This is a genomic window from Micromonospora sp. DT81.3, from assembly GCF_049847225.1.
In the GTDB taxonomy this organism is placed as follows: domain Bacteria; phylum Actinomycetota; class Actinomycetes; order Actinomycetales; family Microbacteriaceae; genus Microbacterium.
In genome coordinates, this window is the sequence record NZ_JBNCNY010000002.1 from 454,171 (window position 1) to 569,513 (window position 115,343).

Annotated in this window: 100 protein-coding genes (2 of these 100 only partly in view); 48 read left to right on the forward strand and 52 right to left on the reverse strand. The window is 69.1% G+C overall.

Going from position 1 to position 115,343, the window contains the following annotated elements; translation table 11 throughout:
* From ACPW96_RS06400 to secA, 12 genes are all read right to left on the reverse strand, one after another.
* Positions 1-73: the beginning of a hypothetical protein gene (locus ACPW96_RS06400; RefSeq protein WP_425882392.1), read on the reverse strand. The gene continues 800 nt to the left of window position 1, outside the view; 73 of the gene's 873 nt are visible here — the first part of the coding sequence; it begins with the start codon at positions 71-73; its stop codon lies beyond the left edge, outside the window.
* The gene (eccD, locus tag ACPW96_RS06405; protein WP_425882393.1) at positions 39-1,355 is read right to left on the reverse strand and encodes a type VII secretion integral membrane protein EccD; all 1,317 of its coding nucleotides are present in this window, start codon (positions 1,353-1,355) and stop codon (positions 39-41) included. Before eccD ends, ACPW96_RS06400 begins: the two co-directional genes overlap by 35 nt.
* Positions 1,352-1,642 carry a hypothetical protein gene (locus ACPW96_RS06410; protein WP_425817224.1) on the reverse strand — a complete coding sequence of 97 codons (291 nt, stop codon included), beginning with the start codon at positions 1,640-1,642 and terminating at the stop codon, positions 1,352-1,354. The genes eccD and ACPW96_RS06410 overlap by 4 nt, the downstream gene beginning before the upstream one ends.
* The gene (locus ACPW96_RS06415) at positions 1,639-2,709 is read right to left on the reverse strand and encodes a DUF6177 family protein (RefSeq protein ID WP_425817222.1); all 1,071 of its coding nucleotides are present in this window, start codon (positions 2,707-2,709) and stop codon (positions 1,639-1,641) included. The genes ACPW96_RS06410 and ACPW96_RS06415 overlap by 4 nt, the downstream gene beginning before the upstream one ends.
* The gene (locus ACPW96_RS06420; RefSeq protein ID WP_425882394.1) at positions 2,706-3,641 is read right to left on the reverse strand and encodes an FHA domain-containing protein; all 936 of its coding nucleotides are present in this window, start codon (positions 3,639-3,641) and stop codon (positions 2,706-2,708) included. Before ACPW96_RS06420 ends, ACPW96_RS06415 begins: the two co-directional genes overlap by 4 nt.
* A 368-nt stretch (positions 3,642-4,009) precedes the next feature.
* The gene (locus ACPW96_RS06425; RefSeq protein WP_425882395.1) at positions 4,010-4,534 is read right to left on the reverse strand and encodes a DUF6301 family protein; all 525 of its coding nucleotides are present in this window, start codon (positions 4,532-4,534) and stop codon (positions 4,010-4,012) included.
* 73 nt (positions 4,535-4,607) lie between these two features.
* Positions 4,608-5,129 carry a DUF6301 family protein gene (locus tag ACPW96_RS06430; protein WP_425817214.1) on the reverse strand — a complete coding sequence of 174 codons (522 nt, stop codon included), beginning with the start codon at positions 5,127-5,129 and terminating at the stop codon, positions 4,608-4,610.
* Between the two features lie 62 nt (positions 5,130-5,191).
* On the reverse strand, positions 5,192-7,306 hold the full coding sequence (locus tag ACPW96_RS06435; RefSeq protein ID WP_425882396.1) for a hypothetical protein: 2,115 nt from the start codon (positions 7,304-7,306) through the stop codon (positions 5,192-5,194).
* A gap of 12 nt (positions 7,307-7,318) precedes the next feature.
* A complete protein-coding gene (locus ACPW96_RS06440; protein ID WP_425817211.1) occupies positions 7,319-7,663 on the reverse strand; it encodes a DUF6507 family protein in 345 nt (114 codons plus the stop codon).
* A 75-nt stretch (positions 7,664-7,738) separates the two neighbouring features.
* Positions 7,739-8,047 (reverse strand): pore-forming ESAT-6 family protein, encoded by a 309-nt coding sequence (locus ACPW96_RS06445; RefSeq protein WP_425882397.1) that lies wholly within the window; start codon positions 8,045-8,047, stop codon positions 7,739-7,741.
* A gap of 39 nt (positions 8,048-8,086) precedes the next feature.
* Positions 8,087-8,425 carry a hypothetical protein gene (locus ACPW96_RS06450; RefSeq protein WP_425817207.1) on the reverse strand — a complete coding sequence of 113 codons (339 nt, stop codon included), beginning with the start codon at positions 8,423-8,425 and terminating at the stop codon, positions 8,087-8,089.
* A gap of 221 nt (positions 8,426-8,646) precedes the next feature.
* Positions 8,647-11,478, reverse strand: a complete 2,832-nt coding sequence (gene secA / locus ACPW96_RS06455; protein WP_425882398.1) for a preprotein translocase subunit SecA — start codon at positions 11,476-11,478, stop codon at positions 8,647-8,649.
* Between the two features lie 109 nt (positions 11,479-11,587).
* On the opposite strand from secA, the gene ACPW96_RS06460 reads away from it, so the two are divergent.
* The 3 genes from ACPW96_RS06460 to ACPW96_RS06470 all read left to right on the forward strand — a co-directional run bounded on the left by ACPW96_RS06460 (position 11,588) and on the right by ACPW96_RS06470 (position 15,621).
* On the forward strand, positions 11,588-12,280 hold the full coding sequence (locus tag ACPW96_RS06460; RefSeq protein WP_425882399.1) for a PadR family transcriptional regulator: 693 nt from the start codon (positions 11,588-11,590) through the stop codon (positions 12,278-12,280).
* Positions 12,281-12,288: 8 nt separating this feature from the next.
* A complete protein-coding gene (locus tag ACPW96_RS06465; protein ID WP_425882400.1) occupies positions 12,289-14,088 on the forward strand; it encodes a DEAD/DEAH box helicase in 1,800 nt (599 codons plus the stop codon).
* A 219-nt stretch (positions 14,089-14,307) separates the two neighbouring features.
* Positions 14,308-15,621: a hypothetical protein gene (locus tag ACPW96_RS06470; protein ID WP_425817203.1), complete on the forward strand. Its 1,314-nt coding sequence runs from the start codon at positions 14,308-14,310 to the stop codon at positions 15,619-15,621.
* 134 nt (positions 15,622-15,755) lie between these two features.
* Here the strand turns inward: ACPW96_RS06470 and hpf are convergent, their stop codons facing one another.
* The 5 genes from hpf to mtrA form a co-directional block, all read right to left on the reverse strand.
* Positions 15,756-16,421 (reverse strand): ribosome hibernation-promoting factor, HPF/YfiA family, encoded by a 666-nt coding sequence (gene hpf, locus ACPW96_RS06475; RefSeq protein ID WP_425817201.1) that lies wholly within the window; start codon positions 16,419-16,421, stop codon positions 15,756-15,758.
* An 88-nt stretch (positions 16,422-16,509) separates the two neighbouring features.
* Positions 16,510-17,178: a ComF family protein gene (locus tag ACPW96_RS06480; protein WP_425817199.1), complete on the reverse strand. Its 669-nt coding sequence runs from the start codon at positions 17,176-17,178 to the stop codon at positions 16,510-16,512.
* Positions 17,179-17,269: 91 nt separating this feature from the next.
* Positions 17,270-18,961: a GerMN domain-containing protein gene (locus ACPW96_RS06485; protein ID WP_425817197.1), complete on the reverse strand. Its 1,692-nt coding sequence runs from the start codon at positions 18,959-18,961 to the stop codon at positions 17,270-17,272.
* Positions 18,958-20,715: an MtrAB system histidine kinase MtrB gene (gene mtrB, locus ACPW96_RS06490; protein WP_425817195.1), complete on the reverse strand. Its 1,758-nt coding sequence runs from the start codon at positions 20,713-20,715 to the stop codon at positions 18,958-18,960. The genes ACPW96_RS06485 and mtrB overlap by 4 nt, the downstream gene beginning before the upstream one ends.
* Before the next feature lie 7 nt (positions 20,716-20,722).
* Entirely contained in the window at positions 20,723-21,403 is a 681-nt protein-coding gene (gene mtrA, locus ACPW96_RS06495; protein WP_425882401.1) for an MtrAB system response regulator MtrA, read from the reverse strand.
* A gap of 237 nt (positions 21,404-21,640) precedes the next feature.
* Between mtrA and ACPW96_RS06500 the strand changes: the two genes are divergently transcribed.
* From ACPW96_RS06500 to ACPW96_RS06525, 6 genes are all read left to right on the forward strand, one after another.
* Positions 21,641-22,873: a hypothetical protein gene (locus tag ACPW96_RS06500; RefSeq protein ID WP_425882402.1), complete on the forward strand. Its 1,233-nt coding sequence runs from the start codon at positions 21,641-21,643 to the stop codon at positions 22,871-22,873.
* Complete coding sequence (locus ACPW96_RS06505) at positions 22,870-23,514, forward strand: DUF4129 domain-containing protein (protein WP_425882403.1); 645 nt, start codon at positions 22,870-22,872, stop codon at positions 23,512-23,514. Before ACPW96_RS06500 ends, ACPW96_RS06505 begins: the two co-directional genes overlap by 4 nt.
* Positions 23,511-24,680: a DUF4350 domain-containing protein gene (locus ACPW96_RS06510; RefSeq protein ID WP_425882404.1), complete on the forward strand. Its 1,170-nt coding sequence runs from the start codon at positions 23,511-23,513 to the stop codon at positions 24,678-24,680. The genes ACPW96_RS06505 and ACPW96_RS06510 overlap by 4 nt, the downstream gene beginning before the upstream one ends.
* Positions 24,677-25,672, forward strand: a complete 996-nt coding sequence (locus ACPW96_RS06515; protein ID WP_425817185.1) for an AAA family ATPase — start codon at positions 24,677-24,679, stop codon at positions 25,670-25,672. The genes ACPW96_RS06510 and ACPW96_RS06515 overlap by 4 nt, the downstream gene beginning before the upstream one ends.
* Positions 25,673-25,680: 8 nt before the next feature.
* Entirely contained in the window at positions 25,681-26,988 is a 1,308-nt protein-coding gene (locus tag ACPW96_RS06520; protein WP_425882405.1) for a DUF58 domain-containing protein, read from the forward strand.
* A 136-nt stretch (positions 26,989-27,124) separates the two neighbouring features.
* The gene (locus tag ACPW96_RS06525; RefSeq protein ID WP_425882406.1) at positions 27,125-27,955 is read left to right on the forward strand and encodes an aquaporin; all 831 of its coding nucleotides are present in this window, start codon (positions 27,125-27,127) and stop codon (positions 27,953-27,955) included.
* 103 nt (positions 27,956-28,058) lie between these two features.
* On the opposite strand, the gene ACPW96_RS06530 is transcribed toward ACPW96_RS06525, so the two are convergent.
* Positions 28,059-29,054, reverse strand: coding sequence for a stage II sporulation protein M (locus tag ACPW96_RS06530; RefSeq protein ID WP_425882407.1), 996 nt, complete (start codon positions 29,052-29,054; stop codon positions 28,059-28,061).
* A gap of 16 nt (positions 29,055-29,070) precedes the next feature.
* Here ACPW96_RS06530 and ACPW96_RS06535 point away from each other — a divergent pair, with 16 nt between their 5' ends.
* The gene (locus ACPW96_RS06535) at positions 29,071-29,919 is read left to right on the forward strand and encodes an RDD family protein (RefSeq protein WP_425817177.1); all 849 of its coding nucleotides are present in this window, start codon (positions 29,071-29,073) and stop codon (positions 29,917-29,919) included.
* A 27-nt stretch (positions 29,920-29,946) separates the two neighbouring features.
* Here the strand turns inward: ACPW96_RS06535 and ahcY are convergent, their stop codons facing one another.
* Together ahcY and ACPW96_RS06545 are read right to left on the reverse strand one after the other, a co-directional pair.
* On the reverse strand, positions 29,947-31,437 hold the full coding sequence (ahcY, locus tag ACPW96_RS06540; protein ID WP_425817175.1) for an adenosylhomocysteinase: 1,491 nt from the start codon (positions 31,435-31,437) through the stop codon (positions 29,947-29,949).
* Positions 31,438-31,487: 50 nt separating this feature from the next.
* Positions 31,488-31,697, reverse strand: coding sequence for a DUF3499 family protein (locus tag ACPW96_RS06545; RefSeq protein WP_425817173.1), 210 nt, complete (start codon positions 31,695-31,697; stop codon positions 31,488-31,490).
* Positions 31,698-31,793: 96 nt separating this feature from the next.
* Here ACPW96_RS06545 and ACPW96_RS06550 point away from each other — a divergent pair, with 96 nt between their 5' ends.
* The gene (locus tag ACPW96_RS06550; protein ID WP_425817171.1) at positions 31,794-32,228 is read left to right on the forward strand and encodes a metallopeptidase family protein; all 435 of its coding nucleotides are present in this window, start codon (positions 31,794-31,796) and stop codon (positions 32,226-32,228) included.
* Positions 32,229-32,261: 33 nt separating this feature from the next.
* On the opposite strand, the gene ACPW96_RS06555 is transcribed toward ACPW96_RS06550, so the two are convergent.
* The 4 genes from ACPW96_RS06555 to manA form a co-directional block, all read right to left on the reverse strand.
* Positions 32,262-33,668, reverse strand: a complete 1,407-nt coding sequence (locus ACPW96_RS06555; RefSeq protein WP_425882408.1) for a DUF5719 family protein — start codon at positions 33,666-33,668, stop codon at positions 32,262-32,264.
* Entirely contained in the window at positions 33,665-36,526 is a 2,862-nt protein-coding gene (locus ACPW96_RS06560) for a glycosyltransferase (protein WP_425882409.1), read from the reverse strand. Before ACPW96_RS06560 ends, ACPW96_RS06555 begins: the two co-directional genes overlap by 4 nt.
* Positions 36,527-36,583: 57 nt before the next feature.
* Positions 36,584-36,841 (reverse strand): WhiB family transcriptional regulator, encoded by a 258-nt coding sequence (locus tag ACPW96_RS06565; protein WP_425882597.1) that lies wholly within the window; start codon positions 36,839-36,841, stop codon positions 36,584-36,586.
* Positions 36,842-37,108: 267 nt separating this feature from the next.
* Positions 37,109-38,281, reverse strand: coding sequence for a mannose-6-phosphate isomerase, class I (gene manA / locus ACPW96_RS06570; protein ID WP_425882410.1), 1,173 nt, complete (start codon positions 38,279-38,281; stop codon positions 37,109-37,111).
* 42 nt (positions 38,282-38,323) lie between these two features.
* On the opposite strand from manA, the gene ACPW96_RS06575 reads away from it, so the two are divergent.
* From ACPW96_RS06575 to ACPW96_RS06590, 4 genes are all read left to right on the forward strand, one after another.
* On the forward strand, positions 38,324-39,748 hold the full coding sequence (locus ACPW96_RS06575; protein WP_425882411.1) for an O-antigen ligase family protein: 1,425 nt from the start codon (positions 38,324-38,326) through the stop codon (positions 39,746-39,748).
* Positions 39,745-41,097, forward strand: coding sequence for an O-antigen ligase family protein (locus ACPW96_RS06580; RefSeq protein ID WP_425882412.1), 1,353 nt, complete (start codon positions 39,745-39,747; stop codon positions 41,095-41,097). The genes ACPW96_RS06575 and ACPW96_RS06580 overlap by 4 nt, the downstream gene beginning before the upstream one ends.
* Before the next feature lie 60 nt (positions 41,098-41,157).
* The gene (locus ACPW96_RS06585; protein WP_425817157.1) at positions 41,158-42,126 is read left to right on the forward strand and encodes a glycosyltransferase; all 969 of its coding nucleotides are present in this window, start codon (positions 41,158-41,160) and stop codon (positions 42,124-42,126) included.
* Between the two features lie 66 nt (positions 42,127-42,192).
* The gene (locus ACPW96_RS06590; RefSeq protein WP_425882413.1) at positions 42,193-44,829 is read left to right on the forward strand and encodes a hypothetical protein; all 2,637 of its coding nucleotides are present in this window, start codon (positions 42,193-42,195) and stop codon (positions 44,827-44,829) included.
* A gap of 10 nt (positions 44,830-44,839) precedes the next feature.
* Here ACPW96_RS06590 and ACPW96_RS06595 read toward each other — a convergent pair whose 3' ends face one another.
* Both ACPW96_RS06595 and ACPW96_RS06600 read right to left on the reverse strand, forming a co-directional pair.
* A complete protein-coding gene (locus ACPW96_RS06595; RefSeq protein ID WP_425882414.1) occupies positions 44,840-45,580 on the reverse strand; it encodes an ABC transporter ATP-binding protein in 741 nt (246 codons plus the stop codon).
* A complete protein-coding gene (locus ACPW96_RS06600) occupies positions 45,580-46,371 on the reverse strand; it encodes an ABC transporter permease (RefSeq protein WP_425817151.1) in 792 nt (263 codons plus the stop codon). Before ACPW96_RS06600 ends, ACPW96_RS06595 begins: the two co-directional genes overlap by 1 nt.
* Before the next feature lie 120 nt (positions 46,372-46,491).
* Between ACPW96_RS06600 and ACPW96_RS06605 the strand changes: the two genes are divergently transcribed.
* The 4 genes from ACPW96_RS06605 to ACPW96_RS06620 all read left to right on the forward strand — a co-directional run bounded on the left by ACPW96_RS06605 (position 46,492) and on the right by ACPW96_RS06620 (position 50,065).
* On the forward strand, positions 46,492-47,691 hold the full coding sequence (locus ACPW96_RS06605) for a nucleotide sugar dehydrogenase (protein WP_425817149.1): 1,200 nt from the start codon (positions 46,492-46,494) through the stop codon (positions 47,689-47,691).
* Positions 47,688-48,449, forward strand: a complete 762-nt coding sequence (locus tag ACPW96_RS06610) for a glycosyltransferase family 2 protein (RefSeq protein WP_425817147.1) — start codon at positions 47,688-47,690, stop codon at positions 48,447-48,449. Before ACPW96_RS06605 ends, ACPW96_RS06610 begins: the two co-directional genes overlap by 4 nt.
* The gene (locus ACPW96_RS06615) at positions 48,449-49,477 is read left to right on the forward strand and encodes an NAD-dependent epimerase/dehydratase family protein (RefSeq protein WP_425817145.1); all 1,029 of its coding nucleotides are present in this window, start codon (positions 48,449-48,451) and stop codon (positions 49,475-49,477) included. The genes ACPW96_RS06610 and ACPW96_RS06615 overlap by 1 nt, the downstream gene beginning before the upstream one ends.
* 78 nt (positions 49,478-49,555) lie before the next feature.
* Entirely contained in the window at positions 49,556-50,065 is a 510-nt protein-coding gene (locus tag ACPW96_RS06620) for a GtrA family protein (RefSeq protein ID WP_425882415.1), read from the forward strand.
* On the opposite strand, the gene ACPW96_RS06625 is transcribed toward ACPW96_RS06620, so the two are convergent.
* Positions 50,062-51,468, reverse strand: a complete 1,407-nt coding sequence (locus ACPW96_RS06625) for a hypothetical protein (RefSeq protein ID WP_425882416.1) — start codon at positions 51,466-51,468, stop codon at positions 50,062-50,064. The two genes, ACPW96_RS06620 and ACPW96_RS06625, sit on opposite strands and share 4 nt — an antisense overlap.
* Positions 51,469-51,606: 138 nt before the next feature.
* Here ACPW96_RS06625 and ACPW96_RS06630 point away from each other — a divergent pair, with 138 nt between their 5' ends.
* Positions 51,607-52,737 (forward strand): glycosyltransferase family 4 protein, encoded by a 1,131-nt coding sequence (locus ACPW96_RS06630; RefSeq protein WP_425882417.1) that lies wholly within the window; start codon positions 51,607-51,609, stop codon positions 52,735-52,737.
* Between the two features lie 52 nt (positions 52,738-52,789).
* On the opposite strand, the gene glf is transcribed toward ACPW96_RS06630, so the two are convergent.
* Complete coding sequence (gene glf, locus ACPW96_RS06635; RefSeq protein WP_425882418.1) at positions 52,790-53,926, reverse strand: UDP-galactopyranose mutase; 1,137 nt, start codon at positions 53,924-53,926, stop codon at positions 52,790-52,792.
* Between the two features lie 164 nt (positions 53,927-54,090).
* Between glf and ACPW96_RS06640 the strand changes: the two genes are divergently transcribed.
* Positions 54,091-54,969: a glycosyltransferase family 2 protein gene (locus tag ACPW96_RS06640; RefSeq protein ID WP_425882419.1), complete on the forward strand. Its 879-nt coding sequence runs from the start codon at positions 54,091-54,093 to the stop codon at positions 54,967-54,969.
* Positions 54,970-54,988: 19 nt separating this feature from the next.
* On the opposite strand, the gene ACPW96_RS06645 is transcribed toward ACPW96_RS06640, so the two are convergent.
* The 7 genes from ACPW96_RS06645 to ACPW96_RS06675 form a co-directional block, all read right to left on the reverse strand.
* A complete protein-coding gene (locus ACPW96_RS06645) occupies positions 54,989-56,242 on the reverse strand; it encodes a hypothetical protein (RefSeq protein WP_425882420.1) in 1,254 nt (417 codons plus the stop codon).
* Complete coding sequence (locus ACPW96_RS06650) at positions 56,229-56,669, reverse strand: DUF2304 domain-containing protein (RefSeq protein ID WP_425817132.1); 441 nt, start codon at positions 56,667-56,669, stop codon at positions 56,229-56,231. Before ACPW96_RS06650 ends, ACPW96_RS06645 begins: the two co-directional genes overlap by 14 nt.
* The gene (locus tag ACPW96_RS06655) at positions 56,666-57,397 is read right to left on the reverse strand and encodes a glycosyltransferase family 2 protein (RefSeq protein ID WP_425817130.1); all 732 of its coding nucleotides are present in this window, start codon (positions 57,395-57,397) and stop codon (positions 56,666-56,668) included. The genes ACPW96_RS06650 and ACPW96_RS06655 overlap by 4 nt, the downstream gene beginning before the upstream one ends.
* Before the next feature lie 26 nt (positions 57,398-57,423).
* On the reverse strand, positions 57,424-58,290 hold the full coding sequence (locus ACPW96_RS06660) for a glycosyltransferase family 2 protein (RefSeq protein WP_425882421.1): 867 nt from the start codon (positions 58,288-58,290) through the stop codon (positions 57,424-57,426).
* A 19-nt stretch (positions 58,291-58,309) separates the two neighbouring features.
* Positions 58,310-59,614: a hypothetical protein gene (locus ACPW96_RS06665; protein ID WP_425882422.1), complete on the reverse strand. Its 1,305-nt coding sequence runs from the start codon at positions 59,612-59,614 to the stop codon at positions 58,310-58,312.
* A 258-nt stretch (positions 59,615-59,872) separates the two neighbouring features.
* A complete protein-coding gene (locus tag ACPW96_RS06670) occupies positions 59,873-61,096 on the reverse strand; it encodes an ABC transporter ATP-binding protein (protein WP_425817124.1) in 1,224 nt (407 codons plus the stop codon).
* A 3-nt stretch (positions 61,097-61,099) separates the two neighbouring features.
* On the reverse strand, positions 61,100-62,014 hold the full coding sequence (locus ACPW96_RS06675; RefSeq protein WP_425817122.1) for an ABC transporter permease: 915 nt from the start codon (positions 62,012-62,014) through the stop codon (positions 61,100-61,102).
* 165 nt (positions 62,015-62,179) lie between these two features.
* Here ACPW96_RS06675 and rfbA point away from each other — a divergent pair, with 165 nt between their 5' ends.
* From rfbA to ACPW96_RS06700, 5 genes are all read left to right on the forward strand, one after another.
* Positions 62,180-63,052, forward strand: coding sequence for a glucose-1-phosphate thymidylyltransferase RfbA (gene rfbA, locus ACPW96_RS06680; protein WP_425817120.1), 873 nt, complete (start codon positions 62,180-62,182; stop codon positions 63,050-63,052).
* A 19-nt stretch (positions 63,053-63,071) separates the two neighbouring features.
* Positions 63,072-65,000, forward strand: coding sequence for a rhamnan synthesis F family protein (locus ACPW96_RS06685; RefSeq protein ID WP_425882423.1), 1,929 nt, complete (start codon positions 63,072-63,074; stop codon positions 64,998-65,000).
* Positions 64,997-66,922 (forward strand): rhamnan synthesis F family protein, encoded by a 1,926-nt coding sequence (locus tag ACPW96_RS06690; RefSeq protein WP_425882424.1) that lies wholly within the window; start codon positions 64,997-64,999, stop codon positions 66,920-66,922. Before ACPW96_RS06685 ends, ACPW96_RS06690 begins: the two co-directional genes overlap by 4 nt.
* On the forward strand, positions 66,919-69,255 hold the full coding sequence (locus tag ACPW96_RS06695) for a glycosyltransferase (protein WP_425882425.1): 2,337 nt from the start codon (positions 66,919-66,921) through the stop codon (positions 69,253-69,255). The genes ACPW96_RS06690 and ACPW96_RS06695 overlap by 4 nt, the downstream gene beginning before the upstream one ends.
* Before the next feature lie 95 nt (positions 69,256-69,350).
* Complete coding sequence (locus ACPW96_RS06700; RefSeq protein ID WP_425882426.1) at positions 69,351-70,931, forward strand: hypothetical protein; 1,581 nt, start codon at positions 69,351-69,353, stop codon at positions 70,929-70,931.
* A gap of 76 nt (positions 70,932-71,007) precedes the next feature.
* Here the strand turns inward: ACPW96_RS06700 and ACPW96_RS06705 are convergent, their stop codons facing one another.
* The 3 genes from ACPW96_RS06705 to ACPW96_RS06715 are packed head-to-tail and all read right to left on the reverse strand — an operon-like array spanning position 71,008 to position 74,967.
* A complete protein-coding gene (locus tag ACPW96_RS06705) occupies positions 71,008-72,510 on the reverse strand; it encodes a glycosyltransferase family 4 protein (protein ID WP_425817110.1) in 1,503 nt (500 codons plus the stop codon).
* Positions 72,497-74,014, reverse strand: a complete 1,518-nt coding sequence (locus ACPW96_RS06710) for a glycosyltransferase (RefSeq protein ID WP_425882427.1) — start codon at positions 74,012-74,014, stop codon at positions 72,497-72,499. The genes ACPW96_RS06705 and ACPW96_RS06710 overlap by 14 nt, the downstream gene beginning before the upstream one ends.
* Complete coding sequence (locus ACPW96_RS06715) at positions 74,011-74,967, reverse strand: FkbM family methyltransferase (RefSeq protein ID WP_425882428.1); 957 nt, start codon at positions 74,965-74,967, stop codon at positions 74,011-74,013. The genes ACPW96_RS06710 and ACPW96_RS06715 overlap by 4 nt, the downstream gene beginning before the upstream one ends.
* A gap of 101 nt (positions 74,968-75,068) precedes the next feature.
* Here ACPW96_RS06715 and ACPW96_RS06720 point away from each other — a divergent pair, with 101 nt between their 5' ends.
* Genes ACPW96_RS06720 through ACPW96_RS06735 form a run of 4 tightly spaced genes read left to right on the forward strand, consistent with a single transcriptional unit; the run spans position 75,069 to position 79,484 of the window.
* Positions 75,069-76,052: a GDP-mannose 4,6-dehydratase gene (locus ACPW96_RS06720; protein ID WP_425817104.1), complete on the forward strand. Its 984-nt coding sequence runs from the start codon at positions 75,069-75,071 to the stop codon at positions 76,050-76,052.
* Positions 76,053-77,021: a GDP-mannose 4,6-dehydratase gene (locus ACPW96_RS06725; protein WP_425817102.1), complete on the forward strand. Its 969-nt coding sequence runs from the start codon at positions 76,053-76,055 to the stop codon at positions 77,019-77,021.
* A 49-nt stretch (positions 77,022-77,070) separates the two neighbouring features.
* Positions 77,071-78,069 carry a dTDP-glucose 4,6-dehydratase gene (rfbB, locus tag ACPW96_RS06730; RefSeq protein WP_425882430.1) on the forward strand — a complete coding sequence of 333 codons (999 nt, stop codon included), beginning with the start codon at positions 77,071-77,073 and terminating at the stop codon, positions 78,067-78,069.
* Positions 78,069-79,484: a sugar nucleotide-binding protein gene (locus tag ACPW96_RS06735; protein ID WP_425882431.1), complete on the forward strand. Its 1,416-nt coding sequence runs from the start codon at positions 78,069-78,071 to the stop codon at positions 79,482-79,484. Before rfbB ends, ACPW96_RS06735 begins: the two co-directional genes overlap by 1 nt.
* Before the next feature lie 103 nt (positions 79,485-79,587).
* Here the strand turns inward: ACPW96_RS06735 and ACPW96_RS06740 are convergent, their stop codons facing one another.
* Entirely contained in the window at positions 79,588-80,112 is a 525-nt protein-coding gene (locus ACPW96_RS06740) for a GtrA family protein (RefSeq protein ID WP_425817096.1), read from the reverse strand.
* A 23-nt stretch (positions 80,113-80,135) separates the two neighbouring features.
* On the opposite strand from ACPW96_RS06740, the gene ACPW96_RS06745 reads away from it, so the two are divergent.
* The gene (locus ACPW96_RS06745; protein WP_425882432.1) at positions 80,136-80,876 is read left to right on the forward strand and encodes a polyprenol monophosphomannose synthase; all 741 of its coding nucleotides are present in this window, start codon (positions 80,136-80,138) and stop codon (positions 80,874-80,876) included.
* A complete protein-coding gene (locus tag ACPW96_RS06750; protein ID WP_425817092.1) occupies positions 80,869-82,584 on the forward strand; it encodes a hypothetical protein in 1,716 nt (571 codons plus the stop codon). Before ACPW96_RS06745 ends, ACPW96_RS06750 begins: the two co-directional genes overlap by 8 nt.
* Positions 82,585-82,654: 70 nt before the next feature.
* Here ACPW96_RS06750 and ACPW96_RS06755 read toward each other — a convergent pair whose 3' ends face one another.
* The 7 genes from ACPW96_RS06755 to ACPW96_RS06785 all read right to left on the reverse strand — a co-directional run bounded on the left by ACPW96_RS06755 (position 82,655) and on the right by ACPW96_RS06785 (position 90,182).
* A complete protein-coding gene (locus ACPW96_RS06755; RefSeq protein WP_425882433.1) occupies positions 82,655-84,415 on the reverse strand; it encodes a DUF4214 domain-containing protein in 1,761 nt (586 codons plus the stop codon).
* An 80-nt stretch (positions 84,416-84,495) separates the two neighbouring features.
* Complete coding sequence (locus ACPW96_RS06760) at positions 84,496-85,584, reverse strand: glycosyltransferase (protein ID WP_425882434.1); 1,089 nt, start codon at positions 85,582-85,584, stop codon at positions 84,496-84,498.
* A 19-nt stretch (positions 85,585-85,603) separates the two neighbouring features.
* Positions 85,604-87,073: an LCP family protein gene (locus tag ACPW96_RS06765; protein WP_425882435.1), complete on the reverse strand. Its 1,470-nt coding sequence runs from the start codon at positions 87,071-87,073 to the stop codon at positions 85,604-85,606.
* Positions 87,070-87,558 carry a 5-(carboxyamino)imidazole ribonucleotide mutase gene (gene purE, locus ACPW96_RS06770; RefSeq protein WP_425882598.1) on the reverse strand — a complete coding sequence of 163 codons (489 nt, stop codon included), beginning with the start codon at positions 87,556-87,558 and terminating at the stop codon, positions 87,070-87,072. The genes ACPW96_RS06765 and purE overlap by 4 nt, the downstream gene beginning before the upstream one ends.
* Before the next feature lie 46 nt (positions 87,559-87,604).
* On the reverse strand, positions 87,605-88,753 hold the full coding sequence (locus ACPW96_RS06775; RefSeq protein ID WP_425882436.1) for a 5-(carboxyamino)imidazole ribonucleotide synthase: 1,149 nt from the start codon (positions 88,751-88,753) through the stop codon (positions 87,605-87,607).
* A 31-nt stretch (positions 88,754-88,784) separates the two neighbouring features.
* Positions 88,785-89,345: a PH domain-containing protein gene (locus tag ACPW96_RS06780; RefSeq protein WP_425817082.1), complete on the reverse strand. Its 561-nt coding sequence runs from the start codon at positions 89,343-89,345 to the stop codon at positions 88,785-88,787.
* Between the two features lie 54 nt (positions 89,346-89,399).
* Positions 89,400-90,182 carry a biotin--[acetyl-CoA-carboxylase] ligase gene (locus tag ACPW96_RS06785; RefSeq protein WP_425882437.1) on the reverse strand — a complete coding sequence of 261 codons (783 nt, stop codon included), beginning with the start codon at positions 90,180-90,182 and terminating at the stop codon, positions 89,400-89,402.
* Positions 90,183-90,339: 157 nt separating this feature from the next.
* Here ACPW96_RS06785 and ACPW96_RS06790 point away from each other — a divergent pair, with 157 nt between their 5' ends.
* Together ACPW96_RS06790 and ACPW96_RS06795 are read left to right on the forward strand one after the other, a co-directional pair.
* Positions 90,340-91,929, forward strand: a complete 1,590-nt coding sequence (locus ACPW96_RS06790) for an acyl-CoA carboxylase subunit beta (RefSeq protein ID WP_425817079.1) — start codon at positions 90,340-90,342, stop codon at positions 91,927-91,929.
* Complete coding sequence (locus ACPW96_RS06795; protein WP_425882438.1) at positions 91,926-92,165, forward strand: acyl-CoA carboxylase subunit epsilon; 240 nt, start codon at positions 91,926-91,928, stop codon at positions 92,163-92,165. Before ACPW96_RS06790 ends, ACPW96_RS06795 begins: the two co-directional genes overlap by 4 nt.
* Before the next feature lie 371 nt (positions 92,166-92,536).
* On the opposite strand, the gene ACPW96_RS06800 is transcribed toward ACPW96_RS06795, so the two are convergent.
* Genes ACPW96_RS06800 through ACPW96_RS06815 form a run of 4 tightly spaced genes read right to left on the reverse strand, consistent with a single transcriptional unit; the run spans position 92,537 to position 96,786 of the window.
* Positions 92,537-93,583, reverse strand: coding sequence for a hypothetical protein (locus ACPW96_RS06800; RefSeq protein WP_425817075.1), 1,047 nt, complete (start codon positions 93,581-93,583; stop codon positions 92,537-92,539).
* A complete protein-coding gene (locus ACPW96_RS06805) occupies positions 93,583-94,830 on the reverse strand; it encodes a hypothetical protein (protein WP_425882439.1) in 1,248 nt (415 codons plus the stop codon). Before ACPW96_RS06805 ends, ACPW96_RS06800 begins: the two co-directional genes overlap by 1 nt.
* On the reverse strand, positions 94,820-95,485 hold the full coding sequence (locus ACPW96_RS06810) for a response regulator (protein ID WP_425882440.1): 666 nt from the start codon (positions 95,483-95,485) through the stop codon (positions 94,820-94,822). The genes ACPW96_RS06805 and ACPW96_RS06810 overlap by 11 nt, the downstream gene beginning before the upstream one ends.
* A 29-nt stretch (positions 95,486-95,514) precedes the next feature.
* Complete coding sequence (locus ACPW96_RS06815) at positions 95,515-96,786, reverse strand: class I SAM-dependent RNA methyltransferase (protein ID WP_425882441.1); 1,272 nt, start codon at positions 96,784-96,786, stop codon at positions 95,515-95,517.
* A 34-nt stretch (positions 96,787-96,820) separates the two neighbouring features.
* Here ACPW96_RS06815 and ACPW96_RS06820 point away from each other — a divergent pair, with 34 nt between their 5' ends.
* Together ACPW96_RS06820 and ACPW96_RS06825 are read left to right on the forward strand one after the other, a co-directional pair.
* Positions 96,821-97,471, forward strand: a complete 651-nt coding sequence (locus tag ACPW96_RS06820) for a Maf family protein (RefSeq protein WP_425882442.1) — start codon at positions 96,821-96,823, stop codon at positions 97,469-97,471.
* A 148-nt stretch (positions 97,472-97,619) separates the two neighbouring features.
* Positions 97,620-99,377, forward strand: a complete 1,758-nt coding sequence (locus ACPW96_RS06825; RefSeq protein WP_425882599.1) for an acetyl/propionyl/methylcrotonyl-CoA carboxylase subunit alpha — start codon at positions 97,620-97,622, stop codon at positions 99,375-99,377.
* Between the two features lie 335 nt (positions 99,378-99,712).
* On the opposite strand, the gene ACPW96_RS06830 is transcribed toward ACPW96_RS06825, so the two are convergent.
* Positions 99,713-101,167 (reverse strand): NAD(P)H-quinone dehydrogenase, encoded by a 1,455-nt coding sequence (locus tag ACPW96_RS06830; protein ID WP_425882443.1) that lies wholly within the window; start codon positions 101,165-101,167, stop codon positions 99,713-99,715.
* Positions 101,168-101,283: 116 nt separating this feature from the next.
* On the opposite strand from ACPW96_RS06830, the gene ACPW96_RS06835 reads away from it, so the two are divergent.
* The 5 genes from ACPW96_RS06835 to ACPW96_RS06855 all read left to right on the forward strand — a co-directional run bounded on the left by ACPW96_RS06835 (position 101,284) and on the right by ACPW96_RS06855 (position 107,152).
* Positions 101,284-102,114 (forward strand): purine-nucleoside phosphorylase, encoded by an 831-nt coding sequence (locus ACPW96_RS06835; RefSeq protein WP_425882444.1) that lies wholly within the window; start codon positions 101,284-101,286, stop codon positions 102,112-102,114.
* Positions 102,111-103,805: a phospho-sugar mutase gene (locus ACPW96_RS06840; protein ID WP_425882445.1), complete on the forward strand. Its 1,695-nt coding sequence runs from the start codon at positions 102,111-102,113 to the stop codon at positions 103,803-103,805. Before ACPW96_RS06835 ends, ACPW96_RS06840 begins: the two co-directional genes overlap by 4 nt.
* Positions 103,806-103,903: 98 nt before the next feature.
* On the forward strand, positions 103,904-105,313 hold the full coding sequence (locus ACPW96_RS06845) for an MFS transporter (RefSeq protein WP_425882446.1): 1,410 nt from the start codon (positions 103,904-103,906) through the stop codon (positions 105,311-105,313).
* A 9-nt stretch (positions 105,314-105,322) separates the two neighbouring features.
* A complete protein-coding gene (locus ACPW96_RS06850; protein WP_425882447.1) occupies positions 105,323-105,919 on the forward strand; it encodes a GNAT family N-acetyltransferase in 597 nt (198 codons plus the stop codon).
* 279 nt (positions 105,920-106,198) lie between these two features.
* Positions 106,199-107,152 (forward strand): hypothetical protein, encoded by a 954-nt coding sequence (locus ACPW96_RS06855; RefSeq protein WP_425882448.1) that lies wholly within the window; start codon positions 106,199-106,201, stop codon positions 107,150-107,152.
* A gap of 178 nt (positions 107,153-107,330) precedes the next feature.
* Here the strand turns inward: ACPW96_RS06855 and ACPW96_RS06860 are convergent, their stop codons facing one another.
* Positions 107,331-109,259: a BglG family transcription antiterminator gene (locus tag ACPW96_RS06860; RefSeq protein WP_425882449.1), complete on the reverse strand. Its 1,929-nt coding sequence runs from the start codon at positions 109,257-109,259 to the stop codon at positions 107,331-107,333.
* Between the two features lie 174 nt (positions 109,260-109,433).
* Here ACPW96_RS06860 and ACPW96_RS06865 point away from each other — a divergent pair, with 174 nt between their 5' ends.
* From ACPW96_RS06865 to ACPW96_RS06895, 7 genes are all read left to right on the forward strand, one after another.
* Positions 109,434-109,826 carry a PTS sugar transporter subunit IIB gene (locus ACPW96_RS06865; protein ID WP_425882450.1) on the forward strand — a complete coding sequence of 131 codons (393 nt, stop codon included), beginning with the start codon at positions 109,434-109,436 and terminating at the stop codon, positions 109,824-109,826.
* 15 nt (positions 109,827-109,841) lie between these two features.
* The gene (locus ACPW96_RS06870) at positions 109,842-110,117 is read left to right on the forward strand and encodes an HPr family phosphocarrier protein (RefSeq protein ID WP_425817048.1); all 276 of its coding nucleotides are present in this window, start codon (positions 109,842-109,844) and stop codon (positions 110,115-110,117) included.
* A 12-nt stretch (positions 110,118-110,129) separates the two neighbouring features.
* Positions 110,130-111,800, forward strand: coding sequence for a phosphoenolpyruvate--protein phosphotransferase (gene ptsP / locus ACPW96_RS06875; protein ID WP_425882451.1), 1,671 nt, complete (start codon positions 110,130-110,132; stop codon positions 111,798-111,800).
* Positions 111,801-111,847: 47 nt separating this feature from the next.
* Positions 111,848-113,404 (forward strand): PTS mannitol transporter subunit IICB, encoded by a 1,557-nt coding sequence (locus tag ACPW96_RS06880; RefSeq protein ID WP_425817044.1) that lies wholly within the window; start codon positions 111,848-111,850, stop codon positions 113,402-113,404.
* A 124-nt stretch (positions 113,405-113,528) separates the two neighbouring features.
* A complete protein-coding gene (locus tag ACPW96_RS06885; protein WP_425817042.1) occupies positions 113,529-113,969 on the forward strand; it encodes a PTS sugar transporter subunit IIA in 441 nt (146 codons plus the stop codon).
* Positions 113,966-115,117 (forward strand): mannitol-1-phosphate 5-dehydrogenase, encoded by a 1,152-nt coding sequence (locus ACPW96_RS06890; protein ID WP_425882453.1) that lies wholly within the window; start codon positions 113,966-113,968, stop codon positions 115,115-115,117. Before ACPW96_RS06885 ends, ACPW96_RS06890 begins: the two co-directional genes overlap by 4 nt.
* A gap of 9 nt (positions 115,118-115,126) precedes the next feature.
* A protein-coding gene (locus ACPW96_RS06895; protein ID WP_425882454.1) for an alpha/beta hydrolase crosses the window boundary here: on the forward strand, positions 115,127-115,343 show its 5' end (the start). Its footprint extends 608 nt past the window's final position; 217 of the gene's 825 nt are visible here — the first part of the coding sequence; the start codon lies at positions 115,127-115,129; the stop codon falls past the right edge of the window.

A 115,343-nucleotide genomic window follows, 5' to 3' on the forward strand; every position in this document is an offset into this window, starting at 1 on the left:
CGGCGATGAGGGGAACGCGCTGCCCGGCATCCGTCATGTCAGCCGAACGTCCGCAGCAGATCGGGGTAGACATCGAGCACGCCGAGCAGAAGAGGCACGGTGGAGATGACGGCGAGCAGCTCGAGCGCGTTTCCCCAGCGTCGCAGCCGCACCCGTCCGTGCGCGGATGGTCGAACACCGACCAGGACGATCGCGGCGATCGCCAGCCCGACGAGTACGAGAGCGTCGGCGCCCGCCGGGAGCAGCGGCGAGTAGGCCACGGCCAGGATCGTGGCCACGGCGCCGGCCCACAGCGGAACGACGTGCGATACGAGGGGGAACTGCCGCGTTCGCAGGGCGAGGACGAGCGCGATCGCGACGCCGAGGAGCACGGCGAAGATGTCGCCAGAGAGCACGAGCACGACGGCGGCCGCGCCTGCCGTGACCGACAGCGCGACGCAGAGCCACGCCAGGCTGGCGTACGCGTCGTCGAGCGAGCGCTGCACATTCCGCCGAGAGGGCAGCGATCCCGCCAGGGCGGCATCATCGAGCCGCGACAGCCCGGAGGCTGCGAGCGCGATGGGGGGAAGGATTCCGATCACGACGAGCGCGGCGAGACCCACGATCGCGGCGGTGACGACGAGAGGCACGGAGCTGAGGGCGAGTCCCACCGCGGCCGCCGTTGCGCCTGACCCCGCGAGCGCCCCCCACGCGGCGGGAGCCGAGCGCGCCGCCAGACCGAATCCGACGCCGATGGCGATCCACGCCAGCCCGACGGCGAGAATCGCGTCGAACACGTCGTCGGCCCCCGCCGAAGCGCCGACCGCGACCGCGAGCGGCGGGGCGATTCCGAGCGCGACGGCAGTCGTCCATCGCCGGGACCACGACCATCCGAGGCGTCCGAAGACGATCGCCGCGGCGAGCGATGCGACGTACCCGACGACGAGCGCTGCCACCGATGCCGCTCGATCCAGCCCGGCTGTCACCTGGAAAGCGACGGCGAGCGTGCCGGCACCGACCGCCAGCGCCCCCACCCACTGGCGTGCGGATTCTCCCCAGCGATCCGATCGCCGGACGAGCGACTCCGCGACGACGTCGGTCACGTCGGCGACTTCCGGCGGTGGGGGCGCCTCCTCGGCGTGCACGACCCGCAGGACGTCGCCATCCGGAATGGCCAGCTCCCCCGCCGTCGCCGACAGGTCGAGCTGCTGCCCCGTGCGGCGCACCAGCTGCACGGGCGCGCCGGCGAAGCGCTCGCCCTCGCCGATGAGATCGAGCAGCTCCGGCAGAAGGCCGACGAACGGCTCGTCGTTCGGAACGACGACGTCGCCACGCAGGCGCTCGCCGACGAGGGTGATCCTCGTGTACCCGGTCATCCCGCCTCCCATCCCGCCGACGCCGGCGCCACCACGGAGCTGAGGGGAGCCGAGCTCAGCGATCTCTCCCGCGCGTCCCGCTCCTGTTGCGCGAGCACACTGCCGATGAAGGAGATCGCGACGCAGACGGCGCAGACGACCGCCGCGAGGACGACGCTCCCTACGAAGCGCCGTACGTTCGTCCCGACGGATCTGCGGGCACGCGGCGGTCCGAACACGAGAGCCGACGACAGTCGATCCCGGTGCACGGTGACGGCTTCCAGCAGGAGCGCATCGCGGTCGCTCACTCCGCACTCCCCCCGAACAGCATGCCCGCCATCGCGGGGGACGCCTCGGCGATGCGCTCCGCTCCCAGATCGTCGACGAAGGCACGCAGGCGGATCCAGCTCGCCGGGGCGGTGAGCCCGCTGAGGTCGAGCATCAGCGCAGGCGTGCGGCGCCCGCCGAGGACGGCGCCACCGTGGCGGCCGGCGACGGCGTGGGGGTCGATGCCGAGGGTGCGCACGGCCGGCGCGCCGACGAGAAGGGCGAGGGGCCAGAACGGGCGGGGGAAGCGCGCGGCACGGAAGAGGTCGGCGCGGCCGGGATCCGCGAAGGCGGCGGCGAACAGCGGCACCCCCGGGGCGATGGACTCGAGGGCGGCTGCGACCCCGGCGATCCGGCCGGCCGTCTCGGCGTCGTTCTCCCCTCCGAGGTTCACCAGCAGCTCGGAGACCTCTTCGATGCCGGCGGTCGTGCGGTGAGCGGAGACGTAGCCGGTCAGCGCACGGCCCCCGTTGGACCCCGCGACGACGACCCGCGTCGGGCGATCGGCCTCTCGCGCATAGGTCGTCAGTGCCTCGCGATCCCATGGCATGCCGCTGGGCTCACTGGTGCCCCACCCCGCGGGAAGCGCCCCGGACAGCAGCGGCGCGAGCTGCTCCACGTCTCCCCCGAGGATCGTCTCGAAGGCGTTGCGGTGTCGACGCGCCACCGAGACGCGCACGCGGATGGACGTCGATTCGGGCGTGAGGAATCCGGGGTGGAGGTCTTCCGGTCCCTTCGCCGGCCGATGATCCGCCGCCTCGGCTCGGGCCAGACGCCGTCCCGTCAGCCCGTCCCAGGCCTCGCCGGCGGCATCCGTCACACCCCAGGCGGCTCCCACGGCGTTGATGAGCGCGACGAGGTGATCGCTGAGCACCGCGTCCGCGCTCGTCGTGAGGACGGCACGCCGCTCCTTGCGCTGCGCCTCGAGCAGGAAGTCGGAGCGCCCAGCGCTGAGGGTGAGACGGCTTGCGACCGAGCGGGTGATGACGACCCCGGACGCGCGCGCGTCGAGCAGCGGGTGCGGGTAGACGGGCCGTGGTGCGCTCATGCCGCCGACCCCTCTTCCCAGCCCTCGATGCGAAGCCGATGCCCGGCCAGCAGCAGATGGGCCCCCGGGGGCAGCTCTACGCGCGAGCCGGCCGAGAGCTCGGACAACCGGTCGTGGGCGACCAGCTCGGTCCCGTTGGTCGACCCCAGGTCCTGCACGAACACGCGTTCGGCCTCCCGGTCGATGCGCACGTGCGCCTTGGAGATCGACCGGGACATGTCGGGAAGGGCGAGGACGATGGTGTCCGGCTCGGACTCCGGCCGCTCGGGGTTGCGACCGAGCACGATGCTGCGCTCGAGGGGCACGCGGAGCCGGTCGTCGAAGACGAGCATGAGGGGACGTAGGCGCCCGTGTCGTCGAGCTCCACCGGTCGGCCGAGACGGCAGCTCGACCCGTTCGACCGCGCCCAGCCGGAGCGGATCGCGGTCGCCCCGTACCGAGACGGTGGCGGCCCCGATGCGGCGAAGCAGCGGTCCCTGCTGCACGCCGGGAGCCGCGAGCACCGCCTCCCCACCACGGAACAGCCGGCGGATCCCTCCCGATGACAGTGCCGTGCCGTCGTCCGCACGGACCGTGCGCGTGGACGTGAGGACGTTGCCGAGCGCTCGGCCCCACCACAACCACGTCGCGAACTGCAGCGCGGCCAGCGCGAGGAACACGGCGACGCCGAGGGTGACACGCCAAGGTGTCGTCAGCGAGGCGGCGAGCGCGGCGGCGGTTCCGGCCAGAACGGGGACCGCCACGGAGACGGCACAGGATGCCGCGCGGCGAGTCGGGGATGCGTTGGTCGCCCCGGTCGAGAGCGGGCTTACTCGCACGATCGGGAGCAGTTCGCCGGGGATGCCACCGCGGCACGCGGGGCAGCTCACGGCGGAGGCGGATGCCGGTCCCCCGCACCGGCCGCAGACGACGACGGCGTCGACGAGCGTCATGCGGCCCGTCCGCACCAGGCATCCACGTCTGTCACCAGCCCAGCCTAATCGACCGGCCGGAATCGGCTCAGGGCGCGGCAGTCGGTGAGGCCGCGTCAGATCAGGTCGGCCTCAGGATCGCGCTCCTCGGGAACGCCTCGCTTCTCCTCGGACCGCTCGGCATCGGCGTACTTCTTCTGCAGCACGTAGAGTGACACGACCGCGCTCAGCCTTTCGAGAGCGATACGGCCGCCGTTCTCAAGGTCCCACGAGACGCGGGGGTTCGCGCCGCGTCGCTCGTGCGCCCACCGACCGAGAACGCGTCGACGATCTCACGCAGATCATCGATCGTCGCGTGCTTCACTCCCACGATGCGAGCCCAGGAGCCTTCAACCGAGGTCCGCTCCGGCGTCGCGATCCGCGCTTACCCCGCGCGACTCCTCGAAGCGCTCGACGTCAGCGTACCTCTTCTGCAGCACGACCAGCTGAACGACGAAGCCGAGCCACTGAACGGCGACACGTCCTCCGTTCGGCAGGTCCCACGACACGCGGGGATACTCCCCGCGGCGGCGATGCGCGGGCGCGCCCAGAATCGCCTGCACGTCAGCGACGACGGCCGTGAACGCATCCGCGAGCGCCTCCTGCTGCGCGGAATCCGTCTCGTCGATCTGTGAGCTGACACCCGCCTTGACCTCGGCGACAAGGCCCTCGTCGAGCAAGACGTTCACCAACGCTCGAGAGGCGCCCACCTCGGACAGATAGTCGATGCTCCCGGGAAGATCCAGCCGCACGACCCACGCGAGCCGATCGGCTATCGGCCCCAGGACGGCCCTGTCCGCCGGCCATGCGAGTGCCGTGAACTCATCGATGATCGACCTGAGCCTGGGCGCGCTTGCATATTCCACGTCAGTCACCTCGACAGCATATTCAGCGTTCGACAGGGTCCTGCGTCGCCGGCGTGCAGCGAAGGGCCGGCGACGCCGGGGGTCAGACCAGGTCGGCCTCGGGATCGCGGTCGTCGGGGATGCCGCGCGATTCTTCGAAGCGCTCGATGTCCGCGTACTTCTGCTGCAGCACGGTGAGAGCCACCACGGCGCCCAGCCTGTCGAGGGCGATGCGACCGCCGCTGGCCAGGTCCCACGAGATCCTGGGGTACTCGCCGCGGCGCACGTGAGCGGGAGTCCCGAGAATCTGCTCGAGGGCGCCTCGAACGGCGGAGAAGGCCTGCGCGAGCTGCGCACGCTGCTCCTGATCGTCTTCATCGATCCGGGCGCTGACATGCACCGTCACCTCGGCGATGTCATCGTCGCTGATGAGCACGCTGGCGCGACCGCGCCCGAAGCCATAGGCGGTCTGATAGTTGATGCCCTTCGGCCTGTCCAGCTGCAGCGTCCAGCCGAGCTTTTCAGCGACGGGGTGCATCGAGTCCCTCGGCGCGGGCCAGGTGAACTCCGCGAAGGCGTCCACAATGGGGCGCAGATCATCGATGGTCGCGGAACTCACGGTCATGTTCTCAGTCTATGCGAGCCCCCGCGGCGGGTGCCGGGCCGCGCAGTGCTCCCTCGGTTCGCTCAGCCGACCGGAACCGGGAGAGTGAGATCGAGCGCCTCCGGGTCGAGCGCCAGGTCCTCGATCTGGACCGACCCTGACCCGTCCGCCTTCACCAGCTGGTACCTCACGTCGATCGTGCCATCGGCAAGGCCGTGAGCGACATCCGGATTCTCCGCGAGGTACCTCTGCAGGGTCGGGTCGACGCGGAAGACGTCATTGAAGTACAACGTGGATCCCTGAGCGGCTCGGGTGCCGTCCGGCAGCACGCGTCCCCTCGCGCTGAGCTCTGCCGAACCGCCTTTCGCCTCCGCCACGATCAGCGTCCTGCCGTCGTGAGTGAGACCCACCTGGTCGAACTGTCCGGCGCTGGCGCCCGCTCCGTCGACGACCACGTCGGCGCCCTGCGAGCGGATCGCATCACGAGCGGCCGCGTCGCCCAGGCGCTCCGACGCGTTCGCCTGCGCCGTGTAAGAGGCGCGCTCGTCCCATGCCGCGGTCCGCATATCGTCGATCGCGTTCAACCGCTCCGCGGCTTCGTCGGGCGTGAGGTCGGGGTCATCGAGCACGGATGCTTCCAACCGGTTCATCGAGGCGGTGATGTTGCCCTTGAGGAGATCCTTATCCGAGACGGGCATCCCCAGTTCGTCGAGGCGCGCGATGGCGTCTCTGCGCTCCGCCACCGCATCCCGGCGCACCTCCACCGCGTCTGTGCGCGCGTCGACGGCGTCGACGTAGTCCTGGGACGGCTGGAACACGACGTCCTCGTTCGGCGTGCGGCCCGCCGTCCGCGGGTCCACGGCATCGCGGTCGACATCGGCGGCGGGAGTGTCGTCCGACCCGGCGCCGTCCGCGTGGTCGCCCGGTGTGTCGGCGCCATCCTGAGGAACGTCGACGCGGTCGCCGGTGACATCCGGACGGTCGACCGGCACGTCCGGCCGGTCGGCCGGCACATCCGGACGGTCGGCCGGCACGTCCGGCCGGTCGGCCGGCACATCCGGCCGGTCGGCCGGCACGTCGATGTCGAGATCGAGATCTCCGAAGTCGATGTCGAGGTCGAGGTCGGAGTCCACGTCGATGCGCGGGACCGCGAAGTCGCCCGCGTCGATGTCGACGTCCACATCCACGTCGACGTCTCCGCGACGGCCGAGCTTGCCCACCTTGGCGATCTTCGTGGCGGCGCCGGCACCGGCGATGAAGGAGGTGCCCACGTTGAGCACGACGTCCGTGAACGCTCCCTGCGGGTTCTCCGACCAGCGGTCCCAGGCGAGGAAGTCCTTGCCGGCACCGAGCCACGCATCCCCGGCGGCGCCCCAGTCGAACCACTCGCCCGTCTCGGGATTGCGGGTGATGAGCACCGCCATGCCGGTCCACGTCTCGGTGAAATTGTCGAGGGTCCAGGAGAAGTCGCCGTCGCTGTCCCACTGCATGCCGACCAGCCCCGCGAGGTCCTTGCCCGCGTTGACGACCCAGCTTCCCGCGGCTTCAGCGCAGTCCTCGTCATCGGGCTCGGCCGTGCCCCACGGGGTCTCGGCCTCGTGCGGGATCTCGTCGACGCCGTAGTGTCCGTCGGCGTAGCTGCCTTCTCCCGCGGTCAGCGGCGACAGGTTGTGCAGCGCGCGGATCTCGTTGATGCACACCCTCTCGGCCTCGTGCATCCGCTCGACGCAGTCGTTCAGGCCTTTGATGATGCGCTGGTTCTCGGCCTCGAGAGCGGGGTCGTCCCACCAGTCGGTCCGCACAGCACCGTGCGGCACACGCCCACCCGTGGGCTGCGTCGGCTCGAACGCCGCGACATCCGCGCGCAGGTCGACCAGGTCGGCCTTCAGCGTCGTCATCGTCGCCTTGATCTCATCGGCCGTCTGCTTGAGCGTCCGCAGACTCCTGGCCACCGAGGCGGTGCGGGTCGACACCTCGGTCGAGAGCGTGCTCACCGGCGCCATGGCCGCGATGAGCTCGGCGTCTCCGGGACCTTGATACGCGGAGGAGATCGGAGCCCATGCCGTCACGGCCTGGGCTCCGTTCTGGCCGACGACCCTGCCGAGCGCCGCGATCGACGCCGCCGCCGTCTCGATGGACTCGGTGTCCATGGTGTTCAGCGGGTGGGCGCCGATGTCGGGAAGCCTCGGGTCGGTCATACGGCGATCACCTCACTCGACCCCGAAGTACGAGAAGTCGCCGGATTCGGCGGACGCGATCGCCTTGGACTGCACGGTCTGCAGCATCTCGTCACTGGCGGTCGTGTAGGAGTTGGTCACGGTCGTCACGCCGAGCAGGCACGCGGTGATGCGATTGCCGATGCTCTGGATGACGGGCGACTCGTGTCCCAGAAACTCGGCGACCGCCTGGGCGGCGCCGGGCGCGGGGGCTGAAGCCATGGCCGCCACGTCACCCTCCAGGCTCTCGACGTCGATGCCGTCCGAAAGCTCGGTCGCCTCGCCCTTGACGGCGTGAACGATCCCCTGCACCGCCGCTGGCGCTATCTCGAATCCCATGGTCTGCACCTCCTCGCCATACCGGACGACTGCGCTTCCTCGAGGCGATTTGCCCCGAGGCGGCGCCGTCGTCGGCTACGCGATCGCGTCGACGGCCGCCTTCGCCTTCGCGAGCGCGGTCTGGGCGGTCGCGTCGTTCTCGGTCATCGCCTGCTTGAGCGCCTGGATGATGCTCTTCGTGTTCTCTGAGATGGTCGTCCAGCGCTGCTCCTTGGCGAGGTAGGTCGCGTCGGCGCCGTCGATGCGGGCATCCGCCATAGCCGTCTTCACTTCCTTGTCGCGCTCGGCGATGAGCCGCTCGAGGTGGCTGGCGATGGCGAGGAAGTTCGCCTGAGAGGACTGCGAGTCGTTGATGTCGAAGGCAAGGCGGTCTGATGCAGGCATGTCACGTGCTCCTTGTGGTTTCGTTCCGGATGTCGATGGCTAGACGGCTCGGCCGGAGAAGCCCGTGTAGTCCTGTGCGCCGTCGACGCCGCGCGTCTGCTCCGCCTGCTCCTGGACTCCCTGCTGCACGGACGTGTCCATGCCGACGGAGCCCTGCAGGATCGCACCCAGCGCGCGGTTGACCTCGGACGCGATCGCCTGCGCGTTGCGCTGGAACACGTCGAACACCTGCCGAGCCGGTCCCTGGAACGACTTCTCGACCGGCTCCGAAGCCTGGGCGAGCTGCATGATGAGCGCCCCGAGGTTGTCGGACTGCGCCGAGGTCTGCTTGTTGAGGATGCTGAGCGTGTCAGCGCCTGTGTCGAACTTGGTGGCCACGATGCTTACCCCTCATTGTCCGCAACGGAGCCGCGAGCCGCGGCTTCGGCGACGCCATCCACGTCGTCGCCCAACGAGGCTACCTAGCGATCCCGATCTCTTCAAATCATTTGATGGATCTTTCAGGTATGGCCGCGGTGGCATATGACATGGGCGGGTGGGGGATGTCGTCATCCCCACCGGCAATGCCCGTCCCGGGCCGGTCGGCGGCCCGGGGCGGGCTACTTGCGCTTGTCGGTGGCGCGGCGCTGCGCGCGGTTCTGCGGCGCGGGCTGCGCGGCGGCACCCGCCGGCGCCTCGGTGCGCTGCCCGAACGCGCCGCGAGTGACCGGGGCCTCCGCCTCGACGACCGCCGTCGGCGCGCCGGCACCCTTGGCTGCCGCCTGGCGGAGACGCGCCGTGGCGGCCTGCTGCACCTGGCCCCTGTCGTTGCGCACCTCGACCTCGCCCGCATCGTTGGGCGCCGAGTACTGAAGCCCGTGGCCATCGACCGGTGCGGCCGCCAATCCCTTCGCCTCGACCTGCGCCGGCCGCTCGCCCTCCGCCGGACGGCGCACCTCGACCTCGAGGTTGTAGAGGTAGCCGACGGACTCCTCCTTGATCTGTCCCATCATCGACTGGAACATCTGGTAGCCCTCGCGCTGGTACTCGATCAGCGGATCGCGCTGAGCCATGGCTCGCAGGCCGATGCCGTCCTTCAGGTAATCCATCTCGTAGAGGTGGTCGCGCCACCGGCGGTCGAGCACCTGCATGACCACGCGGCGCTCGAGCTCGCGTGTCGCCGCGGCCCCGAGGGTCTCCTCGCGGCGCTCGTAGGCGATGCGGGCGTCGGAGAGGATCTCGCGAACGAGCCCATCGGCCGAGATGCCGCCCTTTCGGCCGGCCCCCTCGGCGACGACCTCGTCGATCGTCACGCCCACCGGATAGAGGGTCTTGAGCTCCGTCCAGAGGGCGTCGAAGTCCCAGCTCTCGTTGTGACCCGTCCCGGTGTGGTCCTTGATCACGCCGGTGATGGCGTCCTCGATGAAGTGCTGCACACGGTCGGCGATGTCATCGCCCTCGAGGATGTGGCGGCGGTCGGAGTAGATCGCCTCGCGCTGGCGGTTCAGCACGTCGTCGTACTTGAGCACGTTCTTGCGGATCTCGGCGTTGCGGGCCTCGACCTGGGACTGGGCGCTCTTGATCGCCCGCGAGACCATGGTCGACTCGATCGCCACGTCGTCGGGGAAGCTCGTGCGCGCAAGGATCGCCTCGGCGGCGCCCGACTGGAAGAGGCGCATCAGGTCGTCGGTGAGGGACAGGTAGAAGCGGCTCTCGCCGGGGTCCCCCTGACGACCGGAGCGCCCGCGCAGCTGGTTGTCGATGCGGCGGGACTCGTGGCGCTCGGTGCCGAGCACGTACAGGCCCCCGGCCTCGACGACCTTGGTGGCCTCCGTGGCGACGCGATCCCGCATCTGCTCGTAGACGCCCTCCCACTCGGCGTCGTACTCGTCCGGCGTCTCGGCCGGGTCGAGCCCCTTCGCCTTCATCTCCTGCACGGCGAGGAACTCCGCGTTGCCGCCGAGCATGATGTCGGTGCCGCGACCCGCCATGTTCGTGGCGACGGTCACGGCGCCCAGGCGCCCGGCGCGGGCGACGATCTCGGCCTCACGCGCGTGGTTCTTCGCGTTCAGCACTTCGTGCTTGATGCCCTTCTTCGACAGCAGGCGCGAGAGGTGCTCGCTCTTCTCGACGCTCACGGTGCCGACGAGCACGGGCTGCCCGCTCTCGTGACGAACGGCGATGTCCTCGACCACCTGAGCGAACTTCGCCGCTTCGTTCTTGTAGACGAGGTCGGCCTGGTCCTTGCGGATCATCGGCTTGTTCGTGGGGATCGCGACCACCCCGAGCTCGTAGGTCGACATGAACTCGGCCGCCTCGGTCTCGGCCGTGCCGGTCATGCCGGCGAGCTTGTCGTAGAGGCGGAAGTAGTTCTGCAGCGTCACGGTGGCCAGCGTCTGGTTTTCGGCCTTGACGGGGACGGACTCCTTCGCCTCGATCGCCTGGTGGATGCCCTCGTTGTAGCGGCGACCGACCAGGATGCGACCCGTGTGCTCGTCGACGATCATGACCTCGTCGTTCATCACGACATAGTCGGTGTCGCGCTTGAACAGCGCGAGGGCCTTGATCGAGTTGTTCAGGAAGGAGATCAGCGGCGTGTTCGCGGACTCGTAGAGGTTGTCGATGCCGAGGTAGTCCTCGACCTTCTCGATGCCGGGCTCGAGCACGCCGATGGTGCGCTTCTTCTCGTCGACCTCGTAGTCGATGCCGGGTTCGAGCGTCTTTGCGATGCGCGCGAACTCGACGAACCAGCGGTTCGCCTCGCCCGACGACGGGCCCGAGATGATGAGCGGCGTACGGGCCTCGTCGATCAGGATGGAGTCGACCTCATCGACGATGGCGTAGAAGTGCCCTCGCTGCACGAGGTCTTCCTTGCGCCAGGCCATGTTGTCGCGCAGGTAGTCGAAGCCGAACTCGTTGTTCGTGCCGTAGGTGATGTCGCAGAGGTACTGCTGGCGGCGGACCTCCGGCGTCTGCCCCGCCACGATGACACCGGTCGTCATGCCGAGGGTGCGGAACACGCGGCCCATCAGCTCGGACTGGTAGGTGGCGAGGAAGTCGTTCACCGTGACGATGTGCACGCCCTTGCCGGCGATGGCGTTCAGGTAGGCGGGCAGGGTCGCGACGAGCGTCTTGCCCTCACCGGTCTTCATCTCGGCGATGTTGCCGAGGTGAAGGGCCGCGCCACCCATGATCTGCACGTCGTAGGGGCGCTGGCCCAGCGTGCGCTTGGCGGCCTCCCGCACGGCCGCGAAGGCCTCGGGCATGAGCTTGTCGAGCGATTCGCCCGCCTCGTGGCGAGCGCGCAGCTCCGCCGTCTCGCCGCGGAGCTCCTCGTCGGTCAGTTGCGCGTAGTCCTCTTCGAGGGCGTTGACGGCCTTCACGACCTGCTGCAGCCGCTTGAGGATGCGTCCCTCTCCGGCGCGGAGCAGTCTCTCCAGGGGGTTGGCCACGTGTCGATCTCCATCTATCGGGTGCGGCGCGGTAGGCGCCGTCGCCGCCGGCGCTGACGCCAGGCATACCTGCCTATGTTATCCGTCCGTGACCTGCAAATGACCTGTGATGCTCGGTCATCCACAGGTATCTACCGGGTATCTATATACTCGGCAGGCGATCGGCGGCATCCTCCTCGGATGCCGGGACGGGGAGGCGACGGTGTCGGTGCGACAGAGCCTGCTGGCGATCCTCGACCAGGGACCCTGCTACGGGTATCAGCTGCGCGCCGAGTTCGACCGCCGGACGGGCTCCATCTGGCCGCTCAACGTCGGGCAGATCTACAACACGCTCGACCGCCTCGAGCGCGACGGGCTGGTGGCGAAGGGCGACAGCGACGCGCAGGGGCACGTCTACTACCACATCACGGATGCCGGGTCCGCCGAGGTCGCCGATTGGCTCGGGGCTCCCGTGCAGCGAGCGCGGGGCGCGCGCGACGAGCTCCCGCTCAAACTCGCCGTTGCGGCGACCCTGCCGGGTGTCGACGTCACCGCCGTGATCGCGGCGCAGCGGGCCGCGTCGCTCGGACAGCTCGAGCGGCTGGAGGACACCCGCTACGCCGGCGCATCCGGGGCGGAGGAGCTCGCGTGGTCGCTCGTGATGGACTCGATGATCTTCGCCGTCCAGGCCGAGCTGAGTTGGCTCGACCACACCGAGCGACGCCTGGCGCGGCATCCCGAGCACGCGATGGCTCTCGAGCTGGCGACGGCACGGCCGAGACGCGGGCGACCGGCACTTCGACATCCGAGCGCCGCGGACTAACCTGAAGCGTGTCCACAGTCGATGTCCCCGCCGAGGCAGAGGCTCCCGAGGAGCCCACCCCGATGACGTTCTCCGATCTCGGATTGGGCGAGGCGGTGCTGAAGGCGCTGCGGGATGTCGGCTATGAGACGCCCTCGGCGATCCAGGCGGCCACGATCCCGAGCCTGCTCGCCGGCCGCGACGTGGTGGGGCTCGCACAGACCGGAACCGGCAAGACGGCGGCGTTCGCGCTCCCGATCCTCGATCGCCTGGACGTGTCGCAGAAGACCCCGCAGGCGCTCGTGCTGGCGCCCACGCGGGAGCTGGCGCTGCAGGTGTGCGAGGCCTTCGAGAAGTACGCGTCGCACGTCCGCGGCGTGCACATCCTCCCCGTCTACGGCGGTCAGGGGTACGGCGTGCAGCTGTCCGCCCTCCGCCGAGGCGTGCACATCGTCGTCGGCACCCCTGGTCGCATCATGGACCACCTCGACAAGGGCACGCTCGATCTCTCGGAGCTCAAGTACCTCGTGCTCGACGAGGCCGACGAGATGCTCAAGATGGGCTTCGCCGAGGATGTCGAGACGATCCTCGCCGACACCCCTGACACCAAGCAGGTGGCGCTGTTCTCGGCCACCATGCCGGCCACGATCAGACGGATGTCGAAGCAGTACCTGCACGACCCGGAAGAGATCACGGTCAAGACCAAGACGACGACCTCGGCCACCATCTCGCAGCGGTATCTGATCGTGTCGTACCAGCAGAAGATCGACGCGCTCACGCGCATCCTCGAGGTCGAGAACTTCGAGGGCATGATCGTCTTCGTCCGCACCAAGAGCGTCACCGAAGAGATCGCCGAGAAGCTCAGAGCCCGTGGCTACTCGGCGGCGGCGATCAACGGCGACGTCGCACAGGTGCAGCGCGAGCGCACCGTCAACCAGCTGAAGTCGGGCAAGCTCGACATCCTCGTGGCGACCGATGTCGCCGCCCGCGGTCTGGATGTCGAGCGCATCTCGCACGTCGTCAACTTCGACATCCCGACCGACACCGAGTCCTATGTGCACCGCATCGGGCGCACCGGGCGAGCCGGTCGCTCCGGCGCGGCGATCAGCTTCGTCACGCCGAGGGAGCGGGGCCTCGTCTCCGCGATCGAGCGGGCCACCCGCCAGCCTCTCACCCAGATGCAGCTGCCGAGTGTCGACGACGTGAACGTCACGCGCCTCGCCCGCTTCGACGACCGCATCACCGAGGCGCTCGGGCAGAGCGAGCGCATCGACGGGTTCCGCGACGTGATCGCCCACTACGTCCGCAACCACGACGTGCCGGAAGTGGATGTCGCGGCCGCCCTCGCGGTCGTCGCCCAGGGCCAGTCGCCGCTCCTCCTTGAACCCGACCCCGAGCGGCCCAAGCGGGAACGGAGCGACCGAGACGACCGCACCGACCGCGGGGACCGCCCGGGGCGATTCGATCGCGACGATCGGGAACCGCGTGGCGAGCGGCGGCCACGGCCGAACAGCGGCCCGATGACCACCTACCGGATCGCCGTGGGCAAGCGGCACCGCGTCGAGCCCCGTCAGATCGTCGGGGCGCTCGCCAACGAGGGCGGCCTCAGCCGCGGCGACTTCGGAGCGATCCAGATCCGCCCGGACTTCTCCCTCGTCGAGCTGCCGGCATCGCTTCCGCCGGACACGCTCGATCGCCTCGCCGACACGCGCATCTCTGGGCGCCTGATCGAGATCCGCCCCGACACCGGCGGCCCGGGGCGCCGGAGCGGCGACGACGACCGCCCACCTCGCAAGCCCCGGCACAAGTCAGCCTCGCACGACGGCTGACCGCGACACCGGCACTCTTCGGGCACGTGTGCCAGGGGCCTCTATTGGCGCGCGCGGTCCGTGGTGCGGGTCGTGCGGCGAACCTTCATCGGGTTTGGGGCGTGGCAGCTCCCTTGGGGCGCACGGCGCGCGCCCCAAGGGAGCCCACGCGCCCCAAACCCCGATACGCCGAGAGGGAACCCGCGCGAGTGGATCGCCGCGCGAACCTAGGATCGATACATGGCTGGATTGTGGGGAAAACGCAGGCGCGAAGAGCAAGAGGCGCAGGATGCGGCGGATGCCGACCTGGCGCGGCGCGCGAAGAGCGCGCTGGTGGCCGTGGATGAGCGCATCCGCACGACGACGGACGAGCTCGCGTTCGCCGAGGCCGAGCTCGGGGAGGGTGCCACGCGAGAGCTGCGAGAGGCGCTCACCGCGGTCACGCACCACCTCGGCGAGGCGTTCCACCTCAATCAGCTGAACCACGACCACATCCCGGACACCCCCGACGAGCTCCGCACGCGAAACGCGCGCATCGTCCAGCTGTGCGAGTGGGCCGACGACCTGCTGGATGACCGCACGCAGGCCCTGTCCGACGACATCGAGCGCGTACGCCGCGCGCCCGAGATCCTCGCGCAGGTGAAGGCCGACACGGAGCAGCTCGGGCAGCGCCTGCCCCATGCCCGCGCCACGATAGACCGTCTGGCGACCCGCTACTCGGAGGAGGCGCTGCGCCAGGTCTCCGCCGGCGCAGACGAGGCCGAGCAGCTGCTGACGTTCGCGGCGCACAGCGCCGACGTCTCGGCTCGGCGCCGCGATGCCGGCCGCAGGGAAGAGGCGAACCTCGCGCTCGAGACGGCCACCGAGGCCGTGCGCCGGGCCGCGGCGATCATCGACGGCATCGAGGACTTCGAGATCGAGGCGCTCCGTGCGGAGTCGACCCTGGCCGACGTCATCGCGGATTCGCGGGGTGACCTGGTGGCCGCTCGACAGGCGCCGCAGGTGCCGGCCGTGACGGCCGCGATCACCGCTCTCCAGTCGGCGCTGAAGGCTCTCCCGGCTCCTGGAGCGAAGGGCGACCCCTTCGCCGAGCTGACGCAGCTGCGCGAGGCGAACACCGGCCTGGATGCCGCGATCGCCAAGGCGCGCGAGCGCCTGGCACGGCCGGTCCCGTCGGTGACGCACGTGCGTCACGCGCTGGATGACGCCGACCGCCAGATCGCGGTGGCGCGCAACGTCATCGCCGGGCATCGCGGCTGGATCGGCGCCGACGCGCGTACGCGCCTGGCGGAGGCGGAGCGCACGCGCATCGATGCCGAGCCGCTCACCTCCGACGAGGACACCCGCGAGGAGGCCATGGCCCTGGCGCGCCGATCCGGCCTTCTCGCCAGCGAGGCGCTCCAGCTGGCGCAGCGCGACATCGACTCGTCCCGCCCCCAGGGCGGCAACTGGGGCGGCCCCGTGCAGGGCGGCCGCGGAGGGATGAGCGACGCCATGGGCGGCATCCTCGGCGGCGTCGTGATCGGCAGCCTGCTCGGCGACTTCTTCGGCTAGCGCCCTCCGGGCCGAGCGCCGGACGAAGCCCGTCGCCGAGGTCCTCACGCCGGACGAAGTCCGGTCCGGATCCTTCGCGCTGGCCGGTGAGTCACCGCAGCCGAGACGAGGAACCCGGGCCGGAGTCGGTGGCGCTAGGAGGCGATCGCCTCCTCCTCGGGCGGCGCGGCGGCCGTGAGCGAGATCACGCCGTAATCCCAGCCCTTGCGGCGATAGACCACGCTCGGGTGGTCGGAGCGAGCGTCGATGAAGAGGAAGAAGTCGTGGCCGACCAGCTCCATGCGGTCGACGGCGTCTTCCACCGTCATCCATTCGGCGTCGAAACTCTTGGTGCGGATGACGACGGGAGTGTAATCCTGCTCGTCCTCGTTGCCCGTGATGATCGGGATCTCGCCGGTCGCGACGGCGCGCATCACATCGAGGGATGCCGGCTGCACGTCGAGACCCTGCAGAACACCGCTCTCCTTTTCGAACTTGGCACCGCGGGGGTGGTTGCGGCCGTCGACGCGCTTGTCCTTCGCGCGGCGAAGCTGTTCGGCCATCTTGTCGACCGCGAGGTCCAGCGCGGCGAACTTGTCGCCGTCGACTGCTTCTGCGCGAACCACCGGTCCCTTGCCCACCAGCGTGAGCTCGACCGTCTCGTCTTCGACGCGGCCATTGTGATAGGCGCGGTGGGTGACTTTGATGTCGAGCCGCTGGGCGCGTGGCGCCAGGTGCTCGATGCGAACCGCCTTCTCTTCGACAACCGAGCGGAAGCGATCAGTCACTCCCACGCCCACGCCGACGATGCTGGTTTCCATCCTTGACCTCCTTGTTCCGGTCCACCCGGCCAAGGGCGGACCACGTGTCGCCTTGTCTTCCCCACCGTAGCCTCCGCCTCTGACGGTGTCACCTGTGAGTTTGCGCACGGTCCGTGCGTCTCGACGTGGCGGCCACAGTGGCCGCCGCGATCACCCGCGCGCCCCCCGCGGTGAGGGCGCGGGCCGCCTCTTCGAGGGTGGCACCGGTGGTGACGACGTCGTCGACGAGCACGACATCCGCCCCGGCGGCCGCCCGCGCGCGCAGGCTGCCGGCCACGTTGCCGCGGCGCTCGTGGACGCCGAGCGCACGCTGATCCGCGGTGCGCCGGGTCGCCACGAGCAGCTTCGCGGGACGCACACCGGCCCGGACCGCAAGGAGCTCGACCACGTGGTAGCCGCGCCGGCGGAGCGCGGCGCGGGAACTCGGTACGGGCACGACGAGCAGCTCGCGGCGCCCGTCGGCGGCCGCCGCCAGCGCGGCGGCGAGCGCCGGCGCCAGCGCGCGGGCCAGCCCGGTGCGGCCCTCCTCCTTGAGTGCCCGCAGGGCGCCTGCCGCCGCACCCTCGAAGGCGAGGCCGCTCCAGGCGAGGAGGCCGGAGGGCAGTTCCCTGCGCGTCGGGATCGGCACCAGGTGCGCCCGGCACGGGTCGCACAGCGCCGCGCCCGGCTCGCGGCATCCGGCGCACTGCACCGGGAAGGCGAGTGCGAGGGCTTCGGCGAGAGCCCGCCGTACCGAGTCTGCCGGCGAACGTGTCATCGGATGAGCCTGGCGGCCGCGCCGGGGCCCGGAGGCACTGGCGGCGGAAAGGTGGAGGCGAGGACCCGGGTCGCCGCTTGGGGAGGAGCCGCTATCGCGGGGCGCCCTGCTGCGATGCCAGCACCGCGATCCCCGCCGCCGCCTGCGACCAATTGGACCCGCGTTTCACGAAGAGCACGCCGTCCGCTGCGCGCAGGCGCACCGCGGTGACCTGGTTGGCGCCCACCAGCGTCGTGATGCTGTCCGGACCCTCCGTCCGCGACCCCTCGCCGCCGACGAGCTGATCGAGCACGATCATCGTGCCGGCCTCATCGGCCACGACGCCGATCGTCTCGTCGTCCAGCCAGCCGGCCGCGATCCCCGGCCCCGGCAGCCGCGCCAGCCGATTCACCTCGCCGAGCGAGATGGGCTTGCCCTCTTCGTCCCGCACCACCCCGGCGACAACCGCCCAGTGCTGGCCGCCGACGGTGGTCAGGGCGGCGACGCGGGTGCCGTCGCGGGACACCTGCATCGAGCGGATCTGCGACGCCTCGACCCAGGCCCCTCCGACGGCGGTCGCCGGAGCGCCGTCGGTGCCGGCCACCAGGACGGCGGTCGGGGTGTCCTGCGGCACGCTCCAGATGTAGCCCAGGGGATCGATGGTCGGGTCGACGAGGCCCGGCCGGGTGTCGATCTCGAGCACGGTGCCGTCGGCGCGGGCGCGTGCGACGGCACCCCCCGCGATACGCACGGCGGCCGCATCGCGCTCCGGCGACACCTGGACCGCCACGGGGGCGGCGCCGAGATTCTCCATGATCGTCGTAGACAGGCCGGGGATCGGCGCGATCTCGTCGCCGGAGAGGAACCCGAAGTCGGCCTCGGTGACCACCAGCGGCCGGCTGTCCACGGCTGTGGACCGGGTGGGCACTGCCGTCGCCTCCAGCGGCGTGCCGTCCACGGCCATCTGCACCGACTGCACACCGGCACTGGCAAGGCTCTCCTCCAGCTGTGCCTGCATGCGGTCGAGGATCGTGGAATCCAGTCCGCGCGCCGACTCGCCGAGCTCCACCGTCGCCACCAGGTCGGAATCCACCGTCACCGACTGCGTCGCCAGGGCGACGTCCTCCGGGACGGCGGAGACGACGGATGCCGTGAGCCACGGGCTCGGTGCGCCATCGATCAGCGCCCGAGCGACCCGGGTCGCGGAGTTCGTGCGCGCGGGGAACCATCGCACGTCGGGAACGAGGAACTGCCATGTGGGGTCGAAGAACATCACCTGGTAGGAATCGAACACGGCGACGAAGAAGTCACGGTCGAGCACGATCCCGTCGCGCGCCTCGGTGATGCGCCACTCCCCGTCCTCCTGCTGCGCGAGCCGGAACGGCAGCGTGGTCGCCGCGCCGCCATCCGTCGCGGAGTAGGCGCCGGCCTCATCGACGTCGGCCGACGGCGTGACCGTGAGCACGACCTCGTCCTCCGAGAGCGCCGTGTAGTTGCGATCCTCGGCGACGGTGACCCGCGCCTCCGGATTCCACGTCGAGCTGAGCTCCGGTGCGAGGAACTCCCGGGCGATGGCCCAGCCCCCCAAGGGGCTGGTCCCCGCATCGATGAACCCCTGCACGATCTGCTGCGGGGTCATGCCCGGCTGCGGGCTGCTCGGGCGGAACAGGAAGTCGGGGGCGGCGGGCACCTCCTCCGCCGGAAGCCCCGGGTACACCGATCCCGAGGTGGGGAGACCGGAGCACGCCGTGAGCGCGAGTGCCGCCAGGAGCGCTGCCGCGAGCACGGAGAAGCGCCGCCTCATCGCGACTCCCCGCCGCGGCCCGACCCGATGGGGCCCGAAGCGACGGTTCCCGAGCCGACGGGTCCGGGGGCAGACCGCCCCGAAACCACCTGCCCGGTCGGGATGTCGATCGGCTGAGTCATCCCGAGATCCTCGAGGGAGGCATCCGGCGGCTCGAGCGGAATGGGCGATGCGCCCTCGAGCACCTGCGACTGACGAGGGAGGGTCAGCACGAAGTTCGTGCCGCGCCCGAGCTCCGACCACACCGCCAGGGTTCCGCCGTGCAGGCGGGCATCGCCCAAGGAGATGGAGAGACCGAGCCCCGTGCCGCCGATGGAGCGCCGGCGGGAGGGATCGGCGCGCCAGAACCGGTCGAAGACCCGCTCGGCGTCCTCCGCCGTCATCCCGAGACCGAAGTCGCGCACACCGATCGCGACGGCGTGCTGGTTGCTGTCGACCGTCACCACGATCGGCCGGCCCTCGCCGTGCTCGATGGCGTTGCCGAGCAGGTTGCGCACCACGCGTCGCACCCGGCGCGCGTCCATGTCGACCGGGGAATATCCGCCCGGTGCCACGATCCGCACGTCGGTCCCGTGCTGCTCCGCCAGTTGGTGCATCGACTCGACGACGTCTTCGGCGAGCGAGGCGAGGCTCGTCGGCTCGAGCTCGAGCTGCACCGATCCGGCGTCGTAGCGGCTGATCTCGAGCAGATCGGTGAGCAGCACTTCGAAGCGCTGCACCTGCGTCTGCAGCAGCTCCGCCGCGCGAGCGGTCGCAGGATCGAACTCGTCCCGCCGGTCATTCAGCATGTCGGCCGCCAGCCGGATGGTGGTCAGCGGGGTGCGCAGCTCGTGCGAGACATCCGACACGAACCGCTGCTGCACGAGCGAGAGCTCGGCGAGCTCCTTGATCTGCGTCTCGATGCTGTCGGCCATGGCGTTGAACGAGCGACCCAGGGTGGCGAGCTCGTCCTCGCCCCGCACGGGGAGCCGCACCTTCAGCTCCCCCGCCGCGAGCCGGGCGCTCGTGTCGGCCGCCTCGGTGATCGGCGTGGCGACGGATCGGAGGATGAACCACGCGATCGCCGCGATCAGCAGCACCAGCACCGACCCGACCAGCCACAGGGTCCGCTGCACGAAGAACAGCGTCTCGTCGGCATCGGCGAGGTCGTACGCGAGATAGACCTCGTAGGCGCCCACGCCGGGACCCGGCACCTGCAGCTGCTGGCCGACGAGGATGCCCGGCACGGTGCGGTCGTTACCGACCGGAAGGGCGACGGACTGCCACCACTGCAGCTCGGGATCGCGCTGAACCTGCGCGCTCAGCGCGTCGGGGATGAAGTCCTCGGTGAGCCCGCCGGCGAAGATGTCCTGCGGCGCCAGGGCATTGGGAGTGGAGTCCATCCGGAAGATGGCGATCCGGTCGCTGGATGACTGTCGGGCGATCTGGTCGCGCACCGTACCCATCGTCTGCTGCAGACGCGTGCGGTCCCCCTGCACCTCCGTCGCATCGAGCGTCTGCTGGGCCGCCGTGACGGCGCGCCGGGCATCGATGAGCACCTCGTCCCTGCGGGAATCGAAGAGGTCGTTCTGGATGGCGAGCGCCATCGTGGCGCCGGCGATCAGGATGGCCAGCATCGTGAGAGTGACCGTGATCAGGAGCGTGCGGAAGCGCAGCGACCGGCGCCACAAGGTCGCGAGACTCTCGGGCCACGCACGCCAGTCGCGCCAGTCCGTCATCGATGCGCGGGATGCCGCAGCTCCGGCGGGGGGCATGTGCGTCTCAGACGACGGCGCCGGCGCGGTAGCCGACGCCACGCACCGTCGTGACGATCTTCGGATTGTCGGGGTCGAGCTCGACCTTCGCGCGCAGCCGCTGCACGTGCACGTTCACGAGGCGCGTGTCGGCCTTGTAGTGGTATCCCCACACCTGCTCGAGCAGCATCTCGCGCGAGAACACCTGCTGGGGCTTGGATGCCAGGGCGACCAGCAGCTCGAACTCGAGAGGCGTCAGCGCGATGACGCTGCCGTCGCGGCGCACCTCGTGCGCGGCGACATCCACCGTCAGATCGCCGATCCGCAGCGTCTCGTTGGCCGCCTGCGGGGTCGGACGAAGGCGTGTGCGGATGCGGGCGACGAGCTCTTTCGGGTTGAAGGGCTTGACGATGTAGTCGTCGGCTCCGACCTCGAGGCCGCGCACGACGTCCGCCGTGTCGGTACGAGCGGTCAGCATGATCACCGGCACGCCGGATTCGGCGCGGATCCGCGTGCAGATCTCGATGCAGTCCATGCCAGGGAGCATCAGATCCAGCAGCACGAGGTCGGGTCGCTCCGCGCGCCACACATCCACGGCCTCGGCGCCGTCCGCGCAGAAGACGGTGTCGAAGCCTTCCGTCCGCAAGACAATGCCGATCATTTCGGCAAGCGCGGTGTCGTCATCGACAACCAGGATGCGTGAGGTCATAGAAGCGCGATCGTCCTTTGCTGAGATCTCGGGGTCCCCCTGAGGCGTGCGCCTTCGACCCCGCGCACTCTTCTCAGAGTAGTGGACACACCCTGAGCGCGCGCCCAGCGCACCGCCGCCCCGCCCAGCCGTGTCGGACGGCCTCACGACGGGTCAGCGCCCGCTCTGGCACGGGGTGCCGTGTGACACGATAGAACGGCGGCGCCCGGCCGGTGCCGCAGCGAGGAGGGATGGGCCGTGACCGCGTACCCGGCATGGACGCCGGCATCCCGTCCCGGGATCATCCCGCTCCATCCGCTGTCCTTCGGCACCATCCTCGGCCGCTCATTCTCCGCGCTTCGCCAGAACCCGAGGGTTCTGCTCGGCTTCGCTCTCGTCGTGCAGACGGTGGTGTACATCGTGCTCATCCTCGCGGTCGCGGGGATCGCCTTCGCGTCGTTCATCCGCCTGGACACCCTGCGACCGGGATCGGAGGACTACGAGACCGTGATGGCCGGCTCGGTCCTCATCACCGGGCTCTCCGGATTCGTGCTCGGGCTCACCGCCACCGCACTGAGCGTGATCGTCCAGGCGGTCGTGGTCGCAGAGGTCGCGCACGCCGTGCTCGCGGAACGACTGACGCTGAGAGCCCTTTGGCAGCGGGTCAAGCCCGTCGCGTGGCGCCTGATCGGGTACACCCTGCTGCTGACACTCGGCCTGCTGGTGCTCTTCGCGCTTGTCGGGGCGGCCATCTTCGCCCTCGCCTTCTCCGTACCGGCGATCGCGATCGGATTGACGATCCTGGTGGTGCTCGCCGCCATCCCGCTCACGCTGTGGCTGTCGACGAAGCTCGCGCTGGTTCCGTCGGTGCTGGTGCTGGAGCACACGACCATCGGCGGAGCGGTGACGCGTTCCTGGGTGCTGCTTCGGGGCAGATTCTGGCCGGCGCTGGGCGTCCTCGTCGTCATCGCGGTGATCATGAACGTCCTCGCCCAGATCGTCGGCGTTCCGTTCTCCCTTCTCTCCAGCGCGGTCGCGGCCATCATCGCGCCCACGGGCGAACCGGGACCGGCGGCGATCGCCGGCATCATCTTCGCCACAGCGCTCACCCAGATCGTCGTCCTGCTCGTCCAATCGATCGCCATCGTCGTGCAGGCGACGGCGGCGTCACTCATCTATATCGACTGCCGCATGCGCACCGAGGGCCTCGACCTCGATCTGCTGTCGTACATCGAACGACGGGATGCCGGCGCCACCTCACTGCCGGATCCCTATGCACTGAACGCCGGCCGCGCGGTCCCGCAGGCGGCGGCGGGTGCGCACCAGTACCCGTCCCGATATCCGTACCCCATCCCCCCGCTGCCGCAACCCCCCGAGCCGGCGGCCGCCGCTCCTCCTGCGGGACCCCCGCCGCCGATTCCGCCGTATGCGGCGCCGCCGGCGACCGCCTGGACCGCGCCCGGTGCCCGCTCCGGCGACGACCCGGCATGATCGCGCACGGCCCGCCGCTGATTCCCGACGGAGACGAGGCCCGCGAATGGGCGGAGCGCGAGCTCTCCCGTCCCGTGTACGCCGAGGCACAGCCCACGCCGCTGGACCGGATCGCCCGGGCGGTCGCCGAGTTCTTCGAGGATCTCTTGAGCAGCGAGCTGCCCGGCGGTTGGAGCGGACCGCTCGCACTCGTGGTCGCCCTCGTTCTCACCGGGCTTCTCGTGGCGGCCTTCCTCATCTGGGGTCGCCCGCGTCTCTCCGCCCGCTCGGCACCGTCCCCGCTGGAGCTGTTCGGCGAGGAGGAGCGCCGGAGCGCCGCCCAGCTGCGGCGCGCCGCTGCCGCGGAGGCCGCCGCTGGACGGTGGGAGGACGCCATCGTGCTGCGGTTCCGGGCGCTCGCCCGTGGTGTGGTCGAGCGAGGCGTCGTCGAGCCGGCACCCGGCGCCACAGTCCACGCCTTCGCGCGCCAGGCCGCGCTGGCCTTCCCCGTCGAGGTGGAGCGACTGGATGCCGCGGCATCCGCCTTCGACGACGTCCGGTACCTGCGCCGACCGGGCACCGCAGCGCTCTACGCGCGCGTCGCTGACGCCGACGATGCTCTGGTCGCTGCCCGCTCGATCTCCACGACCGTGCCGGCATGACGGCGGTCGGGACCGAGGTGCCGTCGCGGCGCCGGAGCGTGCTCGCCTGGACGGTGCTCGTCGTGGTGCTCGTTGCGGTCGGTCTGGTCGGAGCCGGCCTGTCGGGTGTGGGCCGCTGGGCGGAGAGGGACCGCCTCGACCCGGAGAGCGCGGGACCCCAGGGCACGATGGCGCTCGTCTCGATCCTTCGGGAACAGGGAGTGGACGTCGTCATCGCGCGCGACCGCGACACCGCTCGCAGCGCACTGGGGCCGGGCACGACCCTCGTCAGCCCGGACGCGGCGGCGCTCTCCGATGAGGCGGTGATAGAGCTGGTCGAGGCGGCGGGCGATGCCGTGCTGCTCGAGCCCCGCTCCCGCACGGCCCGCCTGTTCTTCGGAGACGCCGAGCTCGCAGCCGTGGCGCCGGAGGAGACCGTCGACCCGTCGTGCGCGCTGCCCGATGCTCAGCGCGCCGGCGCCGTCGTTCCCGGCACGACCTTCACCGAGGGCACTGCGGATGCGGCGTGCTACCCCTCGGATGACGGCTTCGGGCTGCTCGTCGCCGAGCGGTCGGCCGCATCGCGCGTGGCCCTCATCGACGGCACCGAACTCTTCACCAACGAATACCTCGCCCAGAACGGCAACGCTGCACTGGCCATCGGCCTGATGGGCCGGCATCCGGTCGTCGTCTGGTACGTGCCATCGCTCGTGGACAGCGACCTCGACCCCGCAACCCCGAGCCTGGGCGAGCTGACGCCGCCGTGGGTCACCCCCGCCATCCTCCTGCTGCTCCTCGCCGCGATCGCGGCTGCGCTCTGGCGGGGGCGGCGCTTCGGGCCACTGGTCGCGGAGAATCTGCCCGTCACCGTGCGCGCCTCCGAGACGATGGAGGGCCGTGCCCGCCTCTACGCGCGCTCCCGCGACGCCGTGCACGCCGCCGATGCGCTGCGCATCGGCGCCATCGGGCGCCTTGCCCGTGAGCTCGGCCTCGGCCCCGCGGCGAGCGCCGCTGAGGTGGCGGACGCCGCCGCCGATCGGATCGGCGCCCCGCGGACGAGTGTCCGCGGCATTCTGATCGACTCCGTGCCCCGCACGGATGCCGAACTCGTCGCCGTGAGCGACCGCCTCCGCGACCTCGAGGCGGCCGTCAGAGCCTCCTTCCGCACCGAAAGGAACGCCCCATGAGCGACGCCTCCCTCCCCCGTCCAGAGAGCAGAGAAGACACCGACGCCGCGCTTCGGGACGCCATGAACCGTGTCCGCGTCGAGGTCGGCAAGGCCGTGATCGGCCAGGACGGCGCGGTCACCGGGCTGCTCATCGGACTGCTGGCGCGCGGTCACGTGCTCCTCGAGGGCGTACCAGGCGTCGCCAAGACGCTGCTCGTCCGCTCGTTCAGCCGCGCTCTCGGTCTCGACACCAAGCGCATCCAGTTCACGCCCGACCTGATGCCGGGTGACGTGTCCGGCTCGCTCGTCTACGACGCGCGCACCGGTGAGTTCGAATTCCGCGACGGTCCCGTGTTCACGCACGTGCTGCTGGCCGATGAGATCAACCGCACGCCGCCGAAGACCCAGGCCGCGCTGCTGGAGGCCATGGAGGAGCGCCAGGTCTCGGCGGACGGCGTCACGCGTCCGCTGCCCGACCCGTTCCTCGTGGCGGCGACCCAGAATCCGATCGAGCACGAAGGCACGTACACCCTTCCGGAGGCACAGCTCGACCGGTTCCTGATGAAGCTCCTCATCGATGTGCCGGCGCGTGACGCGGAGGTGGCGGTGCTTCGCCGGCACGCCGGCGGCTTCTCGCCCAACGACCTCGGCGGCGCCGGTCTGCAGCCGGTGGTGACGGTCGCCGAGATCCACGCCGCACAGCGGGCCGCCGCATCCGTCGCCGTCGCGGACGACGTGCTCGCGTACGTGGTCGACCTCGCGCGCGCCACCCGGCAGAGCCCCTCCGTTCAGCTGGGCGTGAGCCCGCGTGCCTCGACGGCCCTGCTCGCCGCCGCCAAGGCATGGGCGTGGCTCGGCGGCTTCCCCGCGATCATCCCCGACCACGTGCAGACGATGCTGGTGCCGGTGTGGCGCCATCGCATCCGCCTGCGACCGGAGGCGGAGATCGAGGGGGTCTCCGTCGACGCGATCCTCGCCTCGGTGCTGCAGCAGACCCGCGTTCCCATCTGATCCGTCGCATGTACGTCACCGGACGCCTTCCCCTCCTCGTCGCCCTCGGGGTGATCCCCGTCGTGCTCCTCTCGGCCGCGGGGGTCGGCGCGTGGCCGGCGAGCGCGGGCTGGGCCCTGCTGTGCGCGGTGCTGGCGGGAGCGGATGCCGCCGTCGCCGGCGACCCCCGCACGATCCGCGTCGACCGGCGCGTACCACCGCGCGCCCGGCTCGGTGAACGGGTGGACACCGAGCTGTGGATCGCGAACGACGGCACCCGCCGCCTGCGGGGTCTGGTGCGCGACGCGTGGCAGCCGACGGCCGGCGCACCTCTCGCCCGCATACCGCTGGACGTGCCTCCCGGTGAGCGCCGGCGGCTCGAGGTGCCGCTGCGCCCTCGTCGCCGCGGAGAGCTCGCGAGCGCATTCGTCGTGGTGCGGGCGCTCGGCCCGCTGGGCCTCGCGGGGCGGCAGGCGCGCACCGATGCGCGCGGCGCTGTGCGCGTGCTGCCTCCCTTCGCGTCGCGCCGGCATCTGCCCTCGCGCATCGCCCGGCTGCGGGAGCTCGACGGCAACACGAGCGTGCAGGTGCGAGGCCGCGGCACAGAGTTCGATTCGCTCCGCGCATACGTGCGAGGAGACGACGTGCGCTCCATCGACTGGCGGGCGACCGCGCGCGCCGGGACGACGATGCTGCGCACCTGGCGCCCGGAACGGGACCGGCACGTCGTGATCGTGATCGACACCGGACGCACCTCGGCCGCGCGTGTGGGCGATGGCACGCGACTGGATGCCTCAATGGAGGCGGCGCTGCTGCTTTCGGCCCTCGCCACCCGGGCGGGCGATCACGTGCACCTCGTGATGTTCGACCGCGTCGTCCGCGCGCGGGTCACGGGCGTCGACGGTGCGGCGCTGCTGCCGGCGCTGGTGGACGCCATGGCGCCGGTGGAACCGCAGCTGATCGACACCGACTGGGACGGCGCCCTGGCTCAGGTGAGGGCGCTCACCTCGCGGCCGTCGCTGATCGTGCTGCTCACCGCCCAGGACGCCCCGGAGGCGAGCCGTGGGTTCCTGGGCTCGCTGCACTCGATCACGCGCAGGGCACGGGTGCTCGTCGGCACGGTGACCGACACCTCGCTGCCGGCCATCGCCACCGCGCGTGAGCACGGAGACGACGTGTATCGGGCCGCGGCGGCGGAGCACACACTGCGCGACGCCGAGCTCGTGGCGAGCGCCGTCGAGCGCGCCGGGGCGGATGCCATCGCCGCGGGACCGGAGGATCTGCCGGTGCGCATCGTCGACCGCTATCTCGCGCTGAAGGCGGCCGGACGTCTGTGACGTCGGATTGCGCCGAGTGACGCAATCGGGCGGTTCACCGGCGCTGATCCTGAGCGTGGGCTGGATGCGCCGCTATGCTCCTGACGAGCACCTTCCCCCCGAGGGTGCCCCTGAACACCTGCGAAGGAGTCTTCCCATGAGCGACCCGCGCCCCGACAAGCCCGTCGAGCCGACGCCCCTCGATCACGCGCCCTACGCACCTTCGACGGGAGCCACGCTCGTCGCGGAGGGTTTCGGAACTTTCCTTCTGGTGCTCGGCGTCATCAGCACCGCACTCTTCGCTGCGGGCTTCGGCGAGGGCACGGAGGCAGCCAATAAGGGCGTCGGCTTCCTCGGTGTCTCACTCGCCGTCGGCATCACGGTCATCGCGGGTGCATACGCGTTCGGCCCGATCTCGGGCGGACACTTCAATCCGGCCGTCACGGTCGGATTGGCCGCCGCCGGACGATTCCAGTGGAAGGGCGTGCTGCCCTACATCGTCGCGCAGATCGTCGGCGGTGCGATCGCGACGACCCTCATCGTGGCGATCGGCCTGTTCGGACCCGACTCCTGGCTGAGCAACGCTCAGGACGGCGGCTTCGCCAGCAACGGATGGGATTCGCTGTCACCGGCCGGCTTCGGGATCGGCGCGGCCATCATCGTCGAGATCCTGTTCACCGCGCTGTTCGTGATCGTCATCCTCGGCGTCACCCACTCGACTCGGGGCACGACGTTCGCCGGGCTCGCGATCGGTCTGACGCTCACGCTCATCCACCTCGCCATCATCCCGATCGACAATGCATCCGTGAACCCTGCCCGCTCGATCGCCACCGCCATCTACGGCGGACCCGTGGCCCTCGGCCAGCTCTGGGTCTTCCTGATATTCCCCATCGTCGGCGCCCTGATCGCCGGCTTCGCGTACAAGGCGCTGTTCGACGGCACCCAGAAGGCCGGCGCAACCCCCACGTTCGAGAGCAACAAGAAGTAGCGGCCCGATCGGATCCTCGGCCGGTCTCGACGCATCAGCTCCATACGGGGCGGCGCGGGTCGGACCGGGCCGACATCGTCTGCCGGCGCGCCGGCCGGTCGCCTCAGCCTGCGACGAGCCTGGCAGTGCCCGTCTCGTACTCGGTGAGGTCACCGGTCTCGCCGGCGTGCGCTGCGCGGCCGCCGACGTAGAGCATGTACAAGAGGAATCCCCCGAGCGCGAGCGCGCCGATGCCGATCTTGACCGGCCACGGCCACGGCTGACCCGTGACGAAGCCCTCGATCAGGCCGGCGACGAGCAGCGCCAGCACCAGCCCCACGGCGACGGCGGCGAGAGAGCGACCCGCTGCGGCCAGCGCCTCGCCCCGCGATCGGGGACCCGGAGCGATCCACGCCCAGAAGATGTGCAGTCCCGCGGCCCCCGCCACGAAGATCGAGGTCAGCTCGAGCAGGCCGTGCGGAAGGATGTACAGCACGAACACGTCGCCGGCGTCGAACGCGAAGAGCACCGCCGCAGCGGTTCCCACCCCGACGGCGTTCTGCACCAGCACCATGATCGGCCACACGCCGCTGATGCCGAAGAGCACGCACTGGGCGGCGATCCACGCGTTGTTCGTCCACACCGTCCCCGCGAAGACGGCGGCGGGGTTCTCGGTGTAGTAGCCGGCGAACTCCTCGTCGGCGTAGTACTCGAGCTGGGCCTCGCTGCCGAGGCTCGCCAGCGCGACCGGGTCCCGCGCGATCCATGCGGCGACCAGCGATGCGACGGCCACGAAGGCCACGGCGACCGCGAGTGTCGTCCACCTCAGCCGGTACAGCGCCGCCGGCAGCTGCAGCGAGAAGAACCGCGGGAGCTGGCGCAGCACGTTCTCGGGCGCGCCCGTCAGCCGCAGCCGCGCTCGGGCGAGCAGCGTCGAGACGTGGTCGCCCTGCGGGGTGCGGCCCGCGGAGGTCTTCATCTCGGCCAGATCGGCGGATGCCGCGCGATACCGCGTGACCAGCTCGTCGACCTCCGCGCCGGTGGGGCGCCGCACGCGGGTCAGCTCGTCGAAGCGGGCCCACTCCTCCCGCCGGGCGGCCGTGAGTGCGTCGAGGTCCACCTGGTTTACTGTACCCATGCCCGCCGCCGGCCAGCCGAGGATCGTCGCCGTCCACCAGGACGAGGTGCTCACCGGCGAGGCCGTGGCACTCGACGTGCAGCCGATCGGCTTCTTCCTCCGCACTCTCGGCGCGCTTCTGGATGTCGCGGTCAGCCTTCTGCTGATCCTCGCGATCGTCCTGCTGTTCTCGGTGCTGTCGGCGCAGGGCGGACTCCCGGAGTCCGCCGTTCCCATCGCCTCGGTGGCGATGCTGGTGGTCGTGCTGGTCGCCGTCCCGACCGTCGTGGAGACCGCCACCCGCGGGCGCAGCCTCGGCAAGCTCGCCGTCGGAGGCCGGATCGTCCGGGCCGACGGTGGCGCATCCGGCTTTCGCCAGGCCTTCATCCGCGCGCTCGTCGGCGTGCTCGAGATCTACTTCACGTTCGGAGCGATCGCGCTCCTCGTCGGCGCGTTCACGCCCCGGTCGCAGCGTCTCGGCGATCTGCTCGCCGGCACCTACAGCGAGCGAACGCGCACCCCGGCACTCCCTGCCGCGCCGCCTGAGCTGCCACCGGGGCTCGAGCCGTGGGCGGCGATCGCAGACGTCGGCCGCATCCCGGATCGCCTGGCCCGCCGCATCGCGCAGTTCCTCCGGCAGGCCGATCGGCTCGCACCCGCGCAACGGGCTCGCCTCGCCTCGGAGCTTGCGGCCGAGGCGCATCCGCACGTCTCGCCGCTGCCGCCCGTCGATCCGGAGACGATGCTGCGCGCGGCCATCGCCGTGCGGCGGGATCGCGAGGTGCGCGCCCTCGAGCTGGAGGCCCAGCGCGTGGCCGCCCTCACGGTCGGGACGACCGGGGCGCCGCGGGGCTTCCCTCAGCGCTGACCCGCAGGGCCCCGCCGGGCCCCGCCGTCAGTACCGGTAGTGGTCGAGCTTGTACGGTCCCTCGACCGGCACGCCGATGTAGGACGCCTGGTCGGTGCTCAGCTCGGTGAGCTGCACGCCGAGGGCTCCCAGGTGCAGGCGGGCCACCTTCTCATCGAGGGCCTTCGGGAGCACGTAGACGCCGATCGGGTACTCGGACGTGCGCGTGTAGAGCTCGAGCTGTGCGAGCACCTGATTCGTGAACGAGGCGCTCATCACGAAGGACGGGTGTCCCGTGGCGTTGCCGAGGTTCATCAGGCGGCCCTCGCTGAGCACGAGCACGCTGCGCCCGTTCGGAAGGCGCCACTCGTGCACCTGCGGCTTGATCTCGACCGGCTCGGCGCCCGGCAGGGACTCGAGGCCCGCCATGTCGATCTCGTTGTCGAAGTGTCCGACGTTCGCGACGATCGCCAGGTGCTTCATGCCCTGAAGGTGCTCGACCGTCACGACATTCTTGTTGCCGGTTCCCGTGACGACGATGTCGACGTCACCCAGCACGGACTCCAGCGTGGTGACCTGGAACCCGTCCATCGCCGCCTGCAGCGCGCAGATCGGGTCGACCTCGCTCACGAGAACGCGGGCGCCCTGGCCGCGCAGCGCCTCGGCGGCGCCCTTGCCGACGTCGCCGTAGCCGCACACGAAGGCCACCTTCCCGCCGATCAGCACGTCGGTCGCCCTGTTCAGCCCGTCCGGCAGCGAGTGGCGGATGCCGTACTTGTTGTCGAACTTCGACTTCGTGACCGAGTCGTTGACGTTGATGGCGGGAAAGAGCAGGGTTCCGGATGCCGCGAGCTCGTAGAGGCGGTGCACACCGGTGGTCGTCTCCTCGGTGACGCCGATCAGCCCATCGGCCACGCGCGTCCAGTGCTGCGGGTCCCTGCCCAGGCTGGCGCGGAGCAGCTCGAGGACGACTCGGAACTCGTGCGTCGCCGCTTCACCGGTCCCTGAGCCCGCCGAAGGGTCCGGCACGGCGCCCGCCGCCTCGAACTCCCGACCTTTGTGCACCAGCAGGGTGGCATCCCCGCCGTCGTCGAGGATCAGGTTCGGACCGTCGGCGCCCTCGGCGCTCCAGTCGAAGATGCGCTCGGTGCAGCGCCAGTACTCCTCGAGCGTCTCGCCCTTCCACGCGAACACGGGCACACCGCTCGGTTCCTCCACGGTGCCGGTCGGACCGACCACGACCGCGGCGGCCGCCTCGTCCTGGGTCGAGAAGATGTTGCAGCTCGCCCACCGAACTCGCGCGCCGAGCGCCACGAGCGTCTCGATGAGCACCGCCGTCTGCACCGTCATGTGCAGGGAACCGGCGATTCGGGCGCCCGCGAGGGGCTGGGTGGGGCCGAATTCCTCGCGAAGGGCCATGAGGCCGGGCATCTCGTTCTCGGCGAGGCGGATCTGGTGACGGCCGGCCTCCGCGAGCGCGAGGTCGGCGACCTCGAAGTCGAGGCGGGAGGTGGCGGGGGCGCTGAGGTCGATGCTCATCCGACCATTCTCCCAGACTCGACGCCCTGCGCGTCTGCCCGGGATTCCGGTCAGCGGTGGGAGATGGTCTCGTGCCGCACGACGATCCAGCCACGGGGCACCGAGAGCCGATCCGTGTGGATGGCGCAGAGGTCGTGGGCGTGCGGATCATCGCCGCCGCCCAGCGGCCCGACGACCGCCATCTGGTCTTCGTAGTCGTAGGTGAGGGTCGCAACGGCCTCGCGGGCACAGGCCACCTTGGAGCAGAGTCTCTCGCGCATCGGGGCAATGCTAACGAGAGCGGATGCCGAACCCGCGGCGCCCCGCCGCGCGACGGCGGCAGGCCCCGTTCTGCCTGACCCACCTAGGATGGTCGCATGGTCAGGCGACGGGCGAGAACGGTGCCGAAGGCCCGGCCGGCACGGCATGGTCGACACGGCCGCGAAGACCGCAGCCCGGTCGTGCGGCCGCCCTTGCCGCCGCTGGATTCGCGCATCGACCGGTTCGACATGGCCGTGGGCACCGCCGCCGAGTTCCTGCGTTCGGCGTGGCCGGAGCTGCGCGATGTCAGCTTCGAGGTCGGGGCCATGCCGCTCAGCACCGACGAGGACGGCATCCCGCGGTGGCATGCCCTGCGCGACCAGAAGCGCATCATCCTCTATCGGGTGCCGATCGAGCGCCTCAGCCATGTGCACCGCGACGACGACCTGCACCGGCGCATGCTGGTCGAGGGCTGCGTCTTCCGCGCCGCCGCCGAGTATCTGGACCGGGACCCCTGGGATCTGGGGCCGGAGCGGTTCCGCTACTTCTGATCGCCCTCGATCGTTCGGCGGCTGAGCCGGAGATCAGGGATAGACGGTCACCGGCTGCGCAGCGGCATCCGCGGGCCACACCGGGACCCCCGCCAGTGCGCCGGGACCGACGAACGTCACGCCTGCCGACAGGCCATCGGCCCCGCCGGAGTCGATCGTGTAGAGCGCGTCGGGCCGCAGCACGACCTCCGCGGCACCGCCCGCATCCACCGCAACCTCCTGCTCCTGGCCGCCCGACTCCCTCACGACCACGGAGGCGTTCTCCGAGCCGCGATTGGCCAGGGTCAGCCGCGGCGACGGGCCCGCCGGCACCGCCAAGAGCGTCTCGTCCCTCAGGACGGGTGAAGGTGTGAACCACGCGAAGTCCGAGCCGGCGTCCGTCCCGGCCGTCTGCCAGGTCGCCGCGACGACCGGCTCCTCGGCCTCGATCGACACGACATACGCGCCCTCGTCGAGGTCCGCCAGCTCGACCTCCGCCGGGATGCCCGCCGTGAGCGGCACTGTGGTGCTGGTCGCGCCCGGTTCGCCGCCGAGGGGTGAGGCGGTGACCGTGACCTCGGTGTCGCTCGTCGGTGCGAGCACCCGCACGATCGTGGCCGCCGTCCCGGCCGTCGGCTCGCCCGCAACCGTGACGCCCGCCAGGACCTGAACCGTTTCGGCGCTCGCGACCGCGCCCTGCACGTCGAGACCGCCCGGAATCAGAGTGCGCACGATGCTCGACTGCAGGCTCGCGCTGATCGGAGCACCCGTGGCCGTCACGCGCACCACGGGCCGCTCCTCCCCGCCCGCCACCGCGGCTATCGGAAGGGCGAGCTGCGATTCGGCGGGGACCGTGATTCCGGCCGCGCCGGGCGGCATCTGCGGCCCCTCGGCGCCGTAGACGGTCAGCTGCACGCTGGCGGTCACCGCGCCGGGGTTGGACAGCAGCAGGATGTCGGAGGCACCGGTCGTCGTTGTGCCGCCGACGATCCACGATTCCAGCAGCGGAGGGCGGCACGCGGCCGCCGCGAAGCCGACGAGATCCGGCTCCTCCACCTCTGCCGAGGATGCGGCGGACAGAACGGCGACCTCGTTCCCCACTGGTGTGGCGACGAAGAAGGGAACCTCCGGATCGCCGTCGACCTGCGGCGAGGCGAGTTCTCCGTCGGATGGCTGCGGGTTGCCCTCCGGCACGCCGACCGTGAGGTCGGCTTCCTGCGCCACGCTGATCAGGCCGGCCTCCTCCGCCGTGCGGCCGAGCGCGAGCACCGGACCGGAGCAGACAGCAACGGTGTCGGCGGCATCCGGGCGCGTCTCCACGACGGGCACCGGAAGGTCGACCACCGGCCACGGGGCGGAGATTCCCGTCACGACCAGCGCCGTGAAGCCCACGGCCACCGCCGTGCCGATCAGGGTCCTCGTACCTGTGGCCGCCCAGCGGAACCATCGGCTGGTGCTCATAGCGCCTCCCTCGATGTGGGACCGACGATGCGGGGAGAGTTGCGCGCCGCTCGGCGCGAAGCGGCTGTCGGCACGGCCAGCAGCAGCGCCAGCGCCAGCACCGCCAGCTGCGATACGGTGATCGTCTGCGACACCTGCCGCTGCTCGGCCGTCAGCGCCGTGCGGGGTGCGACATCCCCCGCCACGCGCCAGAGCACGCCCTTCGGCGTCTCGCCCACCGGGACCAGCCCGGCGCGCTGGTCGATCGAGCTGATGGCCTGCAGGCGAAGGGCTCGCGCGTCTTCCGATTCCGGCTCCGCGGCCGGGGAGAGCAGCACGAAGCTCAGCCCCTGCTGTGCGAGCTCCGTCGCGACGTCCGCCGCGCTCGGGGTCACCAGGTCGGCGACGAGGTTGGCGAGTGCGGCGTCGGCTTCGGTGCCCGCCGTGCGCGTGGTGAGGATCGTGGCCTGCCCGCCGAGCGTCTCGCTCCCGCCCCACACCACCTGCGCGGCGACGCCACCGGAGTTCTGAGGGGTGAGGATCAGCGTCCCCATCGACGCAGTGTCGCGCGCGGCGGCGGCGATGTACGCGGGAAGCGTGGTCGCCGGCCCGTTGGTCAGGAAGGAGGCGCCGCGGGCCGCAGCGGTGAGAGGAGCGACCGCGACCACCGCCAACCCGAGCACGGCCACCAGCGCCAGCAGCGGTCGCGCGAAGGCGGGACGTGGGGCGAGTCCCGCGTCGAGGGTCACGAGGGCGGCGCCCACCACCCCGATCCACGCGAGGCTCAGGCCGGTCCCGGGCCAGACGGCGACGCTCTGCGACTGCCAGTGCGCGAGCACCAGCGACACCGAGGCGAACGCGGTACCGATGCCGGCCAGACCGACGCCCAGCAGCACCATGCCCGACGTCCAGCGCGGCGTGAGCGGCGCGAGCAGCGCGAGAAGGGCGAGCGGCGCCGCGAGGAGCGGCACCCACCACACCGGCGCCTCGATCCCCCGCCCGGCCAGCATCGCGAGCCACCCACCGGGGTCCGTCGTGGGGAAGCCCGCGGCCAGCAGTGCACGACCGGCGGGGTCGGCGGCCACTTGGGGGCCCGCCCACGGGAGGCCGGGATCCGCGAGCAGCGCCACGGGGTCCCCGCCCAGCTGCCACCAGACCAGCGGCGCGAAGAAGGCCGCGGTCGGAACGACGAGCCACAGCACGCGGGCGAGCCCACGGCCTCTCCTGACCGCGAGGACGACGAGAACCGCAAGCAGCCACACGACCAGGAGACCGGGTGCGAGCACGGGAGCGCACGCGACCACGACCAGCAGCAGCAGCGACGCGGCACCGGCGGAGCCCCACGAACGATGCGCCACCGTCCCCACGTAGAAGAGCCACGGCAGCACGAGGTGCACGATCACCGCCGCCGGCCGTCCGAGCACCAGCGCGGCGAGGAAGGTCGGGGCAAGCCCCCAGGCGGCTCCGCCGACGATGCGCAGGGCGGAGCGCTCCGTCAGCCGTGTAGCGGCGAACCAGCCCCCGAGCAATGCGAGGGGAAGCGCCAAGAGCCACAGGAGCACCACCGCGAACGATGGTGCGGTCGGCCACAGACTTCCCAGCACGGCGACCACTCCCGAGAACGGGTCGGCTGGGCCCACGACATCCAGCGCGGAAGCTCGCAGCCCGTACGCCGCATCGGCCCACAGTGCACCGACCGTTTCGCGCAGAGGCAGCAGCGCACCCCCGCCGAGCACGGGCCACGCCAGCAGGGAGGTGAAGGCGACCAGCGAGACGAGCGCAGCGGCGAGGACGGCCCATGCCCCTCCCCCGGTGAAGAACCGCAGTTCGCCTCGGCGGTTCAGGCCACCGGCGTCCGGCCCGTCGTCGCTGCCGAGTCGATCGCGCAGCTGTGTGCGCGAGAGCCGGAGCGGGGCGATCCGGCTCCACGGCGACGTGCGGTGTCGACGCAGGTCGCCGCGGGATCGCGCGATCGAGGGCCAGCGCACCGCAGCTGTCAGCGCCGCTCCCCACTCGAAGATCGCGAGGCTCGGCGCCTTCGCGACGATGTGCGCGAGTGTGCGCCAGAGCGCCAGGGGCAGGATCGTCAGCCAGTGCAGAGGCACCAGCGCCCAATGAGCGTAGGTGAGGCGCCGGTGCAGCTGCGCGGTCCGCTCCGCGTAGGTGCTTCGCCGGATGCCGCGACTCCCCTGCCCCGACGGAAGGCCCGCCACGCCGTCACCGGCCACGGCGATGCGAGCGCCGGGGACGAGCGAGATGCGCCAGCCGCCGAGGCGGGCGCGGACGCCCATGTCGAGACCTTCGTCCGCCCCGGCCAGCGCCTGGTCGGGAAGGAGGATGCTGCGGGCCTCGGCACCGATCAGCACTCCGCGCACGTCCGCGCCCAATGCCTCGACGTCCCCGTCGTGCTGACCCTGGTCGAACTCGCCGTCGGCGAGGCCGACAGATCGCCCGAAACGGGTCATGCTGACACCGAGCGAGACGATGTGGTCGCGATCGTGCCAGCGCACCAGCTTCGGCGCGACCAGCGCCAGCGAAGACGAGAGTTCGAGCACCCCCGCGAGCCGGGCGAGGGCCTCCGGCTCCGGGGCGGTGTCCTGCGCCAACAGCCAGAGCGCGCTCTCCGGATCGACGCGGAGCGCGGCGAGCTTCACAGCCTTGGCGTAGGTGATGGATGCCGGCGCCGAGATGACCGCCTCGGCGCCGGAGGCGGCCGCGATGTCGTGGAGCCCCGCATCCGTGCCGCAGATCACGACCGTCAGCCTGTCGACGGGCCGGGTCTGGGCTGCCAGAGCCGCGAGGGTGCGCCCCAGATGCAGCGCGCCCGGGATTCGCGCGTCGGGCCGCGCGACGATCAGGGCGTGGACGAGGGACGGCATGACGTCGTCAGCCTAGGCGCGATGCACCCGCCCTGCGGGTGCACGCGCCGCGAGCGGCTAGACCGCTCGACGCTTCAGCTTGCGGCGCTCGCGCTCGCTGAGGCCGCCCCAGATGCCGAAGCGCTCGTCGTTCTGCAGTGCGTACTCGAGGCATTCGCCCCGTACGTCGCACGTCGTGCAGATGCGCTTCGCGTCTCGGGTCGATCCGCCCTTCTCGGGGAAGAACGCCTCAGGGTCGGTCTGCGCGCAGAGCGCATCCGTCTGCCACGACAGAGGGTTCTCGTCATCCTGAACCGGATGCCGCACCCCCGGCACGCCGAGGTTGACCGGATCGACGAACCAATTGTCGGGAACGCCGGAACGGTACTGTGAGCCCGCCATTTCGTTCTCCCACCTGTAATCCCCCCACGCTGGCTCGCGTGCTTGCACCTAATTACACCGGTGTCATTCGCTTCGGTCAAGTCGCAGATACTAAAGCCTCAACGGACTCTTGAACCTTCACGACGCGCCGACGGCGTGTCGCGCCTCGTCGTCGAATCCGCAGCGGTGGCGCTGCAGCCGCGGCAGGGTGTTGCGACGGACTCAGTGAGCGGTGCCGGGCTGGGCCACGAAGACCTCGCCGTCGCCCGCGAATCGCACCGGCGACTCGTCCTCCGTGAGGAACACGGCGCGGCCCGGTCGCACCGTGCGCTCGCCGCTCATACCGGTCACGGTGATCCTTCCGGCCGTGACAAGTGCGATCGCCGCACCACGGAGGGCGACCGTCGCCTCTGCGCCGGAGGAGACGCGCGCCCGCAGCAGCTCGAAGTCCGGGGCATCCGTGGCGAAGGCCTCCACCCCACGCGATGCGCCGTCGGCGGAGGTCGGCAGCACGACGGGCACGACCGCCGGGCGCGCGTCGAGCACCGCCAGCAGTTCGTCGACGTCGACATGCTTGGGGGTGAGCCCCCCGCGCAGCACGTTGTCGCTGGCCGCCATGATCTCCACTCCCAGGCCCGAGAGGTAGGCGTGCAGAAGTCCTGCGCGCAGGAAGACGCCCTCGCCGCGGTGCAGCACGACGTGGTTCATGAGCAGGGCGACGATCACACCGGGGTCTCCCGGATACACGCTCGCGATGCGCCGCGCCGAGGACAGCTCCGCCGCGAACTCGATCGACTCGGCGGAGCCGATCGCCTCGATGAGGGATGCGACCTCGACATCCGCTGCGCCCGAGAGCAGCCATCCGATCACCTCGCGCAGGATGTCGGCGTCATCCTCCGTGCGGTCGAGCCTGGCGCGCAGCGCGGCGGGGCCCAGCCCGTCCCCGAGGGCTGCGGCGAGGCGGCGCGTGGCATCCAGGGGGCGCAGGCCGCAGAGCGCCTCGAACGTCTCGCTCAGCGCGACGAGCAGCTCGGGCTTGTGATTGTCGTCCCGGTAGTTGCGGTCCGCGGCATCCATCGGCTTCCCGGCCTCGCGCGCGAAGCCCTCGACCGCCTGCTCCTTGGAGGGGTGCACCTGGATCGAGAGCGGGGATGCCGCGGCCAGCAGCTTGAGGAGGTACGGCAGGCGATCCGGCGCACCATCGGCGTTCTGCGCCAGCCAGGTGTCGAGGGTCTTTCCGCTGCCGTCGTCCAGCCGGGCGGGGCCGCCGGAGTGGTCCCCGAACCAGACCTCCGCCTCTGGTGCCTCGCTGGCCTCGCGGCCCTCCAGGCCGGCGATCAGCGTGCGTGACCCCCACGCGTAGTCCTTGGGCGGGTTCGAGAGCGGAAGCAGCACCACCTCAGCCTATTGGCCGACCAGCGGTAGCCTGATTCCACGATGGCCGAGCACACGAAGCACCCCGTGGCGGCCCCTCCCACCGCGCCGGCGCGCGAGACGACGGGGCATCTGCTGCTGCGCGGCTACTGCATCCTCGTGCTCTTCACCCTCCTCGCCGCCACAGCCTGGTACAACCTCCTCGGACCGATCGGGACGACGATCCTCGCGCTGACCCTCGGCGCGGTGACCATCGCGATCTGGGTTCCGCGCATCGTCCGCCAGCGCACCACAAACCCGTTGCCGTGGCGCCGCCTCCCGTGGTTTCTGCTCGTCTACGTCGCCTGGGCGCTGATCTCCGTGACATGGTCGGCATGGCCGGCGGCCACGCTGACCACGTGGCTCTCGCTCGCGATCACGACGCTCCAGGGGCTGTTCATGGCCTCGGTGCTCACCTGGCGCGAGATCGTCCGTGCCCTGGCATCCGCGCTCAAGTGGGTGCTCGGGCTCTCCCTCGTCTTCGAGCTGTGGGTGTCCCTGGTCGTGAGGGCGAAGCTGCTTCCGAACTTCCTCGCGGTGCCGGAGGGCGAGCTGGACCCGCAGTGGTACTGGTCGCGGAACAACCTCTTCGTCGACGGTGGACGCCTCCAGGGCATAGCGGGGAACGCGAACCTGCTCGCCATCACCGCACTGCTCGGGATCATCGTGTTCGCCATCCGGATCGCCTCGCGGGCGGCTCGTCGAAGCTGGCTGATCGCCTGGATCGTGCTGGCGGGTTTCCTGACGTTCCGCGCCGAGTCCGCGACGGCGTATGTGTGCGCCGTCGCCGTGCTCGTCGTCCTCGCCACCATCCTGCTGATGCGGAGGACGACCCGGCCGGGAGAGCGCACCCGGTACTACATCGCCTACGCCGTGGTCGGATTCGGCGGCCTGCTGTCGCTGTGGGTGTTCCGCGAGAGGTTCTTCGGACTGGTGGGGCGCGACTCGGACCTGACGGGTCGCGAGCGCATCTGGTCGATCGTCCTGGAGAAGGCATGGCAGCATCCGGTGCACGGCTGGGGCTTCGCGACGCCATGGGTGCCGTGGGAGCCGGCGTTCGACGGCTGGATCATCGACCACGACATCACGGTGCTGCAGGCCCACAACATGTGGGTCGACGTATTCTTCCAGCTGGGCGCCGTCGGGTTCGTCGTGCTCGTGCTCGCGTACCTGGCCTTCATCTGGCGTTCGTGGTTCTTCGCGGTCGATCGCCCTCGCTGGGACCTGCAGGCCGACCGGCCGTACACCGCGGTGACACTGCTGCCGAGCCTTCTCGGCGCCGTGCTGCTCGTGCAGGGCTTCTCGGAATCGGGACCGCTGATGCTCTGGGGCTGGGGCTTCCTGGTGATGTTCGCGTTCAAGATCAAGTCCGTGCCGTTCGTGGGCATCGGTCCCGCCGAGCAGACGCTCGCGCTGGAGCGCGGTGAGCTCCCGAAGCGTGCGCCGTGACCGGCGACGCCTACCGAAACCCCTCCGGGCGCCACCCCGCGGTGCGCCGCATCATGGACCTGCTGCGGTCCCCGCAATTGGCCCGCGCCTTCACCCTCACTGCGTTCGGTGCGGCATTCTCCGCGTTCGCCCTGATGAGGACCGCCGGAAGGGTCGCGACGATCACCATCGTCGTCGGCCTCTGCATCCTGGCCGCCGCCACACTGGTCGCTCGGCGCCGCGAGCTGTCGGCGCTGAGGTTCCTCCCGACATCCCTCGCCGCTTTCGTTCTGTGGGCGCTGGCGAGCACCATTTGGAGCACGGATGCCGTCCGCACCCTCGGCGGCTGGGTGGCACTGGTCGGTTTCGGCTTCCTCGCCGTCACGATCGCGCACGTCCGCGACACGCTGCAGACGGTGCGGGCATTGGGGGATGTGCTGCGCGCGCTGCTCGGCGCATCGCTCGCCCTGGAGATCCTGTCGGGGCTGCTGCTGGACATGCCGATCACATTCCTCGGCATCCAGGGCAACATCGCCCTCGGGGGCCCCGTGCAGGGGATCTTCGGCACGCGCAATCTTCTGGGGCTCGTGACGGTGCTGGCGCTCATCACGTTCGTGATCGAGTGGCGCACGCAGTCCGTCGGCCCCGGACTCGCGTTCTTCTCGGTCATCCTCGCGGGCACTCTCGCCATCCTCTCGTCATCGCCCACGGTGCTGGTGCTCGCCGTAGCGGTCGCCGCCGCGTCCGGAGCGCTCATGCTCGTGCGGCACACGGCACCGGAGGGTCGATCGTTCGTGCAGTGGGCCCTGGGGGCCGTGGTCGTCACCGGCTTGGCGATCGGCTACGTGGCGCGGCATCCGATCATCGCTTGGCTCGGCGCCGGATCGGACTTCTCCACACGCGCGACGCTGTGGAACAGGATTCTCGACTACGTCGCGTCCCAGCCCATGCAGGGCTGGGGCTGGTTCGGACCGTGGACGAGCATGGATTACCCCTTCTTCGCGATCAACTACGACCTGCGCGACACCCATCAATCGGCGCTGAACGCGCTCTTCGACCTGATCCTGCAGGTGGGGTGGGTCGGCCTGCTGCTCTTCGCGGCAATGGCCGGGATCGCGCTCGTCCGGTCGTGGCTGGTCGCCAGCGAGCGGCGATCGGTGCTGTACGCCTGGACGCCGCTCATCCTCATCGCGCTGCTGGTGGACTCCATGTTCGAGAGCTTCACCCTGAGCGGATTCGGATGGATGATGCTCGCCCTGTGCGTCGTGATGGCGGGTCAGTCGCGTTCGTGGCGCGAGACGATGGATGCCGCGGACGATACGCTCCCCCCGGCGTGGAGCGGCGAGGCTCTGCCTCCGCTCCAGGGGTGACCCAGGAGCGCACGGTAAGCTGTGCAGGCCATGTCGCTTGCCTCAGAGACCCACTCCCCGATGACTACACCGCCGCCGTTCGACCCGGCGAGCGCGACCATCGCCATCGTCACGTTCAACCGTTCGCACCTGCTGCGAGGTCTCCTGCGGAGCATCGGAGGAATGGACCCGAAGCCGGGACACGTCGTCATCATCGACAACGCGTCATCGGATGACACCACCGAGGTGGTCGAGTCGTTCCGCGCCTCGATCGGCACCGAGATCGTGTACCGCCGGCTCGAGACGAACACCGGCGGCTCCGGCGGGTTCAGCGAGGGCATGCGCGTCGCTCACGAGCTCGGATCCACCTGGATCTGGCTGATGGATGACGACGTCGAGGTGCTGCCGGACGGCCTCGCCCGGATGGGCGCGTGGGCGCCGCGGTTCAAGAGCATCCAGGGGCGGCGCTACGACTTCGACGGAAGCCCGTTCTACTGGCAGTATCGGCTGTCGATCCCGCTCGGAATCCCGATCCCGTTCGCACCCGCCGGCTTCGACGAGTCCGGCTACCGGGAGATGAACTCCGGGTGCTTCGAGGGCATGTTCATCCACCGCGACGTCGTGTCGGAGATCGGCCTGCCCGACCCGCGATTCTTCATCTACTGGGACGACTCGGTGTACGGGTGGCTCGCATCCCGGAAGACGACGTCCGTCATCGTCGACGAATTCGTCCTGAAGCGCACCCGCGAGATCAAGCAGTGGGATATGGGCATCAGGCACCTGAACGCGTCCAGCAACGCGTACCGGTACTACATCATGCGCAACCGTGGCCACATGAAGCACTACTTCAAGACCCACGGCGCGTACCGGCCGGTGCGCTTCTTCGTCGGCTCGGCGCTGACGTTCGGCAAGGAACTGGTGCGGCTCGCCTTCGTCGAGCGCACGTTCCGCGGCATCTCTCATCTCGTCCGGGGCGTCCGGGACGGACGCGCCCTCGCCAAGGATTCGTCGTGGCGGCCGATGCCACCGCTCACCGCTGTGGAGAGCTGACGAAGCCCTCCGTATTTTCCTGATACGGTCTGCTCAGGAGTCCACGTGGGCTCATCATCCACGTGTGTGTCTGTTCTCTTGGAGGAGACGTTGATTCCTGCGCGCCCGTGGCGGCTCAGCCGCCCGAGTCGTTTCGCTGCCCTCGCCGGCGGTCTCATCCTTGCCATCGCGGTGGCGCTCCTGCCGCAGCTTGCGACGGCCCCGCCGGCGCAGGCCGCCGGAGATCGGTCCATCTCCGGTGTGGTCGCACTGGCCCCAGGAGCGAGCGCGAGCTGGATGGCCGGGGTCGAGGTCTCTGCCTCGTCGCTGTCGGGCGGCTCGTTCGGATCCGCCAAGCCGGACCCGCAAACGGGCGCGTACACGATCAGGGATCTCACGCCCGGCTCATACCGCGTGCAGTTCTCGACCACCGGCTATCGGGATGGCTCCGCATGGGCCCCGCGGCCGAATCTGGTCAGCGAGTATTTCCAGGACACGACTTCTTTCACGTCGGCGACCCCCGTGAACGTCTCGACCGCTGACGCGGCGGACGTAGATGCCGAACTCGCGATCGGCCGCAAGATCTCGGGCACCGTCACCCTCCCCCCGGGTACCGATCCCGATGCGCTTCGTGCGATCTCGGTGAGCGCTTCGGGCGATGTGCCGTCCGGCTCCGTCACAGTGGATCCCGCCTCGGGCAGCTACTCCCTGACCGGGCTCGTCCCAGGTGAATATCGCGTGCAGTTCTCGGTGAACAGCTACTGGGACTTCCCCAGCAGCACCACCGTCACACCCAACCTGGCTTCCGAGTTCTACGACGACGCCCCGGACTGGTCGAGTGCCGTCCTGGTCGATGTGACCTCCGGCGATATGTCCGACGTCGACGCCGCCATGGACGCCGGTCGCAGCATCTCGGGAACCGTCACCCTGCCGGACGGCGCGCCCGACGTATGGATGGACTCGATCTACGTCACGGCTTCGGGTGTGGATGTCGGGAGCTTCAAGTCCGCCAAGCCGGATCCCACCACCGGCGAATACACGATCACGGGTCTCAGCCCCGCGGCGTACACGGTGGCCTTCAGGTCATCCTCGAACACCCCCGGGACGCCCGCTCCCAATCTCGTGGAGGAGTACTGGGACGACGCGCTCACCTCGTTGACCGCCCAGGCGGTGGACGTCACGGCTGGTGACCGAACCGGCATAGACGCCTCCCTTTCATCGGGTCGGAGCATCGCGGGCACAGTGACGCTGCCGGCGGACGCGCCGGCGGCCTGGCTCGGCGGCGTCTATGTCGCTGCGGTCGACCAGGACGGCAACTACGTCGGAGGCGGCAGCGCCGTAGACCCGGCGACGGGAAAGTACTCGATCGACCGGCTGATGCCCGGGGACTACCGGGTTCGCTTCTCAGCCGGCAGCTATTTCGATGGCACTGCGTTCCAGCCGACGGACCTGGCATCGGAGTACTACGACGATGCGCCGACCTTCGAGGATGCGGCCGTCCTCTCGGTGGGCAGCGATGATGTCGCGGGAATCGATGCAACGCTCGAACACGGAGCGAGCATCAGCGGCAAGATCGACCTGTCCGCTCTCGGCGCTGCCGACGGGCGAGGCGTCGGTGTCACCCTCACCGACGCCGGCGGCAAGATCCTGTCGCAATACGGTGATGCATTCCCGGCGGACGGCTCGTACGAGCTGAGCTTCAGCAACCTCGCACCAGGCACCTATCGGGTCGCCGTCGAGATCACCTCGTGGGACGAGGCGACTCAGCGATCGACCACGGAGTCGGTGCAGTACCTGCGCTCCGGGGGAAAGTCGAGCATCCAGCTGAACGCCGGCGATGCCCTGACGGGCGTCGCACTGCAGGCACGCGCGGCGGACGCTTCACTGGCGGGCAGCATCAGTGCGGAGGGCTTCTCCCCCGCTGGCGCAGAGAACATTTACGGGAACGCTTTCGTCTACGAGCGGCTCGATGGAGCGTGGTTGCGACTGCCGGACGTCCGCATGGACGCGACGGCGCTCGGCGCCAACCCGTATGCGTTCGCGCTGGCGCCCGGAAAGTACACCGTCGGCTTCGAGGCGTACGTGACGACGCTGCCGGACTCCTCCGGCATCCACGAGGAGTGGTGGAACAAGAAGCCGACCCTCGCCGACGCCGACACGGTCGAACTCGCGTCGAAGCAGCATCGAACGGGTGTCGACGGCACCATCCGTCTCGGCGACGCGCCCACGGAACCCGTGGAGCCCACGGAAGGCGCCGTGCCCGTGTACCGGTTCTACAGCGACGTCTACAAAGGACACTTCTTCACGACGAGCGCCTCAGAGCGGGACATGATCATCGCGCGGTGGCCCACGATCTGGACCTACGAAGGACCGCGCTACAACGCCTTCACGACACAGGTTCCGGGCACCGTCCCGCTGTACCGGTTCTGGAGCGAGCAGTACCACGGCCACTTCTACACCTCGAGCGCAGCCGAACGCGATCATGTGATCGCCACGTGGCCGGATGTCTGGACGAGCGAGGGGATCGCCTACTACGTCTACCCCACGGACTCGACGGTCGCCGACACCGTGCCCGTGGCCAGATTCTGGAGCCCGACCGCGCTTCACCATTTCTACACCGCCAGCAGCACAGAACGCGACGAAGTGATCCGCCGGTGGCCGCTGACCTGGACGTACGAGAAGGACGACTTCCGGGTGCCCGCCGCCGGAATTCCGGGCCAGTAGGAGCGCCGGCTCAGCCGCCGTTGTAGTCGGCGTTGTAGCGGTCGAGCACGTCGGCGATCGGCGCATCCATGGCCAGCAGGCCCTTGTCCAGGTAGAGCCCGCGCGTGCAGAACCGGCGGAGGTCGCGCTCGTTGTGGCTGACGAAGAAGAGCGTCCGCCCCTCCGCGAGCAGCTCGTCGATCCGCTTGTAGCACTTCTCCCGGAACGCCTTGTCGCCGACCGCGAGCACCTCGTCGACCAGCAGGATCGGCTCGTCGAGCTGCGACACGACGGCGAACGCGAGGCGCACCTTCATCCCGTTGCTGAGGTGCTTGTACGGCGTGTCCACCGAGTCCGCCAGCTCGGCGAATTCGATGATGCCGTCGAAGCGGCGCGAGACCTCGGCCCGCGTCATCCCGTGCAGTCCCGCCGTCAGCCGCACGTTCTCGCGCACCGTGAGGTCGCCGACGAAGCCCCCGGTGATCTCGATGAGCGGGGCGACTCCGCCGTGCACGGTCACCCGTCCTTCGTCGGAGAGCAGCACCCCCGCGACCAGCTTGAGGAGCGTGGACTTGCCCTGGCCGTTGCGACCGACAACGCCGATCGACTCCCCCGGCGCCACATCGAACGACACGTTCCGCAGCGCCCAGAACTCGTTGGGACGACTGCGCCGCGACGGACCGGCGAACAGGTCCTTGAAGCTGCGCCGACCGCGGCGATTGCGACGGAAGCGCACGCCGAGAGAGTCCACCACGATGGCCGGTTCACCCATCACAGCTCCTTCAGCACGGGGCGTTCCAGGCGCCGGAAGACGAGGGCTCCTGCGACGAGGAATGCCACGCTCATGAGGGCGCCGACCGCCACACTGAGGGTGTCCCAGACCTCTGGGAAGAAGCCCATCCGGTACAGCGTGAAGATGCCCGAGAGTGGGTTGAATGCCGCAAGCTGCGGGAATATGCCTGGCAGGTCGGAGACGCTGTAGATGATCGGCGACGCGTAGAAGAGCACCCGGAGGATCAGCTTGGTGGTCCGCTCGAGGTCGGTGTACAGCACGCACAGGGGTGCCACGAGCAGCCCGAGTCCCACGAGGAGCATCGTCTGCAGCAGCACGGCCACAGGAAACCAGAGCAGGCCCCAGCCGACGGGTGCGCCCGCAACGATTGCGAAGAACGCCAGCACAGGCAGTGAGCACAGGAACTCGATGCCCTTGCTGAGGACGATGCGGTTGATCCATATCGAGCGCGGAATCGCCGTCGAGCGCACCAGCCTGGCGTCCTTGTTGAACGCACGAGTGAAATCGGACACCGCGGAGTTGAACCAGACCCATGGGAGCAGCGCGGTGATCAGGAACACGATATAGGGCTCGTGGCCGACGGTGCGCTGGAACACCTGGGTGAAGACGAACCAGTAGATGAGGCTCATCACCAGGGGATCGAGCACCGACCACAGATATCCGAGGGCGCTGGTGGCGTACCGCACGCGAAGATCCCGCGCCGACAGCAGCCACAGTGAGTGCAGGTAGCGCCGGGCGGATGCCGGGGCCCCGGCGGTGGCGGATGTCACGGCTTCGAGTCTATGAGTCGTCCGCGTGCTTGCCGGTCAGCGGCGGTACCCCGTCCAGGATGGGCACGCGAGCGTGGGTATCCTTGACAGGTTGCGGATCGCGAGGATGAGAGCTGAGTGATGGATTTCGAGAACGACGTCGTTGTGGTGGGCGGCGGTGGGCACGTGGGTCTTCCGCTGGCCATCGCACTCGCCAGCCGCGGTAAGAGAACGGTCGTCTACGACGTCTCCCAGGCGGCGGTCGATCAGATCATGGCCGCGAAGATGCCGTTCATCGAACCGGGAGCGGACGAGGTCCTCGCCCGGGTGGTGGCCGACGGGAGCCTCTCCGCGTCCACCGATCCCGCCGTCGTGGTCACGGCGGAGAACCTGGTCGTGGTGATCGGCACGCCGGTCGACGAGCATCTCAATCCCGACCCGAATGCCATCCCCCGCGCCCTCACGACCTGCGCGCCGTTCTTCCGTGACGGGCAGCTCCTCGCCCTGCGCAGCACGATCTATCCGGGCGTCACCGCGCTGGTGCGCGACATGGTGGCCGAGATGGGCATCGACATGGATGTCGCGTTCTGCCCGGAGCGCATCGCCGAGCACCGCGCGATGACCGAGCTCTTCGAGCTTCCGCAGATCGTCTCCGGCTACACGCCCCGCGCCATCGCGCGAGCGGGCGCACTTTTCGGCGCGCTCACGGAGTCGATCGTCGAATTGACGCCGGAAGAGGCCGAGCTGGCCAAGCTCTTCACCAACACGTGGCGCTACATCAAGTTCGCCGCCGTGAACCAGTTCTACATGATGGCCAATTCGAAGGGCGTCGACTTCGAGCGCGTCCGTGCCGGCCTCACCCACGACTATCCGCGTGCGAACGACATGCCCGGGCCCGGCTTCGCCGCCGGACCGTGCCTCTTCAAGGACACGATGCAGCTCGCCGCCTTCAGCGACAACACGTTCCAGCTGGGCCACTCCGCCATGCTGGTCAACGAGGGGCTGCCGCTCTACATCGCGAGTCAGCTCGAGCTCAGCCACGACCTCTCGGACAAGACCGTCGGCATCCTCGGGATGGCGTTCAAGGCGGGATCGGATGACATCCGCTCGAGCCTGTCGTACAAGCTGCAGCGTGTCCTCCGCTTCAAGGCCAAGAGGGTGCTGGCCACCGACCCGCACGTACCGGCGAGCGCGGACCCCTCTCTCCTGCCGCTGGAGGAGGTGCTCGAACGCGCCGACATCCTCATCGTCGCGACGCCGCACCGGGAGTACCGCGACATCGTGACGGAGAAGCCCGTCGCGGATGTCTGGAACCTTCTGGGCAACGGAGTCCTCATTTGACCACCGTCGAACCGCGGGTGTCGATCGTCGTGCCCGCGTACAACGAGGGCGACGACATCCGGCAGTTCCTGCACCGCGTGACGCACACCGTCACCGTGCCGTTCGAGCTTCTGGTCGTGGTGGACAGCCCCGATGACACCACGATTCCGGTGGTGGCCGAGGCGTCGGAGCGCGACCCTCGAATCAAGGTCGTGGTGAACACGCATGGACGCGGGCCGGCTCAGGCGATCAGGTACGGATTCGATGTCGCGGCGGCTCCCACCGTGGTGGTGACCATGGCGGACGGAAGCGATGATCCCCGTCAGATCGATGCGCTGACCGAGCTGGTGGAACGCGGCGTCGTGGTCGCCGCCGGCAGCCGCTACATGGCGGGCGGGCAGCAGATCGGCGGTCCGCGCTTCAAGCGGCTGCTCTCGCGCCTCGCCGGGAAGTCGCTCCACCTGTTCGCGAACGTCGGCACGCGCGATGCGACCAACTCGTTCAAGGCGTACAACGCGGACTTCGTGCGGTCCGTCACGATCCAGTCGAGGGACGGCTTCGAGATCGGGCTGGAGCTTACGGCGAAGGCGCGGCGTGCACGTCGGCCCGTCGCCGAGCTCCCCACGATCTGGCTCGACCGCACGGAAGGGCAGTCGAACTTCCAGCTGCGCAAATGGATCCCGAAATACCTGCGGTGGTACCTCTTCGCGTTCGGCCGCCCACTCCCCACCAGCGACATCGAATCAGCCGCGCAAGCCGGCTCGAAGGGAAAACACTAATGGAGAAGGTCCTCATCACCGGCTCGGCCGGCTTCATCGGCGGGTACGTCGTCGAAGAACTGCTGCGACAGGGTTTCAAGGTCGTCGGCGTAGACAACTACTCGAAGTACGGTCCTGTCAAGAAGTCGTACGACGACGACCCGAACTATCAGCTGGTGGTCGCCGACGTCCTCGACACCGCCAAGATGACCGAGCTGCTGATGGACTGCGATCACTTCATCGCCGGCGCGGCGCTGATCGGCGGCATCTCGTACTTCCACACCTACCAGTACGATCTCATCGCCGCGAACGAGCGCATCATCGCGTCATCGTGCGACGCCGCGATCGCCGCCAAGAAGGCCGGGGCGCCGCTCAAGAAGGTCACGTACATGTCGTCGTCGATGGTCTTCGAGTCCACCGACCGGTGGCCCTCGAAGGAGGGCGACGAACTGCTCGTTCCGCCGCCGATGTCGTCATACGGCTTCCAGAAGCTCGCCGTGGAGTACTTCGCGCGCGCGGCGAAGGGGCAATACGACGTCGACTACACCATCCTGCGCCCGTTCAACTGCGTCGGAATCGGCGAGTCCCGCGCGCTCGGGGATGTCGAGATCCACTCCGGCAACGTGCAGCTCGCGATGAGCCACGTCGTCCCGGACCTCGTTCAGAAGGTGCTCAAGGGCCAGGACCCGCTCCACATCCTCGGCGAGGGCAACCAGGTGCGCCACTACACGTACGGCGGAGATCTCGCCCGCGGCATCGTCCTGACCCTCAACCACCCCGAGGCGCTGAACAACGACTTCAACCTCTCCACCGCGGCGGGGCACACCGTCGTCGAGCTGGCCGACATCATCTGGCGCAAGATCAAGGGCGCCGACGTGCCGCTGCGGATCGTCAGCGACGAGGCGTTCGTGTACGACGTGCAGAAGCGCGTGCCGGATGTCACGAAAGCCAAGACTGTCCTCGGCTTCGAGGCGACCACCACGCTGGAGGACATGCTGGACGAGGTCATCCCGTGGATCGAGAACGCGATCTCCGAGGGAACGATCTAGCGTCGGACGGAGGCGCCGGGCACTGCACCCGGCGCCTTCTCGTTCGTCATATCGACGGGAGCGCTCATCACCATGCGGATGCCTGACACCTCGCACACGCGGAACTTCCTGATCCGGAACATACGCCGTGGCGGCATCTTCCTCGCGATCGGCGGTCTTGGGTTCGTCGTGGACGCAGTCGTGTACAACCTCCTCGTCTTCGCCGGCGGAGCGGGTCCCCTGTACTCGTACCCGCTCGTGGCCAAGACGATCGCCGTCATCGCCGGACTCATCTTCACGTACGTCGGGAACAGGGCCCTCACCTACCGTGACCGCAGAGCCGCCGTCAGCTGGGCTCAGGTGGTCCGATACGGCGTCGTCAACGTGCTGGCGATCGGCGTGCAGCTCGGCTGCCTGGCCTTCTCCCGCTACGTGCTCGGTTTGGACACCCTGCTCGCGGACAACATCTCAGGGACGCTCATCGGCCAGGCGCTCGCGACGGGGCTGAGGTACGTGCTGTACACCCTCTGGGTGTTCCCGCACTCGCCGGGTGCCGATCCCATCACGTACATCGAAGAGCACCACGAGCCGACGCACCATCGCGACTAGTCCTCGGCCGGGCCCTCCAGCACGGCGCACGGCATCAGCATGCCCGAGAACCCCGCCGGTGCGACCATCACCGTGACCACTCCGTTCGCCGGATTCTCCGGCAGGTCGCAGTCGATCTCCGCCTGCTCGATGGCGTCGGTCCAATCCGCCGTGCCCTCGCGGACGCTCCTCGAGCGCAAGTCGACCGCCACGGGGATCAGCACCGCGACGGCGAGCGCGAGGGCGATCCCCTTTCGCAGCCGATCGCGCTGCACGTGGACGAGGAACGCATCCGCCGCCTGCAGCATCGCGAGCAGAAGCAGCGAGACCGGCACGACGGCGTAGCGTCCTCCCGTGAAGAGGTCGAGCAGAGGCACCGGCGCCAGCGCTTCCCACTGCAGCGAATGCACGATGCCCGCGAAGACGAGGGAGGAGATCGCGAAGGCGGCGATGCCCACCCGACGGTCCCGGTCCAGCCAGCAGGCGGCCACGAGCGCCGCCGTGATGAGAGCGAGCGCTATCCAGGGGAGCGACGGCCCCAGGGCCTCGACGAGGCGAACCGTCCCCCGCACACCGGTCAGCGAGCCGAGCGCCACCCGGACGGCGTAGAGCTCGAAGAACTCGACGGCCGTCGGGCGGCCGCTGCCGATGGGGCGTCCCCCGGTCAGCATCTGCGACACGACCACGGCGATCTGCAGCGCCGCCGCGAGCACGAACGCGAGAGTCGGGATCCTGTCTCGCCGCGCACCGTACACGAACCATCGGTACACGAGGAAGGGCAGCAGGAGGAGTGCGAGCGCGTCACTGGCGACGGCCGCGAAGACGGCGACTCCCTGCAGGACGGCGAACGGGTACGAGCGCGACCGGACGAGGGTGGCGCAGAAGGCGGCGACCAGGAGGAACCAGTGCAGGTTCGCCAGGTTGTTCACGACCTCGCCGCCCATGATCGGGAGCACGAGGCAGGCGAGCCAGGCGGCGAAACGCAGCGGCACGGAGGCGAGGCGCGTCTCCATGAAGACGAAGCAGGCGCAGGCCGTCAGCGACGTGAGCAGCGCTGCGATGATGGTCACCGCGACGGGCACGACGGAGATCGGAAGCAGCACCGTCAGCTCGGCGGCGAGACGGGGCACGAGGTGCATGTATCCCGCGTAGCCCTGGAACAGGACGTCCGGGCCGCGGCTGAGCGCCTGGGACAGGAAGATCGCGCCGTCCTCCGCCCACAGCACGTCCCACAGGCCAAGCGGTGTCCGCGCGAGTGACAGCAGCGTCCCGACGACGATGAGGCCGACGATGAGAACCGCCCGCCACGGGCCGGTGAGGGTCGGCGGCCGCAAGGGGCCGAAGGTCAGCGCGGCCAGACGCCCCCTGCGATCCGATGCCACCTGCCGGTCGGCACCGGATGCGTCGACGTGCGTACCGGTCATTGCTCGCGATCGCCTCTCGGGTCTGCTTTCGAGCGCATCACGGATCATGGGCAAGCTCGACTCCGTGAAATCTACACGGTCCGCCGGCGCGGACCCCGCCGTCGGCTGCGATGTGGAGTCTTGATAGGCTGGCTGATCGTGCCCAAAGTCCTCGTAGACCTGCTCAGCTATACCGGCACGAAGGGCGGCATGGAGGTCTACGCCCGGGAACTGTATCGCCGTCTCGGTTCGATCGCTCCTGACTGGGAGTTCGTCGGCTATATGAGCTCGGAAGGCCACGCCCTCGACCGCACCTGGTTCCCCGGACGCACCATCGACTCAGGCCTCAGCGGCGAGAACCGATTCGTCTGGGCCTACGCCGAACTGTTCGCGGTTTCCCGCGCTGCGAAGCGGGAGAAGGTCGACCTGGTGCACTGTCCGGCGACGCTCGGGCCCCGGAGGACCTCGGTTCCCACAGTGATGACGCTGCACGACATGCTGTATTGGAGCCATCCGGAGTTCATGACGACCCCGCTCTACACGGCGCCCGTCAAATGGATGGAGAAGGTCGCAGCCGCCAACGCGACTCGGATCATCACAGACAGTCCCGGCTCAGCCGACGAGATCGCCAAATACCTCTCCCCACCACCCGACACGATCGACGTCGTGCCGCTCGCCGGCGGGCATCCCGGCGGAGTCGACCGGTCGAAGGCGGGCTCCGCGGGTCCCCTCATCATCGCGATGGGCAATCGACGACCGCATAAGAACTGGGCTGCCATTCCCAGAGCGCTCGCACTGATGCCGCCCGCACGGCGGCCCCGCGCCATCATCACCGGCGGACGGGGCGATGACCCACTGAAGCGTCTCGTCGACGAACTCGGGATGAGTGAATGGGTGGAGCTCCGCGGCTGGGTCGACGAGAACGAGGTCGCCGAGCTGTACTCGACTGCGACGGCCCTCGCGATCCCTTCCCTCATGGAGGGCTTCTCGCTTCCGACGCTCGAGGCAATGGGCGCCGGTGTTCCCGTCCTGCTCAGCGACATGTCTGTGCACCGATATGTGGGGGGCGACGCCGCGCTGTACTTTCCGGCCGAAGACGCACAGGCCTTCGCGGACGTGATCGACCGCATCGTCCAGGACACCGACCTTCAGGCCCGGCTGACACGCGCCGGTCTGGAACGCGAGAAGCAGTTCACCTGGGAGCGATCCGCCCGCGAGACGCTCGCCTCGTTCGAGCGGGCGCTCTCGAGCGCTCCGTCCCGTGGCGGCAAGCGGTCGTCTCCCCGTTGAGGACCGGCCGGTCCGCGCTCGGGCCGATCTCCTCCCGGCCGTGTCTGGGAGATCAGGCGAGCTGGTTCGTCCACATCGACAGCGCCGAGCCGATGGCCATGTGCATGTCGAGGTATTGATATGTCCCGAGCCGGCCGCCGAAGAGGACACCCGGTTCGCCCTTGGCCAGCTCGCGATAGGCCAGCAGTCCTTCGCGGTCCTGAGGAGTGTTTACCGGGTAGTACGGCTCGTCGTCGCGCTCCGCGAAGCGCGAGAACTCACGCATGATGACCGTTCTGTCGGTCGGGTACCGGTCGGCCCGTTCGGGGTGGAAGTGCCGGAACTCGTGGATGCGCGTGTAGGGGACGTCGGAGTCGGCGTAGTTCATGACGGAAGTGCCCTGGAAGTCGCCGACCGGGAGCACCTCCCGCTCGAGGTCGATCGTCCGCCAGCTCAGCGCGCCTTCTGTGTAGTCGAAGTAGCGGTCGACGGGGCCGGTGTAGACGATCGGCAGCTGACCGACCGTCGCGTTCTTGTTCAACGGCTGCGCCTCATCGAAGAAGTCGGTGTCGAGCTTCACCTCGATGTTCGGGTGGTCGGCCATCCGTTCGATCCAGGCGGTGTATCCGTCGGTCGGCAGACCCTCCCACGTGTCGTTGAAGTACCGGTTGTCGTAGGTATACCGGACGGGAAGACGGCTGATCACCTCCGGCGGCAGGTGCTGAGGATCGGTCTGCCACTGCTTTGCGGTGTAATCGCGGATGAACGCCTCGTACAGGGGGCGGCCGATGAGCGCGATGCCCTTCTCCTCGAGGTTCACTGCATTCTTCGCGTCGAATTCGCCCGCCGACTCCTGAACGAGGGCGCGCGCTTCGTCAGGGGTGTACGCCGCCTGGAAGAACTGGTTGATCGTCCCGAGATTTATCGGAAGAGGGAAGACGACGCCCTTGTGGTTCGTGTACACGCGGTGCTCGTAGCTCGTGAAAGACGTGAAGCGGTTGACGTACTCCCAGACGCCCGGGTTGGACGTGTGGAACAGGTGGGCGCCGTAGCGGTGCACCTCGATGCCCGTCTCAGGCTCGTCCTCGCTGTACGCATTGCCGCCGATGTGCGGTCGCCGGTCGATGACGGTGACCTTGCGACCGGATGCCGCAGCCCGCTCCGCGATGGTGAGTCCGAAGAAGCCGGAGCCGACGATGAGGAGATCCATCCTGATGAAGCCTTCGGTCGGGGCGCTTGTTCGCCGCTGTGGCGAGCCCGGAAAAGTCTACCCGGGGTCGACGAAGGGGCCGGCGGCGCGCGTCTGGGGGTTGCGGAACCGGTCGATAGGATGAGAGTCCGTCCGCCGCTCCGTCGGCCCTCCCCCGAACTCCTATGACCATCGACATCTGCATGCCCTACTGGGGCGACCCGGGCGAACTGCGGGTCGCCGTCGAGTCCGTCCTCTCACAGGACGATCCCGACTGGCGACTCGTCGTGATCGACGACTGCTATCCCGACGACTCCGTCCCCGCCTACTTCGCCGGACTCCGCGATGCGCGTGTGACCTACACCCGCAACGAGCGCAACGTAGGGATCACCGAGAACTTCCGCCGGGCGGTCGCCGCCGCCCGGAGCACTCACGTCGTCATCCTGGGCAGCGACGACATCCTCCACCCGACCTACGTCTCGCGGATGCGGAGCACCGCCGCCGCGCATCCCGACGTGGATGTCTTCCAGCTGGGCGTCGAGGTCATCGACGGGGAGGGCGGTGCGCGGAGGAGCCTCGCCGACGAGGTCAAGCTGCGACTCCTCACCCCGCGGAGCGCGAAGACCCTTCGCGGGGAGGACATGGCCCGCAGTCTGCTCGTCGGCGACTGGCTCTACTGGCCTTCGCTGCTGTTCCGCACCGTGCGGCTGCGCGAGATCGATTTCCGCGACGACCTGCCGATCATCCTCGACCTGGCGCTGCTGATCGACATCGCGTTCGCGGGCGGCGCGCTGCACTACGAGCCCGGCGTCGTGTTCTCCTACCGACGCCACAACGAGAGCCTTTCCCAGAAGACGATCCTCGACGGCACGCGCTTCGACGACGAGCGGGCGTACTACCGCGCGACGGCGGCGCTGGCGGCGTCCCGCGGGTGGCACCGCGCTCGCCGGGCCGCGCGACTGCGGATCATGTCGCGACTGCACGGTCTCGCCGTGCTGCCGGCTGTGCTGAGACGCGGTACCCCCGCGGCACGGCGTGCTGCCTTGGCACTCGCCTTCCGCTGAGGGCCGAGAGGCCCGGCCGTCACGCCGTGACGGTCGCGGACGGATCCCCCGCCTTCGCGGGGTGCCTCGTGAGGGCGATCGCCTGGATGACGAGACCGACGAAAGCCGGCACAGTCAGCGCGACCGCGATGCCGGTCGATGCGTCGACGGGCAGGAGCAGCGCGCCGATGGTCAGAAGGGCCGCCACGAGCCATCCCACGAGGTTGGCGGTGTGCCGACGGGCGGAGATCAGCGCCGGACTCGTGACCGACATCGCCGCGACCAGTCCGGCGCTCAACACGACGACGGACACCATCCATCCCGCGATCTCGAATCGACCAGCAGACACCCACGAGACGATCGGGGGGCCGATGAATGCCGCAGCGACCGCCAGGACCGCCACCACGGCGAGGAGCGCCGCGAGGATCTGGATGAGCCGGGCAGTACGGACTCGCCCGCCTCGGAACACCGCCGAGATCAGGAAGCTCTGAAGGGCGATGATGGGCACCACGATGGGAGCACGGGTGAGGGTGATCGTGAGGAGGAGCGCACCCAGCGTCTCGGGCGGACTGCCCGCCGCGGTGATGCCGATGAGCATCGGCAGGCCCGTGATGAGCACACCGGAGGCCGCGGCCGCCCCGACCGTTCCCCACGCGTGTGCGGCAAACCGGCCGAGCGGCACATCGAGGCGGAAGGCGCCGACCACGCGACGCCGGATGACGAGCCAGACGATGCCGAATGCCAGCACGAACGGGACGGCGATCAGCAGCGCCAGCCAGCCGATCGGCAGCTGAAGGGCGAACCCGACAGTCAGCAGCACCGCACGGATGGCGGCGTCGAGGATCATCAACCAGGCGATCGCCCCCCAGAGGCGGAGTCCGTAGAGGACACCGCTCAGCACGGCGACGACGAGATAGCCGACCAGCCCCACCGCGAGCACGACGCCGGTCACGACGGCAGAGCCGGGGAGGATGCGACCGCCGAACACGAGCGCGACGACCGCGCTCGCGACGACGACGACGCCCGCCGCCGCGAGGGTGAAGGTGCGCAGGACGGCGTTCGGCGGTTCATGGGCCGCGGGATGGGCGGCGCGCGTGACCTCCTGCTGGACGCCGGACATCGCCGAGACCCCGAGATACAGGGTCGACCAGAAGACCGAGAAGGCGACGTACACCGACTCATCGGCGAGGAGGGCCGGCGCCAGGAGCTGGATGGCATAGCCGAGAGCTCCCACGATCGCCGTGGCGATCAGGACGGCCCGAAGCCCGCTCGCGGTGGAGTCACTCGCCGCCATTCGCGTCCGCGTCGTCGGGGGCGGTCCGCGGCAACGAGGTCTCCGAGGGGACGACGGCATCGCTCTGCCGCTCCCTGCGCGCGCCGGACAGCGTGCGCAGATCGTCGAGGTCGGCTCGAAGGATGGCGACCTCTTCGGCGACGCGTCGCACCTCGTCCTCCGCCAGGGAGAGCTCCCAGGAGAGGTGCAGGGCGACCCCGACGAGAAGCACGATCGCCAGCGCGAAGATGAGGTTCGAGGGGACGATCACTCCGAGCAGATCGGAAAGCCCCAGCAGCAGCTGCGGGAAGATGGCCAGGACGAGCAGGGCGACGCCGATGATCAGCCAGAGGATCGCGTACTTCTCGCGCAGCTTCCGCCGGAGCAGCAGGCTGATGATGATGACGAGGACCAGGATCGCGAATGCGATGCCGGCGGCGATGATCATGCGCTCACCTCGTCGGGACGGCGGCGGCCGCGAAGAAGTGCGAGCGACAGCGCGAACACGCTGCGCACGAGGTACGCCGTCGCGCCCGCGGGGTTCTGACTCGGCCTGCCGTGGACGCGGGGCCGCATCGCAACGGGCACCTGCGTGACGGTCAGCCCCGAGTGGACGGCGCTCACGAGCGAGTCGACCGTGTCGCCGAGGTACTCGGCCGGGTAATAGCGCACGTACTGGTCGATGGCGCGGCGGTTCGCGGCGCGAAACCCGCTCGTGACATCGGTCAGTCGAGTCCTCGCGACGCGCGAGAGGACGCCCGCGAGGAACTTCATCGCCCATTTCCGGGGGCCGCGCACTTCGTAGTCGCCCGTGTCGGCGAACCTGGCGCCGATCGAGATGTCGGCGATCTCGAGCCCGCCGAGCACCCGGACGATGTCCTGCGGGTCGTGCTGCCCGTCCGCGTCCACCTGGATCGCCCTGTCGTAGCCGTGTCGCTGCGCGTAGGTGAACCCCGTCCGCATCGCACCACCCACACCCATGTTGAAGGCGAGGCTGAGGACGCGGGCTCCGGCTTGCGCCGCCACGCGAGCGGTGGCGTCGGTCGATCCGTCGTCGACCACCACGACGTCGGCGCCGACGACCTTCTGCATGATCTCGCGGACGGTGTTGCCGACGTTCGCCGCTTCATTCCATGCGGGCACGATCACGAGCGTGCGCTCAGGATGCTCGGGCATGATGCTCCGAGTCTACGTGAGATCGATCAGCCGCTCACGTCGTAGCGGAGACCCGCCCACACACCGCGAGAGGCTGCCCGGATCTTCGACCACCGCGCGGGCTCGAGCAGGAGCACCTTGGTCCATGCCTTGCCGGTGAACCAAAGATCCTCCCAGAACCACCGGCCGAGCCCGTATCTGCGGATCACGATGATCCGGTTCCGCGCGGCGTAGAAGTGCCGCATGGACGAGTAGTTCGCGAGGTAGATCCGTCGACCGAACAGGTGCACCGGATCGGAGTCCCCGAATCGGTGATCCAGGAGCGCGTCGAACACCTTGAGGTTGTGGAACCCCCGCTTCCGGGCCCTCAGCGAGATCTCGTGGTCGACGTAGTCGATGAAGAGGGGCTCGTCATGCAGGCCGATCTTCTCTATGAGCTCGCGCGAGAAGAGCGATCCGGAACTGATGAGCACGTCGACCTCGCGGGCGCCGGTACCCGTCTCGCGTCGGTACACGACGCCCGTCGCATGAGATCGCAAGGCGGGGGCGACGATGCCTGTCGTGGGGCCGGCTTCAGCGTGGGCATCGAGCAGCCGGTCGAGCATGCCATCGGTGACCGTCGAGTCCTGGTCGAAGATCCACACGAAATCTGCTCCGGCGGCGAGCGCGGAGCGCATTCCTGCGTTGAAGCCGGCGGCGACGCCGACGTTCCCGGGCTGCGGCAGCGCGGTCACCGCCGCTCCGGTCCCGAGGAGTGGCGCGAGCACGTCGCGTGATTCGGCATCCGGTGAGTTCTCCACGACGAAGACCTCGTCCACCTGAGCCAGAAGCGCCTGGATGTTCGTGACGATGTCGGGCTCGGGGTGATACGCGAGAACAACGGCGGCGACACGTGCACCCGGCCGCCGGGTCATGAGATCTTCCGCACGGCGTTCACCCGGTCAGGCTGAGCATCGCGCCGTAGCTCAGAACCCCCACCGCGGGGGCGAGGGAGCGTGTCCAGATGGAGCGCGTGAAGAGCACTCCGGCGCAGGCGAGGAAGAACGGCAGCAAAGACATGCCGTAGCGGGCCACGAGGTCCACGTAGTAGCCGCTCAGGACGGTAGAGGCGAGCGCCAGGAACGGAGCAGCCAGCAGCGCGACCACGAACGACGACAGCGCCAGCGCTTCATCCGTCGAGCCCCGGCGCGCCACCGCGAGCAGTCCGAGCACGCCGGCGACGATCACCCACGTCATGACGGTCGATGCGACGATGGCGGCGACCCCTACGTCCTCCGGGTCGAGGGCGCCTACCGAGACCCCGGGGAAGAACTTGAACGTCTCCCGCAGCAGGGCCGTCGCGGTCAGTGGTGAAGGCGCACCTTCATACGCGCCGGACTCGAGTGCGATGGCGTTGCGGATCACGAGCCAGGCCGCTTGCCCTGCCAGCGCCACGAGGAACGCGAGCACGGCAGTGTGAACGCGATGGTCGCGTACGAAGGTGTGCAGACGCCGGCCCCGCTCCCTGCGGAATGCCGCACCCGCCGCGAGGATCACGAGCACCATGGCGGCGGCGACGACCGCCATCAGGTTCTGCATCTTCGCGAGCGTCACGAGGAGCGCGAAGAGGACGAAGAGCCATCGCGCCCCGCGGCCCGCACCTGGTCGCAGGAGCATGGTGACGCCGAAGAGCATGAGCGATCCGGCAAGGAGCGCCGTCGCATCCGTGCTCACATACGTGTTGGACCAGTAGGCGGGAAGTGAGCCGACGAGCAGGAGACCGAGCCCTCCCGCCACGACGGGATGCACCCGCAGACGACGAAGCGAGAGGTAGAGGAGAACCGCCGCGGCTGCCAGCCACGTCCACCCCGCGAGTCTTCCCGCTGTCGTCAGGTCCTCTACTCCCACCAGACGGAGAGGCTGGGCCATGAGCCAGGTGGCGGCGAAGTAGAGGGGGGTGTAGATGTCCGCCGTCGTCTTGCCGGCCTGCGGCATGCGGTCGACGTCTGAGGGCTGCCAGTCGGTGCACATCGACTGCGGGTACAGCCCGATGGCCCGTACCCCGTGGCATGAGAGATACAGGCGCGCGTACTGGCCCGTATCCTCCCCTCGTTGCACGACGAATTGCGTGGGGACCTTGGCGAGATAGTCGATGTAGACGTATTCGTCGATCGGCGACACGGCAGTGTGCTTGGGCACCTGCCACACGGCGAGCACCATCGCGGCGACCACGAGCAGGAGGCAGATCGTCGTATCCACGATTCGGCGCGAACGCACGATACGACGCACTCGGCCGCCATCGGACCGAGCGGTTTCCGGCGCGAACGTAGGCAGGGAATCGACCAATGTCGTCTCTCGTCTCTTCCCGTGCTCGACGGGTGTCTATCGTGGGGGGCTCGCCGCCGGCGAGGGTCGGCATGAATTCGAGGAGTCTCGAGGCGACATCGCGAGGGCGCGTGGCAAGAATACCCGCATCGCCTGTCGATGACATCGCCGGCGCCTCGCCGCCTCGGTGACCTATCTGACGGAGATCGCCGGCTCCGCGTGCGCGACGCCCGTCTGCGTGGACAATGCGGGGACGGAGAACATCGCCCCCTGCCACTGGATGTCGTAAGGCCGTCCGTCTGCGGCCAGGACCTCCGCATTCACGAAGTACTGGCCGCCGGCCAGGGGAAGGCTCGGGAAGCTGTACGTGATGATCCGACGACCCGCGGAGCTGGGGCCGTGCCGCGTGGCATTGCGGCGCGTGCCGGTTCCGAACACCTGCTGGCCGTTCGGGGTGTCGATGCTGAGGCTCGAATGCCACTCGTCGATGTCGTGCGGCACATCGACCTGGACCTCGACCATCATCTCCTCACCGGTCGAGATGTTCTCGACCGGGTCACCGGACGCATTGCGCACGAGGACGGAGACGATCTGGGGAATGAGGCGGGCCTCGGCGCTCTCGATCGCAACACCGGCGGCGGCTTTCCGCTTGCCCTCGAGGATCTCGCGGTGCACCCGTGTCGCGTCGACGGAGGACCCGATGAAGGCGACCTCTCCCTGACTGAGCACGACGCCCCGATCGCACACTTCCATCACCTGCTCGGCCGAGTGCGAGACGAGGACGATCGTGCGCCCCTCGCGCTGGAACTGGCGGATCTTGTCCATGCACTTGCGCTGGAAGGCCTCGTCGCCGACGGCGAGCACCTCGTCGACGAGGAGCACGTCGGGGTTGGTGTGCACCGCGACCGCAAACGCCAACCGCACGTACATCCCGGAGGAGTAGAACTTCACCTGACTGTTGATGAAGTCGCCGATCTCGGAGAACGCGAGGATGTTCTCGAACTCGGCATCCGTCTCCTCTTTGGAGAGACCGAGGATCGCCGCATTCAGGTACACGTTCTCACGACCGCTCAGATCCGGATGGAAGCCGGCGCCCAGCTCGAGGAGTGCGGCGAGCCGCCCGCGGCGCAGCACGGTGCCCGACGACGGGTCGATGATGCCGCCGATGACCTTCAGCAGCGTGCTCTTGCCCGAGCCGTTCGTGCCGAGGAGCCCGATCGACGAACCGGCGCGGATCGTGAACGAGACGTCCTTGAGGGCATCGAACGACTCCTGGTGCGCGCGTCCTCGACGCCCGAGCGTCACGACCCGCTCTTTCAGGGAGTTGTCCTTGCGGAGAACGAATGACTTCGAGACGCGGTCGACGACCACGACCTCCGGGCCCTCCTCGCCCGTGGCGCGATCAAGAGTCGACATGGTTCACAGCTCCTGCGCGAAGTTGCCCTGCAGGCGCGCGAACACGCGCTGACAGATCCAGATGAGCGGCAGTGCGACCAGGAGCGCGATGAGCATCCGCAATGCGAGGTCGGGAGGGTAATCCGCTTCCGTGCCGGTCACCCAGAAGGTCTTGTGGAAGCCGAGCACTGCGAGAGTGAGCGGGTTGTTGGTGTAGACCTCGAGCAGCCAGCTCGGAAGGTTGAACTGGGCGAAGACGTCGTACACCATCGTCCATCCGTAGACGATGGGCGAGGCCCACAGCGCCAGCGTCAGGACGATCTGGACGAGGTACTGGACGTCGCGCAGATAGACGTTGAGAGCCGACATGAGGATGCCGAGGGCGGTCGAGTACAGCACGATGAGCAGCACCGAAGGGATGAAGTAGAGCAGGTCCGGTGTGAACGGCGATGATCCGAGTATCAGGCAGGCGACGGTGAGCACCACCACCTGGACGCTGGACGTGAAAAGGGCGGAACCCGTGGAGGCGAGCGGGAAGATCTCGCGCGGCACGTAGACCTTCTTCACCAGGCCCGCGTTCGCGACGATCGATGCCGTGGTTCCGGAGAGCGTCTCGGAGAAGAGCCCATAGATCGTCAGACCGGAGAACACGTAGAGAGCGAAGTCCTCGATGCCGCGCGCGGCGCCCAGGATCTGGCCCATCACGACGTAGTAGACGAACAACTGGATGAGCGGATTGATCAGCGTCCAGAGCACGCCGAGAACGCTGTCCTTGTAGCGCGCCTTGATGTCCCGACGGACGAGGAGGCCGAGCAGCTCCCGATGGGCGAACACCGCCCGCAATGAGCCCCAGGTGTCGCGGAACCCGGCTTTTCCCCCGGGGGCGACGAGGGGCTGTCTGCTCAGACGCTCGAATCGGGTGAGAGCGCTGTCACTCAATTCGTACCTTGACTTTCTTCGCCGGCGACCAGCGACCAACTATACCGGTCGCCGGATGCGAGTCCCCCGAGTGAGTGAGTGGCCCTCGAGTCAGCTCTCCGCCCATCCAGACCCGGTCGATGGCGGCCTTTTGGCCGTGCCGACGTTATGCCGGAGACTGGTGGCATGCGTGGAATCATCTTGGCCGGCGGCACGGGCTCCCGTCTGCACCCCATCACCCTCGGGATCTCGAAGCAGCTCGTACCCGTCTACGACAAGCCGATGATCTACTATCCACTCTCCACACTGATCCTCGCGGGCATCCGCGACATCCTCATCATCACGACGCCCCAGGACTCCGACCAGTTCCAGCGACTGCTCGGGGACGGCTCCCGGTTCGGCGTCGCGATCACCTACAAGACCCAGCCCGCGCCGGACGGTCTCGCGCAGGCGTTCATCCTCGGGGAGCAGCACATCGGGTCCGACTCGGTGGCCCTCGTCCTGGGCGACAACATCTTCTACGGGCAGGGCATGGGCACGCGCCTTCGCCAGTACACCGATCTGACCGGTGGCGTCATCTTCGGCTATTGGGTCGATGATCCGGCGGCCTACGGCGTAGTCGAGTTCGACGTGGACGGCAACGTGGTCTCACTAGAGGAGAAGCCCGCCCAACCGAAGAGCAACTACGCCGTGCCCGGCCTCTATTTCTACGACAACGACGTCATCGACATCGCCAAGAATCTGAAGCCGTCGCCGCGCGGCGAACTCGAGATCACGGATGTGAATGTCCACTATCTGCAGGGAGGCAGCCTCAAGGTCGAACTGCTTCCGCGCGGCACCGCGTGGCTCGATACCGGTACGTTCGACTCTCTCAGCGAAGCGACCGACTTCATCCGCACCGTGGAAAAGCGGCAGGGCCTGTCGATCGGATGCCCCGAGGAGGTCGCCTGGCGGATGGGCTTCCTCAGCGACGATGAGCTCCGCCAGCGCGCCGAACCGCTCGTGAAGAGCGGATACGGCGCCTACTTGTTGAAGGCCCTCGAGCAGGGCCGACACTGAGCGACAGGAGACTTCCACGATGACGGACGTCTCTCCGGTCGGAATTGCCCCGGCCAGTCTCGATGCGAACGCACGCCGACTGTTCATCTACGTCGTATGGGACCGCCGTGGCGAGGTCGAGGACTACATTCCCTATGCGCTCGCGGGCATGCGCAGCCATGCCGCCCACATCCTCGTGGTGATCAACGGCGCGCTCTCCGCCGAGGGGCGAGCAGCGCTGGAACCGGTGAGCGACGAGATCCTGGTGCGCGAAAACGTCGGCTTCGACATCTGGGCCCACAAGGATGCCCTCGACCACATGGGCGATCGGCTCGGCGACTTCGATGAGCTCGTGCTGACGAACGACACGTGGTTCGGGCCGGTGCGCCCCTACGCGGGTGTCCTCTCTCGCATGGACGCCCGACCCGTGCACTTCTGGGGAATGACCGACCACGCCCGGGAAGAGCCGAACCCCTTCACCGGCGACGGAGTCCTGCACTATCACCTCCAGTCGTTCTGGATCGCGGTACGGCGCGAGATGTTCCTCTCCGAGCGTTGGAAGCAGTATTGGCACGATCTGCCCGACATGCCCGGCTATTTCGACGCCGTGCTTCAGCACGAGACGGTCTTCACGGAGCATTTCGCGTCGGCCGGGTTCACGCACGACGTCGCCTTCGCCTCAGAGGATTACCCCACCGATCATCCGGCGCTGTTCAACCCCGATCTTCTCTTGGCGGACGGGTGCCCTTTGCTCAAGAGGAGACCGTTCTTCCACTATCCGCCTTTCCTGGACCGGCACGCCGTCATCGGCAGGGAGATCCTGCGCGATGTCGCGGGTCATGGATACCCGATGCCGTTGATCTGGGAGGACCTGGCTCGCAATGTCGCCCCGAAGACACTCAACGCGGACGCCGGTGCGCTCGAGGTCCTGCCCGAGGTCGACGTCTCCTACGACGCCACAAGGCCCTTCCGAGTGGCCGTCGTCATGGACATCGAGCACGTCGAGATGGCCGATGAGCTGCTCGACCGCGCGTGCTGCCTGCCGGATCCCTTCGATCTCATCATCACGACCACGTCGCCATCGCGGGCGCGACAGCTGCGCGAGACGCTGGATCGGCGAGCGGACTCCGGGGTGCGCAGTGTCGATGTGCGCGTCCTGCCATCAGAACTCGGCCGTCATATGAGCGCCTTCTTCATCGGATGCCGCGACGTGCTGCTCGATGGCCGGCACGACCTGGTCGTGAAGCTCCACTCGAAGCGGTCGTCGCGGAAGTCATTCAACGTGAGCCGCTACTTCACCCGGCACCAGCTCGAGAACCTGCTGAGCTCACCGGGTTATGCGGCCAACATCCTGGCACTGTTCCAGCGCGAGCCCGGGCTCGGCCTCGTCTTCCCCCCCGCACCCCACATCGGCATTCCCACCTCTGGAGCCGGCTGGTCGCTGCACCGGCCGCGGGCGGAGGCGCTCGCAAGGAGCCTCGGCATCCGGGTTCCCATGGACGAGGTGTCGCCGCTCGCGCCGCTCGGCGGCATGTTCGTGTGCCGCCCCGAGGCGCTGCGCCTGCTCAGCGACCATGAATGGCATTACTCGGACTATGCAGCCTCGCAGGAGTTCCCGAAGGCGCCACTCGGGCCGACGCAGGAGCGACTCCTCACGTATGCCGCCGGGGAGCGCGGTTTTCATTCCCGTACCGTCATGAATGCCGAGCACGCCGACATCAGCCACACCGCTCTCGAGTTCAAGCTCGATCAGCTCGCCTCGACGACCCCCGGGTATCCGATCGAGCAGATCCAGTTCCTCCACCGCTCCGGGCCGACCGGACGCGGGAGCGCTCTCGACCTCACGCGCATGTACCTCCGCCTGAACCACCCAGAAGCCGCGAAGTCGATCGCACCGTTCACGGCTGCCGCCCGCGGCGCCGTTCACCGACTGAAGTCGCTTCGCCTCGGATCACGGAGGGTGACATGACGGCTTCGCCGGTTCCCGTGGCCGCGGCGACCGCATTCCCGGCACCCGGCCGGCGGCTCGTGATCTACGTGGTGTGGGACAGGCGCGGCGAAGTGGAAGACCACATCCCATACGCGCTCGCGGGCCTGCGGGAGCACGCGGACCGGATCCTCGTTGTCGTCAACGGAGCACTCTCTCCCGAGGCACGTACGAAACTGGAGCCCGTGTCGGATGAGATCCTCGTCCGGGACAACCACGGCTACGACATCTGGGCGCACAAGCACGCGCTCGATCACCTGGGAGCCGAGGTGGTCGAGTTCGACGAAGTGATCCTCACGAACGACACATGGTTCGGGCCGGTCCGTCCGTACGGACCCGTGCTCGCGCGAATGGAGGAGCGCCCCGTGCATTTCTGGGGCATGACCGACCACGCCCGGGAAGAGCCCAACCCCTTCACGGGAAGGGGTGTGCTGCACTACCACCTGCAGTCGTATTGGATCGCGGTCCGCGCCCCCCTTCTCCGCTCGGAAGCGTGGGCGGCGTATTGGCGCGACCTTCCCGACATGCCCGAGTATCTCGACGCGGTCCTTCGACACGAGGTCACGTTCACCGAGCACTTCGCCTCCCGCGGATACACGCACGACGTCGCCTTTCCCTGCGGGGATTACCCCACGGATCACCCGGCCCTCTTCAACGCCGATCTGCTGCTCGCCGACGGCTGCCCCACCCTCAAGCGACGACCGCTCTTCCACTGGCCGCCCTTCCTCGACCGCCACGGCGTCATCGGTCGCTGGACCATGGCGGATGTCGATCGCTACGGCTACCCGGTGGAGCTCATCTGGCGCAACCTCGCGCGCAACGTCGAGCCGAAGGTGCTCAACACGGATGCCGCGATGCACGAGGTGCTGCCGGAGGTCGACGTCTCCTACGATCCCGCGAATCCTTTCCGCATCGTCGCCGTGCTGCACATCTTCTATGTGGAGATGACCGACGAGATGCTCGATCTGGTCGACACCCTGCCGGGCGCGTACGATCTGGTCGTCACGACGCCAGACGCGTCCAAGGCCGACGAGATTCGAGACATCATCGCGCGACGCCCCCGCGAGGGCCGTCGGGTCGACGTGCGCGTGCTCGAGTCCAACGACGGCCGCGACCAGAGCGCGTTCCTGGTGGCCTGCAAGGATGTGCTGATCAGCGGGGAATACGACCTCGTCCTGAAGCTCCACTCCAAGAAGACCCCGCAAGACGGCTTCAACGTGGGGCGACACTTCAAGAACCAGCAGTTCTCGAACCTCCTGAACAGCCCGGGGTATGCGGCGAACCTGCTCGCGCTCTTCCAGAAGGAACCGGGGCTGGGCCTCGTCTATCCCCCGACGATCCACATCGGCTACCCGACCATGGGCCGAGGCTGGTGGTCGAACAAACCCGGGTTCGAGCGGCTCAGCGCGCGGCTCGGCATTCGGGTGCCGCTCGATGAGATCTCGCCCCTTGCGCCTTACGGCTCCATGTTCGTCGCCCGCCCGGAGTCGCTGCTCCTTCTGGTCGAGCACGACTGGTCCTACGACGACTTCGGCGGCGCCGAGGCCTACCGCGATGGGGGACTCGCACATATCCTCGAGCGCATGCCGTCGTACGCCGCCGCTGAACTCGGCTATCACACGCGTACCGTCTCGACGGCCGAATACATGTCGATCAGCCACACGTCGATGGAATTCAAGCTCGATCAGATGTCATCGACCATCCCCGGGGACAGCGTCGATAAGATCATGTTCCTCAAGCAGGCGGGCTACGTCGGGCAGGGCCGCCCGCGCGACTTCGTCCGCATGTATTTCCACCTGCATCCGAGAGTCGGACGATTGCTGGGCTGGAGCATCGACGAGTCCCACCCGCTCGGCAGGAGGCTCCGCCGCCTCGCGTCTGCGCTGCGGTGGAAGCGCCGATGATCGTCGCCGTTGCGGCCACGGGCGCGGCAGCCGCCGCGGCACGGGAGACGGTGCGCTCCATCCAGGCCGTCGCTCCCGAGCTGGCCTGTCATGTGCTCGACGTGGATGGCCGCTATTCCCCGATCGGGCATGAGACCGTCTCGTCGCCGCGCGACGTCGGACTGCCGCTCGCAGCCACCCGCCTGACGCACGACGACGCCGACTTCCTCATCGCCGCCACGGCCCTCTGGGCGACTCGTCTGCTGGACGAGGAACAATCCGTACTCGGCCTGACGCCCGGAATCCTGCTCGTCAGCCCTCCCACAGGTGCATGGCTCGATGGCGACGCGACGGTCGCCGTCACGCGGACGGTGGCCGTCCAGCCCGCTCAGGCCGTGCAGATATCCGTCCTCGCGAACGAGCTCTTCCTGCTCGGCACCGCCGCTCGCCCGCACGGTCCAGGGCTGGAGGCGCTCGCCCGCGACTGGCGGACCGTGGGGCGCTGGCTCGACTTGTTCCTGGCGCGCGTTCCGCATCGTGTGCTCGCGGATGACGCGCTCTTGGTGTCACGATGGAATTCGGATGCCGCCACCGTTCTCGGGGATGTGGGGGGGTCGCTCAGTCGGAACGGCGTACCGGTGCTCGCCCTGGCCCTGGATGGCCTCGATCCCGTCCATCCGACCCTCTTCGACAGCCGCCGCGGAGCATCGTCAGGTCCGCTGCTCAGCAGGAATCCGCTGCTGGCACAGCTCGCGAGCGAATTCGCAGAACGCCAGCTGTCCCAGCTGAGCGGCACCGCCGAGCCTCCCGCGGACGCTGCGGTCGTACGGGCGTGTGCTCGGGCGGGCGTCGATGCGGGCACATCTCTCGACGCCGCTGAGCACGACCTCGAAACATGGCTGCTGGAACTCTTGCCTGCGGCTCACCGTGCACCGGCAGCTCGCTATCTGGCAGGCATCCGCTTGCTGCGCTCCGATCTTCGCGATGCGTTCCCTCACGTGCCGGGCAGCGACTCTGCCCGATTGGCTCGGTGGGCCCTCGATCACGGCGTCGGCGAGCCCGGATACGACGTCACCCTCCTTCAGCGCGCCGCTGAGCGCACGCTCGCCGCTCAGCCGGCACCCGATCCCCCCGACACGGGCCGGCCCCACGGTGTCAACCTGGTCGGCTACCTCTCGGGGGAGTTGGGCGTCGGCACGTCGGCGAGGCTGATGGATGCCGCACTCACCGCCGCGGGCGTTGCGACGAGTACTTTCCCCGTCACGACGAGCCTCGAGTCGCGTTTCTCGGCGACCTACCGGCACACGTCGGGAACGCGTTACGACACGACGCTGCTGGCCGTCAATGCTGATCAGACGCAGGCGGTGAGCGAGGCGATGGAGGACGTCGTCGACGGCAGCTACCGGATCGGCATGTGGTACTGGGAGGTCGAGTCCTTCCCCGAATCGCGCGACGCCGCCTTCGCGCTTGTCGATGAGGTCTGGGCGGCCACGGACTTCGTACGCGATGCGATCGCCGAGCGCGCCCCCATTCCTGTTCGCACCGTCACGCCGCCACTTCCGCAGAGGTCTGCCGGTGACCCTCCTGGAGTCCCGGCGCACCTGAGCATCCCCCTGGAGAGGGCATGGTTCTTCTTCGCGTTCGACTACCTGAGCACAGTTGAACGCAAGAATCCGCTTGGACTCGTCGACGCATTCACACGCGCTTTCCCGCACACAGACGCCCACGGCCCCGTTCTGGTCATCAAGACGCTCAACGCCGGACTGCGCCTGGGAGAGGCCGAGCGGGTTCGCCTCGCCGTCGCGGGCCGCCGAGACGTCATCGTGATCGACGAATACCTCGAACCCGAGGAGCTCACGGCTCTGATGGCGAGGTGCACGGCGTACGTCTCGCTCCACCGCGCCGAGGGGCTCGGGCTCACGATCGCGGAAGCGATGGCGTGGGGGCGACCGGTGGTCGTGACCGCGTACTCCGGCAACATGCAGTTCACGAACGACCGGAACGCCTTTCTCGTGCCCTGCGAGATGACGGCGATTCCGCCCGACGCCGATCCGTACCCTGCCGGAACCCTGTGGGCGGATCCCGACCTCGATCAGGCTGCGGCGATTCTTCGCGGGATCGTCGACGATCCGGACTCCGCGGCGGCCGTCGGCCGGCGAGCCGAAGAGGACATGCGCCGACTGCACTCCCCCGAGGTCGTGGCACAGCGGGTGCGTGAATCGCTCCGTGCAGGATGGGACCGGCGCGACAAGATACTCGCCCGTGAGGCGAGGTCGGCGCGACCCCCGCTTCTGCGAAGAGTGCGCGCTCGCATCCGGCGAGCCCTGTTCCGAGCGGACGGCCGTCGGCGATGACCGCCCCCACGGCAGTCGTCAAGGGTCGAGCACAGGCGTCGGGTCACCCTGAGGCAGCGACGCCATCCTCCACAACCACACGAAACGCGTGGTTGGTGTTCGGCGTCCTCTTCGTCGCGTCCGTGATCGCCGCTCTCTCGCTGCGCAGCATCATCTTCGCCGAGCCGATGGTGGCGTGGGGGGACGACGCTTCCAACGGTCTGCTCATTCTCGAGGCGAAACGCTTCAGCCTGCTCGAGGGGCACTACTCCCGTACGGGAACGAACCACCCCGGTCCCGGCTGGCTCTACCTGCTGGCGGGAGGGGAGGCCCTGTTCTACGACTGGCTGCACATCGTCCCGGCACCGTTCAACGCGGTCGTCCTTGCCCAGATTCTCATACAGTGCCTCTGCATCGCGGCCGTCGGCGGCGTGGCGACAGCGCTGACCCGCCGAGCGTTCGCCGGCATCTTCATCGGCGCTGCGACGTTCTGGGGATTCGTGGGATGGTTCGGCGACACGCCGTTCCTCGGCTATGCGCTCGGGAACACCTGGCCACCGTTCGCCTCATTCACCTTCCTGGCACCGGTGGTGGCATTCTCCATCGCTGTAGCCTACGGGCGCACGGCGTTCCTTCCCGGGCTGGTTCTCGCCGGGGGCCTGCTCGTACATACCCACGTCGCGTTCTTCTTCGTGTTCGGCGGCCTCTTCGTCGGCGTCTCCATCGCCTGGTTCGTGGTGCATCGCCGCGGCGTCGGAGCGGAACTGAAACAGCATCGCGTGGCCGCGGCGCTCGCGGCGATCGCACTCGTGCTCGTGATAGGGCCGCTCGTGCTCCGCACGATCCTGGATTGGCCCAATCCATGGCAGGGGTGGTTCGGATTCACCCGAAGCGTGACCGTGCATCCGGGTTGGGGCGAGATCGCCCAGTATTTCCTCAGCGACCTGATGCTCATCGGGATCCCCGTGTGGGTCTACGGCGCCGCGGCCGCCGTGGCAGCGCTGCTTCTCGTGGTCGAGCGTGATGCGGCGCGGCGGCGCCTCGCCGTGACGGCCTACTCGGTGATCGGCGTCATCGCGCTGCTCTCGATCCTCTACGTGAAGCTGGCGGTCGACTACGTCAGCCCGGTCGAGGTGTACGGCTACATCGTCGTTTACACGCTCGTGCTGCCGCCGATCTTCCTGTCCATCGTTCTCGTCCATCTGGTGGGGACGGTGACGGAACGCGTGAAGCGTGCGGGAGGCTGGCGCGCTGTCAGGGTGGCCGTGCCCATCCTGTCCACGGTTGCAGCGATCGCGCTCTTCGGGTCGATCACGATCGCGAACCCGACCATCGGGTACGCCCTGCAGCCCCAGATCGCGAGGATGGCCCAGATCGGCGACGAGCTCGCAGAGTACGCGAGGGCGAATGGAGAAGTCGGCATCTATCTGCGGGATGGGTCTTTGTGGCCAGACTTCGCCACCGTATTCCTGGCCGCACTTCGCAACGAGGGCGTGGGTGACGTCTGCGGATACTACGCGGAGGGCAGCGACGCGCAACGACTGACGATGTCGAGCGCGTTCGCGTGCGACGGAACGCCGGAGAACATCGTGGAGCTCATCCGCGCCGACTCAGCCGACTCCGCCACGGCGCTCTGGTCGCATCAGTCCGATCTCGTTCATCCCGAAGGCCTTGTGGAATGGGTCCCGCGCTCCTGACCCCGCTCGTTCGCGATGCCAGCGACTCGATGGCGGAAGGGCAAGTCGGAACACTCATCGGAGCTGCATCAGCGCTTCACACCCGCAGCGAGTCGGACGACCGCGGGAGCGGTCCCCCATCGGGGACGAGGGCAGCCCACGCGAGGTCGGCGTAGTCATCCCACGTGCGCGTGGGGCGCGCGTGCGCCTCGTCGCGAAGTCGTTCGAGGATGTCGTCGTCCGAAAGCAACGCCCGCATCGCCCGGGTGATCTGATCGTCGTCGCGCGGATCCACGAGCATCGCACCACCTGACTCGGCGATTTCCCTCGTGCTTCCGAACTCCGACGTGATGACCGGCGTCCCGACGGCGAGCGACTCCGCGACGGGAAGGCCGAACCCCTCGTTGATGGATGGGAAAACCGTGAAGCGCGCGACTCTGTACGCGGCCCAGAGCAAGGAGTCTCCGGCGCGGCTGATCGACTCGACCGGTCGTCCTGCCGCCTGAAGGGCCCCGAGGCGCTCATGGAACTCCTCGCTGCGCCACGCGTTCCCACCTATGAAGCACAGCGAAAAGCGTCGGCCTTCCCGCCAGAGAAGTTCCGCCGCGTGAAGGACGGCGAGATGGTTCTTGCGCGGTTCGTGGCTCCCCACAACGAGGACGAGCGGCATGGTCCCCACGACCAGCCTCTCGCGGGCAGCATCGAGGTCGGACGGGGAGGATCCCCCGGCCGACGTGGGCAGCAACACGGGAACGACATCGGGGCCGACAAGCCCTGCACCCCGCAGCATCACGCGCCAGCCGTTGTACTCGATCGCAGTTGCCTGCGAGATGGTGCAGACCCTGGTGAAGAACTTGAGCGCCGACAGGTAGTGGGCGAAGGCACCCGTCAACCCGGTCGCTATGAGCGTTTCACTGGACGTCACGGGAATGAGGTCGTAGCAGATCGCCGTGCACTGAGTTCTACCGAATCGACCCAGCGACCGCAGGCGCGCCGCGCGCGACAGCTCGGCCGACACCTCCGGAAGAACGAAGATGGTCTCCCATGGGACAACGACCGTGGTGCCGACCCGGGGCGGGTCCTCGCCGACCCGCGCACGGCCGTCGCGAACGCGGGCCAATTCGTCCGGCTCGAGCTCGCGCATCGCCTGCCAGCCGTCGGTCCAGGCCACGAAACGGACACCGGGGCGCGTCAGCCATCGCTTGGCGACTTCTCGGACGACCCTTTGGATGCCGGTCGTCATCGTCGTGCTGACCGTGTCGGAGACGTCGACGAGCACGGCTGCCTGTTCCACGACCACTGTCCACCGGATGCTCTCTGCGGTCGTCTCGCTTCGGATGGCCTCGAACAGCGCCGCGGGATCGAACTCGGCTCGCCTTGCCGTCTCCTGCACGAGCGAGGACTCCGGAAGCCGGCCCGTCAGCACGGCGAGCGCGAGCCATATCTGGCTGCGATCGCGCGCATCCACGAGCCGGCTCAATGCGGACATCAGGCCCGCTTCGTCTTCTACCGTGACAGGGTTGTGGCCGAGAGCCTCCGCAAGTGTGGCGAGACGTCGAATCCACCCGCTCACGAGCGGTCGGGAGTCACGAAGTCTCATGAGAGGCCTCCTCGAGCAACGGCGCGACGAGGAAGTCCCAAAGCTCCGCTGCGTAGTAGTCCCATGTCGTGTCGGGGCGGTCGCGCGCTTCTCGAACGAGGGCGTCACGGAAGTCGGCGTCGGTGACCAGCTGCCGAAGTCCCTGAACGATCGACAGGTCATCCCTCGGGTCCACCGTGATGCATCCGCCGTCTGCCGCGATCTCCGCCTGGCTGCCGTACGACGTCGTCAGCACCGGCGTTCCGACGGCGAGCGCCTCCACGAGCGGCAGTCCGTACCCTTCGTGGAGCGAGACGAAGGCGACGGCGTCGGCGTCCGCCAGTTCGCTCCACAGCACTTCCTCCGACACGCGGCCGAGGTCGACGAGCGACCTCCCGTCGGCCGTGAGCCGCTCGATCGTCTCGCGCACGTGCTCGTCCGTCCAGCCGTTGCCGCCCACCATGCGCACTTCGAAGGAGAGACCTTCGGTCCACAACCGCTCGGCCGCGAAGAGGAGCGCACGGTGGTTCTTGTGCGGCTCACGCGTGCCGGAGAAGACGATGCGAGGCTTATCGCGTCGCGCACGGTTGCGGACGCCTAACCATGTCGGCGCAGTGCTCGCCGGGAGTCTCACTTCGCGGACGAGGGGTCCGGTCAATCCCTGCGCCTCCAGCATCTGAGCGAACCCCGAGAACTCCGCGGTCGCAGATGTAGAGATCCCCGCGATGCGGTCGGCCGCCTTGAGTGGCACCAACCACTCCCCCGCGGCCATCGCGTCATGGATCGGTCGCGTCTCGACGCTGGTGATCGGGATCAGGTCGTATCCCACGGCAGAGAGCCGGTTGCCCGAGCAATGGGCGATTCCGGCGAGCGCCTCGGTCGGCATGCCGATCGGCACGTCGGGTAGCACCACGACCGTGTTCCAGGGGACGAGGAGTTCGGGTTCGTAACCGGGGTCCACCTCGTCTGGCGTGACCGTCGCGCCGAATCGCACCACCCGGGCGACCTCGCGCGGCGCCGCCGAGCGAAAGATGCGGTAGGTGTCGTCCCATATCCCCAACTCGATTTCATGCGCGCCCGCCCACCGCGACACCGTCTCGCGGACGACGCGGTGGATGCCGGACTGATAGTCGAGGCGTCCCGACGTGTCGACATCGATGAGCGGCGTCGTGACCACACGCATGGGGAGGTCGATGCGGCTTTCCGACGCGAAGCGCACGGCCCGTCCCAACAACGCCGTCTCGACGGCGTCCAGTGGCTCCAGCTGGATGGTCCGCTGCACGGCGCGCACATCGTCGACACTCGGGAACCGGCCCGTCACGGCCGTCAGGATGAGCCACGGGATCGAGCGAGAGGACCGCGCGCTCGCGATCTTCAGCATCCGTCCCAAGAGTGTCGCCGTGTCGAGGCCGACTTCCGTCGAGGGGCTGATCGGAGGGTCGGGAAGGATGAAGCGCGCCGCCTCGAAGACTCGCTGGTCGAGCACACGGAGGGCTGCGGCACTCGACAGACGCGTTGCGCTCAACGGATTCGGCCGATCGCTCTGCGCAGTCCACGAATGGGTTCCGTCACTCGCCACGACAGCGATCCATGCATCGCCGCGAGCTCCTCGCGCAAGCGGTCAGCGTCCGGATCAGCCACCTCGGAGCGCCTCATCGGCGAGACCGCATCCGCCCACTCGGTGAGGGCTATGCGCTTCCAGTGGATGACCTGCGCTTCCAGCTCAGACGTGGTCGAGTCCAACTGTTGGGACAGACGCTTCAGCTCGTCATCGAATCGCGCCGGGACGAAGTCGTCGAGCACGCATGCGGGGTACGCCAGCCGCGCCGCCAGCTCCTCGCCGTGCTCCTGAGCCACGTAGAAGCGCGAGAGGCCATCGAAGAGGCAGAACTCGTATCCGGCGGCCAGGATTGCGGGTTCCCACTCCTCGTGAGTGGCCACCGTCGAGTTGGGCTGGGTCGCCTCGACGACCAGTACCCATGGGCGATGCCGCCGCAGATCGAGGCCTCGTATGACGGCCGCCTCGGCGCCTTCGACATCGATCACCATGAAGTGAACGGGTCTGTCGGCCCACCCGGCGTCCGAGTAGACCTGTTCGAGCGTGCGCGCCGGCACGACGATGTCTTCGACCTTCCGGCCGGTGATTCGGTGGCGCTCCCCCACCGCGTCCACTGTGGATGACAATCCCGTCCCGGCGACGGCGTGCAGCGTGACGTTCGCGGACTCGCCGTCGGAGATCGCCACCCGAAGCTGCACATCACGAGGGCGCTGCTCGCGATGCAGCGCCGCAAACTCCTCGACAGGCTCGATCGTGATGCCGTTCCAACCGCGATCGTAGAACGCACGCGTCACCGAGTCGGTGCGGGGATGGTTGGCGCCCACCTCCACGTAGTGTCCTTCGGACACGTGCTGAAGCGCACGCCACAAGACGACGTCCTCGGCATTCTGGGCAAACGAAACGAAGGGGCCGTCAGACATGGAAGCGATCTTAGCCGGACCGCAGAAGCGGTCCATGCGTATCGACCGGGGCAGGACCGGTAGGCTCGCAACGACCGAACACCGCCCTACCAAGAGGAACCATGGCACGCGCGCTCATTACCGGAATCACAGGTCAGGACGGCCTTTACCTCGCTCAACTGCTGCTCGGCAAGGGGTACGAGGTCTACGGCCTGATTCGCGGGCAGAACAACCCGAAGCGAGAGCTCGTCGAGCGAACCGTGCCGGGTGTCCAGCTGCTGACCGGCGACCTCACGGATTTCTCGTCACTCGTCCGCGCCCTCGCGGTCGCTCAGCCAGACGAGGTCTACAACCTCGGAGCGATCTCCTTCGTCGCCTATTCCTGGGAGAACGCATCAGTGACCGCGGATGTCACCGGTAAAGGCGTCCTCACCATCCTCGAGGCCGTCCGCCTGTATGCGGGAAGCGAGCCCGAGAAGGTGCGCTTCTACCAGGCGTCGAGCTCGGAGATGTTCGGCAAGGTGCAGGACGTGCCGCAGCGCGAGTCAACCCTCCTGTGGCCTCGCTCGCCCTATGGCGTGGCCAAGGTCTTCGGGCACTACATGACGATCAACTACCGAGAGTCGTATGGACTGCACGCTTCATCCGGCATCCTCTTCAATCATGAATCCCCGCTGCGCGGCCCGGAGTTCGTCACCCGCAAGATCAGCCTCGCCGCGGCGCGCATCGCCGCCGGCAAGCAGGACAAGCTGGTGATGGGCAACCTCGACGCTCAGCGCGACTGGGGTTTCGCGGGCGACTACGTGGAGGCGATGTGGCGCATGCTCCAGCAGCCGGAGGCCGATGACTACGTGATCTCCACGAATGAGACGCACTCCGTCGAGGAGTTCGTCGTTCGCGCGTTCGCGCGGGTGGGCATCGAGGATTGGCAGAAGTACGTCGAGCAGGATCCCCGATTCTTCCGGCCCGCCGAGGTGGAGCTGCTCATCGGCGACGCGGCCAAGGCCCGTGAGCGCCTCGGCTGGGAGCGCACCGTGGACTTCCCCCGCCTCGTCGACATGATGGTCGATGCCGACGTGGAGCGCGTCGCCAACGGGGAGCTCTGAGTGCCGCGCGCCTTCCTCACGGGCATCACCGGCCAGACGGGGAGCTATCTCGCGGAGCAGCTCGCCGGGGCGGATTGGGAGGTGCACGGACTGGTCCGGCCCGCTGACAGCAGTGCAGCCGCGACCCGACGGCTCGTCCCCTCGGCGACGCTTCATGAGGGCGACCTCGGTGACCTCGCCCGATTGACCGCGCTCGTCGATGACGTCGAGCCCGACACGATCTGGAACCTCGGCGGCCTGTCATCGGTCGCCGCTTCGTGGCAGCGTCCGGTCGAGACCGCCCAGATCACCGCCGTTCCCGTGGTGGCGCTCCTCGAAGCAGCGTGGCGGCTCCAGGAATCCCGCGGGCGACCGGTCGCATTCGTGCAGGCTTCGAGTGCGGAGATCTTCGGTTCCCCCGAGCACTCCCCTCAGGATGAGGCGACGCCGATCCGCCCCACCAATCCGTACGGCGCCGCGAAGGCGTATGGCCATAATCTGGTCGGCCTGTACCGCCTGCGAGGGCTGCCGGCCGCCAGCTGCATCCTCTTCAACCACGAGTCCCCGCGGCGTCCGCCCTCGTTCGTCACGCGTAAGATCACGCGCGCCGCCGCGAGGATCGCGCTGGGACTGCAGAATTCGCTCGAACTGGGAAACCTCGAGGCACGGCGTGACTGGGGATGGGCGCCCGACTACGCCCGCGCACTGGCATCAGCGGCCACAGTCCCCGACGATTACGTGATCGCAACGGGCGAGCCGCACTCGGTGAAGGAATTCGTTGCGGCGGCCTTCGCCGCGGCCGGCGTCGAGGACTGGCCCGAGCGAGTGCATGTCGATCCTTCGCTGGTGCGCCCCGCGGACGCCGCGGAGCAGGCCGGCGACTCGAGAAGAGCCCGCACGGCACTCGGCTGGGAGCCCACCAAGACCTTCAATGAGATCGTCGCAGCGATGGTCGAGGCCGACTTGGCGGAGGCGCGCGCGGAACGCTGATCGTTCCCCTGTCTCCGGGCACGACCGGAGCGCCCGGTATCGTGGAACCATGCGCAGACTCCTCGTCACCGGCGGCGCCGGGTTCATCGGCTCCAACTTCGTGCACCACGTGATGGAGCACACCGACGACCACGTCACGGTGCTCGACAAGCTCACCTACGCGGGGAACCGAGCCTCGTTGCACGGACTCCCCGACGACAGGCTGACCTTCGTGCAGGGCGACATCGCGGACGCGGCCCTCGTCGATGAGCTGTTCGCGAACACGGAAGCCGTCGTGCACTTTGCCGCCGAGTCGCACAACGACAATTCTCTGCACGACCCGCGTCCGTTCCTCGACACGAACATCATCGGAACGTACACGCTGCTCGAGGCGGCCCGCCGCCACGGGACGCGTCTGCACCACATCTCCACCGACGAGGTGTACGGCGACCTCGAGCTCGACGACCCGACCCGATTCTCGGAGACAACCCCGTACAACCCCTCCAGCCCCTATTCGTCGACGAAGGCCGGGAGCGACCTCCTGGTGCGGGCGTGGGTGCGCTCGTTCGGCGTGCAGGCCACGATCTCGAACTGCTCGAACAACTACGGGCCTTACCAGCACGTCGAGAAGTTCATCCCGCGCCAGATCACGAACGTGCTGCGCGGCATCCGTCCCAAGCTCTACGGCAAGGGCGAGAACGTGCGCGACTGGATCCACGCAGACGACCACTCGTCGGCCGTGCTGACGATCCTCGACGGCGGCGCGATCGGAGAGACGTATCTCATCGGCGCAGACGGCGAGAAGAACAACAAGGAGGTCGTCGAGCTCATCCTTCAGCGCCTGGGCGAGCCGACCGACGCGTACGACCACGTCACGGATCGAGCCGGCCACGACCTGCGCTACGCGATCGACTCCACGAAGCTTCGTACCGAACTGGGATGGCGGCCGCGCTACCAGGACTTCGAGGCGGGCCTCGGGGCGACGATCGACTGGTACCGCGACAACGAGTCGTGGTGGGCGCCCGCGAAGGACGGCGTCGAGGCCTTCTACGCTTCGAAGGGTCAGTGATGACCGAGTTCGGCAAGGCGCTCACGCCGACCGAGACGTCCATCCCCGGCCTGGTCGTCTGGGATCTCCCCGTGCACGGCGACTCGCGCGGCTGGTTCAAGGAGAACTGGCATCGCGAGAAGATGACGGCTGCCGGCCTGCGCGATTTCGGACCGGTGCAGAACAACATCTCGTTCAACGACGCGGTGGGCACGACACGAGGCATCCATGCCGAGCCATGGGACAAGTGGGTGTCCGTGGCGACCGGGCGCATTTTCGGCGCGTGGGTCGATCTTCGCGAGGGACCGACCTTCGGCGCCGTCTTCACGACGGAGCTCGACCCGTCGCGCGCGATCTACGTTCCTCGCGGCGTCGGCAACTCCTACCAGACGCTCGAGCCCGACACGGCGTACGTGTACCTCGTGAACGATCACTGGTCGCCCGACGCGTCCTACACATTCCTCAACCTCGCGGACGAGGCATCCGCTATCGCATGGCCGATCCGCCTCGACCAGGTCGAGGTCTCACCGAAGGATCTCGCACACCCGCGCCTGGCGGACGTGACGCCCATGGGACCGCGCAAGACGCTCGTGCTCGGTGCGAACGGGCAGCTCGGTCGCGCGCTGCGCGCCGAGTGGGGGGATGCGCCGCACATCGAGTACGCCACTCGCGCCGAGCTGGACCTGTCGTCTCCCGATCTCATGAACGCTCGCCGCTGGCGCGACTACGACACGATCGTCAATGCGGCCGCCTACACATCCGTCGACGTCGCGGAGACGCCCGAAGGCCGGGTGCACGCATGGTCCGCGAACGTGCTTGGTGTGGGCTCGCTCGCCCGCGTCGCCACCGAGAACGACATCCTCCTCATCCATGTCTCCAGCGACTACGTCTTCGACGGCACGTCGACCCGACCGTACCGCGAGAACGATCCGTTGAGCCCTCTCGGCGTGTACGGGCAGACAAAGGCGGCGGGCGATACCATCGTGGCCACGGTTCCGCGCCACTACATCGTCCGCACGTCCTGGGTCGTCGGTGAGGGTAAGAACTTCGTACGCACAATGGCGGATCTCGCCCGTCGGGGGGTGGACCCCCGCGTCGTCGACGATCAGGTCGGCCGGCTCACGTTCACCCACGACATCGCCCGCGGGATCCGTCATCTGCGCGATTCGGCTGCCCCCTACGGCACTTACAACCTCACCTCCTCTGGAGCATGTCGTTCGTGGGCGGACATCGCGGCCACGATCTTCGATGTGATCGGCGCTGATGGTGGACGCGTGATCCCGACGCCGACCGACGCCTACTTCGCCGGGTCGATGAACACCGTCGCCCCACGGCCTCGTTACAGCGAACTCGACCTGTCGCGCATCGAATCGACCGGATTCACGCCCGGCGACGGTGACGAGCGACTCGAGACGTACGTGCGCGCGCTGGGGTGACGCCGAGCCTCGGGGCAGCACTCCGCCCTCGATGCTCTGGGTCCGACAAGAGTCGCATCGAGTCGGCCTCGGGAACGGGGTGTGCCGAAGACGACCGCGACGATCACGCTACGGGAGGGTCGACAACCGCCCCGCCAGCCGCGGGCGATGCGTCGACGGCGCGCCCCTTCGAAGAGACAGCCCGTCGGGTGCCGAAGACGACGAACTTGTAGAAGAGGAAGTTCCAGACCAGGCCGAGCAGCACAGCGGTCGCCTTCGCGATGTTGATCGTGACGAATTGCCTGCCGGACTCACTCGGCAGGAACAGAAGCGAACGACCGAACTCGGTGTCGAACAGCAACTCGAACCCGAGGATCACCGCGTTCTGCAGGATGAGCGAACTGAATCCGGTCACCAGGAAGAAGATCCCGAATCGCTTGACAGAGATCGGCTTCTGGTAGCGGAAGACGAAGAAGTGATTCAGCAGATAGGAGACGCAGATACCTGTCGTGACCGAGATCACGTTTGCGGCCAGCGTCGGCGTCGCGAACGCGAACACCAGCACGTTCAGTATCATGAAATCGAGCGCAGTGTTGAGACACCCCGCTATCAAGAATCGGACCTTCTCGTTCGAGAGCAGCTTCTTCACGTACTGAGGTATCCTTCACAACCATGCTCAAGCTCGCGATCGCCGTGCCCACATACAACGAGGTCACCAATGTAGAGGCGCTCATGGAGTCGATTTCCCGTGTGGGTGCCCAACATCCCGACACCGCGATCACGCTCTTCGTGCTGGATGACTCCTCCCCCGATGGCACTGCCTCCTTCGTCGAACATGCAGCCCCGCGCTTCGAACGGGATAACTTCGCGGTGCGAGTCGTCGTGAAGCCAACGAAGGAAGGGCTCGGAGCAGCCTATATCCACGGTTTCCGGCTCATCCTGAATGAGGAGTTCGACCATATTCTACAGATGGACGGGGACCTCTCCCACGACCCCAGGTACATCTCGGGGTTCATTCATCAGGCCCAGGCCGGCGCGCCGTTCGTCGTCGCCTCCCGATACATCCCCGGGGGTGGCACCCCCGACTGGTCATTTCGTCGCAAGTTCCTCAGCCGCGGAGGCAACACTTACGCCCGGCTCGTGCTGAGCCGGGAGATCTCCGATTACACCGGCGGGTTCAACATGTTCTCGAGTGACATCCTGCACCGCATCAAGCCCGAGACCATCTCGGCGACCGGCTACGGGTTCATCCTCGTGCTGAAGTACCGTGCGCTGCTCGCCGCGAAGCGTGTCGTCGAACTCCCCATCGTCTTCCTCGACCGAACCAACGGGGAATCGAAGATTCCGCGCAACACCCTCATGCGGAACTTCTTCCTCGTCCCGCGCGTTCGGGCGGCACGTGGAGATGTCTAGCGACGCCAGGCCGACCCGCTCATCCGCGCCCGCCCGCTTCCCCTGGTGGGCGCGCGCGGGTGTCGAACTCGTCGCGGTCGTCGTCGTCATAGCGGCGAGCTTGATCATCCTTGGACGATGGATGGGGACCGACTGGGAGACCAACCTCCTCTACAACGGCGACTCCCTCGTTCTTCCGTTGGTGCGAGAGTCCGTGCTCGCGGGCGAGCCTTTCGAGTGGGTGTTCTCGTCGCAGTTGTTCTTGTTTCCCGAAAGCGTGCTCTACTGGATCGCCAGCAGCTTCACCGACAACCCGCGCGCCGCCCTAGCGGGCGTGGCAGTGCTCAATCTCGTCCTGCTCTACGTGCTGCTTCGTTGGTGCTCGCGGCTTCTTTTCCGGCACTCCCGACACCGGATAATGGAGGTCTGCGTCGCTCTCGGTGCGACCGCCACGTACATCGTCTATGTGCTGCTCGAGCCGGTTTCTGACATCAATGGAACGGCGATAGCGAGCCTCTTCCTCCTCGTCTCGTACTACCCAGGTGTGGTCCTCTCCGGCTTGACGGCGATCGCCCTCACCCTCTGGGTGACTCACAGCTTCACCGATCCACCTGTCCGCGCGGCTCGAACCGCAGTGTTCGCGGTGTTGTTCGTGATGGTCGGCGCTTTGACCGGCGCATCGAACCCTCTGTTCTGGATGCAGATTCTCGCCCCTTTCGCGGTCACGTTGGTCATCGCTGCGCTGCTTCGGCGGATCAGCCGCCAGTGGCTGTGGACACTGGCCGTCGTGATGGTCGCCACCGTCCTTGCCGGGTTCCTACTCCGTCAGCTCCTGGAGCGGTACGGCTCGCGAGGCGTCGGCAGCTACTTCAACCCCTCGATGATGGGCGAATCGCTCGCGTTGCTGAACAGGGTTGCGGATGACCTGCTCGCTACCCCGCATGGATTCCTCAAGCTTCTTCTTGCCTCGGCGGTGCTCCTCGTGACCGCGGTACCCATTGCACGAGCTCTGTTCCGTCCGCGCCACACGGATCCCCGCTCGCAGGTCACATCCGCGGAATTGATCCTCGCCATCTTCTCCTGGGTCACCGTGAGCTCACTGCTCGTCGGGATGGTTCTCACGGGGACGATGACGACGCGCTACCTCGAACCGTTCTTCGTCGTTCCCCTCCTGTCCGCCTCGTACGAGACGGTGAGATTCCTGCGAGTGACTCTCGCGTCGATACCCGAGGCGCGGGTGCGGCGCAGTCTCGTCGCGTTCGGGATGATCGTCGCGTCGGGCATGGCTCTTCTGCTCGTCGTCGGAGGAGTGCTGTCCGTCCAGCGCGCCTCGGTGCTCGCGTTCTCGGAGGATCGCGGCGGGGCCGGCTGCACGGCGGAGCTCCCCGCGGACGCCGAGGCCGGCGTAGGAACATTCTGGCTGACACGCAATTGGGATCTCTACGGCACACACGATGAAGCGATTCTTCAGGTCAATTCCGACCTGACGGTGTTTCCCTGGATGATCAACCTGGCCAGTTACGACGACCAGCGCTTCACCTTCGTCGTGCAAGACCCGTGGGGTTTCGTCACTGAAGACTCGATCGCGCCGCTCGGACCGCCGAAGTCCGTCCAGGAGTGCGACGGTTTCATGATCTACGACTACGCCGGAACACAGGGTGAACAACTGCTCAACGATCGGATCGAGTCGAGCCTTCTCGCCGAGAAGCGGCTCCGCGGATTCGAGTGACCTGCGCTCGTCTCCTCGCTCCGACCCTCGAAACACTCAGCTCCGCACCGGCGATCGTGCGCCGACGGCATCAGGGGAACCGAGTGATCGCTCGAGATTGATACTCGGGGCTGCCGAGGATCCCCATTCGGACGGCGTTGTCCCCATATCGCAGGCCTTGGTCACCCCACCCCTCCATGGCGGCCTGGTCAGCCTCCCGCCCCAGGTAGGACCTGTACATCACGGCCACTCTCGCGCCAGCCGCCTCCATCGACATCCAGATGCTGTCCACGACCGCTGCGCGACCCGCAACAGCTGCTACACGGGACCATCCGTCGATCTCCTCCTGACCCGCCGTGCGATGCAGGATCTTCTCGTAGAGCGCCGCGACGAACGCGGGATCTGTTCCCCCCGTCCGGGTGTAGTACTCATCCGATCGCAGGAGGCCCCGGTACGCATCGTCGGGCGAGAGCATGCCGGCTCGCATCCCGTTCAGCCACGCCGTCATGCCGCCCTCGTCCGGTTCCCGCCCCAGGACCTCACGGTACGCCTCGGTGATCTTCAGGATGCGGAACTCGTCGCTGTTGACGAAGCCCTGAGCAACCTGCGTCGGGGGCGCACCCAGGGCGATCGCCTGGCCCCAACCCACCCGCTCCTCTGCGGCCCCATCGCGACCGAGCAGATCGACATAGACCGCCCGCACGAATGCGTCGACCGATCTCGGAACGACGACGACCAGATACTGTGATGCGACCCAGTAAACCCCTCCATTCACGCTCACCCGCCACCACGACCCGTACTCGCCGAGCTTGACCACCGTCGTTCCCTGGGCGAGGCTCACCACGCCGTCTCCACAAGCCGTGCTCGGAGCCTGCCGAGCATTCAGCGAAGCGACGTTCACGATGTACTCTCCACTTGCTGCGGTGATCTGATTCTCAGGGGGCAGCTGGCATGGGCTGCTCGACGTCTGCGTCGATCCGAACCAGTCCGTGAAGTAGTTGTAGAAGTTGCGGTTGCCGTAGCTCGAGCACGGGTCGTTGGCCTCACGGAAGCCCGCCGCGAGAGCCGCTCCGTTCGGCTGGTAGGGCGTGTAGTAGTAGAGGTTCGCCGTCGCCTGGTTCTGGATGAAGACTGGGGATGACCCGCAGCTCACGTTGGGGTGGTAGCGGACGTTCCAGGTCTTGCCGGGGGCGTACCACGTGAAGTACTGGCTGGTGCCCGGCGGGTTGGCGTACCGCTTGAACTGCGACGCGGCGCCGTAGACCTGGTTGAAGAAGCCGTAGTACTTCGTGTCGCACGCTGCGGTGTCCGGGCAGCCCTGCCCCATGGCGATCGTGTAGCGCCAGTCGCTCGGCCACGTGTGGGTGACCAGGCCCTGCTCCTTCTGCAGCGTGGTGAGCAGCACCTGGGGGTTGATGCCGCAGGCCTGCGCGACCTTCGCGACGATGCGCGACGCCGGTTCGTTCGCCTCCCCCGTGTAGGTGCCGGGGCACATGAGGCTGGCCGGCCGGGTATACGTCGACTGACGGAAGTCCTTGAGGCAGACGTAGCCGGACTGGCACGACGGGACCTTGCCGTTCAGGAACGACTGGATCTGGGACTCGTTCATCGAGCCCGAGTTGAAGAAGACGGCGTCGCTGATGATGTTGCCTGGTGTGAACCCCGCCAGGGTCGCCGGCCGGATGCCCGCGGCCGCGACCTGAGCGAGGGGGGACTGCGCGGCGAGCGGCGGTCGCGCGGCGGCGGCACCGGCCGGAAACAGCCCCACGACGAGGGTGACGATCGCGACAACCGCGCTCGCCGAACGAACGGCCCAGGCGCTCCGGCGCCGTTCCAACACACGGCGAGACATGTGAACAGTGTGGCCCAAGAGTGCTGCTGATACCAGTGTGAATTCGAATCGGCCTCAGGACACGCCGCTTCTCACCGCGGTCACAGCTCCGCGTGAAGGTGCCAGACCCGCTCCGCTGCGGCATCCCACGCGAAGGCGCGGGCCCGATCGAGCGCGAGCACGCGCGCCCGCTGGAGCGCGGCGTCGGAGGCCGTGAGCTGCGCCAGCGCCTCACCGAGGTCCGCCCCGTGGACGACGAGGCCGCCGTCCGCGATCACCTCTTGATGCACCTGTGACTCCGCTGCGACGACAGGGACCCCGAGCGCGAGCGCCTCGACGGCGCGCCACGGCCAGGAGGAACTCTCCGCAGGCGCCACGAACGCGGTGGCCGACGCCAGGACCGCCGCACGGTCGTGGTCGTCCAGGGCTGCGCGCGCGTGGATCCGCCGCTCGGGAAGACCGGCCGCCGACGCGATCTCCGCGACGGCCGGCTCCTCACCCTCCGGCACATCGAGCACCACGGCATCCAGCCCCGCCGCCGCCACCGCTCGCAGGCCGCCGGCCAGACCGTGAGAGGTTCCGACGCCGCCGGAGAGCGCCACGAAGGTGTGCGGCAGGTTCAGGTCGCGCAGGCGCGCCACCGCGTCGTTCGGTGCCCGGAACGCCGATGGCGCGGCCCCGGCGATGACACGCACGCGATCGCCGAGCCGTGCGATCTCACCGAGGCGCCCCGCGAGCGCGTGCGTCGGAACGACGACGGCATCCGCGTGCTTGACCGCCCTCTTCAGCATCGCCCGCTCGAACAGCACCCGGGCCCGCGGAAGCTCGTCGGGCGCATCCCACGACCGCAGATCCCAGAGGCTCACGACGGTCTGATCGTGGTCGTGCACCCGGTCGTGCTTGACGAGCGGCGCCATCAGCGTCGGCGAATGGATCATTCCCCCCGCCGCTCCGGTGGGCATCCCGACCTGCCAGGCGGCGGCGAGCTCTCGTCGCGGCAGCCGAAGGGCGCGAGGCTCGACTCCGGACGGCAGGGAGTCGGCCGCACCGGCCGGCATCAGACCCACGACCTCGCAGCCCGCCGGCGCCACGGCCACGAGCCCCGCGGCGAGCTGCCTCGTCGCCATGGCCAGGTCGGGTTCGGTGGGCGCCACGAGCTGGTCGAGCACCACGTTCAGGCGAACCGTCATGGATCGGCCTCCTCCTGCGTCACGGCTCCGGAGTCGGAGTGGGCGGATGCAGCGCCTGTCGAACGAGATCCTGCACGTAGGCCCAGTCCGGGTCTTCCGGGTCGACACCGCGCTCGGGCGTCAGCTCGATCGTCGTGACGGGCAGCTCTTTGGACTTCAGGGCGAGGTCGGCGAAGTACGGGAGCATCGACTGGGGCAGGTCGGTCTGCAGCAGGTCGCTTCCCGCGGCCGCCACCTCCTGGAACCGTCCCAGCACGTTGCCGGGCGTGAACTGCGCCAGGATCGCCGTCTGCAGCTCGCGCTGGCGCTTCATCCGGTCCCAGTCGCTCGTCGTGTAGCGCGAGCGGGCGTACCACTGCGCGGTGTCGCCGTCCATGCGCTGCGGGCCGACCTCGATCCAGCCGATCGCCCAGTCATCGGCCGGCTGACCGGCATAGGCGGGTCCGCCACCCTTCGGCAGGCGTTCCGTGACGGTGATGTCCACGCCACCGAGAGCGTCGATGAGGGCGGCGAACCCGTGCATGTCCAGGAAGACGTAGTACGGGATCTCGATGCCGAGAGCCCCTTCGGCAGCGTCCTTCGTTGCCTCGATGCCCGGCTCGGACCCCTGCGCCACGGCGTCGGGATAGAGCGCGTCCCCGTCGCGGCAGACCTCCACCTCGGTGCGCAGCTGATTGATCCCCGATCCCCACCCGCAGGTGTCGTCCGCCTGACCGCGGTGGCCGTCGGGATAGAGCTCCTGCATCGGTCCCGGTGCGAAGGGCACACCGACGATGTCTCGGGGGATCCCCGTCAGCGTCACGGCACCGGTCGTGGCGTTCACGGAGACGACGGAGATGCTGTCATAGCGCATCGAATCACGGCCCTCGCCGCTGTCGGCTCCGAGCAGCAGGATGTTGTAGTAGCCCTCGCTGGGCTCCACCACGGGTCCGTTGGCCTGGAAGATCGAGCCCAGGGTGTCGCGTGCCGTTCCGACCGCCGACGCCGCATACGCGGCGGTCCCGCTGGCGACCACGGTGAGGACCACGGCGGCCAGGGCGATCCCGAAGCGCGCGCCTCGGCCGGTCTTGACCAGCCGCACCAGGCGCAGGGTGTCGATCGCCAGGACGATCCACAGCACGGCGTAGCCGAGGAGCAGCCCCTGAGCGATGAAGAGGGGGACGGGCCGCAGCAGGCTCAGCCAATCGGGGAGCCAGGCGCCGGTCAGGATGCTGAGGCCCGCGGTGGGCCAGAGCAGCGCGAACAGCAGCCCCACGATCGCGAGCCCCCAGAGCAGGAGGGTCGACGCGAGGCCGATGCGGCCGAGCCGGCGATTGCCGGCGAGGATCTGCGCCGATCCGGGGATCAGGAAGCCGAGGAGGACGAGCCACCAGCCGCGACGCGTCATGACGGCCAGCGACGAGGCGTCGGGGTTCAGCAGCGGCCGCGGCTCGAACGCGGAGGGCACTCCTGGCATGGGCCGCGGGCGCGGCGGGCTGGCGACGCTCACAGCGATTCCTTCAACCGGACGTTCTTCTCTTCGACCATCGCCTCGAGTTCGCGGGCGTAGGCCTCGACGGCGTCGGCCATCTTCTCGTCGGATGTCGCCAGGATGCGGGCGGCGAGCAGCCCCGCGTTCTTCGCTCCTCCGATCGAGACGGTGGCGACGGGGATGCCGGCGGGCATCTGCACGATGGAGAGCAGGGAATCCATGCCGTCGAGCGTGGCGAGGGGCACCGGGACGCCGATGACGGGCAGCGGCGTGACCGAGGCGAGCATGCCCGGAAGGTGGGCCGCTCCGCCTGCGCCGGCGATGAGGACCTTCAGGCCGCGGGCGCGGGCTTCACGCCCATAGCGCACCAGCTTGTCGGGCGTGCGGTGCGCTGAGACGACCTCGACCTCGTGTGCGATCCCGAAGTCGGTGAGTGCCTGCGAGGCGTCGCACATCACGCGCCAGTCCGAGTCCGACCCCATGACGAGACCGACGACGGGCACGTCAGAAGAATGCAGTGGCCGAGTCACCCGTCCAGGCTAGGGGCAGTCACTGAAAGAATGCCGTTGCGGCGCGCGCCTGGTAGGCCACGTCGTCGAGGTCGTCTCCGGACGCGTTGATGTGCCCCACCTTGCGGCCGGGACGGGGCGCTTTTCCGTAGGTGTGGATCTTGACGGAGGGATGCGCCGCCATAGCCGCCGCGAAGCGATCCTCGAGGGTTCCCTCGGCGGGACCGCCGAGGATGTTGACCATGACGGACCACTCCTCCCGAGGACTCGGATCGCCGAGGGGCAGGTCGAGCACGGCGCGGAGGTGCTGCTCGAACTGGCTCGTGACGGCGCCGTCCTGCGTCCAGTGGCCGCTGTTGTGCGGGCGCATCGCGAGTTCGTTGACCAGGATGCGCTCGTCGGACGTCTCGAACAGCTCGACGGCCAGCATCCCGGTGACTCCCAGCCCTGTCGCAATATCGACGCCCAGGCGCGCGGCGACCTCGAGCAGCCGTTCGCTCGCGTGCGGCGCCGGTGCGATCACCTCCGCGCAGACCCCGTCTCGCTGGACCGTCTCGACGATCGGCCACGAGACGACCTCGCCACCGGGGCGGCGAGCCACCTGCTGCGCCAGTTCACGGGTGAACGGCACCAGCTCCTCGGCGAGGAGCGCCCCGCCGTGGCCGTCGGCACCTTCGCCGAACTCGGCGATGGTGGCGAACCAGTCGTCGGCCTCCGTCCCGGCGGAGACGACGCGCACGCCCTTCCCGTCGTAGCCGCCCCTGGCCGTCTTCACCACCGCGCGGCCGCCATGCTCGTCGATGAACGCCTGCAGTTCCGCGGCATCCCGCACGGCCGACCACTCGGGCTGCGGCATACCCAGCTCGGCGAGCTTCGCGCGCATCAGCAGCTTGTCCTGCGCGTACTGCAGGGCGTCCGGACCGGGGTGCACCGGGATGCCCTCGGCGAGCACGGCCCTCAGCACGTCGTGGGGAACGTGCTCGTGGTCGAAGGTGACCACATCCACCCCGCGTGCGAAGGCGAGCACCGTCTCGGCGTCGCGGTAGTCGCCGACATCCGATGCCGCGAGCGCGGCCGCCATTCCAGGCTCCTCCGCCAGCACGCGCAGCCCGACCCCGAGCTCCACGGCCGGTGCGATCATCATCCGGGCCAGCTGCCCCCCGCCGACGACTCCAACGACACGTCCCATGGCTCCATCTTGACGCACGGGGCCGGGTGGGTCATCCGGGAGATTCGCCGATCGGGTTCGTGTGGGACTGGGCGTCGCGGTGGGCGAGGATCTGACTGACCTCGACCTGGTCGACCAGCGCCTCATGCACGAGGTTGACGCTCGGCACGTTGACGAGGCGGAGCGGATCTTCGACGCCGTTGGAGAGCGTGAGGTTGCCGGCTCCCCATATCCGCTGCAGGATGCCGCTGCGCAGGTCGATCGAGTACCCGCGGGCGTGCGCGAGCTCGCGCCTGCGGCGGGCGAAGACGCCGCTGCGCGCGATCACACGCCGCGTGGTGATCGTGTACGTGCGGGACCACCAGGCGAGATACGGAAGCAGGACGGCGAACAGGACGACTCCGGCGGCCGCGGTCAGCAGCATCCAGTTCTCGAGGGGAGCCGGAAGGTTGCCGTAGAAGTACCCGCAGGCACCCGCCACGGCGACGAGCACCAGCGCCGACCAGGAGAGGCGCCGCGCATGCCCGCGGAATCTGGCGACGAGCAGCTCGGGAACCGGCGCGCCGGGTGGCGGCATCTGCGGGCGGCCACCCACTGTCGTCGGCTGAGTCACGCCACCATTCTCGCGCGGGGCGCCGACGTCGCGCGCCTCCCACGCGGACCCGGTTCAGCGCACGTGCACCACGTCGCCGGCCGAGACCGCGCGGCCGGCCACCACGAGGCGGCCGTCCTTGTCGATCATCTCTGCCACGCCGGCGAGCTCCGAGCCGTCGGGGAGGGCGACGATCACCTCGCGTCCGACGGTCGAACACAGCGCCTCGACCTCCCCGTGCACACCCGCCGCCGCGGCATCCCCGTGCGCGGCGGCCAGTGCCGCCAGCTGTTCGTCGAGCGCGCGGAGGTAGTCCGCCAGCATCGCGTCGTCGTCGGGCTCGACGCCGAGCGTGGTGAAGGAGGTCGCCGTGGTGACCGGGAGATCGGAGCGGGTCATCGTCGTGTTGACGCCGGCGCCGACGACGATCGCATCCGGATCCGTCGTGACCTCCGCGAGGATGCCGCAGATCTTGAGTCCATCGACCAGGACGTCGTTCGGCCACTTCAGCCGGGCGGTGTGACCCGTGCCGCGCATGCGCGCGTCGATCGCCCTCGTCATGGCGGCGCCGGCGAGGAGGGGAATCCAGCCGCGGGCGGCGAGCGGGATGCCGGGCACGCGGACGAGCACCGACACCGCCAGCGCCGTCCCCGGCGGGGTCGTCCAGGAGCGATCGAGGCGCCCTCTGCCGGCCGTCTGGTCGGTCGTGAGCAGCACCGAGAGGTGCGGCCACTCTTGGGCCGCACCTTCGGACACGGCGGAGACCAGGTCGGCGTTCGTCGACGCTGTGCGGGATGCGACCTGGAGGCGCGGGCTCACTGCCGCGGCGCGCGGGTAGCCGTCGTCGGGGATGGGCATGGCCACAATCTACGCGAGGCCTCATGGCCGCGGCATGCATCGCGGCCGGTGCGGTCGGCGAGGGCGCCGGCCACTGCACCGAGCGCACAGCGGATGCCTGATCGACTTGTGCCGACCCTCCAACGTCCTCGCGAGGCCCGCCGATAGGGTGGAAAGCGTGACTGATGAGCCCGACCTCCGCACCACCGCCGGCAAGATCGCCGACCTGCGCACCCGCTACTCGGAGGCTGTGGTCGAAGCCGAGAAGACGGCGCAGCAGAAGCAGCACGCCAAGGGCAAGCTCACCGCCCGCCAGCGCATCGAGCTGCTCGTCGACAAAGGCAGCTTCGTCGAGTTCGACGAATACGTGCGGCACCGCACGACCGCCTTCGGGATGGACAAGTCCCGCCCCTACGGCGACTCGGTCGTCACGGGGGTCGGCACGATTCACGGTCGCACGGTGGCTGTGTATGCGCAGGACTTCTCCACCTTCGGCGGCTCTCTCGGCGAGGTCGCGGGCGAGAAGATCATCAAGGTCATGGAATTCGCGCTCCGCGGCGGCATGCCCTGCGTCGGTATCCTCGACTCGGGCGGCGCCAGGATCCAGGAGGGCGTCGTCGCCCTCGGCAAATACGGCGAGATCTTCCGGCTGAACACGCAGGCGTCCGGGGTCATCCCGCAGATCTCGCTCGTCATGGGCCCCGCTGCCGGCGGTGCGGTCTACTCCCCCGCCCTCACCGACTTCGTGATCATGGTGGACAAGACCAGCCAGATGTTCGTCACCGGGCCCGACGTGATCAAGACGGTGACCGGCGAAGACGTCGGCATGGAGGAGCTCGGCGGCGCATACACCCACAACACGCGCTCCGGCGTCGCGCACTACCTGGCGGAGGACGAGGACGACGCGATCGACTACGCGCGCACCCTGCTCAGCTACCTGCCCGACAACAACATGGCCGACATCCCGGTGTACGAGTCCGACTTCGAGTTCGAGACCACGGATGCCGACCGCACGCTCAACACGCTGATCCCCGACTCCCCGAACCAGCCTTACGACATCCACCAGGTGATCGCGCGGATCGTCGACCACGAGGACTTCCTCGAGGTGCAGCCGCTGATGGCACCGAACATCGTCATCGGGTTCGGTCGCGTCGAGGGGCGCACGATCGGCATCATCGCAAATCAGCCATCGCAGATGGCCGGCACGCTCAACATCGAGGCCGGCGAGAAGGCCAGCCGGTTCGTGCGGTTCTGCGACGCGTTCAGCATCCCGATCGTCACGCTCGTCGACGTGCCCGGCTACCTGCCCGGCACGGATCAGGAGTGGACGGGCGTCATCCGCCGCGGGGCGAAGCTGCTCTACGCGTACGCCGAGGCGACGGTGCCCCTCGTGACGGTGATCCTTCGGAAGGCCTACGGCGGCGCCTACATCGTGATGGGCTCCAAGCAGCTCGGCGCCGACGTGAACCTGGCGTGGCCGACGGCCGAGATCGCCGTGATGGGCGGCCAGGGCGCCGTCAACATCCTCTACCGGCCCGAGATCAAGCGCGCCGAGGAAGCGGGCGAGGACGTCGCCGCGGTGCGCACCCGCCTCGCCAACGAGTACACGTACAACGTCGCATCCCCGTTCCTCGCGGCGGAACGCGGAGAGCTCGACGGGATCATCGAACCGGCGGCCACCCGGGTCGCCGTCGCGAAGGCCTTGCGCTCCCTGCGCGGCAAGCGTGCGGAGCTGCCGCCGAAGAAGCACGGGAACATCCCGCTGTGAGCGATCCCGGACTCCCCGCCGACGGTGCCGAGCCGCTGCGGATCGACGTGCGCCGAGGCTTTCCCACCGACGAGGAGCTCGCCGCCCTCATGGCCGTGGTCAGCGAGGCGTACGAGCGCGAGGCGGCCGCCGCGGTGGTGGATGAGACGCCCACCGTTTCCACGTGGACCCGCACGCAGCGCCGTCTGCGAGGGCCGTTTCCCCGTGGTGTCACCTGGGGACGCTTCGTCGGATGACGCGCTGAGCCGCCTCGGGATCCTGTCCCCCAAAATACCTACAGACACGATCTGGCGGCCCCGCACATACTGAAGGAGCTGAAACGCTTTTGCGTTCGGCCGACCCATCGTCATCACGATCGGAATCGGCCGTTTGCGGACGGTTTTCGGGTAACCGTCCGCCATAGGCGAGGGGCGGGCGGCTTCGCCGCCCCTCGCCTTCTCCCGCTCGCCGAACCGGACTCCTCCCCCAACCGGCTCGGTGAACGGGGGTCTGCGCTCCCAGCGCGTCGGGTCGATCCGCTCCGCGATGATCCGAATCCGGGCCGTCCGCCTCTCGTCGTCCGCCTCTCGTCGTCCGCCTCGGGTCGCTCGCGGTCGATGACCGCGGTTCAGGCGGCGGGGCGCCGGATCTCGCGCCAGAGGTCCACGGCATCCTCATCCGTGAGGCCCTGCCCGCCGACGGACCGGCCGACGACCGTCACCGCGACATCCGTGTGCGAAGAGGTGCGGATGATCAGGCGCTCCGATTTCGCCTGCCGCAGCGCGTCGGCGAGTTCGGCCCTGATGACTGCGAGAGACTCATCCTCGACGTCGTCCAGACCGCCTTCGTCGAACACCGTGACGGTTGCGCCTCGCCGACGTGCGGCGTCGATCTCGGTCCGCACATCGTCATCGAGCAGCCGCGCCCCCCGCAGCTCGTCCCTGAGGCGCCCCTCGGCAATGCGTGCCTCCCGCCGCTCGTCCTCGTCGAGGGCTCCGCCCTCCGCGACGACCTGGGTGAGCACCGGACCGGCGACCGCGAGGGCGAGCTGCACCCGCACACGGCGCTCGCGCTGGCGACCCGCCTGGGACGCCTGCCATCCGGATGCCGCCTGCTGGAGTTCCGCGAGCTTCGCGGTGTCGCGGGCCGCCCTGTCCATCGACATCACCAGCAGCTGGGCCACGGCGACCCACACGACGGATCCGACGAGCCCCAGAGTGAGCGCGTCCCCTGGGCCGAGCCATAGGGCGCTCCCGATGCCGAGGAGCACCGTGCCACCCCAGGCGACCCACGGGCGCCGGCGTACCATCACGATCGTCATGAGTGCACCGATGCCCCCGATGTACCACGTGGCGTACGACTTGGCGATGGCTTCCTGACCGACGGCCACCGCGACGCTGCTGGGCACGAGGGCCGCGTTCGCCAGCGCGAGCCCCGCGGCCCACGCGGGCAGCAGGGCAGGCCCCCGCACGTGCGGGGCGTCGAACTTCTCGCTCTGCTCTGCACGAGGAGGGTCCACCAACAGGCAGAGCCACGTCGTGACGAGGTAGAGGCCCAGGGTGATGATCATCACGATCGGGTAGAGCGGGTTGGGTGACCACAGCAGTCCGCGCACCGCCAGGTACGCGGTGAAAGCGAGGGCGAGACCTACGAGCACGCTGCGGACGCTCACCATCACGCCTCTCCCACCCAGGAGATGGTCACGATCGTTCCTTCTCCGGTTGACTTGACATCGGCCACTCCGCCGACGGCCGCCACCCGGGCGAAGATCGACGCCCGGATGCCGAGGCGGTCCTCCGGGATGGTGTCCATGTCGACGCCGGGGCCGTGGTCCCGCACCTCCACGCGCACACCCGTCTCGCCGACGCCGACGACCGATGCCGCGAGCCCGACCCCGCCCGCGTGCTGCACGGCGTTCGCGACGGCCTGGGTCGCCGCCAGCACCACGGCGCGGGCCACCCGGCCCGGCACGACCGGCCGGGTATCGAGGTCGGTCCGAACGACCGCCAGGTCGACGCCGAGGTCGTGCGCAGCCCGACGGATCCCGTCGGCGATGCTCTCGCGCGACACGGGCTCGTCGCTGCCCTCCTCGCCGCCGCCCTCGGCGTTGGCGAGCCGGGTGAGGGCCTCGCGTGCCATGCCGACGGCGAGGTCGCGTTCCCTCGGCGTCGAAGCGCGCTCGGCCGCGATGAGCGCCGCAAGCACGCTGTCGTGCATGAGCCCCGCGACGGCGATGCGCTCCTCCTCCGACGCATCGGCCGCCGCCGCCCGTGCATACGAGGCGACGGCACGAGCGCGCGTCTCGTCGACGTTCGCGGCCACGGAGCGGAATACCCAGCCGAGCGTGAGCAGCACGCCGCCGAGGATCAGAGCGAACGACACATCGAGGCCGACGGGCGCCCAGAAATCGGCGGCGAAGCCGCCCTGCATGAGCCGCACGACGCCGAAGAGGAGGGGCGTCACGAGAGCCCAGAGCAGCTGGAGGGGAACTCGGAAGGCGACGACGGCCGCGAGGGTGGCGATGTTGACGAGGTACCAGATCCACGGCTGCGGGAGCGGCTCCGGGTCGGACCCCTGGGTCGCGATCGGCCAGAGAGCGAGCGCGAGCAGATAGACCACGGCGAAAAGTCTCGACATGATCTTGGCGCCGCGCCCGATGAGGCATGCCGCGATCATTCCGGCGAGGGGGACGAACGTGATGATCATGAGGGCCACGTGCCACTCGGCAGATCCCTCGCCGTCCCCGAGCGCGATAAGCAGCGACTGCACGAACACTATGGTCGAGCCCACCCCGGTCGCCAGCGCAATGATCCGCTCGATGCGCGTCCGCGTGAAGCTTCCGAGGTCGGGGGCGCTCTCGTGGGACTGCGGGATCAGCCCCCACGCGGCGTCGAGGACTTCCCGATCGGTGTCAGTCGACACCGGCCGCGTTCCCCTCTGATCGCTCGAGGATGCCGTCCTCCATGGCACGACGCAGCAGGTCCACCTTGGTCGGTGCGGGGCGCCCCACCTCAACGTACTTCACCCGCACGCGCGTGATGTTCTCCTTCGCCGTCGAGTAGGCGACGCCGAGCCTGTCCGCGACGATCTTGAGCGGCAGACCGGCCGCGTACAGGCGCAGCACCTCCCGCTCGCGGGTGGATAGCTGCGCGTCGGCGAAGGCCCGGTCGCCCTCCACGGCGCTGGCCCACTCGATGTTGTTGAGGGGCTCGCCGCGCGCGACCGTGCGGATGGCACCGATCACGTCGCCGATCGGCGACGCCTTGCTCACCACGCCGGCCGCCCCGGCGGCGAGCGCCTCGCGTACGGCGGCCGGCCGATCGGCGACGCTGTGGATGATGACGCTCGAGCCGTCGGCCACAAGGCGCCGCACGTTCTCGGTCACGGTGGTGCCGTCGCCCAGCGTGAGATCGAGCACGACCACGTCGGCCGGGGCCCCGTGGCTGTAGGCGCGCCAGTCCAGATAGGCGAGGACGCCGGCCCCCGAGAACACCACTTCGGCGCCCGCTCGTGCGCACGCCGCCTCGAGCCCGAGTCGAACGGACTCGTGGTCATCGATCAAGGCCACCCGCGTCATGGGGTCAGCCTAGCGACGAGGCCGCCCGTTCACCGGGTGAGCGTGGCGATCGCCTCGACGTGGTGCGAATTCGGGAACAGGTCGTAGGCCAGCAGGGAGCGCAGCTCGTAGCCTCCCTCGCGGAAGGTCGCGACGTCCCGGGCCAGCGCGACCGGGTCGCACGCGACGTATACGACCGCTGCGGGAGCGAGACCGACGAGGCCGCGGACGACGTCGCCGCCCGCACCGGAGCGTGGCGGGTCGAGCACCACGACGCCCCTGCTCAGGCGCTCCCGTTCGAGAGCGGATGCGTCGGCGGCCAATGCCGAGATGAACCGGTCCACCCGAGCCGTCAGCGTGCGGGCCGCGAGCCATTCCGCGAGGTTCTCTCCCGCGTGCTCCGTCGCACGCCCGTCGGATTCCACAGAGGTCACCCTGGAGCCTCCCAAATCGGCGAGGGCGGCGGCGAAGAGCCCGACTCCGCCGTACAGGTCGAGGTGCCACGCGTCGGGATCGGGGCCCTCGGGCGCGATCGAGCGCACGGCCGTCCGCACCGCCGCGTCGAGCGTCTCCGCGGCCAGGCGATGCACCTGCCAGAAGCCGCCGGCATCCACCCGGAATTCCCGCTCCCCCACGCGCTCGATGACGACCTCGCGGCTCTCGGGCGGCGACGACTTGGCGGAATCGGGGCGGTGCAGAACCCGCACGCGGCCGTCGGCCGGCTGCACGAGGTCGATGCGGCCCGGCCTTCCGCCGGCGCGGCGCAAGGCGCTGCGCTGCACGGCGGCCGTCGCCAGGGGATAGTCCTCGACGGGCACGACCGTGTGGCTGCGGGCGGCGAAGGGACCGACCCGCCCGGAGTCGTCCACGTGCAGGCTGACACGGGTGCGCCAGCCGGTTCCGTCATCGGTGTCCGGTTCTCGCACCCCCGCCGGCTCCATCGCGACGGGCATCTCGACGCCACCGAACCGCCGGAGGGAATCGGTCAGCACCTCGAGCTTCAGGGCACGCTGGTGCGACAGTTCGATATGGCCGAAGTCGGCGCCGCCCGGCCGGGACTCCGGCGGGACGTCGACATCGGCCTGGCGCCAGATGTGCGGCCGCCGGTGCGCGGATGCGTTCAGGACCTCGAGCGTGTCCCCTCGCCAGAACGATTTCCTGCCGACATCCGTCAGCCGTGCCCGCACCCGCTCACCCGGGATCGCGTCCGGAACGAAGACGACGCGGCCCTCGTGCCGCGCGACGAAGACGCCTCCATGGGCGACGTTCGTCACGTCGAGTTCGAGGATGTCGCCGGGGTTCGGGCCAGTGGTTTCGGTCACGCTCCGAGCATTCCACAGCGGCTAGCGTGAGGGGATGCAGGTCTGCCTCGCCTCGACGTCACCCGCTCGCCTGATGCTGCTGCGGCAGGCGGGCATCGAGCCCCTGACGCTCGCGCCGGATGTCGACGAGGACGCGGTCATCGAGGGGATCGAGGCCGAGACCGGCCGGACGCTCTCGCCCACCGAGCACGTGCTCGTGCTCGCCCGCCGCAAGGCCGCGGATGTCGCGGCTCGGGTAGGCGCCGAGCACCCGGGGTTCGCCGGCATCGTGATCGGCGGCGACTCGATGTTCGAGCTCGACGGCGCCATCCACGGCAAGCCGCGCACCGCCGAGGCGGCCACCGCCCGGTGGCAGGCCATGCGCGGTCGCACCGGGGTGCTGCACTCGGGACACAGTGTCTTCCGGGTGGAGCCGGGCGTCGACGCGGTCGAGGCGAACGACGTCGCCGAGGCATCCGTCACGTTCGCCGCCGACATCACCGACGACGAGATCGACGCGTATGTGGCGTCGGAGGAACCGCTGCAGGTCGCCGGCGCGTTCACGATCGACAGCCTCGGAGGGCCGTTCATCGACTCGGTGCACGGCGATCCGTCCACGGTGGTCGGCATGTCGCTGTCGACGGTGCGCCGGCTGGCTCGCGAGCTGGGCGTCTCGTGGCCGAGCCTCTGGAATCGCCGCTCCTAGGCGGGTGTGGGGCGTCGACGGTCGGCGAGCCCATCGTTGTCGACCGGCGAGCCGGTCGTAGACACCCGCACACGTTTCGGCGATGATCTTGTGCCGACCGGTCAAAAGCGGTGCTCCGGCCGTCGGTAGGCTGACGTCCATGCCTGACATCGCCAAGGTCCTGATCGCGAACCGCGGCGAGATCGCCGTGCGCATCATTCGCGCCGCACGGGACTCGGGCATCGCCTCGGTTGCCGTCTACGCCGACCAGGACCGGGACGCGCTGCACACCCGCCTCGCGGACGAGTCGTACGCCCTCGGGGGCTCCACGAGCGCGGAGACCTACCTGCAGATCGACAAGATCCTCTCCGTCGCCCGCCGCTCCGGCGCCGATGCGGTGCACCCCGGCTACGGCTTCCTCGCCGAGAACGCCGCCTTCGCCCGGGCCATCATCGAGGCCGGGCTGACCTGGATCGGACCGTCGCCCGAGGCGATCGAGGCCCTCGGGGACAAGGTGACCGCACGCCACGTCGCTGAGAAGGTGGGCGCGCCCCTGGCGCCTGGCACACCGGGACCCGTCGCCGGTGCGGACGAGGTCGTGGCCTTCGCCGAGGAGTATGGGCTGCCCATCGCGATCAAGGCGGCGTACGGCGGCGGCGGCCGCGGGCTCAAGGTCGCGCGCGAATTCGACGAGATCACCGAGATGTTCGAGTCGGCGACCCGTGAGGCGATCAGCGCCTTCGGCCGCGGAGAATGCTTCGTGGAGAAGTACCTCGACAAGCCCCGCCACGTCGAGACGCAGTGCCTGGCGGATTCCGCGGGCAACGTCGTGGTCATCTCCACCCGGGACTGCTCGCTGCAGCGCCGGCACCAGAAACTCGTCGAGGAGGCACCGGCGCCCTTCCTGACCGAGGAGCAGAACCGGCTCCTCTACGACTCGTCGAAGGCCATCCTCCGCGAGGTCGGATACATCGGAGCCGGCACCTGCGAGTTCCTGATCGGCGCTGATGGGACGGTCTCCTTCCTCGAGGTCAACACGCGCCTGCAGGTCGAGCACCCGGTCTCGGAGGAGATCACGGGCATCGACCTCGTGCGTGAGCAGTTCCGGCTCGCCGCCGGCGGCCTCCTCGACTACGACGACCCGCAGCCGGTCGGCCACTCCATCGAATTCCGCATCAACGGCGAGGACCCCGGCCGCGGATTCCTGCCGCAGCCCGGCCCCATCCACGTGTTCAAGACGTTCGGCGGCCCCGGCATCCGTCTCGATTCGGGCGTCACCGCGGGTGACACCGTGAGCGGCGCGTTCGACTCGCTGCTCGCGAAGATCATCGTCACCGGTCGCGACCGCGCAGAGGCGCTGGAGCGCAGCCGGCGCGCCCTCGACGAGTTCGAGGTCGCCGGACTGCCGACCGTGCTGCCGTTCCACCGCAAGGTGGTGCGCGACCCGGCGTTCACGGCCACGGACGGGCGCTTCGGCGTCTACACACGGTGGATCGAGACCGAGTTCGACAACGACATCCCGCCGTGGGACGGCGAGCTCAGCGACCCGAAGCCCGCGGAGGCGCGGCACACGGTGGTCGTCGAGGTGTCGGGCAAGCGGCTCGAGGTGAGCCTTCCCGATCGCATCGTGGCGGCGCCGACGACCATCGGACGACCGGCGGCCGTTCCGCCTTCGCGTCGCAGCCACACCACCACCGTGACCGCCGGAGCCTCCGGCGACGCCGTGAAGTCCCCGATGCAGGCGACGGTCGTCAAGGTCGCGGTGCAGGAGGGTCAGCAGGTCGTCAAGGGCGACCTCGTCATCGTGCTCGAGGCGATGAAGATGGAGCAGCCCCTGCAGGCGCACAAGGACGGCGTGATCGGAACGATCAGCGCCGAAGCCGGCACGACGGTCTCGGCCGGCCATCAGCTGCTGACGATCTCCTAGGCGCGGTCGGCTTCCCAGGCCAGGGCGGCCTCCGAGCCTCCGGGATTCGGCGTCGCGCGGCCACGGTGCGCGCTCTGGAACCACCGCTCACGCTGCAGTTCTCGCCGCGCGCTGCGGGAATCGGCGCCGCACGTGCAGGAATGTACAGCGCGGGCTTGAGGCAACGTCCCGGCCATGGTTTCCGCAGCATCTTGCCGCGCGCTGGACTCATTCTCGCGCTCCGATTCGCGCCGCAGTTCTCGCCGCGCGCCGCGCGAATAGGCGCAACGAGTGCAGGATTGTGCAGCGCGGGAAGGGGCGACGCCGAAACGGCGCCCCGGTGGCGTCCCGAAAACCTATGGCGCGGGCGCGGGCTCGCCCTTATTGACGATGTGCATGGCGCGCGCGGCATCCGTGATGCTGCCCGTGAGCGATGGGTAGACGGCGAAGACGCGGGAGAGCTGGTCCACGGTGAGGCGGCGCTCGGCCGCGATCGCGATCGCGTAAATCAGCTCCGACGCCCGGGGAGCCACTATGGTGCCGCCGATGACCGTGCCGCTGCCCTGGTGGGCGATGATCTTCACGAACCCGTCCTTGATGCCCATCATCTTCGCGCGCGGGTTGGCGGCCAGCGGTAGCTTGTGCACCACGCCGTTGATCTGCCCCTCCTCGATGTCCTGCTGCGAGTAGCCGACCGTCGCGATCTCGGGGGCGGTGAAGATGTTCGCCGTGACGCGGAGCTCCTCGAGCGGGATCACGACGTCGCCCATCGCGTGGAACACCGCCGTGCGCCCCTGCATCGAGGCGACGGAGGCGAGGGGAATGAACGTCGTGCAGTCACCGGCCGCGTAGATGTTCGGCACCGAGGTGCGCGCGACGCGATTGACCTGGATGTTGCCGGACTCCGTCATCTGGATGCCGGCCTGCTCGAGGCCGATGCCGGCCGTGTTCGGGATCGCGCCGACCGCCATGAGGCAGTGGCTCCCCTCGACGACGCGCCCGTCCGTGAGCGTGACGCGGACGCCGTCGCCCGTGTTCTCGACCTTTTCTGCGCGGGACTTCGAAAGGACGTGCATCCCGCCGCGCTTGAAGACCTCCTCGATGACCTTGGCGGCATCCACGTCCTCACCCGGGAGCACCTGCTCACGGCTGGAGATGAGCGTCACCTCGGCGCCGAGGTTCATGTAAGCCGAGGCGAACTCCGCGCCGGTGACGCCCGAGCCGACGACGATGAGGTGCTCGGGGAGGGCCTGCATGTCGTAGAGCTGCGTCCAGGTGAGGATGCGGACGCCGTCGGGCTTCGCGGAAGGCAGCTGGCGGGGCGAGGCGCCGACGGAGATGACGAGGGTGTCGGCCTCCACCCGGTCGAAGTCGGTGCCCCCCGGGCCCGTGGAGACGACGATGGCATTCTCGCCGTCGATGCGGCCGTGGCCGGAGATGATGCGGACCCCCGCGTCGATCAGGGCCGCCCGCATGTCGTCGGACTGCTGCCGGGCCAGCGCGAGCAGTCGCTTGTTGACCCCCGTGAGGTTGATGGCGACCTGCGGCTTGAGCGGCTTGCCGTCCTGGCCCTTCGCGTAGAACTGCACACCGAGATCGGATGCCTCGCTGATGGCCACCGCGGCATCGGCGGTGGCGATCAGGGTCTTGGAGGGCACGACATCCGTGATCACCGCGGACCCGCCGATTCCCGCTCTCTCGACCACGGTCACGTCGGCGCCGAGCTGCGCGGCGGCGAGCGCTGCTTCGTATCCCCCGGGTCCGCCGCCGAGGATCGCGATGCTCTGGGTGCGCTCAAAGGAGATCGACATGCCTCCATTCTTGCCCAGCGGGCTCTTCAGGGGCGACCGGCCCGATCGGAGGTCGCCGGCCGGCCGGACTCCGCGCCGTCTGGCCCCCGGGCGCGGGTGTTCCTAGAGTGGGGGGCATGTCACTCACCGGCAATCCCCTCGATGACCCCGCCGCCGACCCGTTCGAGATCGCGCGCCGGGCCGCCGACGACATCGCCCGCCTCACGGGTGTCGGGCAGCACCACATCGCGCTCACCCTCGGCAGCGGCTGGGGCAAGGCCGCGGAGATCATCGGGGAGACGGTCGCCACGATCCCGGCATCCGAGGTCACCGGCTTCTCTGCGCCCGCGCTGGAGGGCCATGTGGGCACGCTGCGGAGCGTGCGCACCGCCCGCGGCAAGCACGTGCTCGTGATCGGCGCGCGCACGCACTACTACGAAGGCCACGGCGTTCGGCGCGTGGTGCACAGCGTGCGGACCGCGGCGGCCACCGGAGCGCGGACGATGGTGCTGACCAACGGCGCCGGCGGCATCAAGGCGCACTGGAGGCCCGGCCAGCCCGTGCTGATCAGCGATCACATCAACCTCACCGGCGACTCGCCCCTCGAGGGCGCGACCTTCATCGACCTGACCGACCTGTATTCGATGCGGCTGCGTGATCTCGCGCGGAGGGTGGATCCGTCGCTCGACGAAGGCGTGTACTGCCAGTTCCGCGGGCCTCAGTACGAGACGCCTGCCGAGGTGCGCATGGCGAAGACGATCGGCGGGCACATCGTCGGCATGTCCACCGCCCTCGAGGCGATCGCCGCCCGTCAGGCGCGCATGGAAATCCTCGGCTTCTCGCTCATCACGAACATGGCGGCCGGCATCCAGACCACGCCCCTCAGCCATGCCGAGGTGATCGAAGCGGGGAAGACGGCCGAGCCGGTCATCTCGCAGCTCCTCGCCCGCGTTCTCGAGGCGCTGTGAACGCGGCTGTCGCGGACCTCGCCGCCGCGTGGCTGGCGCAGGACCCGGATGAGGAGACGCGCGCGGAGCTCTCGGCCCTGATCGCGCGAGCCGAGGACGGCGACGAGGATGCCGAAGCCGAACTGGCCGATCGGTTCCACGGCCGGCTCGCATTCGGCACCGCCGGACTGCGAGGCGAGCTGGGCGCCGGCAGCAATCGCATGAATCGCGTGCTCGTCGCACAGGCGGCCGGGGGTTTCGCGGCGTATCTGCTCGAGCGGGCGAACACGCCCGTGACGGATGCCGGCGAAGCGCCGACGGTCGTGATCGGCTACGACGGCCGCAAGAACTCCCGCGTGTTCGCGGTCGACTCGGCGGAGATCTTCGCGGGGGCGGGGCTGCGCGCGATCCTCCTCCCCCGCCTGTTGCCCACCCCGGTGCTCGCGTTCGCGGTGCGCCATCTCGGAGCCGACGCGGGTGTGATGGTGACCGCCAGTCACAATCCGCCGAACGACAACGGCTACAAGGTGTATCTCGGCGGCGCCGAGGACGGCGCGCAGATCGTCTCGCCGGCGGATGCCGCGATCGCGGCGCACATCGAGCGCGTGGCAGCCGCGGGCCCCGTCTCGCGGCTCCCGCGCTCGTCCGGCTTCGAGACGGCGCTGGAGTCGGTGATCGAGGCCTACGTCGAGGCGACGGCAGAGGTGGCGCCGGCTCCGGAGGCGGCCGAGGAACTCCGGTGGGTGTACACCCCGATGCACGGGGTCGGCTGGGAGACGCTGTCGCGCATCGTCGACCGGGCCGGATACCCGGTGCCCACGCTCGTCGACGAGCAGGTGGAGCCGGACGGCGCCTTCCCCACCGTGGCCTTCCCCAATCCCGAGGAGCCCGGGGCTATGGATCTGGCACTGGAGGCCGCGCGCAGGGCGGGTGCCGAGCTGGTGATCGCCAACGACCCGGATGCCGACCGCCTGGCGGTCGCCGTTCCGGCCGACGTCGTCGGCGGTTGGAGGAGCCTCAGCGGCAACGAGGTCGGGCTGCTGCTCGGCTGGCGAGCGGCGCGCCGGGCGCGCGATGCCAGCGCCGGCCCAGAGGCATCCCTCGCCTGCTCGCTCGTCTCATCGCCGGGACTCCGAACCATCGCGGAGAGCTACGGGCTCGCATTCCACGAGACGCTGACCGGCTTCAAGTGGATCTCGCGCGCCCCCGGCATGGTCTTCGGTTTCGAGGAGGCGCTGGGATACCTCGTGAACCCGGAGACGGTGCGCGACAAGGACGGCATCTCGGCCGCCGTGGCCATCCTGGGGCTCGCGGCGGACGCCCGCGGGCGGGGAAGCTCCCTCGCTGGACTCCTGGAGGAATTCGGCGATGCCTTCGGGCACTTCGCGAGCGGCCAGGTCTCGATCCGGGTCGAGGACGTCTCGATCATCGGCCGGATCATGGCCGCCTTGCGCCAGGATCCGCCCACGCACGTCGGCGAGCCGGCGGTGACCGGCATCGACGATCTGCTGCTCGGGGTGGACGGATTCCCTCCTGGGGACGTGCTGCGCCTCTGGCTGGCAGACGGGTCGCGCGTCATCGTGCGCCCGAGCGGCACCGAGCCCAAGCTCAAGGTCTACCTCGACGCCCGGGGCGAGACGCGTGAGGAGGCGAGCGGACGCATCGCCGCCCTGGAGGCCGCGGCGCGCGCGCTGCTGGACTCGCTCTCTTAGCCCGGCGGGCCGGCGAGGAGCGCGCTTCCCCGGTGTCGCCGGTCCGTGCTTGACTTCCCGGAGTCGCGCTCGCGACCGCGCACGCGAAGGGACGGACCATGACCGACGACGGCGCCGCTGCCGGGCCGGGTGTCGCGCAGGCGGATGAGGCCGACCGCCCGCACTGGCGGCGGCACATCGTGCTCTTCCTCGGCGGGCAGACGGTGACGCTGTTCGGGTCGATGCTGGTGCAGTACGCCGTGATGTGGCACATCGTCCTGGAGACCGGCTCCGGCGGCATGATGGCGCTTGTCGCCGTCTTCGGCTTCCTGCCGCAGGCGATCGTCTCGGTGTTCGCCGGCGTCTGGGCCGACCGGCACAATCGCAAGTACCTGATCATGGGAGCCGACGGCGCCATCGCCGTGTCCACCCTGGTGCTCGCCGTAGTGCTCATGGCGGGCTACTACGAGCTGTGGCTGATCTTCCTGACGCTGGCCATCCGCTCGGTCGGCGCCGGCATCCAGACCCCCGCGGTGTCGGCGTTCATCCCCCAGATCGTCCCGACCGACAAGCTGATGCGCGTCAACGGCGTCAACGGGGCCATCCAGTCGGGCATGATGCTGCTGGCGCCGGCCGCGGCGGGCGCCCTGTACGTGGCCGCGTCGCTCGTCGCGATCTTCTGGGTCGATGTCATCACGGCGGCGATCGGCATCGCCATCCTCGCGACCATCTCGGTGCCGCCCCTGGTCCGGACGTTCTCGGGCGAGCGCCCGTCGTACATGGCGGACCTCCGCGAGGGGGTGCGCTACGTGGCAGGACACGCGTTCGTTCGGTGGTTCCTCGTGCTCTTCGCCATCGTCTTCGTGCTGACGGTCGCGCCGAGCTACCTGACGCCGCTGATGATCGAGCGATCCTTCAGCACGGGCGTCGCAGACACGGATGCCTGGCTGCTCACGCTGCTCGAGATCTCCTTCAGCATCGGAATGGTCGTCGGCGGCCTCGTGATCGCCGTCTGGGGCGGGATGAAGAACCGCATCACGATGATCATCGTGTCGTCGCTGGCGTTCGGCGCCATCTCGATCGGGCTCGGACTCTCACCGAACGTCTGGGTCTTCTACGGGTTCATGCTGATCTGCGGGCTCGCGGTGCCTTTCTTCTCCACCCCATCGATGACGATCCTCCAGGAGACCGTGGAACCCGACCGGCAGGGCCGGGTCTTCGGCTTCGTGGGCATCGTGATGGCCGTCGCGATGCCGGTCGGGATGCTGGTCTTCGGTCCCCTCGCCGACATCGTGCCGGTGGAGTGGGTGCTGATCGCCGCCGGCATCCTCACGTTCATCGTCGTGGCGCTCGCCGTGTGGCTGCCGTCCGGCCGGCGGGCCGTCGCCGCCGCACACGCCGCCTCGGCGCGGAGCGACTCGACCGGCGCGGAGGCTTCGGCGGCGGCGTTCGCGGCGGGTGACACCACCGAGGCGGAGGAGCAGCCCTCGGCCGCCGAGGCCGATGAGGAGAGGACCCGCCGCGGCTAGGCTCGGTGCGTGCAGTTCATCGATCCGGCCACGCTCGAGGGGACGCACGTCCGCCTCGAGTCACTGTCGCAGGCCCACGCCCACGGACTCCGCGTCGCGGCCGCCGAGCCGGGCATGGAAGACCTCTGGTACACGTGGATTCCGCGGCCGGAGGGCATCCCGGCCGAGATCGAGAGCCGGCTCGCCCGACTCGCCGAGGGCACGATGAATCCGTGGGCCATCCGGCGACTCTCGGATGACCGGGTCGTCGGCATGACGACGTTCTGCAGCATCGACCAGCCCAACCGGCACGTCGAGATCGGCTACACCTGGATCGCCCCCTCGGCCCAGCGCAGCGCGGTCAACAGCGAGGCGAAGCTCCTCCTCCTCACGCACGCGTTCGAATCGTGCGACGCGATCGCCGTGGAGTTTCGCACCCACTGGCTGAACCACCGGTCGCGCGCGGCGATCGAGCGGCTCGGCGCGAAGCAGGACGGCGTGCTGCGCAACCACCGGATCATGCCCGACGGGTCGCTGCGCGACACGGTGGTCTTCTCGATCATCGAGTCGGAGTGGCCGGCCGTCCGCACCGGGCTGCGGGCGCGTCTCGCCGCCGAGCGGAGCTAGGGCGTTCATCGCCCCTCGAGGTCCGCCGACTCGCTCATCGTCCTCTTCTCATCCTTCCATCGGGTTTGGGGCGCATTCCCTTCATCGGGGCGCATCAATCGCGCCCCGGCGGAGCGATCGCGCCCCGAACCAACCCGGCGGCGCGTCGGATAGCGGACCCCGCGATCCCGCGTCAACGGAGCGGGCATCGCTTCCTGCACAGCGGACCCCGCGATCCCACCCTGCACGGGGATGCCCCGGTGTGCCCGCGCGCCGGGACCGAGGCGGCACAGTTCAGCAATGAGCGCCGTCCGCCTACACCGCTACGACGAACAGCTCGCGATGGGGCACTCACCCCGTGCAGTCGCGAGCGCCGTCGCCGCGCAGCGCCTCGTGCGGGTGCGACCCGGGATCTACGCCGATGGAGAGACGTGGGCGGCCGCAACACCGGAGACGCGACTCGTCGCCCGCGCCCGGGCGCTTGCCCTTGTGTCGAAAGTCCCGCCCGTCTTCTCTCACGAGACCGCCGCGGCGGCACACCGCCTGCCTCTGTTCCATCCGCGCACGGACGCTGTGCACGTCATCGTCAGCGCGGAGCGACCGGGAGCGGCAGCCGGAGCCGTGCGCCATAGGGGCGAGCTTCGGAACGAGGATGTCGTGGAGATCGACGGTCTGCGGTGCACATCGCTCGACCGCACGGTGGCCGACATGGCGCGCACGGGGACGTTCGAGCAGGCGGTGGCTGTCACGGATGCCGCTCTCAGAGCGCTGTGCGTCCCAAGGCCGGGCGAGTATCTCCTCGACCGAGCGAATGAGTTCCGGAAGACCGCACGCGACATCGCCCGCAGGTCCGCGCACGGACGAACGCAAGCCGAACGCGTCCTCGCCTTCGCGGACGGCAGAGCCCAATTGCCCGGCGAAAGCATCAGCCGGATTCGCCTCCACGAGCTCGGCTTTCGTCGTGTCCGCCTTCAGGTTTGGGTGTCCGGACCCGGCGGCACGAACTACTACGCGGATTTCGGACTCGACGATGTCGGGGCCCTCGCCGAGTTCGACGGCGCCCTGAAGTACACCGACGGACAGCTACGCGACGGCAGGACGACGGCAGAGGTCTTCGACCGCGAGAAGCAGCGCGAGGATTGGATCCGCGGCAAGAGCCAGCTCCGCTTCGTGCGCTGGGGATGGCCGCACATCCGCACCGCACAGACTCTGGCCGATCGGCTCGTCGCCTTCGGCATCCGACCGCCCTCGTGAGCCGACCGGCGCTCTGATCCTTCTGTTTGGGGCGCATCAGCGACATCGGGGCGCACCGCGCGCGCCCCACCGGAGGGATCGCGCCCCAAACCCGGCTCGCCAGAGGAAGGGCCGGGCGGGGCAGCGCAGGGCCACCTGTGGGGAGAATTCGGCCCGCCGCGGGGAAGGGTCCCGCCCCTCAGCCGTCGATGACGGCGACGAGTTCGTCGAGGAAGCCGGCGAAATCGACACCGCGGCGGACGATCCGCTGCACGCTGTCGCGCTCCGAGAAGACCTCGACCAGCTGCTCGAACACCGTCTGGAACGCGGCGCGATCGCTCTCGCTGAAGGCGACCAGCGCAACGACCTGCACGCGCGCCTCTCCCCACGGGATCGACTGCTCGCCGATTCCGATCGCGATCGAGGTGCGCGTCGCCGTCATCCCCAGCGCGTGCGGCACGGCGAGCGCATCGGTGAACGCCGTGGACGACATCCGCTCGCGCTCGATCGTCCGCTCGACGTAGCCGTCGTCGATCACGCCCTGCGCGACCAGCAGGCCGCCGAGGTGCCGGATGACGGCCTCCTCGCCCGCTGTGCCGTCGAGGCCGCGCACGAACGCCGAAGCGTCGAGATAGCGCTCGAGCTCCGCCCGCAGGCGCGCGAGGCGCCGCCCGCGGCGCACACGCCCCGCGGCGGCCGTGACCCGCTCGACGTCGGCGTCGGTGAGGAACGGCTGGATGCGGACGATCCTCTCCGACGGCGTCGGAGGATCGATCGTGGTGAGCACCAGGTCGGTGTCGATCGAGTTCCAGTCGGGGTCGACGCGGGTCTCCACGCCGATGACCTCCACGGCCTGGCCGAGCGAGCGGTCCACGCTGGATCGCAGCAGCTCGTGCAGCTCGTAGTAGCCGGGGCAGACGATCGTCGCCGAGAGCAGCGAGTCGGCGCGGCGGCTGCGCTCCAGGCGCCCGCCGACGTGCATGGCGATGTATGCGATCTCATCGTCGAGGATCGGCACGCCGAGCCGCTCCTGCAGTCCGCTGGCGATGTAGACGGCGACCTCGAATATCATCGGATACGTCGACTTGATCGACTTGGTCAGCGGGTTGCGCGACCACGCCTGCTCCCTTGCGCGGTGCGTCAGGTTCTGCACGTGGAGCGCGAGACGCAGGATGAAGTCCTCGTGCTCGATGTCGACGAGGAACTCCGCCGCCGCCCCCGTGACGACCTCGCGCACCGCCTGCTCCACCGCGGGCTCGAGGCGCGCCTTGGCCATCCCTGCCGGTGCGGATGCTCCCGGTGCGACCACGCGCGTCAGCACGAGCGTCGCGAGATGCTGGCGGTCCCCCTCGCCCAGGGTGACGCCGAAGTAGCGCTCGGTGAGCGCGCCCAGGATGTCGGCGATTGCCGCCTGCGCGGGCTGTGGGTCGACGTGCACCGCCTCGAGCGCCCGGTTGCGCGAGACCCGGTCGGCGGCGATCGCGATGTGCATCACGACATCCGAGATGCCGTACTCGTTGACGAAGTAGCCGAGCGCGCCGAGGTCGGCGACGAGCGCGGTCTTGAACGGCCCGAACGCGTCGGGGTCGATCGCGCCGGATCCGAGCGTGCGCCGGAGCGCCTCGAGGTCGAAGGCGCCCTCGTCCATCTCGTCGTGCGCCAAGCGGCTGAGCAGGCGCCGCTGCGCGACCTCCGTCCCCCGAAGCCGGCCACGCGCCGCCGAGCGCTCGAGGGTCAGACCGGTGCCGCCGAGCAGAGCCCGCACCCGCGCGAGGTCCGCCTCCAGGGTCGCCGCGCTCACGTGGAGCCCGTCGGCGGTCTGGAAGACGTCGATGCCGTCGTCCGCGTCGAGGAGGGCGCGGACGACGAAGTGCAGCCGGTCCCGCGGGGTCGACGAGTCCTGACCGCCGGCGGCGCGAAGAGCGGCGACGGCCGGCCGATGCGCCCGATACCCCTGCGGACCCGACTCGATCGCGTCGCCGGTCGGCGTGCGGGAGTTCAGCGCCGTCACATACGAGCGGATGCTGCGGGGCGTCACTCCGAGGGCGTCTGCGAGCGTGGCGGCGGTGGCCCAGTCGTTGTCACGGACCAGCAGCGACAGGAGGCGGTCCTGTCGCTCTCTCGTCACCGTCCGTCCTCTCGCTTCGCTGCGTACGGGTTGGGTGCTAGTCAACCACGCGGCGGGAGGGCACCAGCCCGGTCGCGGCGCCACCGTGGGGCCGCCTTTCCGCCCCGGAGGAAAGCGTCGTGGTTGTCCCCTCTCAGCCTTTTCACAAGAATGGCCGAAGTGGGAAGGCGATCGATGAGGATCCTCGTGGTGTGCGGTGCCGGTGCGTCCAGTACTTTCGTGGCGCAGCGCGTGCGTCACGCCGCCCAGGCCGAGGGACTGCCCTACCTCGCCTTCGCCGGCACCGAGCAGTCCCTGCCGATCGACCTCGACTCGGCCGACATGGTGCTGGTGGGGCCGCACATGGCGCATGCCATGGACCGCATCCAACACGACGCCGACTGGCGTGGCGCCAAGATCGTGCTCCTGCCGGACGATATCTTCACAGACCTCGACGGCACCCGCACGCTCGCCCTGGTGCGTGCGGCCGTCGCACAAGACCCAGACGGCGAAGCCGTCGTAGAAGACCCAGACGGCGAAGCCGCCGTAGAAGACCCAGACGACGCCGCCGCCGCGGCGTCCCGCTGATCAGGAAGGAACACCATGACCGCCGTCACCCGCACCGTGCGCATCGGCTCTTCGCATGGCCTGCACGCCCGCCCAGCCAAGATGTTCGCCCAGGCTGCCAAGGACTCCGGGCTGACGGTGACGGTGGCCAAGGACTCCGGCAAGCCGGTGAACGCGGCCAGCATCCTCGGCGTCATCTCGCTCGGCGTCGAGCAGGGCGACTACGTCACGCTGAGCACCGAGGGCGACGGGGCCGAGGCGACGCTCGACACCCTGTCGGAGTTGCTCACCACCGACCACGACGCCGAGTGAGACGACCCGCGCATGGCTGAATTGAGAGGTGTCGGCATCGGCCTGGGCGTCGCCCAGGGTCCCGTCGCACGGATGGCGGAGCCGCTGCCCGCTCCCAGCGACGCACCCAGCGAGCGCACGCTCGAGGAGGAGACCACGCGGGTGCGGGAGGCCGTCGGGGTGGTCGCCCGCGAGCTGGAGCAGCGGGGCGCGCTGGCCGGCGGTGCGGCCCAGGACGTGCTCGAAGCGCAGGCGATGATGGCCGAGGATCCGTCGCTCGAAACCGAGATCGACGCCCGCCTCGCGCAGGGCAGGACGGCCGAGTGGGCCGTGTACGACGCATTCGCGTCGTTCCGAGACACGCTCACTGCGATGGGGGGCTATCTCGGTGAGCGGGCTGCGGACCTCGACGATGTCGCCCAGCGCGTCATCGCGAGGCTTCGCGGAGTACCGGCCCCCGGTGTGCCCGACCCGGGGCATCCGTTCGTGCTGGTGGCGAAGGACCTCGCGCCGGCCGACACGGCGCTGCTCGATCTCGACAAGGTGCTCGCGCTCATCACGACCGAGGGCGGTCCCACCTCGCACACCGCGATCCTCGCTCGCGAGAAGTCCATCGTCGCCGTCGTCGGCGCCGTGGGGGCGAAGGGCCTGCTCGAGGGCCAGACGGTGATCGTGGATGCCGCCAGCGGCGTCGTGACGACGGAGCCGACCGCCGAGGAGCTCGACCGGGCGCAGAACCGCGCGGCGGCCAGGGCATCCGCGGCGTCCGCCCCCATCACCGATGGAGCGCTCGCGGACGGCACGAAGGTCCCGCTGCTCGCGAACCTCGGAAACCCCGACGGGGCCGTGGATGCCGTGGCCCTCGGCGCCGAAGGCGTCGGGCTGTTCCGCACCGAGTTCCTCTTCCTCAGCTCCAGCCAGGCGCCGACGATCGAGCAGCAGCGCGTCTCATACGAGAAGCTGCTCGCGGCCTTCCCGGGCAAGAAGGTCGTCGTGCGGGTGCTGGATGCCGGAGCCGACAAGCCGCTCCCGTTCCTGAACGACGCTCACGAGGAGAACCCGGCCCTCGGACTCCGCGGAATCCGCGCGCTGCGCGCCAGTGAGGACATCCTCCGAGAGCAGCTGACCGCGCTGGCAGAAGCGGATGCCGCCACCAGGGCGAACGGGGGCGGGGCCGACCTGTGGGTGATGGCTCCGATGGTGGCCACGGTCGAGGAGACCGAGTACTTCGTCACCCTCGCCCGCGACTACGGCGTGAAGACCGCCGGCGTGATGGTCGAGGTGCCCTCCAGCGCCCTGCTGGCGGACCGCGTGCTCAAGTACGCCGATTTCGCCTCCATCGGCACCAACGACCTGACGCAGTACACGCTCGCCGCCGACCGCCTGCTGGGCTCGGTGGCCTCGTTCCAGGACCCGTGGCACCCCGCGGTGCTCCGCCTCATTCGCGAGGTGGGCGCCGCAGGACAGAGCCTCGGCAAGCCCGTCGGCATCTGCGGGGAGGCGGCGGCCGATCCGCTGCTCGCCGTCGTGCTCGTCGGGCTCGGTGCCACGACTCTGTCGATGGCTCCCACCGCGCTCGCCGACGTGCGGGCCACCCTCCTCCAACACTCCCTCGAGGATGCTCGCCGCATCGCCGAGGCCGCCCTCGCCGCGGATGACGCGGCGAGGGCAAGAACCGCGGCGCAAGAGGCCGCGACCCGATAGGCCGCCGACGCGGCCGCAGAAAACTCACACCAAGGGAGACACAGCAAATGACAACGGCGTCGACGCCCGTAAAGGGCACCAGCCGGGCACGGGTCGGAGTCCAGCGCTTCGGTACGTACCTCTCCGGCATGATCATGCCGAACATCCCCGCGCTCATCGCGTGGGGCATCTTCACCGCGTTCTTCATCCAGGTGGGGTGGACCCCCAACGCGGACCTCGCGACCATCGTCGGTCCGTTCATCCACTACCTGCTGCCGATCATCATCGCCTACACCGGTGGCAACATCGTCTACGGCGTGCGAGGCGGCGTCGTAGCCTCGATCGGCGTCATGGGTGCGATCGCAGGATCGGACTTCCTCATCGCGCAGATCAACGCGACCCTGCCCGAGGACAACCAACTCGGACAGGTGCACATGTTCATCGGCGCGATGATCATGGCGCCGCTCGCGGCGTACACCATGAAGTGGCTCGACAGCCTCTGGGAGGGCAAGATCAAGGCGGGCTTCGAGATGCTCGTCAACATGTTCTCCGCCGGCATCTGGGGCTTCGTCATGGCCGTCGTCGGGTTCTACCCCGTCGCCTGGCTCGTCAACGGCCTCATGCGGGTTCTCAGTAATGCGGTGGACTGGCTCGTGGAGATGAATCTGCTGCCTCTGACGAGCATCATCATCGAGCCGGCCAAGGTGCTGTTCCTCAACAACGCCATCAACCACGGCGTGCTGACGCCCCTGGGCATCCAGCAGGCGGCGGACGACGGCTCCTCGATCCTCTTCCTTCTCGAGGCGAACCCCGGTCCGGGTGTGGGTCTGCTGCTGGCGTTCACCTTCTTCGGCATCGGGGCCGCGCGCGCCTCGGCTCCGGGCGCCGCCGTGATCCAGTTCTTCGGCGGCATCCACGAGGTGTACTTCCCGTACGCGCTCATGAAGCCGATGGTCATCCTTGCTCTCATCGCGGGCGGCGCGACCGGCGTCACCACGAACATGCTGCTCGGCGGCGCGCTTCGCGCTCCGGCGGCCCCAGGCAGCATCTTCGCGGTGCTCGCCCAGACGGCCACGGGGGCGTATTTCGCCGTCATCCTGTCGGTGATCCTCGCTGCCGCGGTCACTTTCGTCCTGACGGCGCTCATCCTCCGAGCCTCGCGGACGCGCGACCTCGAGGCGATGGCTGCCACCGATGACGCGTTCGGCGCGGCCATCACCCAGACCGAGGCCGCCAAGGGCAAGTCGTCCGACGCTCTCGGCGGTCTTCGCGGAGGAGCGGCGAGCGCGGCGGGCGGCGGCATCGAGCCCGCGGTGATGACCGAGCGCCAGATCAAGAACATCGTCTTCGCGTGCGACGCCGGCATGGGGTCATCCGCGATGGGCGCGAGCGTGCTGCGCAACAAGATCAAGAAGGCGGGCATCGAAGACGTCACGGTCGTGAACAAGGCGATCGCGGCGCTCGACAAGTCCGCCGATCTCGTGATCACGCAGAACCAGCTGACCGACCGCGCTCGCCAGCAGACGCCGAACTCCGTGCACGTCTCGGTCGACAACTTCATGAACTCGCCGAAGTACGAGGAGGTCGTAGACCTCGTGCGCGCCCAGCACAAGGATGGTGCGTAGGCGATAAGACCGCTGCGGGGCCGGGCGGCGCGATGCCCCCGGCCCCGTGGCCCTTTCCATCCGCCGGCAATGAGCGCGGCGAAGCGGCGCTGAGCGCCGCATCCATCGAGAGAAAGGCAACACCATGGCACGCGACGTCCTCGCAGTCGGACAGGTCCGCATCCACTCCGGCAGCGCCACGCGGGAAGAGGCGATGAGAGAGGCGGCCGACATCCTCGAGGCGGCGGGTGCGGTCACGAGCGGATACTTCGACGCGATGCAGCAGCGGGAGGAGACCGTCTCGACCTACATGGGCAACGAGCTCGCCATCCCGCACGGCACGAACGAGACGAAGAACACGATCCTCGGCTCGGCCCTGTCGGTCGTCCGCTACGACGGCGGCGTGGACTGGGGCGGCGAGCCGGTCACGTTCGTGGTGGGCATCGCGGGCAAGGGCGACGAGCACCTCGAGATCCTCTCCCAGATCGCGCTCCTCTTCTCCGACGACGACGACGTCGCGCGTCTCAAGAACGCGGGCACCCCCGAGGAGCTGTACGGCATCCTGAGCGCGGTCAACGAGTCATGAAGGCCGTCCACTTCGGCGCGGGAAACATCGGCCGGGGGTTCGTCGGACTGCTGCTGCACGAGGGCGGCTACGAGCTGGTCTTCTCGGATGTCGCCGCCAACCTGGTCGACGCGATCAATGCGCACTCGTCCTACACCGTGCACGAGGTGGGCGATGGGGGCGTCGACAAGGTCGTCACGGGGTTTCGCGCTCTCAACAGCGCGACGCATGCGCAGGACGTCATCGAAGAGATCGCGACCGCGAACGTCGTGACGACCGCCGTCGGTCCGACGATCCTCAGGTTCGTCGCCCCGCTCGTGCTGGCCGGCCTCGCCATGCGGGATCCGTCGGCCTCCCCGCTGCAGATCATGGCGTGCGAGAACGCCATCGATGCGACCGACCTGCTGCAGGACGAGATCCGGACGCAGGCCGGTGACTCGTGGGACGGCCTCGCTTCGCGAGCGGTGTTCGCCAACACGGCGGTCGACCGGATCGTTCCTGCTCAGGACCCCGGCGAGGGCATCGACGTCACGGTCGAGCCGTTCTACGAGTGGGCCATCGAGCGACCGCCGTTCGGCGACGACCCGCCCCGCATCCCGGGGGCGCACTTCGTCGGCGAGCTGGCTCCCTACATCGAGCGCAAGCTCTTCACCGTCAACACCGGACATGCCGCGACGGCGTACTTCGGAGCGCAGGCGGGGGTCGAGAAGATCTCCGACGCCCTCGCCGACGAGTCGATCGCCGTCCGCGTCGCGGCAGCCCTGGAGGAGACATCCGCCCTTCTCGCCGCGAAGCACGGGCTGGATCCGGCCGACCTCGCCGAGTATCGGGCGACGATCCTTCAGCGGTTCCGCAACCCCGCGCTGCCCGACACGGTGTGGCGGGTCGGTCGGCAGCCGCTGCGCAAGCTGTCGCGGCACGAGCGCTTCGTCGGCCCGGCGGCGGAGGCGTCGGAGCGCGGCCTCGGCGTGGACGCCCTGCTCGGCGCCATGGGGGCGGCGCTGGCGTTCGACGACTCAGAGGACCCGCAGGCGGTCGACCTGCAGCGCATGCTTCGCGAATCGGATGCCGCGGCCTTCACGGCCGAGGTGACCGGCCTCGAGCCGTCGCACCCGCTGTTCCCGCGCGTAAAGGCTCTCGTGGAGCAGCGGCAGTCTGAGCTCGCGTAGCCTGACTCAGTGACCGCCGACTCCTCGCCCCGTCCCTACGACGCACCCATGGATCCGGCATCCGCGCCGCCGGCGACCGCCGCACAGCCGGCGCCGCGCAAGCGCCGCGCCCGCAGGGTTCTCGCGGGGGTGCTCGGTGCGCTCGGCGCCTTGATCCTGCTGCTCGTGGTCGGATTCCTGGTCTACGCCTATGTCGGCGTGATGGGCGCGGAACCCGACGCGCTCG

What these genes read in the sequence shown, in the direction of transcription:
- ACPW96_RS06670 (WP_425817124.1), bottom strand. Translation starts at nt 61,096, where the DNA reads ATGTCGACTCTTGATCGCGCCACGGGCGAGGAGGGCCCGGAGGTCGTG.
- ACPW96_RS06515 (WP_425817185.1), top strand. Translation starts at nt 24,677, where the DNA reads ATGAGCGACGCCTCCCTCCCCCGTCCAGAGAGCAGAGAAGACACCGAC.
- ptsP (WP_425882451.1), top strand. Translation starts at nt 110,130, where the DNA reads ATGGCTGAATTGAGAGGTGTCGGCATCGGCCTGGGCGTCGCCCAGGGT.
- ACPW96_RS06430 (WP_425817214.1), bottom strand. Translation starts at nt 5,129, where the DNA reads ATGACCGTGAGTTCCGCGACCATCGATGATCTGCGCCCCATTGTGGAC.
- ACPW96_RS06550 (WP_425817171.1), top strand. Translation starts at nt 31,794, where the DNA reads ATGGTCAGGCGACGGGCGAGAACGGTGCCGAAGGCCCGGCCGGCACGG.
- mtrB (WP_425817195.1), bottom strand. Translation starts at nt 20,715, where the DNA reads ATGCCCCCCGCCGGAGCTGCGGCATCCCGCGCATCGATGACGGACTGG.
- ACPW96_RS06755 (WP_425882433.1), bottom strand. Translation starts at nt 84,415, where the DNA reads ATGTCTCGCCGTGTGTTGGAACGGCGCCGGAGCGCCTGGGCCGTTCGT.
- mtrA (WP_425882401.1), bottom strand. Translation starts at nt 21,403, where the DNA reads ATGACCTCACGCATCCTGGTTGTCGATGACGACACCGCGCTTGCCGAA.
- ACPW96_RS06585 (WP_425817157.1), top strand. Translation starts at nt 41,158, where the DNA reads ATGACTACACCGCCGCCGTTCGACCCGGCGAGCGCGACCATCGCCATC.
- ACPW96_RS06835 (WP_425882444.1), top strand. Translation starts at nt 101,284, where the DNA reads ATGTCACTCACCGGCAATCCCCTCGATGACCCCGCCGCCGACCCGTTC.
- ACPW96_RS06645 (WP_425882420.1), bottom strand. Translation starts at nt 56,242, where the DNA reads ATGGCGGCGAGTGACTCCACCGCGAGCGGGCTTCGGGCCGTCCTGATC.
- ACPW96_RS06620 (WP_425882415.1), top strand. Translation starts at nt 49,556, where the DNA reads ATGCCTGACACCTCGCACACGCGGAACTTCCTGATCCGGAACATACGC.
- rfbB (WP_425882430.1), top strand. Translation starts at nt 77,071, where the DNA reads ATGCGCAGACTCCTCGTCACCGGCGGCGCCGGGTTCATCGGCTCCAAC.
- hpf (WP_425817201.1), bottom strand. Translation starts at nt 16,421, where the DNA reads ATGGAAACCAGCATCGTCGGCGTGGGCGTGGGAGTGACTGATCGCTTC.
- ACPW96_RS06775 (WP_425882436.1), bottom strand. Translation starts at nt 88,753, where the DNA reads ATGGGACGTGTCGTTGGAGTCGTCGGCGGGGGGCAGCTGGCCCGGATG.
- ACPW96_RS06880 (WP_425817044.1), top strand. Translation starts at nt 111,848, where the DNA reads ATGACAACGGCGTCGACGCCCGTAAAGGGCACCAGCCGGGCACGGGTC.
- ahcY (WP_425817175.1), bottom strand. Translation starts at nt 31,437, where the DNA reads ATGAGCATCGACCTCAGCGCCCCCGCCACCTCCCGCCTCGACTTCGAG.
- ACPW96_RS06460 (WP_425882399.1), top strand. Translation starts at nt 11,588, where the DNA reads ATGCTCGGTCATCCACAGGTATCTACCGGGTATCTATATACTCGGCAG.
- ACPW96_RS06750 (WP_425817092.1), top strand. Translation starts at nt 80,869, where the DNA reads ATGTCTAGCGACGCCAGGCCGACCCGCTCATCCGCGCCCGCCCGCTTC.
- ACPW96_RS06595 (WP_425882414.1), bottom strand. Translation starts at nt 45,580, where the DNA reads ATGGGTGAACCGGCCATCGTGGTGGACTCTCTCGGCGTGCGCTTCCGT.
- ACPW96_RS06715 (WP_425882428.1), bottom strand. Translation starts at nt 74,967, where the DNA reads ATGTCTGACGGCCCCTTCGTTTCGTTTGCCCAGAATGCCGAGGACGTC.
- ACPW96_RS06660 (WP_425882421.1), bottom strand. Translation starts at nt 58,290, where the DNA reads ATGACCCGGCGGCCGGGTGCACGTGTCGCCGCCGTTGTTCTCGCGTAT.
- ACPW96_RS06845 (WP_425882446.1), top strand. Translation starts at nt 103,904, where the DNA reads ATGACCGACGACGGCGCCGCTGCCGGGCCGGGTGTCGCGCAGGCGGAT.
- ACPW96_RS06445 (WP_425882397.1), bottom strand. Translation starts at nt 8,047, where the DNA reads ATGCCTGCATCAGACCGCCTTGCCTTCGACATCAACGACTCGCAGTCC.
- ACPW96_RS06470 (WP_425817203.1), top strand. Translation starts at nt 14,308, where the DNA reads ATGGCTGGATTGTGGGGAAAACGCAGGCGCGAAGAGCAAGAGGCGCAG.
- ACPW96_RS06560 (WP_425882409.1), bottom strand. Translation starts at nt 36,526, where the DNA reads ATGCCGTCCCTCGTCCACGCCCTGATCGTCGCGCGGCCCGACGCGCGA.
- ACPW96_RS06625 (WP_425882416.1), bottom strand. Translation starts at nt 51,468, where the DNA reads ATGACCGGTACGCACGTCGACGCATCCGGTGCCGACCGGCAGGTGGCA.
- ACPW96_RS06865 (WP_425882450.1), top strand. Translation starts at nt 109,434, where the DNA reads ATGAGGATCCTCGTGGTGTGCGGTGCCGGTGCGTCCAGTACTTTCGTG.
- ACPW96_RS06420 (WP_425882394.1), bottom strand. Translation starts at nt 3,641, where the DNA reads ATGACGCTCGTCGACGCCGTCGTCGTCTGCGGCCGGTGCGGGGGACCG.
- ACPW96_RS06575 (WP_425882411.1), top strand. Translation starts at nt 38,324, where the DNA reads ATGGCCGAGCACACGAAGCACCCCGTGGCGGCCCCTCCCACCGCGCCG.
- ACPW96_RS06480 (WP_425817199.1), bottom strand. Translation starts at nt 17,178, where the DNA reads ATGACACGTTCGCCGGCAGACTCGGTACGGCGGGCTCTCGCCGAAGCC.
- ACPW96_RS06525 (WP_425882406.1), top strand. Translation starts at nt 27,125, where the DNA reads ATGAGCGACCCGCGCCCCGACAAGCCCGTCGAGCCGACGCCCCTCGAT.
- ACPW96_RS06785 (WP_425882437.1), bottom strand. Translation starts at nt 90,182, where the DNA reads ATGCCCATCCCCGACGACGGCTACCCGCGCGCCGCGGCAGTGAGCCCG.
- ACPW96_RS06605 (WP_425817149.1), top strand. Translation starts at nt 46,492, where the DNA reads ATGGATTTCGAGAACGACGTCGTTGTGGTGGGCGGCGGTGGGCACGTG.
- ACPW96_RS06760 (WP_425882434.1), bottom strand. Translation starts at nt 85,584, where the DNA reads ATGACGGTTCGCCTGAACGTGGTGCTCGACCAGCTCGTGGCGCCCACC.
- ACPW96_RS06810 (WP_425882440.1), bottom strand. Translation starts at nt 95,485, where the DNA reads ATGACGCGGGTGGCCTTGATCGATGACCACGAGTCCGTTCGACTCGGG.
- ACPW96_RS06650 (WP_425817132.1), bottom strand. Translation starts at nt 56,669, where the DNA reads ATGATCATCGCCGCCGGCATCGCATTCGCGATCCTGGTCCTCGTCATC.
- ACPW96_RS06505 (WP_425882403.1), top strand. Translation starts at nt 22,870, where the DNA reads ATGATCGCGCACGGCCCGCCGCTGATTCCCGACGGAGACGAGGCCCGC.
- ACPW96_RS06655 (WP_425817130.1), bottom strand. Translation starts at nt 57,397, where the DNA reads ATGCCCGAGCATCCTGAGCGCACGCTCGTGATCGTGCCCGCATGGAAT.
- ACPW96_RS06870 (WP_425817048.1), top strand. Translation starts at nt 109,842, where the DNA reads ATGACCGCCGTCACCCGCACCGTGCGCATCGGCTCTTCGCATGGCCTG.
- glf (WP_425882418.1), bottom strand. Translation starts at nt 53,926, where the DNA reads ATGGATCTCCTCATCGTCGGCTCCGGCTTCTTCGGACTCACCATCGCG.
- ACPW96_RS06485 (WP_425817197.1), bottom strand. Translation starts at nt 18,961, where the DNA reads ATGAGGCGGCGCTTCTCCGTGCTCGCGGCAGCGCTCCTGGCGGCACTC.
- rfbA (WP_425817120.1), top strand. Translation starts at nt 62,180, where the DNA reads ATGCGTGGAATCATCTTGGCCGGCGGCACGGGCTCCCGTCTGCACCCC.
- ACPW96_RS06535 (WP_425817177.1), top strand. Translation starts at nt 29,071, where the DNA reads ATGCCCGCCGCCGGCCAGCCGAGGATCGTCGCCGTCCACCAGGACGAG.
- ACPW96_RS06695 (WP_425882425.1), top strand. Translation starts at nt 66,919, where the DNA reads ATGATCGTCGCCGTTGCGGCCACGGGCGCGGCAGCCGCCGCGGCACGG.
- ACPW96_RS06830 (WP_425882443.1), bottom strand. Translation starts at nt 101,167, where the DNA reads ATGTCGATCTCCTTTGAGCGCACCCAGAGCATCGCGATCCTCGGCGGC.
- ACPW96_RS06890 (WP_425882453.1), top strand. Translation starts at nt 113,966, where the DNA reads ATGAAGGCCGTCCACTTCGGCGCGGGAAACATCGGCCGGGGGTTCGTC.
- ACPW96_RS06735 (WP_425882431.1), top strand. Translation starts at nt 78,069, where the DNA reads ATGACCGAGTTCGGCAAGGCGCTCACGCCGACCGAGACGTCCATCCCC.
- ACPW96_RS06440 (WP_425817211.1), bottom strand. Translation starts at nt 7,663, where the DNA reads ATGGGATTCGAGATAGCGCCAGCGGCGGTGCAGGGGATCGTTCACGCC.
- ACPW96_RS06435 (WP_425882396.1), bottom strand. Translation starts at nt 7,306, where the DNA reads ATGACCGACCCGAGGCTTCCCGACATCGGCGCCCACCCGCTGAACACC.
- ACPW96_RS06615 (WP_425817145.1), top strand. Translation starts at nt 48,449, where the DNA reads ATGGAGAAGGTCCTCATCACCGGCTCGGCCGGCTTCATCGGCGGGTAC.
- ACPW96_RS06720 (WP_425817104.1), top strand. Translation starts at nt 75,069, where the DNA reads ATGGCACGCGCGCTCATTACCGGAATCACAGGTCAGGACGGCCTTTAC.
- ACPW96_RS06745 (WP_425882432.1), top strand. Translation starts at nt 80,136, where the DNA reads ATGCTCAAGCTCGCGATCGCCGTGCCCACATACAACGAGGTCACCAAT.
- ACPW96_RS06690 (WP_425882424.1), top strand. Translation starts at nt 64,997, where the DNA reads ATGACGGCTTCGCCGGTTCCCGTGGCCGCGGCGACCGCATTCCCGGCA.
- ACPW96_RS06685 (WP_425882423.1), top strand. Translation starts at nt 63,072, where the DNA reads ATGACGGACGTCTCTCCGGTCGGAATTGCCCCGGCCAGTCTCGATGCG.
- ACPW96_RS06520 (WP_425882405.1), top strand. Translation starts at nt 25,681, where the DNA reads ATGTACGTCACCGGACGCCTTCCCCTCCTCGTCGCCCTCGGGGTGATC.
- ACPW96_RS06640 (WP_425882419.1), top strand. Translation starts at nt 54,091, where the DNA reads ATGACCATCGACATCTGCATGCCCTACTGGGGCGACCCGGGCGAACTG.
- ACPW96_RS06555 (WP_425882408.1), bottom strand. Translation starts at nt 33,668, where the DNA reads ATGAGCACCAGCCGATGGTTCCGCTGGGCGGCCACAGGTACGAGGACC.
- ACPW96_RS06415 (WP_425817222.1), bottom strand. Translation starts at nt 2,709, where the DNA reads ATGAGCGCACCACGGCCCGTCTACCCGCACCCGCTGCTCGACGCGCGC.
- ACPW96_RS06885 (WP_425817042.1), top strand. Translation starts at nt 113,529, where the DNA reads ATGGCACGCGACGTCCTCGCAGTCGGACAGGTCCGCATCCACTCCGGC.
- ACPW96_RS06820 (WP_425882442.1), top strand. Translation starts at nt 96,821, where the DNA reads ATGCAGGTCTGCCTCGCCTCGACGTCACCCGCTCGCCTGATGCTGCTG.
- ACPW96_RS06705 (WP_425817110.1), bottom strand. Translation starts at nt 72,510, where the DNA reads ATGAGACTTCGTGACTCCCGACCGCTCGTGAGCGGGTGGATTCGACGT.
- ACPW96_RS06510 (WP_425882404.1), top strand. Translation starts at nt 23,511, where the DNA reads ATGACGGCGGTCGGGACCGAGGTGCCGTCGCGGCGCCGGAGCGTGCTC.
- ACPW96_RS06855 (WP_425882448.1), top strand. Translation starts at nt 106,199, where the DNA reads ATGAGCGCCGTCCGCCTACACCGCTACGACGAACAGCTCGCGATGGGG.
- ACPW96_RS06545 (WP_425817173.1), bottom strand. Translation starts at nt 31,697, where the DNA reads ATGCGCGAGAGACTCTGCTCCAAGGTGGCCTGTGCCCGCGAGGCCGTT.
- eccD (WP_425882393.1), bottom strand. Translation starts at nt 1,355, where the DNA reads ATGACCGGGTACACGAGGATCACCCTCGTCGGCGAGCGCCTGCGTGGC.
- ACPW96_RS06800 (WP_425817075.1), bottom strand. Translation starts at nt 93,583, where the DNA reads ATGGTGAGCGTCCGCAGCGTGCTCGTAGGTCTCGCCCTCGCTTTCACC.